Annotated in this window: 105 protein-coding genes and 1 other annotated feature (2 of these 106 only partly in view); of the genes, 11 read left to right on the forward strand and 94 right to left on the reverse strand. The window is 38.8% G+C overall.

Features of this window, described 5'->3' with window-relative positions; all coding sequences use genetic code 11:
• The 28 genes from CTY48_RS11665 to CTY48_RS11790 form a co-directional block, all read right to left on the reverse strand.
• A protein-coding gene (locus CTY48_RS11665; protein ID WP_099468658.1) for a TIGR00266 family protein crosses the window boundary here: on the reverse strand, window positions 1–453 show its 5' portion. Its footprint begins 225 nt before the window's first position; the window shows 453 of its 678 coding nt (coding positions 1–453); its start codon is at window positions 451–453; its stop codon lies beyond the left edge, outside the window.
• Between the two features lie 39 nt (window positions 454–492).
• Window positions 493–1,221: an Ig-like domain-containing protein gene (locus CTY48_RS11670; RefSeq protein WP_236354902.1), complete on the reverse strand. Its 729-nt coding sequence runs from the start codon at window positions 1,219–1,221 to the stop codon at window positions 493–495.
• A 13-nt stretch (window positions 1,222–1,234) separates the two neighbouring features.
• On the reverse strand, window positions 1,235–2,617 hold the full coding sequence (locus CTY48_RS11675; RefSeq protein WP_099468660.1) for an ABC transporter permease: 1,383 nt from the start codon (window positions 2,615–2,617) through the stop codon (window positions 1,235–1,237).
• Window positions 2,604–4,151: a COG1361 S-layer family protein gene (locus CTY48_RS11680; protein WP_099468661.1), complete on the reverse strand. Its 1,548-nt coding sequence runs from the start codon at window positions 4,149–4,151 to the stop codon at window positions 2,604–2,606. The genes CTY48_RS11675 and CTY48_RS11680 overlap by 14 nt, the downstream gene beginning before the upstream one ends.
• Window positions 4,135–4,893, reverse strand: a complete 759-nt coding sequence (locus tag CTY48_RS11685; protein WP_099468662.1) for an ABC transporter ATP-binding protein — start codon at window positions 4,891–4,893, stop codon at window positions 4,135–4,137. Before CTY48_RS11685 ends, CTY48_RS11680 begins: the two co-directional genes overlap by 17 nt.
• A gap of 23 nt (window positions 4,894–4,916) precedes the next feature.
• Window positions 4,917–5,963, reverse strand: a complete 1,047-nt coding sequence (locus CTY48_RS11690; protein ID WP_099470144.1) for a glycosyltransferase family 2 protein — start codon at window positions 5,961–5,963, stop codon at window positions 4,917–4,919.
• A gap of 87 nt (window positions 5,964–6,050) precedes the next feature.
• Window positions 6,051–7,289 carry a serine hydroxymethyltransferase gene (gene glyA, locus CTY48_RS11695; RefSeq protein ID WP_099468663.1) on the reverse strand — a complete coding sequence of 413 codons (1,239 nt, stop codon included), beginning with the start codon at window positions 7,287–7,289 and terminating at the stop codon, window positions 6,051–6,053.
• A gap of 86 nt (window positions 7,290–7,375) precedes the next feature.
• On the reverse strand, window positions 7,376–8,389 hold the full coding sequence (gene spoVAD, locus CTY48_RS11700) for a stage V sporulation protein AD (RefSeq protein WP_099468664.1): 1,014 nt from the start codon (window positions 8,387–8,389) through the stop codon (window positions 7,376–7,378).
• Window positions 8,390–8,399: 10 nt separating this feature from the next.
• Window positions 8,400–8,855 (reverse strand): SpoVA/SpoVAEb family sporulation membrane protein, encoded by a 456-nt coding sequence (locus CTY48_RS11705; RefSeq protein WP_099468665.1) that lies wholly within the window; start codon window positions 8,853–8,855, stop codon window positions 8,400–8,402.
• Between the two features lie 47 nt (window positions 8,856–8,902).
• Entirely contained in the window at window positions 8,903–9,316 is a 414-nt protein-coding gene (locus tag CTY48_RS11710; RefSeq protein ID WP_099468666.1) for a stage V sporulation protein AB, read from the reverse strand.
• Entirely contained in the window at window positions 9,306–9,929 is a 624-nt protein-coding gene (locus CTY48_RS11715; protein WP_099468667.1) for a stage V sporulation protein AA, read from the reverse strand. Before CTY48_RS11715 ends, CTY48_RS11710 begins: the two co-directional genes overlap by 11 nt.
• The gene (locus CTY48_RS19710; RefSeq protein WP_180272715.1) at window positions 9,922–10,083 is read right to left on the reverse strand and encodes a hypothetical protein; all 162 of its coding nucleotides are present in this window, start codon (window positions 10,081–10,083) and stop codon (window positions 9,922–9,924) included. Before CTY48_RS19710 ends, CTY48_RS11715 begins: the two co-directional genes overlap by 8 nt.
• Window positions 10,084–10,168: 85 nt before the next feature.
• A complete protein-coding gene (gene sigF / locus CTY48_RS11720; protein WP_099468668.1) occupies window positions 10,169–10,888 on the reverse strand; it encodes an RNA polymerase sporulation sigma factor SigF in 720 nt (239 codons plus the stop codon).
• Complete coding sequence (gene spoIIAB / locus CTY48_RS11725) at window positions 10,889–11,323, reverse strand: anti-sigma F factor (RefSeq protein WP_099468669.1); 435 nt, start codon at window positions 11,321–11,323, stop codon at window positions 10,889–10,891.
• 12 nt (window positions 11,324–11,335) lie between these two features.
• Window positions 11,336–11,671 (reverse strand): STAS domain-containing protein, encoded by a 336-nt coding sequence (locus CTY48_RS11730; RefSeq protein WP_099468670.1) that lies wholly within the window; start codon window positions 11,669–11,671, stop codon window positions 11,336–11,338.
• Window positions 11,672–11,908: 237 nt separating this feature from the next.
• Window positions 11,909–13,282, reverse strand: a complete 1,374-nt coding sequence (locus tag CTY48_RS11735; RefSeq protein WP_099468671.1) for a tetratricopeptide repeat protein — start codon at window positions 13,280–13,282, stop codon at window positions 11,909–11,911.
• Window positions 13,283–13,317: 35 nt separating this feature from the next.
• A complete protein-coding gene (locus CTY48_RS19715) occupies window positions 13,318–13,464 on the reverse strand; it encodes a hypothetical protein (RefSeq protein ID WP_180272716.1) in 147 nt (48 codons plus the stop codon).
• Complete coding sequence (locus CTY48_RS11740) at window positions 13,457–14,791, reverse strand: bifunctional folylpolyglutamate synthase/dihydrofolate synthase (RefSeq protein WP_099468672.1); 1,335 nt, start codon at window positions 14,789–14,791, stop codon at window positions 13,457–13,459. The genes CTY48_RS19715 and CTY48_RS11740 overlap by 8 nt, the downstream gene beginning before the upstream one ends.
• A 145-nt stretch (window positions 14,792–14,936) precedes the next feature.
• Window positions 14,937–16,331, reverse strand: a complete 1,395-nt coding sequence (locus tag CTY48_RS11745) for a DUF342 domain-containing protein (RefSeq protein ID WP_099468673.1) — start codon at window positions 16,329–16,331, stop codon at window positions 14,937–14,939.
• 248 nt (window positions 16,332–16,579) lie between these two features.
• Window positions 16,580–18,472 carry an ABC transporter ATP-binding protein gene (locus tag CTY48_RS11750; protein WP_099468674.1) on the reverse strand — a complete coding sequence of 631 codons (1,893 nt, stop codon included), beginning with the start codon at window positions 18,470–18,472 and terminating at the stop codon, window positions 16,580–16,582.
• Window positions 18,462–20,213, reverse strand: a complete 1,752-nt coding sequence (locus CTY48_RS11755) for an ABC transporter ATP-binding protein (protein ID WP_099468675.1) — start codon at window positions 20,211–20,213, stop codon at window positions 18,462–18,464. The genes CTY48_RS11750 and CTY48_RS11755 overlap by 11 nt, the downstream gene beginning before the upstream one ends.
• Window positions 20,214–20,226: 13 nt before the next feature.
• Window positions 20,227–22,239 (reverse strand): LTA synthase family protein, encoded by a 2,013-nt coding sequence (locus CTY48_RS11760; RefSeq protein WP_099468676.1) that lies wholly within the window; start codon window positions 22,237–22,239, stop codon window positions 20,227–20,229.
• A gap of 94 nt (window positions 22,240–22,333) precedes the next feature.
• Entirely contained in the window at window positions 22,334–24,976 is a 2,643-nt protein-coding gene (locus CTY48_RS11765; RefSeq protein ID WP_099468677.1) for a valine--tRNA ligase, read from the reverse strand.
• 359 nt (window positions 24,977–25,335) lie between these two features.
• Window positions 25,336–25,556 (reverse strand) — a binding site (T-box leader).
• 53 nt (window positions 25,557–25,609) lie between these two features.
• A complete protein-coding gene (locus CTY48_RS11770) occupies window positions 25,610–26,767 on the reverse strand; it encodes an ABC transporter permease (protein WP_099468678.1) in 1,158 nt (385 codons plus the stop codon).
• Window positions 26,754–27,890 carry an ABC transporter permease gene (locus CTY48_RS11775; RefSeq protein ID WP_099468679.1) on the reverse strand — a complete coding sequence of 379 codons (1,137 nt, stop codon included), beginning with the start codon at window positions 27,888–27,890 and terminating at the stop codon, window positions 26,754–26,756. Before CTY48_RS11775 ends, CTY48_RS11770 begins: the two co-directional genes overlap by 14 nt.
• Window positions 27,891–27,920: 30 nt before the next feature.
• Window positions 27,921–28,862, reverse strand: a complete 942-nt coding sequence (locus tag CTY48_RS11780; protein WP_099468680.1) for an ABC transporter ATP-binding protein — start codon at window positions 28,860–28,862, stop codon at window positions 27,921–27,923.
• Window positions 28,863–29,180: 318 nt separating this feature from the next.
• The gene (locus CTY48_RS11785) at window positions 29,181–29,810 is read right to left on the reverse strand and encodes a response regulator transcription factor (protein ID WP_099468681.1); all 630 of its coding nucleotides are present in this window, start codon (window positions 29,808–29,810) and stop codon (window positions 29,181–29,183) included.
• Window positions 29,811–29,814: 4 nt separating this feature from the next.
• A complete protein-coding gene (locus CTY48_RS11790) occupies window positions 29,815–30,897 on the reverse strand; it encodes a sensor histidine kinase (RefSeq protein ID WP_099468682.1) in 1,083 nt (360 codons plus the stop codon).
• Window positions 30,898–31,043: 146 nt separating this feature from the next.
• Here CTY48_RS11790 and CTY48_RS11795 point away from each other — a divergent pair, with 146 nt between their 5' ends.
• Window positions 31,044–31,376 carry a hypothetical protein gene (locus tag CTY48_RS11795; RefSeq protein WP_099468683.1) on the forward strand — a complete coding sequence of 111 codons (333 nt, stop codon included), beginning with the start codon at window positions 31,044–31,046 and terminating at the stop codon, window positions 31,374–31,376.
• 56 nt (window positions 31,377–31,432) lie between these two features.
• Here the strand turns inward: CTY48_RS11795 and pdxR are convergent, their stop codons facing one another.
• From pdxR to CTY48_RS11820, 5 genes are all read right to left on the reverse strand, one after another.
• Entirely contained in the window at window positions 31,433–32,851 is a 1,419-nt protein-coding gene (gene pdxR, locus CTY48_RS11800; protein ID WP_099468684.1) for a MocR-like pyridoxine biosynthesis transcription factor PdxR, read from the reverse strand.
• Between the two features lie 236 nt (window positions 32,852–33,087).
• Entirely contained in the window at window positions 33,088–33,930 is an 843-nt protein-coding gene (locus tag CTY48_RS11805) for a DUF2225 domain-containing protein (RefSeq protein WP_099468685.1), read from the reverse strand.
• A gap of 15 nt (window positions 33,931–33,945) precedes the next feature.
• The gene (locus tag CTY48_RS11810) at window positions 33,946–35,607 is read right to left on the reverse strand and encodes a glutamine--tRNA ligase/YqeY domain fusion protein (RefSeq protein WP_099468686.1); all 1,662 of its coding nucleotides are present in this window, start codon (window positions 35,605–35,607) and stop codon (window positions 33,946–33,948) included.
• Between the two features lie 141 nt (window positions 35,608–35,748).
• On the reverse strand, window positions 35,749–37,227 hold the full coding sequence (locus CTY48_RS11815; protein ID WP_099468687.1) for a methyltransferase: 1,479 nt from the start codon (window positions 37,225–37,227) through the stop codon (window positions 35,749–35,751).
• Window positions 37,228–37,545: 318 nt separating this feature from the next.
• A complete protein-coding gene (locus CTY48_RS11820) occupies window positions 37,546–38,997 on the reverse strand; it encodes a methyl-accepting chemotaxis protein (protein ID WP_099468688.1) in 1,452 nt (483 codons plus the stop codon).
• A gap of 177 nt (window positions 38,998–39,174) precedes the next feature.
• Between CTY48_RS11820 and CTY48_RS19720 the strand changes: the two genes are divergently transcribed.
• Window positions 39,175–39,351, forward strand: coding sequence for a DUF6774 domain-containing protein (locus tag CTY48_RS19720; protein ID WP_180272717.1), 177 nt, complete (start codon window positions 39,175–39,177; stop codon window positions 39,349–39,351).
• Between the two features lie 164 nt (window positions 39,352–39,515).
• On the opposite strand, the gene CTY48_RS11825 is transcribed toward CTY48_RS19720, so the two are convergent.
• The 11 genes from CTY48_RS11825 to proB form a co-directional block, all read right to left on the reverse strand.
• Window positions 39,516–40,382 carry a YitT family protein gene (locus CTY48_RS11825; protein WP_099468689.1) on the reverse strand — a complete coding sequence of 289 codons (867 nt, stop codon included), beginning with the start codon at window positions 40,380–40,382 and terminating at the stop codon, window positions 39,516–39,518.
• 183 nt (window positions 40,383–40,565) lie between these two features.
• The gene (locus CTY48_RS11830; protein ID WP_099468690.1) at window positions 40,566–41,657 is read right to left on the reverse strand and encodes a dienelactone hydrolase family protein; all 1,092 of its coding nucleotides are present in this window, start codon (window positions 41,655–41,657) and stop codon (window positions 40,566–40,568) included.
• A 171-nt stretch (window positions 41,658–41,828) separates the two neighbouring features.
• Complete coding sequence (locus CTY48_RS11835) at window positions 41,829–43,436, reverse strand: extracellular solute-binding protein (protein WP_099468691.1); 1,608 nt, start codon at window positions 43,434–43,436, stop codon at window positions 41,829–41,831.
• An 83-nt stretch (window positions 43,437–43,519) separates the two neighbouring features.
• Window positions 43,520–44,452, reverse strand: coding sequence for a carbohydrate ABC transporter permease (locus CTY48_RS11840; RefSeq protein WP_236354906.1), 933 nt, complete (start codon window positions 44,450–44,452; stop codon window positions 43,520–43,522).
• Window positions 44,453–44,464: 12 nt separating this feature from the next.
• Entirely contained in the window at window positions 44,465–45,424 is a 960-nt protein-coding gene (locus CTY48_RS11845; protein ID WP_099468692.1) for an ABC transporter permease, read from the reverse strand.
• 264 nt (window positions 45,425–45,688) lie between these two features.
• Complete coding sequence (locus tag CTY48_RS11850; protein WP_099468693.1) at window positions 45,689–47,077, reverse strand: helix-turn-helix domain-containing protein; 1,389 nt, start codon at window positions 47,075–47,077, stop codon at window positions 45,689–45,691.
• A gap of 117 nt (window positions 47,078–47,194) precedes the next feature.
• On the reverse strand, window positions 47,195–47,872 hold the full coding sequence (locus CTY48_RS11855; RefSeq protein WP_099468694.1) for a hypothetical protein: 678 nt from the start codon (window positions 47,870–47,872) through the stop codon (window positions 47,195–47,197).
• A gap of 14 nt (window positions 47,873–47,886) precedes the next feature.
• Window positions 47,887–48,864 carry a pectinesterase family protein gene (locus CTY48_RS11860; protein ID WP_099468695.1) on the reverse strand — a complete coding sequence of 326 codons (978 nt, stop codon included), beginning with the start codon at window positions 48,862–48,864 and terminating at the stop codon, window positions 47,887–47,889.
• Window positions 48,865–48,867: 3 nt separating this feature from the next.
• A complete protein-coding gene (locus CTY48_RS11865) occupies window positions 48,868–50,421 on the reverse strand; it encodes a glycoside hydrolase family 28 protein (RefSeq protein WP_099468696.1) in 1,554 nt (517 codons plus the stop codon).
• A 5-nt stretch (window positions 50,422–50,426) separates the two neighbouring features.
• Complete coding sequence (locus CTY48_RS11870; RefSeq protein WP_099468697.1) at window positions 50,427–51,530, reverse strand: glycoside hydrolase family 88/105 protein; 1,104 nt, start codon at window positions 51,528–51,530, stop codon at window positions 50,427–50,429.
• Between the two features lie 204 nt (window positions 51,531–51,734).
• Complete coding sequence (proB, locus tag CTY48_RS11875; RefSeq protein ID WP_099468698.1) at window positions 51,735–52,535, reverse strand: glutamate 5-kinase; 801 nt, start codon at window positions 52,533–52,535, stop codon at window positions 51,735–51,737.
• A 120-nt stretch (window positions 52,536–52,655) separates the two neighbouring features.
• Between proB and CTY48_RS11880 the strand changes: the two genes are divergently transcribed.
• Window positions 52,656–53,531: a LysR family transcriptional regulator gene (locus CTY48_RS11880; RefSeq protein ID WP_099468699.1), complete on the forward strand. Its 876-nt coding sequence runs from the start codon at window positions 52,656–52,658 to the stop codon at window positions 53,529–53,531.
• A 13-nt stretch (window positions 53,532–53,544) separates the two neighbouring features.
• A complete protein-coding gene (locus tag CTY48_RS11885; RefSeq protein ID WP_099468700.1) occupies window positions 53,545–54,135 on the forward strand; it encodes a helix-turn-helix domain-containing protein in 591 nt (196 codons plus the stop codon).
• Window positions 54,136–54,169: 34 nt separating this feature from the next.
• On the opposite strand, the gene CTY48_RS11890 is transcribed toward CTY48_RS11885, so the two are convergent.
• From CTY48_RS11890 to CTY48_RS11975, 18 genes are all read right to left on the reverse strand, one after another.
• Window positions 54,170–54,514, reverse strand: coding sequence for a GIY-YIG nuclease family protein (locus CTY48_RS11890; protein ID WP_099468701.1), 345 nt, complete (start codon window positions 54,512–54,514; stop codon window positions 54,170–54,172).
• A gap of 107 nt (window positions 54,515–54,621) precedes the next feature.
• On the reverse strand, window positions 54,622–55,266 hold the full coding sequence (locus CTY48_RS11895; protein ID WP_099468702.1) for an endonuclease III domain-containing protein: 645 nt from the start codon (window positions 55,264–55,266) through the stop codon (window positions 54,622–54,624).
• A 31-nt stretch (window positions 55,267–55,297) separates the two neighbouring features.
• Window positions 55,298–55,720, reverse strand: coding sequence for a cupin domain-containing protein (locus CTY48_RS11900; RefSeq protein WP_099468703.1), 423 nt, complete (start codon window positions 55,718–55,720; stop codon window positions 55,298–55,300).
• Window positions 55,721–55,795: 75 nt separating this feature from the next.
• The gene (locus tag CTY48_RS11905; protein WP_099468704.1) at window positions 55,796–56,485 is read right to left on the reverse strand and encodes a hydrolase; all 690 of its coding nucleotides are present in this window, start codon (window positions 56,483–56,485) and stop codon (window positions 55,796–55,798) included.
• A 115-nt stretch (window positions 56,486–56,600) separates the two neighbouring features.
• Window positions 56,601–56,969, reverse strand: a complete 369-nt coding sequence (locus tag CTY48_RS11910; protein WP_099468705.1) for a hypothetical protein — start codon at window positions 56,967–56,969, stop codon at window positions 56,601–56,603.
• Between the two features lies 1 nt (window position 56,970).
• Complete coding sequence (locus tag CTY48_RS11915) at window positions 56,971–57,174, reverse strand: hypothetical protein (RefSeq protein WP_099468706.1); 204 nt, start codon at window positions 57,172–57,174, stop codon at window positions 56,971–56,973.
• 116 nt (window positions 57,175–57,290) lie between these two features.
• Window positions 57,291–58,217, reverse strand: a complete 927-nt coding sequence (locus CTY48_RS11920; RefSeq protein WP_099468707.1) for a cation transporter — start codon at window positions 58,215–58,217, stop codon at window positions 57,291–57,293.
• A 32-nt stretch (window positions 58,218–58,249) separates the two neighbouring features.
• Entirely contained in the window at window positions 58,250–58,786 is a 537-nt protein-coding gene (locus tag CTY48_RS11925; protein ID WP_099470146.1) for a hypothetical protein, read from the reverse strand.
• Window positions 58,787–58,791: 5 nt separating this feature from the next.
• Window positions 58,792–59,880 carry a HAMP domain-containing sensor histidine kinase gene (locus CTY48_RS11930; protein ID WP_099468708.1) on the reverse strand — a complete coding sequence of 363 codons (1,089 nt, stop codon included), beginning with the start codon at window positions 59,878–59,880 and terminating at the stop codon, window positions 58,792–58,794.
• Between the two features lie 12 nt (window positions 59,881–59,892).
• Window positions 59,893–60,567 carry a response regulator transcription factor gene (locus CTY48_RS11935; RefSeq protein WP_099468709.1) on the reverse strand — a complete coding sequence of 225 codons (675 nt, stop codon included), beginning with the start codon at window positions 60,565–60,567 and terminating at the stop codon, window positions 59,893–59,895.
• A gap of 159 nt (window positions 60,568–60,726) precedes the next feature.
• Window positions 60,727–61,338 (reverse strand): hypothetical protein, encoded by a 612-nt coding sequence (locus CTY48_RS11940; RefSeq protein ID WP_099468710.1) that lies wholly within the window; start codon window positions 61,336–61,338, stop codon window positions 60,727–60,729.
• Between the two features lie 8 nt (window positions 61,339–61,346).
• Window positions 61,347–62,192, reverse strand: a complete 846-nt coding sequence (locus tag CTY48_RS11945; RefSeq protein ID WP_180272718.1) for a metal ABC transporter permease — start codon at window positions 62,190–62,192, stop codon at window positions 61,347–61,349.
• A complete protein-coding gene (locus CTY48_RS11950) occupies window positions 62,189–62,902 on the reverse strand; it encodes a metal ABC transporter ATP-binding protein (protein WP_099468711.1) in 714 nt (237 codons plus the stop codon). The genes CTY48_RS11945 and CTY48_RS11950 overlap by 4 nt, the downstream gene beginning before the upstream one ends.
• Before the next feature lie 11 nt (window positions 62,903–62,913).
• Window positions 62,914–63,936: a metal ABC transporter substrate-binding protein gene (locus tag CTY48_RS11955; RefSeq protein ID WP_099468712.1), complete on the reverse strand. Its 1,023-nt coding sequence runs from the start codon at window positions 63,934–63,936 to the stop codon at window positions 62,914–62,916.
• A 119-nt stretch (window positions 63,937–64,055) separates the two neighbouring features.
• Window positions 64,056–64,355: a hypothetical protein gene (locus tag CTY48_RS11960; protein ID WP_099468713.1), complete on the reverse strand. Its 300-nt coding sequence runs from the start codon at window positions 64,353–64,355 to the stop codon at window positions 64,056–64,058.
• Between the two features lie 35 nt (window positions 64,356–64,390).
• Window positions 64,391–64,816 (reverse strand): Fur family transcriptional regulator, encoded by a 426-nt coding sequence (locus tag CTY48_RS11965; RefSeq protein ID WP_236354908.1) that lies wholly within the window; start codon window positions 64,814–64,816, stop codon window positions 64,391–64,393.
• 143 nt (window positions 64,817–64,959) lie between these two features.
• Complete coding sequence (locus CTY48_RS11970) at window positions 64,960–65,502, reverse strand: CDP-alcohol phosphatidyltransferase family protein (RefSeq protein WP_099468714.1); 543 nt, start codon at window positions 65,500–65,502, stop codon at window positions 64,960–64,962.
• Between the two features lie 78 nt (window positions 65,503–65,580).
• Window positions 65,581–66,468 carry a LysR family transcriptional regulator gene (locus tag CTY48_RS11975; RefSeq protein ID WP_099468715.1) on the reverse strand — a complete coding sequence of 296 codons (888 nt, stop codon included), beginning with the start codon at window positions 66,466–66,468 and terminating at the stop codon, window positions 65,581–65,583.
• Between the two features lie 200 nt (window positions 66,469–66,668).
• Between CTY48_RS11975 and CTY48_RS11980 the strand changes: the two genes are divergently transcribed.
• Window positions 66,669–67,700: a YeiH family protein gene (locus CTY48_RS11980; RefSeq protein ID WP_099468716.1), complete on the forward strand. Its 1,032-nt coding sequence runs from the start codon at window positions 66,669–66,671 to the stop codon at window positions 67,698–67,700.
• Between the two features lie 129 nt (window positions 67,701–67,829).
• Here the strand turns inward: CTY48_RS11980 and CTY48_RS11985 are convergent, their stop codons facing one another.
• From CTY48_RS11985 to CTY48_RS12005, 5 genes are all read right to left on the reverse strand, one after another.
• Window positions 67,830–69,041, reverse strand: a complete 1,212-nt coding sequence (locus CTY48_RS11985; RefSeq protein ID WP_099468717.1) for an MFS transporter — start codon at window positions 69,039–69,041, stop codon at window positions 67,830–67,832.
• A gap of 334 nt (window positions 69,042–69,375) precedes the next feature.
• Complete coding sequence (locus tag CTY48_RS11990; RefSeq protein ID WP_180272719.1) at window positions 69,376–70,683, reverse strand: methyl-accepting chemotaxis protein; 1,308 nt, start codon at window positions 70,681–70,683, stop codon at window positions 69,376–69,378.
• A gap of 119 nt (window positions 70,684–70,802) precedes the next feature.
• On the reverse strand, window positions 70,803–71,330 hold the full coding sequence (locus tag CTY48_RS11995; protein WP_099468719.1) for a hypothetical protein: 528 nt from the start codon (window positions 71,328–71,330) through the stop codon (window positions 70,803–70,805).
• A 286-nt stretch (window positions 71,331–71,616) separates the two neighbouring features.
• Window positions 71,617–73,767: a ferrous iron transport protein B gene (gene feoB / locus CTY48_RS12000; protein WP_099468720.1), complete on the reverse strand. Its 2,151-nt coding sequence runs from the start codon at window positions 73,765–73,767 to the stop codon at window positions 71,617–71,619.
• A gap of 40 nt (window positions 73,768–73,807) precedes the next feature.
• Window positions 73,808–74,047 carry a FeoA family protein gene (locus tag CTY48_RS12005; protein ID WP_099468721.1) on the reverse strand — a complete coding sequence of 80 codons (240 nt, stop codon included), beginning with the start codon at window positions 74,045–74,047 and terminating at the stop codon, window positions 73,808–73,810.
• A gap of 143 nt (window positions 74,048–74,190) precedes the next feature.
• Between CTY48_RS12005 and CTY48_RS12010 the strand changes: the two genes are divergently transcribed.
• On the forward strand, window positions 74,191–74,670 hold the full coding sequence (locus CTY48_RS12010; protein WP_099468722.1) for a metal-dependent transcriptional regulator: 480 nt from the start codon (window positions 74,191–74,193) through the stop codon (window positions 74,668–74,670).
• A 62-nt stretch (window positions 74,671–74,732) separates the two neighbouring features.
• Here CTY48_RS12010 and CTY48_RS12015 read toward each other — a convergent pair whose 3' ends face one another.
• Window positions 74,733–75,305, reverse strand: a complete 573-nt coding sequence (locus tag CTY48_RS12015) for a hypothetical protein (protein WP_099468723.1) — start codon at window positions 75,303–75,305, stop codon at window positions 74,733–74,735.
• Between the two features lie 130 nt (window positions 75,306–75,435).
• Between CTY48_RS12015 and CTY48_RS12020 the strand changes: the two genes are divergently transcribed.
• Entirely contained in the window at window positions 75,436–75,966 is a 531-nt protein-coding gene (locus CTY48_RS12020) for a TetR/AcrR family transcriptional regulator (RefSeq protein WP_099468724.1), read from the forward strand.
• 129 nt (window positions 75,967–76,095) lie between these two features.
• Here CTY48_RS12020 and CTY48_RS12025 read toward each other — a convergent pair whose 3' ends face one another.
• The 4 genes from CTY48_RS12025 to CTY48_RS12040 all read right to left on the reverse strand — a co-directional run bounded on the left by CTY48_RS12025 (window position 76,096) and on the right by CTY48_RS12040 (window position 81,846).
• A complete protein-coding gene (locus tag CTY48_RS12025) occupies window positions 76,096–77,028 on the reverse strand; it encodes an alpha/beta hydrolase (RefSeq protein ID WP_099468725.1) in 933 nt (310 codons plus the stop codon).
• Window positions 77,029–77,042: 14 nt separating this feature from the next.
• The gene (gene dhaK / locus CTY48_RS12030; protein WP_099468726.1) at window positions 77,043–78,806 is read right to left on the reverse strand and encodes a dihydroxyacetone kinase subunit DhaK; all 1,764 of its coding nucleotides are present in this window, start codon (window positions 78,804–78,806) and stop codon (window positions 77,043–77,045) included.
• A 19-nt stretch (window positions 78,807–78,825) separates the two neighbouring features.
• On the reverse strand, window positions 78,826–79,953 hold the full coding sequence (locus CTY48_RS12035; RefSeq protein ID WP_099468727.1) for a glycerol dehydrogenase: 1,128 nt from the start codon (window positions 79,951–79,953) through the stop codon (window positions 78,826–78,828).
• 396 nt (window positions 79,954–80,349) lie between these two features.
• Window positions 80,350–81,846 carry a methyl-accepting chemotaxis protein gene (locus CTY48_RS12040; RefSeq protein ID WP_099468728.1) on the reverse strand — a complete coding sequence of 499 codons (1,497 nt, stop codon included), beginning with the start codon at window positions 81,844–81,846 and terminating at the stop codon, window positions 80,350–80,352.
• A gap of 421 nt (window positions 81,847–82,267) precedes the next feature.
• Between CTY48_RS12040 and CTY48_RS12045 the strand changes: the two genes are divergently transcribed.
• Window positions 82,268–83,251 (forward strand): PocR ligand-binding domain-containing protein, encoded by a 984-nt coding sequence (locus CTY48_RS12045; RefSeq protein ID WP_099468729.1) that lies wholly within the window; start codon window positions 82,268–82,270, stop codon window positions 83,249–83,251.
• A 106-nt stretch (window positions 83,252–83,357) separates the two neighbouring features.
• Here CTY48_RS12045 and CTY48_RS12050 read toward each other — a convergent pair whose 3' ends face one another.
• Genes CTY48_RS12050 through CTY48_RS12060 form a run of 3 tightly spaced genes read right to left on the reverse strand, consistent with a single transcriptional unit; the run spans window position 83,358 to window position 88,230 of the window.
• The gene (locus tag CTY48_RS12050; RefSeq protein WP_099468730.1) at window positions 83,358–87,197 is read right to left on the reverse strand and encodes an FtsX-like permease family protein; all 3,840 of its coding nucleotides are present in this window, start codon (window positions 87,195–87,197) and stop codon (window positions 83,358–83,360) included.
• Between the two features lie 9 nt (window positions 87,198–87,206).
• Window positions 87,207–87,908 carry an ABC transporter ATP-binding protein gene (locus CTY48_RS12055; RefSeq protein WP_099468731.1) on the reverse strand — a complete coding sequence of 234 codons (702 nt, stop codon included), beginning with the start codon at window positions 87,906–87,908 and terminating at the stop codon, window positions 87,207–87,209.
• Entirely contained in the window at window positions 87,895–88,230 is a 336-nt protein-coding gene (locus tag CTY48_RS12060) for a hypothetical protein (RefSeq protein ID WP_099468732.1), read from the reverse strand. The genes CTY48_RS12055 and CTY48_RS12060 overlap by 14 nt, the downstream gene beginning before the upstream one ends.
• A gap of 213 nt (window positions 88,231–88,443) precedes the next feature.
• Here CTY48_RS12060 and CTY48_RS12065 point away from each other — a divergent pair, with 213 nt between their 5' ends.
• From CTY48_RS12065 to CTY48_RS12075, 3 genes are all read left to right on the forward strand, one after another.
• Window positions 88,444–89,028, forward strand: a complete 585-nt coding sequence (locus CTY48_RS12065; RefSeq protein WP_099470149.1) for a TetR/AcrR family transcriptional regulator C-terminal domain-containing protein — start codon at window positions 88,444–88,446, stop codon at window positions 89,026–89,028.
• Between the two features lie 212 nt (window positions 89,029–89,240).
• Window positions 89,241–90,212, forward strand: coding sequence for an arsenic resistance protein (locus CTY48_RS12070; RefSeq protein ID WP_099468733.1), 972 nt, complete (start codon window positions 89,241–89,243; stop codon window positions 90,210–90,212).
• Between the two features lie 22 nt (window positions 90,213–90,234).
• Entirely contained in the window at window positions 90,235–90,600 is a 366-nt protein-coding gene (locus CTY48_RS12075) for an ACT domain-containing protein (RefSeq protein ID WP_099468734.1), read from the forward strand.
• A 148-nt stretch (window positions 90,601–90,748) separates the two neighbouring features.
• On the opposite strand, the gene CTY48_RS12080 is transcribed toward CTY48_RS12075, so the two are convergent.
• The 19 genes from CTY48_RS12080 to rlmD form a co-directional block, all read right to left on the reverse strand.
• Window positions 90,749–92,530, reverse strand: a complete 1,782-nt coding sequence (locus CTY48_RS12080; RefSeq protein WP_099468735.1) for an ABC transporter ATP-binding protein — start codon at window positions 92,528–92,530, stop codon at window positions 90,749–90,751.
• Window positions 92,530–93,141, reverse strand: a complete 612-nt coding sequence (locus CTY48_RS12085) for a MarR family winged helix-turn-helix transcriptional regulator (protein ID WP_099468736.1) — start codon at window positions 93,139–93,141, stop codon at window positions 92,530–92,532. Before CTY48_RS12085 ends, CTY48_RS12080 begins: the two co-directional genes overlap by 1 nt.
• A 256-nt stretch (window positions 93,142–93,397) precedes the next feature.
• Window positions 93,398–94,006 (reverse strand): histidine phosphatase family protein, encoded by a 609-nt coding sequence (locus tag CTY48_RS12090; protein WP_099468737.1) that lies wholly within the window; start codon window positions 94,004–94,006, stop codon window positions 93,398–93,400.
• A 162-nt stretch (window positions 94,007–94,168) separates the two neighbouring features.
• Complete coding sequence (locus CTY48_RS12095; protein WP_099468738.1) at window positions 94,169–95,569, reverse strand: MerR family transcriptional regulator; 1,401 nt, start codon at window positions 95,567–95,569, stop codon at window positions 94,169–94,171.
• A gap of 94 nt (window positions 95,570–95,663) precedes the next feature.
• Entirely contained in the window at window positions 95,664–96,353 is a 690-nt protein-coding gene (locus CTY48_RS12100; RefSeq protein ID WP_099468739.1) for an aspartate/glutamate racemase family protein, read from the reverse strand.
• Between the two features lie 59 nt (window positions 96,354–96,412).
• Window positions 96,413–96,859 carry an HIT family protein gene (locus CTY48_RS12105; RefSeq protein ID WP_099468740.1) on the reverse strand — a complete coding sequence of 149 codons (447 nt, stop codon included), beginning with the start codon at window positions 96,857–96,859 and terminating at the stop codon, window positions 96,413–96,415.
• A gap of 232 nt (window positions 96,860–97,091) precedes the next feature.
• Window positions 97,092–98,282 carry a Wadjet anti-phage system protein JetD domain-containing protein gene (locus tag CTY48_RS12110; protein WP_180272720.1) on the reverse strand — a complete coding sequence of 397 codons (1,191 nt, stop codon included), beginning with the start codon at window positions 98,280–98,282 and terminating at the stop codon, window positions 97,092–97,094.
• A complete protein-coding gene (locus CTY48_RS12115; RefSeq protein WP_099468742.1) occupies window positions 98,266–101,664 on the reverse strand; it encodes an ATP-binding protein in 3,399 nt (1,132 codons plus the stop codon). The genes CTY48_RS12110 and CTY48_RS12115 overlap by 17 nt, the downstream gene beginning before the upstream one ends.
• Complete coding sequence (locus CTY48_RS12120; RefSeq protein ID WP_180272721.1) at window positions 101,651–102,262, reverse strand: DUF4194 domain-containing protein; 612 nt, start codon at window positions 102,260–102,262, stop codon at window positions 101,651–101,653. Before CTY48_RS12120 ends, CTY48_RS12115 begins: the two co-directional genes overlap by 14 nt.
• 2 nt (window positions 102,263–102,264) lie before the next feature.
• A complete protein-coding gene (locus CTY48_RS12125; protein WP_180272722.1) occupies window positions 102,265–103,731 on the reverse strand; it encodes a DUF3375 domain-containing protein in 1,467 nt (488 codons plus the stop codon).
• Window positions 103,732–104,530: 799 nt separating this feature from the next.
• A complete protein-coding gene (locus CTY48_RS12130) occupies window positions 104,531–106,153 on the reverse strand; it encodes a DUF2326 domain-containing protein (protein WP_099468745.1) in 1,623 nt (540 codons plus the stop codon).
• The gene (locus CTY48_RS12135) at window positions 106,131–106,370 is read right to left on the reverse strand and encodes an ABC-three component system middle component 7 (protein WP_099468746.1); all 240 of its coding nucleotides are present in this window, start codon (window positions 106,368–106,370) and stop codon (window positions 106,131–106,133) included. The genes CTY48_RS12130 and CTY48_RS12135 overlap by 23 nt, the downstream gene beginning before the upstream one ends.
• A complete protein-coding gene (locus CTY48_RS12140) occupies window positions 106,367–107,128 on the reverse strand; it encodes an ABC-three component system protein (protein ID WP_099468747.1) in 762 nt (253 codons plus the stop codon). The genes CTY48_RS12135 and CTY48_RS12140 overlap by 4 nt, the downstream gene beginning before the upstream one ends.
• Window positions 107,129–107,660: 532 nt before the next feature.
• Entirely contained in the window at window positions 107,661–108,017 is a 357-nt protein-coding gene (locus tag CTY48_RS12145; protein ID WP_099468748.1) for a type II toxin-antitoxin system RnlB family antitoxin, read from the reverse strand.
• A gap of 21 nt (window positions 108,018–108,038) precedes the next feature.
• Entirely contained in the window at window positions 108,039–109,724 is a 1,686-nt protein-coding gene (locus CTY48_RS20005; RefSeq protein ID WP_099468749.1) for a ribonuclease H1 domain-containing protein, read from the reverse strand.
• Window positions 109,725–109,874: 150 nt separating this feature from the next.
• Window positions 109,875–111,419, reverse strand: coding sequence for an ATP-dependent DNA helicase (locus CTY48_RS12155; protein WP_328587823.1), 1,545 nt, complete (start codon window positions 111,417–111,419; stop codon window positions 109,875–109,877).
• Between the two features lie 3 nt (window positions 111,420–111,422).
• Window positions 111,423–111,938: a DEAD/DEAH box helicase gene (locus CTY48_RS19905; RefSeq protein ID WP_236354912.1), complete on the reverse strand. Its 516-nt coding sequence runs from the start codon at window positions 111,936–111,938 to the stop codon at window positions 111,423–111,425.
• A gap of 275 nt (window positions 111,939–112,213) precedes the next feature.
• On the reverse strand, window positions 112,214–113,770 hold the full coding sequence (locus CTY48_RS12160) for a recombinase family protein (RefSeq protein WP_099468750.1): 1,557 nt from the start codon (window positions 113,768–113,770) through the stop codon (window positions 112,214–112,216).
• A 291-nt stretch (window positions 113,771–114,061) separates the two neighbouring features.
• Window positions 114,062–115,343 carry the 3' portion of a 23S rRNA (uracil(1939)-C(5))-methyltransferase RlmD gene (rlmD, locus tag CTY48_RS12165; RefSeq protein ID WP_099468751.1) on the reverse strand. It continues 95 nt past the right edge of the window, so 1,282 of the gene's 1,377 nt are visible here — the last part of the coding sequence; the start codon falls outside the window, past its right edge; the stop codon is at window positions 114,062–114,064.

Here is a 115,343-nt window from a genome sequence, read left to right on the forward strand (position 1 = left end):
TTTTTCAATCAGGTTTCCGTCAATTTCCAAAAATACAATTCCGTCTCCTGACATCTCCTGCAAAATAAATCCTTCCCCCCCAAACAAGCCTGCTGACAGCTTCTTTGTGAATGTAACTGCTACATTGACACTTGGCTCTGCACACAGGAAAGCTCCCTTTTGACATATAATTCCGGCTTTTTGACGCAAATCAATCGGTACAATCTCTCCTGGCACTGTCGAAGCAAATGCAACGGTTACACCGGAACGTTCTGCTACATAAGTTGCCATAAAAAGGGATTCTCCGGCAAACATTCTGCCAATTCCCTTCATGAGTCCCCCCTTCAGATTTGTATCCATTGTGATTCCCTCTGTCATCCAAGCCATACCACCTGACTGGGTAAACATCGCTTCCCCGGCATCCATTGTCACTTCCACTGCCGGCATAGTGGTTCCTAAAATCTCATATCTCATACTCTTCCTCCATTCATAATTCATCTATTTTAATTATTGCTAATTAAAATCATATTGTGCCACATAATAAATCTTCTTGATTGATGTCAAGTCGTAGTTTTTCACCAATACGTTACTTCCTGAAAATACGAAATCATAAGTCACATATTTTCCCGGATTTATCATAACAGTTGCTCCCGTCGAATCCTGAGTCAGTGCTGATAAATCGGTAAAGGTCTTTTCTGCAATGATAAGTCCTTCATCAGAACCATCCGGCACCGTCACCGCAAGCTTGACATTTGAAATGCTGCTGATTCGAAACGGCTTTCTGTTGTAAACACGGGCTGTATAGTGCAGCTGTCCATTTTTATAATATACCTTCATCGGATAAAAATGAATGTAGCCGCTTTCCAAACTTTTAAGCGACGGAGCGCTTTGCTTGAATTGGTTTGTTTTCACCTTCACCGTACACTTGTATGTCTTGCCGCTTACCTTGGCACTGATTTTTACGGTACCGCTTTTTATTCCGGTTACAACTCCGGTCGAGGACACGGTTGCCACCTTTGTATTGGAAGATTTCCAAGTCACCTTTTTCTTGGCAGAACTTCCTTTTACCTTCAATTTTACAGTCTTTCCCGTTAAAATAGTCGCACTTGTTTTATTTAATTTTACAGCCGCTTCCACGGTTGTGACAGATGTCACTGCCGGCAGTGCAGAAGGCACTGCAAGAGCCATTGCCAAACTCAAGGATAATGCCAGCATAAACCGTTTTAAACTCAATCTTTTCATCCGTATCACTCTCCTATTCATTTCTGATTGCTGCCAAAGGACTTAATCTCATCGCACGAAGTGCCGGGAAAAAGCCTGCCACCATACCAACCAAAACCGCAAAAGCCAATGCTACAAACGGCAGCCATAACGGAATATAGGAAAGAGTTCCTCCGTCTCCGCCAAAGCCCATAAAACCGGATTGTATCTGGTTAACCAAAAACGATATAAAATAGCTGAGGATTATTCCAAAAAAACCGCCGATAAAGCCAATGAAGCCTGCTTCCACTAAAAACATGGTTCTGATATTTCCAAGTCCGCAGCCCAATACCTTGATAATTCCGATTTCTTTTGTACGCTCATAAATTGACATCATCATCGTATTTGCAATTCCGATTGCCGCAACAAAAAGAGAAACTGCTCCAATCCCCCCTAGTATTGCCTGAACGGACTGGTATTGCTTTTGCATTGTTTCCAGATATTCCGCATTGCTTGTTGCCTCATATCCCATAGCGATAATTTCTTTTTGCACCGCCGTCACATTATTCATATCATCCACCTGAACATAGGCTTGAGAATATTCAAATGTGCTGTAAGACTTTCCGCTCTTTGTACTTGGCTGACCGGGTATCGCTTTTCCGCGAAATGCTTTCTGTAACTGAAGCTTTAACGCCTCAATGTCCACATAAGTACTCCACGAATAATCACCATATTCTTCCAAATCCCCTGCCATTGTCGCATTATTGGAAACGATATATTTTTTTGGTGAAGCTCCCTCGCCATTTTGTGCATCATAATATGCATCTACATCAAAAATTACAAACAGAGGCTCATTGACAAGATCTATATCCGGAAGCTCACCTGTATCCCAATAGCTTTCTTCTGTTTTTCGGTTATAAAAATCGCTGATTACCTGATTTCCAAAAACGAATTTCAGGTCCTCTCCCTCTTCGGGAAGTGTTCCCTCTTCCAATGAAATTTTCAGAGTCTTTAACGCCTCCGCAGACATTCCTGTAATATTTAAGTAGCCCTCATAGATGCCTTGCCGTGCAATTGCCGTAGCGTTTAAAATAGGGGAAGCAACCACAACATGCTCTATTTTCCCAATATCCGCAACTGCTTCATCATCCAGTTTCAGGGTATCTGTCACTGCCGTATCTTCTCCCTCCACACTGCTTGCCTTTAATGCAGCACTGCTCATAGTCTGACTGTCTCCGCTGTAATATACGTTGATGGTAGTAAGACCCCCGGATTCTTGTATCTGCTCCATCGTTGATTTATTCAAGCCAAATCCCAGTGACAGCATTACCACAATGGAAGCCGTTCCGATTATTACACCCAGCACGGTAAGTACCGTTCTAAGCTTTCTCCTCCATAAATTAGAAGCGCTCATTTGAATCAAATCAAGAAATTTCATCGTCATCATCCTCAATGTCATCTAGCAGTTCATTTTCCAGCACGTCTTTTTTCTTCTTTTTTCTTATGTAAAAGAAGGTACCTGCACCTGCGCCTGCTGCCACAATTACAATCACTGCAATAATCCATACCGGAAAGGAGCTTTCCTCTTCATAATCCTCGCCCTCAAAATCCATATCCATATCATCTATTATCTCGGTTTCTGCCGATACCATCAGGTCCAGGCTGCGTTCAACCGTCGTAGCATTTCCTGCTTCATCCTCATAGGTGATAAGGATTTTTACTGCACCCTCATCCTCCGTTGCCGCCGCACCTGTCAACATAGCGTCTACATTGCCTGTCTCACCTATATTGATCTTTCCTACAAAGGTATCTCCGCCTGTTACGGAATCAGCCTCAAATTTAACTGAGACATTATACATCGTTGTCTTACCGGTGTTATAAATGCTAAACATAACATTGCTCTCCGAACCAACCTCTATGCTTGCAGGCATAATCTCCGGATCACTCATTTCAAATTTTGCTTCCTGAATTACAGGAATAGAAACATTGGCATCTGACGTGTACTGGTTGTAGGATTCGTCTTCATAATCCATCTTAACACTCAATACATATGGCTTCTGCGTTAAACTTGCCTTTGCATTCATTTCTATCGAGATATCCTTTGTTTCCCCTTTACCGATGCTGTCAATAAAAATGGTGCTGGAGCCTGCTTTCGGAAGAAAAGCTTCCGTCACTGCATTTTCATCTGTTCCGTCCGTTGCTGCCTCCAAATCACATTTTATATTTGATATTGCTGTATTTTGAGAGGTATTCTGAATATGCAATGTCAATGTAAAATCCTCTCCGGCACGCACATCCTCCGGTGAAGTGGAAAAACCTGTCACGATGACTCTCGGCACAGAAACCGCATCCGAATTGCCTGCTGCTCCTTTTTTACCGATTGCCTTCACATAAGTTGTTATCGTAGCCGTTTCCTCTGTTCCGTTGGCATTTTTAAAAATGGCTTCAAAATTAATTGCATAATATCCGGTACTGATATCATCTCTTGCCGTGAACGTGTAGGTTACCTCCTGACGTCTCTCCAACGGGTCACTATTATAGCTTGAACCTAAAAGCTCTGTCAGTTCCACTGCATAACCGGTCTTTTCAATCTCAAACGGAAACGATGCTGTATCCGTCGCGATAACAGGACTGATGATAACATCCGTTATTGTGTATTTGTCCATATTTACCAACGGAAGCACAATGTTTACCTTCTGTCCGTAGGTAACGGTTGGAATCTTCCAGTTATCCGCAAGCATAATTTTGGAATTTACGCTTGCCGTATCTGAATCTGAATCCGTGTCATCTGTGTCCGTATCTGCATCCGCATCGCTGTCTGTATCCTCGCTATCGCTTGACGTAGCAGAACTACTGCTCGTGTCTTGGTCAATGGAACTTGAATCATTAATTTCCGTCGCATGTACAGGTATCGGATAAAGCATAACAACACAACACATAAATAATAGCAATAATTTACTTAACTTCTTCATCAATTTGTTCCTCCAAATTTTGAGCTGTTTCCTCTATTTTAACTATTTTTCCGTCACGGATATGAAAAATCCGGTCAGCAAACCCCGCTAAATGATTGTCGTGAGTAACCATAACCAACGTCTTATTTTGCTCTTTGACAATTTTCTTCATCAACTCCATTACCTCTGCCGAGGTATTGGAATCTAAGTTTCCTGTCGGCTCATCCGCAAAAATAATATCCGGTTCAACCACAAGCGCTCTTGCTACACCAACTCTTTGCTGCTGGCCGCCTGACATTTGCATCGGCTTATGCTTCTTGTGTTCAGATAACCCCACCAAATCAAGCATTTCCTCCGCCTTTTTGAGCCTCGCCTTTCTGTCTGTTCCCCGAAAGGTAAGAGGGAGGGCAACGTTTTCCTCAGCATTCATAGTCGGAAGCAGATTAAAGGACTGAAAAATAAATCCTACCCTCTCCCGACGAAATTTTACCAGTTGGTTTTCATTCAGCTTTTCGATATGTCTGCCTGCAATGACAATCTTTCCCTTTGTCGGCTTCTCCAAGCCTGCAAGCATATTTAAAAGAGTGGACTTACCGGAACCTGAGGTTCCTACAATAGAGCAAAACTCACCTCGATAAATATTTAAATCAACTCCGTTTAATGCAAACACCTTATTTTGACCGATGGAATATACTTTATATAAATTCCGTACTTGAATAACCGGCTTTTTTTTCTTCTCTTCCAATACTCCTCCTCCTTTCATCCGCCTGACTTTCTGCTTCTTTTCTATCTCAATTCACCATGCTCCAAACTTTTTGGAAGCTCCCACTCCGAAAACAGTCTCTCATACTCCACCTGCTGTTCCGGGTTCTGCAGAATTTCATAAATCTCTGCCAGACGCTTCAGCGGATAATCTCCCGCATAATGAATGTTTAATTCGCATTCGGTTTCAAAGGCGGCATTGTAAAACCAGATTGCTGCCTCATTATAATCCTTTTCTTTAAAAAAATACTCGCCAAGCTCATAACACACCTCGGCACTTGCACCGTCTCCGGCAAAATTTTTCAGACTGCTTTTTAAAAGCAAATTGTGATTTCTCGTCAGTCTGGCACATTTAGTCAGCACACACTGTGCCGCCTTTAGTTCCTCCGCACTTCTTATTTCATTTTCCGCAGCGCACACAAAATAGCTCTCTGCCTCCAAAAAGTCCTTATCCTGACCTGCAATAAACAGCTCCTTCGCATACATAATAAAAAGCTTCTTTGAGAGTCTGTGTCCATCCTTAATCACTTTCAAAATATGGCTAAAATCACGTTCTGCATGGGATTTTAGCGGCATGTGGATAATCTCAATCTCACTGTCATAAATAACAGGTTCTAAGTTGACCGTTTCATGAATCGGATTAATCCATGCAAATTCCCTAAGCCGCTTAAACAGCTTAGGACGATATTCCGTTTCAAAATTATATGTAGTACCATACTGAAGCTGATTCGTATATTTCATCTGAACAATCTCAACCTCAAAAAGCATCGCTCTTTTTAATTGAAAAAACCGTTCTATGTTTACCCCATCAATCACCTCATCGGCGTCGGCTGTATAAATATAATCCATCGAAGCCTTGGAAAAGGAGAAATTTCTTGCATGCGCAAAATCGTTCTGCCATTCATAATCAAAAATTTTGTCCGTATAATACGAAGCAATTTCTTTTGTCCTATCTGTCGAGCCGGTGTCTATAATAATAATCTCATCGGCAATCGGCTTTAACGATTCCAAGCACCTTGCCAGTACTTCTTCCTCATTTTTTACGATCATACATACGCTTATTGTTATCATCCTTATCCCCTTTTGGTACATTCATAATACTCCTACAAAGCAAGCAAAGAGTCTGACTCGTCAGACTCTCGCACCCAAATGTTTCTATTATTCCAACGGATATTTAGCCGTTAAACCTTGGATTAATTCCTTTGCCTCTGCTGCCTTTTCTTCTTTTCCGTTAATCATCAACGCGATTGCTTCTGCAACGACATCCATATCCTCTGCGTTTAAGCCTCTGGAGGTAACCGCAGGTGTTCCTAGCCTGATACCGCTTGTCACAAATGGTGACTGAGGATCGTTTGGAATTGTATTCTTATTACATGTAATATTTGCCAAATCAAGGAGCTTTTCTGCTTCTTTTCCGGTCAAGCCTGTGCTTGTCAAATCTACAAGCATCAAATGGTTGTCCGTTCCGCCTGAAACAATTTTAATGCCTCTGCTTATCAACCCTTTTGACAGTGCCTGTGCATTGTCGATAATGCCCTGCTGATATACCTTGAAGCTGTCATCAAGCGCTTCTTTAAAGCAAACTGCCTTTGCTGCAATCACATGCATAAGCGGACCACCCTGAATTCCCGGGAAAATAGCCTTGTTAAAGTTAAACTGCTTTGCTGCCTCTTCATTTGCAAGAATCAAACCGCCTCTTGGTCCTCTTAAGGTCTTATGTGTTGTGGTTGTTACAACATGCGCATATGGAATTGGGCTTGGATGGAGACCTGCTGCTACCAGTCCGGCAATGTGTGCCATATCCACCATGAGGTAAGCTCCCACTTCATCTGCAACCTCTCTGAATTTCTTGAAATCTATCGTGCGGGCATAAGCACTTGCTCCCGCAACAATAAGCTTTGGCTTTGCTTCAAGAGCAATCTCTCTCAATTTATCATAATCGATAAAACCATCATCATTCACTCCATAAGGAACAATCTTAAAATAGCTTCCTGACATATTAACCGGGCTTCCGTGGGTTAAATGTCCGCCATGATCTAAGTTCATTCCCATCACCGTATCACCCGGCTTTAACATAGCGAAGAATACTGCCATATTTGCCTGTGCACCGGAATGAGGCTGTACATTGGCATAGTCACATCCAAATAGCTCCTTGGCTCTCTCAATTGCAAGATTTTCAACTACGTCCACACATTCGCAGCCGCCGTAATATCTCTTGCCCGGATAGCCTTCTGCATATTTATTAGTCAATGGGCTTCCCATTGTCGCCATAACTGCCTTGCTTACCCAGTTTTCTGAAGCAATCAGCTCAATATGGCTGTTTTGTCTCTCCATCTCGGAACTAATCGCATCAGCCACTGCCACATCAGCTTTTTTGATTTCATCGAAAGAATACATTTACTTACCTCCTAATATTTCACTTTATGAATTATTATACTCTATAACTTTGTTCTTGACAACGATAAAGTTATAGGTACTTTGCCTCACTCACTCCTTTCAATCACAACTCCGTGCGCAATCCCCGGCACACTCTGCCCCTCGTTATAGCTTACTGTAGAGAGCAAAGCTCCTGTTGGGACAAACAATATTTTATTCATTCTTGCTTCCTCTAGCTCCTTTAGCAGATAGGCACTCAATGTGGTGGCGGAACAGCCACAGCCGCTTCCCCCTGCATGAGTATCCTGGGCATCCTGATCAAAAATTTCTTTGCCGCAGTCCATGTGCTGCTTCGTGATATCAAATCCCTTCTCTTTTAATAAGTCAATCAAAATATCGCTTCCGATATACCCCAAATCTCCTGTTACAATCTTATCGTACTCCTCCGGCTGAATATTAAAATCCATAAAATTCTGATAGATTGTATCACATGCCGCCGGAGCCATCGCCGCTCCCATATTCATCGAATCCTTGATGCCAAAGTCGATAATTTTTCCGGTTGTGATGCCGCTTATTTTAACATTGCTTTTCTGCGTTCCGACTACAAAGGCGGCACTTCCCGTCACTGTCCAGCTTGCAGCAAGCGGACGCTGATTTCCGTATTCAAGCGGATAGCGAAACTCCTTTTCTGCACTGGCAAAATGGCTGGAGGTCACAGCTAACACATAATCTGCATAGCCTGCCGCCACCGTCATTGCGGCAAGGGAAAGTGATTCTCCTGCCGTGGAACAAGCTCCGTACAGTCCAAAGAGCGGAACGTTTAAATCCATAAGTCCGAAGGAGGTGGCGATTGCCTGTCCCAGCAAATCACCTGCAAAAATATATCTGATTTGCTCCTTCGTCAGCTTTGCACTGTTGATTGCCCATAGTGCCGAATTTTTCTGCATGGTGCTTTCCGCCGCTTCCCATGTTTCCTCACCAAATAAGTCATCATCTCCCACCACGTCAAACAGCTTGCCAAGAGGACCTTCTCCCTCTTTTTTACCGACAATATTTCCGGTTGACATAATGTAGGGAGGTGTTTCAAACTGAATACTTTGCATTCCGATTAGTTCTGTCATACCCTTCCTCCTATATAATTCCTATCTTCAAAATAACATAATAGATAAAGCCCAAAAGTGCCGATGTGCAAATTCCGTACAGGATAACCGGCCCTGCAATTGTAAAAATTTTGCAGCCGATTCCAAATACCTGTCCCTCCTTCTTAAATTCAATTGCAGGTGCCGCAACAGAATTGGCAAAGCCCGTAATCGGAACCAGAGCGCCCGCTCCTCCGAACTTGGCTATCTTCGGAAAGATATTAAATCCCGTGAGCACCACGCTCAGCAAAATCAAAATCAAGGTGCACCAAGACCCCGCTGCTTTTTCATCCATGCCGCCCGCCATACAAAAATTAATAATCGCCTGCCCGATGACGCATATAATTCCTCCGGTGATAAATGCTTTCAGCATATTGAGAGGGAGATTATGTGTCGGTGTCACCTGCTTCACATATTCGTTATACTCTTTCTTCTTTTTTTCGTCCATCGCTGTCTCCTTTATTATTTTCTTTGTGCAAGTATGCAGTCATTTTTCTATGAGATAATAAACTGTAATGCCGCCCCCAATATTTTACCCATGGCGATGAAAAGTATAATAAGGCTTAAACCCCATTTCATCTTTACCCGCCTTGTAAAAATCGGTATGACATTCAATATCTCCGCCAATGCCATAACCATACAGCCGACAAAAATCCCGGAAAATCCCCCATATAGCACCAAGGTGACGACATTTCCGGGAAGGCTGATATGGTAGAGATAAATCACATTCCCGATTATACCTCCAAGTATCGCACTGTTTTCATACCATAAAATTCTTTTCGCCGTATGTGTTCTATCGGCGAACCGCGGTATCACTCCGATTCCTGCTATCGCGGCAAACGTTCCTGCTGATACCGCAATTCCGCTTCCCAGACCGACCAAAATCAAAATACATTGTTTAATCCACATCAATCCGCTTATCCTCTCTCGTATAATTCTTGACTAACGCAGTATTGACATCCTCCTCATAGATACGCATCTCAACCTGTATCGGTGTAGGGTCTGTCGTCAGCCGTTTTCCGCCGAAATGGTTGTAGAATACTAGTATCCCAGCTCCCAAGCCGATTGAATAGCTTAGCTCCAACAAGGTAAAGCCGGAGGCTTCCTTCTTCATAACAAGATAGTAAAACTGATCAAACAGTTCATCGATAGAGACATCATTATTAAAGGTCATAATCGTGAACGCCGCCCCAATAAATACAATGCAGCATACAAAAACAACCTTTAAATATTCAAAAAGCAGATTCTGCTTCTCGGATACATATTCCATGATAAAATCATATTCCCCAATGTTGTCAATCTCAAGCTCCGGAAATTCCTTATGAATCACCTCAATTACCTTCAAGATGGAAACCACATATTTGTACTCCTTCTTTGCATCAAGCCGGGCAACAACCATCTCCTTTACCTTACTTGCAATGACCTCATTCGTACATTCAAGCTTTGCGATATCCTTGATACGCACTTCACTTGTGCTCACCTGGACGCAGCGCTCTGCCTTTAAATACAAAATATCACTCATAGATTATTCCAGCTTCCCACATCTGATTTTTCACTAACGTTCCGTCGGTTATCGTCGTCTCGTTATTTACAAAATACACGTAGTAAACTGAAATTGCTATCAGTGATATTATTAATGTATAAATCAACCATTTTCTGAATTTTTCTCTTTCCATGAAATCACTTCCCTTACTATGTTTACCATTAGTATTTCTTGGCATCCATAAAATATACATAGTTTCAAAGTGAATTTTCGTTCCTCTAATTTATCAGCCGCTCTCTCATGCGAAGCAGTATCTTTTTTTCCATCCTGCTCACCTGAACCTGACTGATACCAAGTACTTTAGCAACTTCCATCTGTGTCTTATCCCCATAGTAGCGCAGTGTAATTAATTTTTTCTCTTTTTCGTCCAATATCTCAAGCAGTTGCTCTAACAACATGCGGTCCAGCAGCTTCTCCTGCTCATTACTCTTCTCCTCGAGCTTGTCCTCCAATGTAATCTGATTGCCTTCTCCCTGATAAACCGTCTTGTGAATGGACTCCACTTCAATATTTGCATCCATTGCCATCACAATATCTTCAGCCGACAGCTCCGTCGCCGCTACCAATTCCTCAATCGTCGCTTCTCGCCCCATTTCATGGGCAATGAGCTGTGTTGCCTGTCTGATTTTATAGCCGTTTTCCTTCAAGGAGCGGGATACTTTGACCATTCCGTCATCCCTTAAAAACCGCTTTATCTCTCCGCTGATCATCGGAACGGCATAGGTGGAAAATTTCACCTCATAAGAAATATCAAATTTATCAATTGCCTTAATCAGGCCTATGCTTCCAATCTGGAACAGATCCTCCTGCTCATAGCCTCTTCCTGCAAAACGCCTTACAATGCTCCAAACCAGACCCATGTTTTCTTCTACCAGCATATCTCTCGCTTCTTTATCCCCTTGGTGTGACCTTATAATCAGTGCGATTGTATGCTCCATTTATATCTGCTCACATCCTATCCTCTTCTTCATGGTTACCGTAGTTCCCTCTCCCACATTTGACTCTACCTTTACCTCGTCCATAAACGCCTGCATAAACATAAAGCCCATTCCGGAATGCTCATTTTCCGATTTTGTGGTAAAAAGCGGCTCCATCGCCTGCTCAATATTCTCAATTCCCATTCCTTTATCCGAAACCGATATGGTTATAACATGATCCTCCAATATGGCTTTCAGCTCCACTTGGCCCTCTCCCCGTTCATAACCATGCAAAATCGCATTTGTAACTGCCTCCGAAACCGCCGTCTTCACATCTGAAACCTCCTCCAAGGTAGGATTTAGCTGCGTCAGAAAAGCCGCAACGGAAACTCTCACAAAGCCGATATTTTCCGTATTGCTATCGAATTCAATTTTTATTTTATTTGTACTGTTCATCCTGTTATCCCCCTATTTAACCGGCATTTTCAAGCCGGATACTTCATTGATGCGAATTAATTTATGAATTCCTGAAAGCGTCAGTATTTTTTCCACCGCAGCATTCACATTGATTGCTAAAACACTCCCTCCTATCAGCTTTACATTTTTATATCTCCCCATAATCACCCCTATTCCTGTGCTATCCATAAAATTAGTTTTCTCAAAATCAAAAATAATTGTTCTGATATTCTCCCTCTCCATAATTTTATCCGCTTCGCTTCGAATCAGCGCAGCATTATTACAATCCAAATCCTGTGGAAGCTTTACATACATACAGGTTCCCTTTACAATAAAGTTTTCATCCATTTCTTTTTCCCCCTTATTTTTTATAAAGTGTAAGTTTTACTTACACTTTGCGCCGAATACAGTCACGTTGTGACACCTTCCATTTGCATTCCTGCGCATCAATAGTTTTTTATATCCCTGAAAATTGCAAAACAATTTCCTATGATATGAAAAAAAGATATTCTCACACTATGTTAAGAATATCTTTTTTCATTGCCACTGCAATGTTAAAATATTTCATTTATCTTCCGTAATTATTTAATGTCTGTTTGCCTGTGCATTAGACGCCATCTCGGTATTTGGGAACTTCTCAATTACCATGTCAAAATATTGATTCGCAGACTCTTGATCTCCGTTTTTCTGATAAGATCTTCCCAAAATATAAATAGCATTTCCGTTTGTCTCATCCAACTCTACCACAACCAATAGGTTATTAATCGCTTTCTCATAGTCATTTGCCTTATAAGCCGCATACCCTACATTGTACAGATTCTGTACAGCTTCCGGTGAGGAAATATTTGTATTCAACGCCTCATATGCACTCTTGGCGCCTTCCTGAAGTTCGGACGAATTGACCTCTTTCAGCGTGTTGTATGCCGCCAATACCTCACCGCCGTTATACTCGTTTACTGCCGTCAACAGCTTTTCATAGCTTTCGATTACACCAGTGTCGCCCTCGTATTCTGCAAGCTGGGTTGTTTTTTCCTCTAATTCCTTATTTGCAGCATCAAGTTGAGCCTCTAAATCCGTTATCGCTGCCGTTTTTGCCGATACCTGATTGCTATATTCCACAACGGTCTGCTGTGCTTCCTTCTTAACTGCCTGAATTCTTGCCGGCATAATCAAAAAACCGGTCAGTGCTGCTCCGACAGCAAGTCCCACAAGCACATTAATCACCATCGAAACGCCTGTCGTTTCCTTGAATACAGTCGGCTGTATAATCGTCTCATTGCCACTGTTGTAAGTGATTCTGTCTTCTCTTGGTCTTTGCTTCTGAGGGCTGCCTGATGCCGTCTTCTCGACAACCGAATCAAGCTCCAGCAAATAGCGCAATGTAGTCGTATTTGTTGTATCGATTTTCAGCGCCTTTCTCAGCGCCTTTCCCGCCTTATCATAATCTCCCTCTTTCATATATAAAAGAGCAATCAACTGATGTCCTGATATAAGATTCGGGTTCAGGGAAAGTACTTTTTTCAACTGTATAATTGCCAAATCCTCGCTTGACTGTTTACAATAAGTCAATGCCTGATTATATTTTTTAATCGTCTGGTTAATCGTTTCCAAACGGTTCGGATTCGACTGTATTGCCTTGATGTAATCGCCTGCAATGTTCTTGCTCGTAGACAGGTTCTTGCTGATAACCCACTCACTCAGTGCCTTCACTACCTCGCCCATCTCATAGTACACCAAACCGAGCAGGTTTCTTGCTTGGACATTGTTTTTATTTAATCGCAGACTTTGGTGCAGACTGACAATAGCGCCTGATAAATCACGCACCTGTGCCTTTGCCAATCCGTCATTATACTGCATATTTGACATTTTAATAATTTTCTTATATACTCTCACATCTTCGCCGCAGCTTGTACAAAAATCTTTCTCTGAAAGCTCGCAGCCACATTTAAAACATTTCATCGTTTCGCCACCTAACCTTGCCCTTCATTGTTTTCCTATCTGCTGCCGTCTTTCATTTCCTCTAACATGATTTTCAGTATATCTGTCATGTCGGTTAAGTCGTGGTTATATATGGCTTCTTCTGCGTCTTCCACCTCTAAGCTCGGGTAAAATTTCTTCAATTCTTCTTCAAAGTTAATCATGCTTTATTCTCCTTATTATTCCGATAATTTCTCCCACCAGATAAAGTGAGCCTGCACAAAAAGCAACCCCATCTTCCCCCTTCAATTGAAGTGTCTGGTTGAAGGCCTCTCTCACATCTTCTATCGCATATATGTTACAGCCTGTACTTTTTTCAAACTCTTCCCGCAATATTTCCAAAGGGATTGCCCTATTACTTGGAAGCCGGGTTACTACAATAGCATCAAATTGCAGCTTCTCACATATCTCTTTAATCATTTGTCTGTAATCTTTTTCTATTACAGCCGAAAATAGCAATACCTTCCTGCTGTCCTTAAAGTGCTTCACTGTCTTGATGAATTCTGCTATACCGTTTGCATTGTGTGCTCCGTCCAAGTATACCTTGGGCATAACCATATCCATTCTGCCCTGCCATTTCGTCAGCCTGACACCCTCCACAATTGCACGTTCCCTTATCCCTTCATCAAGGACCTGAATCGCCCTGATTGCAAGGGAGGCATTTTTAATCTGGTATGTTCCTATCGTCGTCAGCGAAACCCTAACATAACCATAATACCCATATTTAAATAAAAAATCAATATTTTTATATCCAAATTCTATTATTTCATGATAAAACTCCTCTTCCTTGCTCAAATCCGAGGTGCTTTTTTCTATATATTTATAAAATCTGCAATGATTTTTCTCTGCTGTTTCCTCTATCACTCTCGCAGCCGTCTCATCTGTACCGTCAAAAATAACAGGCACTCCGGGCTTTATAATGCCTGCCTTCTCAAAGGCAATCTTTTCAATTGTATCGCCAAGCACCTCCGTATGGTCCAGTCCAATCGTCGTTATAATGGTCAAAACAGGACTTTCAACTGCATTGGTTGCATCTGTTCTGCCGCCTATTCCGGTTTCTATAATAGCATATTCTACTTTTTCCTCTTCAAATATAACCATCGCCATCGTAAACAACAGCTCAAAAAAAGTTGGATGCTGATACCCCTTGTCCACAATGCCTTCCACCGCTTCCATCACTCTGTTAAAGGCAGCCGTAAACTTCTCATTGCTGACCATACTGCCGCTAATCCGAAATCTTTCATTGATTTCCACCAGATGCGGGGAGGTAAACATTCCGTACGTTCTTCCTGCTTCCTTAAAAATACTGCCAAGGAAGGCACAGACAGAACCCTTGCCATTCGTTCCTGCAATATGTATGACTTTCGTCTTTTCTTGCGGATTACCTAATTCCGCTAAAAGTGCTTTGCTGTTTTTTACCGGATTTTTCTTTGTAAATTTGGGTGTACTTAATATATATTCAACTGCCTGTTCATAGCTTAATTTCTTCACTTGGTATTTCCTTCTTTAACTATAATGCTTCATGACACATTTACTATTATAATATAATACCAATAATATGCAAGAAATTTGTGTCGCATTTATTAGCAAATTTCGATTTTCAAAAAAGTGTGAGCAAAGCTCACACTTTCTTGTACTAACCGTAATTATGAATATCATACATTGCAACCTCACCGCCTTCATAGCGGTACTCCATCGCATATTGTTTTTCCTTTACAAAAAGAACAGCGGAATTCGCCTGGATTGTCACACCGGGATGAACCACCTTGCTGACTGCAATACAAGCCTTTTTCGCCTTGATCGTTCTCTCCTCCAATTCCTCTAATTCATTTTTGAATTCTGCTTTATCCGAGATATATTTTATCTTGGTTCGAAGCAGCTCCTTCGCCCTCTCGTTTTCCCTATCCTTGGCAAATTGCGGAGTTTCTCCTTTTTTCTTCTGCAATTGCATCTTGCCCAGTTCTTTATTTACTTCCTCTAAACGTTGGTCAATCACGTGGAATGCCTGTCTTATTTTAGATATTCTTTGCCTTGTCTCCTCGTCAATTCCCACAGAAAGTCTCGTCGGAGCCTCCGCTTCATTTCCTACTACCACCGCTTCAATACGACTTGCCGCCTTCACGACTCCGCCAAGAATTGTCGCCTTTTTTCCGGAAATATAAATGCTCTCACCCGCGCTCACCGTACAATTCATCAAAACATCTGCCTGAATATCTTTTTTTGCCTCTACCTGACAGCCCTCAATAAACTTTGCAAATATACTGCCGCCCGATTTTAATGCCGAACGACCTGCGCCCTGCATTCCTTTTCGCAGGATAATATCCTTGCCGGCAAGTATCGTTGTATCCTCCACGCTTCCATCGATGGTCACACTTCCTCCCGCCTTAATATATACTGCGCTCTCCACATTTCCATGAATAATAATGTCCCCGCGGAAATCAATTCTTCCGTTATTGTAATCCAAATCTTCCTTTATTTCGAGCAGATTTGATATCACAATTCTGTCATTTTGGAAATCTATTTTGCCGCTCGTTGTCGCAATATAGGTTCGCTTATCCTCACTGCACACAAATCCTTTGCCCTTTAACGGCATAAGCTCTTTTCCCTTTTTCGGCTGCAGCGCCTTCCCTGTTACGGTCTTTCCTTCTGTTCCCATGGTGGCTGGCTGATATACTGCTATCACATCCCCCTCCGATATGGTCTGTACTGCAAATACCGTACCGTAATCCACCGTGCCGTCTGAACGGATTTCTGGTTTTCCGACAAAATCCTTGCTCACTTCAAAAGAGTATCTTCCTTCATCTCCGTCTACAGGCTTATCCCCCTGTGCAATTAAAACCTCTCTATGATAAATGCCAAGTCTTATAATCTCCTCAAGCTGTTCTTCCATTATGCCGTATATTACCTTGTTTGCATTCAGTAATTCAAGAAGGTCTTCTTTTGTATAATCACTTTCATTGCCAGGAACTGCTAAATACAAATACGCTTCCATGCTATCACCACTAACCCTAACGTATGTCTTATCTGCCATACTCTCTCCCCCCTCCTTGGAATAATGAATGTATCCGCGTTGTGTTTCTGTTATTACAAAAGATTACCATTTACTGACATTATACCATTTTACGACATTTTTTCAATAAAATATCGCAAAATTTATAAGAAAGTATGAGATATACATTTTGGAGCTAAATGCCCTTTTATAAACTAGGAAATTCCTCCTAGTTTATAAAAATGCACGGAAACAATAAAGAACATCATTTCCGTGCAAGACATATTTTCTTATTCTAATTCAAAAGCTCCCGTATATAACTGGTAGTACTTTCCTCTCTGGGCAATCAGCTGCTCATGGTTACCGCGCTCCACAATTCTGCCCTGCTCAAGCACCATAATGACATCTGAATTTTTTACAGTGGAAAGCCGATGGGCTATCACAAATACGGTACGGCCTTTCATCAGTGCATCCATACCACGCTGCACAATTGCTTCCGTACGGGTATCGATGGATGAGGTTGCCTCATCTAAAATCATCGCCGGAGGGTCAGCCACCGCTGCTCTTGCAATGGCAAGAAGCTGTCTTTGTCCCTGTGACAAATTTGCGCCGTTACCGGAAAGAGGAGTATCATATCCCTGCGGCAGACGCGTGATAAAGTCGTGCGCCCCGGCAAGCTTTGCTGCCTCCTTACATTCCTCGTCAGTTGCGTCTAACTTACCATAGCGGATATTTTCCATAACCGTTCCCGTAAAAAGATTGGTATCCTGCAATACAATACCCAGGGATTGGCGAAGATCTGCTTTCTTTATCCTATTGATATTAATGCCGTCATAATGAATTTTTCCGTCTGCTATATCATAAAAACGATTAATCAAATTCGTGATTGTCGTTTTACCGGCACCTGTCGCACCTACAAATGCAATTTTTTGTCCCGGCTCTGCATACAGTGTAATATCGTGCAGAATTGTTTTCTCAGGCGTATAGCCAAAGTCCACGTTCTCCATTCTCACGGCCCCGACAAGCTTTGTATAGGAGACTGTACCATCGTTGTGAGGGTGCTTCCACGCCCATATATTCGTGCGCTCCTTGCACTCCACGATTTGCCCTTCTACCTCCTTTGCATTTACCAAGGTTACATAGCCCTCATCCGTCTCCGGCTGCTCATCAATCAGCTCAAAAATTCTGGAAGCTCCGGCAAGTCCCATGACAACCGCATTAATCTGCTGGGATACCTGATTGATATTACCCGCAAACTGCTTTGTCATATTCAAAAACGGAACAACAATACTAATGCTGAATGCAAGCCCGGAAAAACTTAAATTCGGCACCCTTGTCAGAAGGAAAAATCCTCCCGTCAATGCCACCACAACATAGAGGACATTTCCGATGTTATTTAAAATCGGTCCCAATGTGTTCGCATATTTATTTGCTCTCTCGGCATCGGCAAACAGAGTGTCATTGATACGGTCAAAGTCCTCCTTGCTCTCTTCCTCATGGCAGAATACCTTGATTACCTTCTGTCCGGTCATCATCTCTTCCACAAAGCCTTCTACCTTACCAAGAGACATTTGCTGACGTATAAAATATTTGGCAGAGCCGCCTCCTATTCTTTTCGTCACCTCATACATAATAAATACACCGAGCAATACCACAATCGTCATCCAAATGCTGTAATACATCATAATACCAAACAAGGTTGTCACTACAATGGCTGCCATCATAAGCTGCGGCACACTTTGGGATATCATCTGGCGGAGCGTGTCGATATCGTTTGTGTAATAACTCATAATATCTCCGTGATTGTTTGTATCAAAATATCGTACCGGAAGGTTCTGCATTCCGCGAAACATCTTTACACGAAGCTTTTTCAAAGAGCCCTGTGTGATAACTGCCATCATGCGGTTATAAGCAAACGATGCCGCCAAGGAAAGCACGTAGCATACTGTCAGCAAGAGCACAATTTTTGTAATTTCTCCTGCCACGGACTGCCAGTCACCGCTCTGCCATGAGCTTTCGACCAAGGATATTATTTTCTGCATGAAAATAGACGGTATGGAGGAAATCACCGCATTAAAAATAATACAAATCACTACAACTGGCATCATAATCGGATAAAATTCAAATAACACTTTTGTGAGACGCTTTAACACGCCTTTTTTTACAATTCTCTTACTCTTCATCTTCTGCACCTGCCTTATTCTGGGATACATAAACATCCTGATAGACTTCGTTGCTTGCAAGGAGCTCCTGATGTGTACCAACGGCAAGAATCGTGCCGCCCTCCATCACGATAATACGGTCTGCATCTTCCACGGACGCTGTTCTCTGTGCAATGATAATTTTGGTCGTCTCGGGTATAAATTCTCTCAGAGATTTTCGGATCAGTGCATCGGTCTTTGTATCAACTGCACTTGTAGAATCATCTAAGATAAGTATCTTCGGCTTCTTCAAAAGCGCTCTTGCAATACACAGACGCTGCTTCTGACCGCCTGATACGTTCGTTCCTCCCTGCTCAATATAGGTATCATATTTTTCAGGAAAATGGGTTATAAATTCATCTGCCGCCGCCAGCTTACACACTTCAATCAATTCTTCATCTGTGGCATCTTTATTCCCCCAACGGAGATTTTCTTTTATCGTGCCGGAAAACAGTACATTTTTTTGCAGTACAACGGCAACCTGATTGCGCAGTGCCTCCAAATCATAATCTCTTACATCGACACCGCCTACCTTAACAGAACCTTCCGTCGCATCATAGAGACGAGATATCAGCTGTATGAGGGAGGATTTGGACGAGCCGGTTCCTCCTATGATTCCTATCGTTTCACCTGATTTTATATGAAGATTAATGTCTTCCAAGGACATTCTCTCTGCATCCTTGGAATATTTAAAACTTACCTGCTCAAAATCAATCGAGCCGTCCTTCACCTTCGTAAGTCCGCCCTCAGCGCTTAGCATCGTGCTTTCTTCCTGCAATACCGCAACGATACGGCTGGTCGATTCACCGGCAATCGTAATCATAACAAATACCATGGACAGCATCATCAAGCTGCTCAAAATCTGAAAACTATAAGTAAGAAGCGCAGAAAACTGTCCTACATCCAAATCAAGTCCTCTTGATGTGATAATCGTATAGGAGCCAAAATACAGCACAAATATCATAACCGCATAGAGGCAGAACTGCATCATCGGGTTGTTGAATGCCAGAATTTTTTCAGCTCTCGTAAAATCGGCACACACATCCTCTGCTGCCTTCTCAAACTTTTCCTTTTCATAGTCCTCTCTTACATAAGACTTCACAACGCGTATTCCCGCCACATTTTCCTGAATGGAATTGTTTAAGGCATCATATTTGCGGAATACCTTTCGAAACAGAGGCATAACGCTTTTGATAACAAGAAACAGCCCCACCCCGAGAATCGGCGTTACAAGCAAGAAAATAATTGCCATTTTTCCGCCCATGACAAATGCCATGATAAACGAAAAAACAATCATCAAAGGTCCTCGTATCCCTGCACGTATTATCATCATAAAGGCATTTTGCACATTTGATACGTCTGTTGTCATTCTCGTAACCAATGAGGAGGTAGAAAATTTATCAATGTTCTCAAAAGAATAGGTCTGTATCCTATAAAACAAATCCTTTCTCAGATTACGGGCAAAGCCGCTGGACGCGGTAGCGCATTCGAGTCCTGCTATTGTTCCGAAAGCCAGAGACAGCGCTGCCATCGCTACCAAAATCACGCCATATCTGACAATCACAGAAAAATCGCTTCCCGCCTTAATTTCATTTACAAGTATCGCGATAAGAAACGGTATGATACATTCCATGATTACCTCAAAGGTCACAAACACGGGCGCCATAATAGAGGGCTTCTTGAATTCGCGAATACTTTTCATAAGTACTTTATATGTTGACATTCTTTTGTTCTCCTTATTTTTCTGATATATAAATATTGGATGTGCTGAGTCTTCCGTAGCTACTGTTCATCTGGCACACCTTCAAAATATCTCCCTGCTTCAGGGCAAAATTACTCACTTTCAAGGTGGTACTGTCGACAAATGCAGTCTCCTGCTCCTCATCGTTTATATAGACCTTGCTTGCCTTCGTAAAATTTTGACCTGCCAAATATATGTTATCCTCGCTCCTTGTCACTTTTGTGATAAGAATCTGCTTTACACCCATTTTTAAATTTGTCGGTTCAAACGTAAGCTCCTGATTATAGACATACTTCTCTCCATAAAGCATATCATATTGAAGAGCATCCAAATCCGCGAGATAGTTTATACTTTTCGCACGTTTCTGATGAAACTGTATAAGCGTTCCCGCATGGATATTGACGCGGTCCAGTACCATTGCAGATAGCTGGTAAGCAGTCACACTCTTGGAAACTGCCTCCAGTCCCATATTATCCCACATCACATACTCTGTCTGAAACAGTGAGTGGTTGACAAGCTGGGATGCTTCCAGTCCAAGCGTTGGAAGATGGTCCCCGTACATAACCAAAACTGTCGGCTCGTCTCTCCTTGACAGCTCATCAATCAAACTCTGGACAAATTCATCCATCTCATGTATCTGATTAACATAGTAGGTAAAGGAATTTTTCTCTTCCTCACTTCTGCCGCCAAACACCTCGATTTCAGGATTATCAAGCACCGGTTCTTCCGGATATCCCCCATGTCCCTGCACGGATATCGTATAGATATAATCCTTCACCTCCGTAGAATCCAGGGCATCGGTAATCTCCTCGACAAGCCCTGCGTCCTTCGCCCATCCTATCGGTGTATATTCCTTAATGTTCATATACTCCTCCGATGTAAAGGTATCATAGCCGAGGTTTGAGAAAACGGTCTTTCTATCATAAAAACTGGCTACGTTGTTGTGAATTGCATGGGTAGAATAGCCGAGATTTTTTAAGACACGTGCCGTGCTTTCGCATGGGTTTGTCTTTAAAACTGTCTTGTACGGGTACTCGCCCGGTCCAAAATAGCGCAGACTCATTCCCGTCATAATTTCAAACTCCGTATTTGCCGTTCCTGCTCCGACAGAAGGAACCGTCAAAAAGCCAGAGGAATATTCATCCGACAATCTTCTGAAATTCGGAATCGGATCCTCTGAAAACTTCAAATATTTAATTAATTCAGGGTCGCAAAAAGATTCAAGCTGCAAAAAGATAATGTTCGGCATCTCCTCAGACTCCGTTGTTTCAGCCTCCTCTTCGCTGCTCTCAAAGGTTCTCTGAATTTTTTTCATAAAAGCTTCCGAATAATCATTTGGGCTGTCAATTCCCGTTGCAAACACACTCATGGAAAAACAATACGGAAAGCCATAGTCCTCGTAAGCAAAGGCGATATTTCCAAAATAGGTAGCCAATATTCTGTTTGAAATATTAAATTTTGTAAAAGCGGCAAAAAGTAAAACTGTCACCACGATAATTCCGACACTTTTTCTATAATCAATCTTTGCCTTATGCTTTGGCAGCTTAAACCAGCCGTAGACAAGAAGCACGATAACCACCGCTGCACCCGCCACAATCAAAACAAGCTGCTCAATAGAAAGATAAGCGTCAATCAAAGAAAGGGCATTCGCAACAAGGGTCAAATCTGTACCGGTAAACGGTGTTACGCGCATTGCCAAAATAACTCCATTTGTAATACCCATTGTAAGCCATATCGTTCCAATTATCGTTGTTGCAAAAAGCCTTCTCTTAAAAAGATAGACGATCATAAAGGTCGTAAATATCATAGACGCATTATAGAGGAATATCACCGGACTTTTTGTCATATAAGCAAATGCTTCTAAAATGGAATGTCTGGAAAATACCTCAATCAAAAAATAAATTCCGAGAGACAGCAAGGCAAATGCAACTAATGAAAACTTTCTCAGCGTATTCAAAACTTTCATAATATAGATATTTTTCTTAATCAATGCTTTTAATCTGTTCATCTTTTTACCTCAATTCACACTTACCCCTCTTAAAAAGAGGCACAAAACAGATTGTATCTGTCTTATGCCACCTTTTGATTCACAAGCTAAACGCTTATTTTGCAAGCTGCTCTAAACGCAGCTTAACCTGCTCCATCATCTGGGTATATTTTATCAGTTTTTCTTTTTCTTCATTAATTTTTTCTTCCGGTGCCTTGCTCACAAAACGCTCGTTGCTAAGCATACCGTTTACTCTTGCAAGCTCTTTTCCAAGACGCTCTTCTTCCTTTTTCAGACGCTCCACTTCTTTTTCAATGTCTACCAGCTCTGCAAACGGCATATAAATCACCGCCTCCGGAATCACAGTAGATACCGCATCTTCGCTGATGCCTGTTTTATCGCTCTGAACAACTACCTCACTGGCATAGCCGAGGAATGCAAAGAATACCTTGCCTTTCTCAAAAACCGCTTTCAGTTCCTCGTTTTCAGAAACCACATAAACCTTTGCCTTCTTGCTCGGTGCAACATTCATCTCCGCACGGATATTTCGGATACCTCTTACGGCTGTCTTTATAATTTCAACCTCATTTTCCTCCGTCTCAAAGTTCCATTCCTCTTTGTATTCCGGCCAGGAAGAAATCATGATAGATTCTTCTTCGTCCTGAATGGTAACAAAGATTTCCTCCGTGATAAACGGCATATATGGGTGCAGAAGCTTTAAGGACTGAATGAGAACCGTACGAAGGGTCCAAAGTGCCGCCTTATTTGTCTCATCTTCTTCATTATATAACCTTGGCTTCACCATTTCAATATACCAATCACAAAATTCTTCCCAAATAAAATCATACAGCTTTTGTACCGCGATACCAAGCTCAAAGCGTTCCATGTTGGCAGTTACATCAAGTGCCAGCTTATTTGCCTTTGATAGAATCCACTTATCGGCACCGGTTAAAGTCGATAAATCAACGTCCTCCATCTTCGTGCTGTCCATATTCATCATGATAAAGCGGGACGCATTCCAAACCTTGTTGGCAAAGTTACGGCTCGACTCCACTCTCTCCCAGTAAAAACGCATATCGTTTCCAGGTGCATTTCCTGTCACGAGTGTAAATCGAAGTGCATCTGCACCATATTTGTCAATTACCTCCAGCGGATCAATTCCGTTTCCGAGAGATTTACTCATCTTACGCCCCTGTGAGTCTCTGATTAATCCGTGAATCAATACGGTATCAAATGGAGATTTTCCTGTGTGGGCATAGCCTGAAAATACCATTCGAATAACCCAGAAGAAAATGATATCATATCCGGTAACAAGTACGCTCGTCGGATAAAAATAGTCAAGCTCCTCTGTGTTTTCCGGCCAGCCAAGTGTTGAGAACGGCCATAATGCGGAACTAAACCATGTATCCAGTGTATCCTCATCCTGTGAAAAATGTGTGGCGCCGCATTTTGGACAGATATCCGGCATCTCTCTTGACACAATCACCTCGTGGCAGCTGTCGCAGTAGTAAGCCGGGATTCTATGTCCCCACCAAATCTGTCTGGAAATACACCAGTCTCTTATGTTTTCGAGCCAGTTTAAGTAAGTCTTGTCAAAACGCTCCGGTACAAACTCCAAATCTCCGGTCTTTAATGCTTCAATTGCAGGCTTTGCAAGATCTTCCATTTTCACAAACCATTGCTGCTTAATTAACGGCTCTACGGTCGTCTTACATCTGTCATGTGTTCCAACATTATGAGAATGATCCTCAATTTTTTCAAGCAAGCCCTGTTCCTTTAATTCGCTTACCATGAGCTTTCTCGCCTCATAACGGTCCATTCCTGCATATTTGCCGCCATTTTCGTTGATGGTAGCGTCATCATTTAAAATATTAATCTGAGGAAGATCGTGTCTTTTTCCTACTTCAAAGTCATTTGGGTCGTGTGCCGGTGTAATCTTTACAACACCTGTACCAAACTCCATATCTACATATTCATCTGCTATGACTGGAATTTCTTTATTTAATAACGGAAGAATTACCTTCTTTCCGATGATATTCTGATATCTTTTATCCTTTGGATTTACAGCTAAAGCGGTATCACCAAGCATCGTTTCCGGCCTCGTTGTCGCCACAATTACAAACTCGTCGCTTCCTGCAACCGGATATTTGATGTGCCAGAAATGTCCTGCCTGCTCCTCATGCTCTACCTCTGCATCGGAAATCGTCGTCTTACATACCGGACACCAGTTAATAATTCTTGCACCCTGATAAATATAGCCTTCCTCATACAGCTTTATAAATACCTCTTCCACTGCCTTTGAACAGCCCTCGTCCATTGTAAAACGCTCTCTGTCCCAATCGCAGGAGGAACCGATTTTCTTGAGCTGGGAGGTAATCGTTCCGCCGTACTCTTCCTTCCATTCCCATGTTCTCTTTAAAAAGCCTTCTCTTCCAAGCTCTTTCTTGTCAATGCCCTCTTCCTTGAGCTGGTTTGTCACCTTTACCTCTGTGGAAATCGCCGCATGATCCGTTCCCGGAATCCAAAGCGCATTGTATCCCTGCATTCTCTTGTAACGAATTAAAATATCCTGCATGGCATTGTCCAAGGCATGCCCCATATGAAGCTTACCTGTGATATTCGGAGGCGGCATCACAATCGTAAACGGCTTCTTGCTCCTGTCTACCTCTGCGTGAAAATATTTCTTATCCATCCAGTTCTTATATAACTTGCTCTCAATCCCCTGTGGGTCGTATGTCTTTTCGATATTTCTCTCCATAATTATTTCCTTTCCTGTGTAAGTTATTGGTGTGTATCAAGGTGTTTCTGTATTTTTCGCCGGATACCTACGGATTGTTACGCACTTCGTGCTCCCACAATCCTAAAAACGTGTGAGCTTGCTCACACGTTGCGCCCGAGCGGGTTGCAAAGCAACCACTTCCACTCCGCGAGGTGCGGATACCTACGGATTGTTACGCACTTCGTGCTCTCACAATCCTAAAAACATTCGAAATCCGCCCTGTTCGGGCTACTTTCTCATGTTTTGCGGGTCCCAACATCATGTGTTTTCATGCAAGCATGAAACACATGACCTTTTGACCCTGGTATCCAGTCATATAAAAAACGCCCTTTGCATTCGCAAAGGACGTAATAACCGTGGTACCACCTTAATTCATATACTTTTCTTCGTATATCTCTCTTATCCTGTAACGCAGATAACGCGTGACTGCTTACTACAATGTTCAGCCGCCCGGTTCAAAAGCTACCTTCGGAAAACTTCTCTTAAAACAACCTTCCAGCCGATGGGTCATTCTCTCTTGTAAGTCCGTCAACCTACTCCTCTTTCTCAAAACCTTTTCTTATATAGCTTCTATCATAGTTTAGAGTTTTCCTTTTGTCAAGATTTTTATTCTTATTTTTTACCCTCCGCCTTCAATTTAGTTCCCGCTAACGCAATGGCGAATATCGCCACGGCAAAAAGTAACTGTATGCCAATGCTCTTTTGAATTTCATTCATCACGGACGGATTGTTAATCCCATCTTGTATTTTCTCTATTGCGTTGATATACCAATATGTCGGCAGGAACCTTGAAAAGCTTACTATCGTATCTCCCAGAAGTTCTCTTGATACAAAAATTCCTCCAAGAAAGCTCATACCAAGCCCTAAAACATTGGTTACCATATTCAGTACATTCTGGTTAGAGGTAAAAATACTGACCATATAGCCTAAGCCTGTTGCAATAAGAAGAAAAACAATACAATTTTCGATATATACCAGCGCCTTGCCAAAATCTATATACTTTCCATACAAGGTAAATGCCATAATCATAAACAGTAGGAAGATAAGAAATACTACCATAAAACTTCCCAATATTATCTGCGCATTTCTTTTCCTAAGAGGCAGGGCAGAGCATAAATTTCTGTCATCAATTTCTTTTGTGTGAAAGACCATAAAAATAGGTCCAAGCCCCATAATAACAACACAAATAAAAATATATGCCAAATATCGGAAATAGAAATATTCCGGCGTTTTTTCCACACTGGTCCCTTCATTTAGGAAATTAATTTTACTTTCATAAGACAAATCATCTTGGGTAAGCATAGCTGCTTCCTTCTCATCTATCCCTGCCCCAGCATAGGCTGCAAGAGTATTGATATACTGCTCTACCTGAAGATCAATATACATACCGCTATAGGAGGCAGGCAGCTTTACCGTTTCACATAATTCCTTGATTTCCCCTGCTGCGATTTTACTTGTAAAATCCTTCGGGATAAATAAAATATATTTCACATTTCGATAGTACAGGGCATCCTGCAAAACCTCTTCATCATTTCCAAGGTCCTTTACATTGTGTATCGTGCCAAGATAAGTTTTCAGCTCGCCGCCGAGTCTGCCTGTATCTTCATTTATAACGGCAATACTCTCCTTGCTTTTTGAAAATTCACTAACCTCTGTTTTACTTCCGGCGCTTGACAGGAAAAAGGAAAGTGCAAGAAATATAATAACATACATTGACAGCCCCGGTAATGTCTGTCTAAATATTTTCATAAATGCTTTAAATACTTGCATAACGTTCCCTCCTAATTGCCAAAAAGCTTCCAACACACAAAATTGCTGCTATGACAAGCATGCTGATAATATTTTGTCGATAACGGTCATAGGTGTTGTAAATGTCCAGACTGTAAAGAGCATCCACAATAAGTGCCGCAGGATTGATACGATTTATGATAGGAGCATTCTGCTCTACAATATCCTTCATATTTCCCATCATAAGTCCGCTCAAAAAACATTCCGTCATGGTTACGCTCAGCATGACAGCCATTTTCCCTCCCATCGAGCCTTTTCCTACACTTCCGATAAATGTTCCGGTTGCAATACCGATAATTCCCCCTACAAGAACCGTTAGGATTAAATAAGGCATATTGTATCCGATGTCAACTTTCAGCACATAGATCAAATAAAAAACAGTCACCAGCGTGCATAAAAACTGTCCGATAATAAGAGCCGTAAAGTCTCCTAAAATCATTTTCATCTTATTTTCCGGAGAAGAAATCCTCCTTGCGCCAAGTGCAGATAAATTTGCTTTCAAATCAATCGCAGTGCTCATTCCTGAAAAACAGCCATATAGACAGCTCATAGCAATCAATGCATAAAAGTATGACATCATTGGGTCACTTACATGGTCTGTGAAGCTTGTTTCCTTTACTACACTAACATCCGCAGTCACAAGCTCTATTGCTCTCTCCAGCTTATCCGGTGAAGTCATTGCAATGTTTGTAATTGTCTCTTTTGTCTGTCCATACTTATTTAAAAAGCTGCTTAGTATGCTTTCATTTAGCCCCTCTCCATTTACCGTCAGAGTAATTTCCTTTCCATTGTAGATGATGCCCGCTATTTCCTTTTGGAAAAGCAGCTCCTTGGCTTCCTCTTCCTCCTCCGTCATAATATGAATAAGCGGTGTGTCACCTTCTTTTTCAAGTTCGTTTATAATCTTACCAAACTCTTCGTCTGCCCCCTCCGCCGTAATATACGCGATATCAATGGTTTGAAACGCCTCATCCTTCTGCGTAATATTCCCAAAACTGATATAAAACAGCGTTCCGAGAATAAGGGGAAATGCCAGACACCAAAATAATTCATCTTTTGTGCGAAATAATTTTAATAATCTATATTTTACTAATTGAATAAACATAATATCCTCCTCTTTCTATTTATACGCCGCCTAGTCCCTCAACTCTTTTCCGGTAATTTCTAAAAATACGTCGTTTAACGTAGGAAGCTCTGCGTAAACCCTTCCGAACGGAATTTGATTTTCCTGCATATAATCCAGAATGCGGATTAAATTATGTTTTCCTCTGCTGCATTTGATATGCAGCTTGTTTTCCACATAATCAACCTGATACACATGGTTAATCTGCCTGATTTCCTCCAGGTGCTTTTCCTCCAGTGAAAGTACTTCTATATTGATGGTCTCACCTGTCTTAATCATCAATTTCAGTTCTTCCTTTGTCCCGATTGCCAAATTTTTTCCCTTATCCATAATTGCAATTCTGCTGCAAATCTGCTCTACCTCATCCATATAGTGAGAGGTATAAATAATTGTGGCTCCCTGCCGATTCAGCTCCATGATACCCTCCAATATTTTATTTCGACTCTGGGGATCAACGGCAACCGTCGGTTCGTCCAGAATAATCAGCTTGGGCTTATGGGCAATTCCGCAGGCGATATTGAGCCTTCGAAGCAATCCTCCCGAGAGCTTTTTCGGATAAAATTTGCGAAAGTCTGCAAGCCCTACAAATTCAATTGCCTCCTCCACATATTCTCTTCTTTTCTTTTTATCACTGACGTACAGTCCGCAGAAATAGTCAATGTTCTCATATACGGTTAATTCATTAAAAACAGCTACATTCTGAAACACAATTCCGATATCACGCTTTAAATTATATTTATTCGGCTCCATTTTTTCGCCAAACACCTCAATGCTTCCCTTATCAAAGCTCAGCAATGCCAAAATGCAGTTGATTGCCGTAGTTTTTCCTGAGCCGTTTGGCCCAAGAAGTCCAAATATTTCGCCCTCCTCAATCTCCAGACTGAAATGGTCGAGTGCTACAAGTTCACTGTATCGTTTTACCAAATTTTCTATTTTTATTACCGGTGCTGCCATTGAAATCCTCCTCATCTTAAATCCCTTTTGGTTTCTTGTATCTCTATCATAATACGTTTGCGCTTGCAGGGTAAGTGAACGCAATCACTGATTTATGTGACAAATGTAATAAATTGTTCCCTCCTATATTCATATACTGAATGCATATAACCATTTTCAGGGAGTGTCGCACTGTCATGTTAGTGCGACACTCCCTGAAATCTTACTGCAAAATTTAATTCTGATAATATAAACTATCGGAAGAAAACCAAGCACGAGCGAAGCGAGTATTTGGTTTTACCCTATAGTTTAGCGACAAAACGAAGTTTTGGAGCATTATCAGAAGTGTTTTTGATTCTGATAATAAAACACTGCAAGCTGTGTCCGGTCTCTTAAATTAAGTTTATCCAATATATTGCTTAGATAGTTTCGAACCGTTCCCTCGCTTAAGAAGAGTTCCTCGGCTATCTCCTTATTGCTCAGCCCTCTCGCAACTGCCTGAATGATTTCATATTCCTTGTCGGATATGCCAAAAACAGAATAGTCTTTTTTGGGGGAACTGTTTAATAAATTCGGAATTTTTAATACAATTTCATTTCCAAATACACTTTGCCCGCTGAAAACTGCCTTGACCGCCGGGAGTATACTCTCAAAATCCTGTTTTAATATGTAGCCCTTTGCGCCGATATGCAATGCCTGAATAATATATTCGTCGTCCAAAAAGGTAGTCAAAAACAAAATCTTCGCTTCTCTATGCTTTTTAATGATTTCTTTCGCCGCCTCAATTCCCGTCATAGTGTCCATGCGGATATCCATCAAAAGTACATCCGGCTTATGCTTTTCAAACAGCTCAATTGCTTCGGCACCGTTTTTTCCCATCTCCAGCACTTCCACTTCGCCGCCTGACTCCAATATAGTTTTTAGTGACAGCGTCACAAGCTTATCATCATCTACAATTACAACCTTCACCCTTTTACCCCTCCTGTTTTTCTTTCGTTTTCGGTATTGAGACAAATATTTTAAAACCTTTAGCGTCCTCTTCCATTGAGATATTTCCGTTCAGGCTCATCACTCTTGCGTTCATATTTTCCAATCCCATTCCGCCCTCTTTTTTCTTTGTCTTGCCGCTTCCGTTATCCTTGATAAGCAACTGATAAAAAACCGGATGCTCCCTCACCCCGATATCAATCCTGTCCGCATCGCTATGCTTGGCGGTGTTGGTCAATGCTTCCTTTATAATCATGATAAAGCAATATTTTATCTCCTTTGGTACAAAGCCTGACATATCGTAGTCAAACTTTATTTTATAATCAGGAAACTCCTCCGTCAGACTCTTTATACTCGCCTGCAAATCAATGGAGTCCTCATGCAAACCATGGACGCTTTCCCTGATGCTGTTCATCGCCATATTAAGTGTATCCTTTAGAGACAATAAGCTCTCGGACAGCATCTCATCCTTGCAGACTGCCAGCAGGGCGCCTACCTGCAAAAGAGATCTTGAAAGCATATGTCCCACATTATCATGAATTTCCCTCGCAATGCGGTTTCGCTCTTTCAGCATAGCCAGATGAATCTCATAATCCTGGTTTTCAATCAGCATTTTATTTTTATTGCTCAGGTACAAATTTAATTCCTGACTGGTATCCCGAAGCCGTTTATACTCCTCTTGAAGCTTTGTATGCCGCTTTGTCCGATACTGCATAATGACGGCAAGCACAATACCCAGTACATTAATTCCGATATGAAAAACGTCATTGCCAGACCAGTAGGGAATCAATATAAAAAATGCCGCTGCCGCCAGATATTTTAACTGAAAAAAGGTAACATCATAAAGAAGCAGCGGAAGAAAAATGCAAAAAAGTGGATTAGCGATACAAAAGGTACCATATAAAATAAATAAGAAAGAGGTCACCTTAGATGATTTAAAATAGTAGCACAGGGCGCTGATAGAAATTGCAATCAATATGCTGATTACAGTATCAGTATTAACAGGTATAAAAGCCAAGGAAAAGCAGCATATTAAAAACAAAATTATTTTATCCGCGATGACAGCCATTTTCGCCTCCTAGATACGCACGTACGACATGTTATGAAGCAATTATATTACAAGTGAATTATATTTACAAGAAAGGAAAAATAGCTTTCTTTTTTCAAAAAAATGGATTACAATAGAAAGTAGCACTTATGAAAGGAGATATAACCATGGCAAACAAAAAAATAGGTAAATTATTAGCTTTCACAGCTATTGCAGGTGCCGCTATTGCTGCTGGAATCGCTTACTTCAAACATAAAAGTAATTCTGAGTTCTATGATGATGATTTCGATGACTTAGATGACGACTTTGACGATGATGAGGATTTTGACTTCCCGCTTCCTGCAGAAAACGAAGAAAAAACTATAAAAAGGGAGTATGTATCTCTTAATTTAGACAAAGAAGCTGAAAGCCCATCAGAAAACGCTGCGGCAGAAAACGTACAAGAAGAAGCTTCCCCAGCAAATGAAGAAGAGACTGTGAAGGCAGCAGGCGCTGAATAAAAGGCTCTTTAAACATATGTATAAATTCCTATGATAATAAAAAGTGTGAGCTTTGCTCACACTTCTTTCCATGCCTCTTTTACACGTCTTACCGCTTCCTCTATCTCTTCTTCCGTTATACTGGCATAGCCTAATATAATGGTTGTGACGTCCTCAAACAGAGCAGTATTTCCAATTTTGCCGTCTGAAATATAATAGTCAGACAAGCCATATACCTTCACGCCCTGCGCTTTCGCTTTTTCTATGAGCGTTTCTTCTTTTATCTTCTTCGGGAAATGAACCAAAATATGAACACCTGCATTTTCTCCCGAGATACCCACAATATTTTTCATAGTTTTCAATTCATTCAGCAAAATATCATGCTTTACCTTGTATATTGCACGCATTTTATTTAAATGGCGCTCATAATAGCCCTCATTGATAAAATGGTCAACTATTGTTTGGTCAATTCGCGATACAGTGGAGGCATAAAAACCTTTTTCATAATAACTCTGCATCAATGCCTTGGGAAGCACCATGTAGCTTACACGGATGGCAGGTGCTATCGATTTGGAAAAGGTTCCAATATAAATCACCTTGTCATTCGGATCATAGCCTTGCAGGCACGGAATCGGTTTTCCTTTGTAGCGGAATTCACTGTCGTAGTCGTCCTCAATAATATAGCGCTTCTCTTCCTTGAGTGCCCAGTTTAAAAGCTCCATTCTGCGCTTAATCGGCATGACAATTCCAAGCGGAAACTGGTGCGAGGGCATTACATAGGCAATATTGGAATCCGACTGTTCCAGTTCTTTCACGCTCATCCCGTCCTTATCCACCGCAATGCTGTTGACTTTGTAATTTAGATTTAAAAAAGTCTTATACGCCTGCTTATAGGTGGGATTTTCCATCGCAATTACATGATTCTTACCAAGTATCTGGCTTAAAATCATAAGCAAATAGTCATTTCCGGCTCCCAGAATAACCTGACTCGCCAGACAGTTCACCCCGCGCGCCTGATGAAGATAGGTGCTTATCGTTTCTCTTAAATTTGGCTCACCAAGCGGAAAACCTAGCTGAAACAGTTCTCTGTTGTCCTCCAGCAATGCATTTTTCGTAATTTTTCTCCATGTATTATAAGGAAAATTCTCCAAATCAATTCCGTTCGGAGAAAAATCAAACTCTGACGCAGACTTTTCCGGCATCGCATAATCGTCTGTATCCTTCTTGTTGCTTATTTGATACAGACCTTCTATTTGACATACAAAATAACCCTTGCACGGTACAGACTGAATATATCCTTCCGAGACAAGCTGCTCATATGCCAAATCCACAGTGCTCCTGCTTATTTGAAGATTTTTTGCCAACAGTCTTGTGGAGGGCAGCTTGGCATTAAAGGGCAAAGCTCCTGTCTGGATCTCCGTCTTGATGTAATCATATATCTGTTCATACAAGGGCTTTTGTCCCTTTCCGTTTAATTCAATCATCAATTCGTACATGGCTTCCTCCTCGCATACATCAAAGCATCTCCTTATTATCGTTCAGAGCCACATCTCGAAAACACTACGTGTTTTCGAGATGTGACGTATCCGCCAAATAAATTTGATAAAGAGTATGCTTAGGAATGCGAGCATTCTACACATACTCTTTATCAAATTTACTTGGCTCTGAACAGTTACAAATAAGGAAAGCAAAATAATCTTGCTTTCCTTACATAGAACACTGCTCGTGACAGTTATTCTGCCTTTTTCTTTAAAATCATATCCTTCAAATCACGCGCCTTATCCTTTAGGTTGTTCTTTGCAATTCTGGACGTGATAACGTTGGATACCATTCTGGATGCCATATCATACTGCTTGCTCTCATATGCCAGTGCGGCTAATAAGTAATCCATGGTAGACTCATCCATACCGCACATCGGGAATTCTTCCTTGGCTACAGCTCCCATAAAGCCTTCATAAGCATTCTTGATGAATTCATCTTCCTCTGCCAATAACTGCTCTGAAAGTTCCTTGTAGTTTGGAAGCGTTTCATCCAACTCTTCTCTCTGAGCACGTAACAACCAGCTTATTTTCAAACAGATATATGCCTTTTCACTTGCTCTGCATTTTTTTACAATGGCATTTACAAGTGCAAGCTTGTGCATTTCAATTGCTTCCTCATAATTGATAACGCCCTCTTCCTCACCTGTTGACTTAAAGTTTCTACTGATTTTTTCTCTGATTAGAGCTGACTGTGCTCCTGTGATTGCATTAAAATATCTTGTCACAGCCGTATATCCGCAGTGTGAGCAGGATACGATATCATATTTCAACGGGTCAATTCCCTGATATCTCGCTCTTAAATCAAAGTCGGTTCCCACGAGTCTTGCCTTACCGGTACGAACAGTCTTGGATTTAAAATCCTTATCACAAACAGGGCAATGATGAGTCTTATCAAAAAGCAAATCCTCTTCGGTTACCTCTTTTGCTGCTGTACGTTGTTTACCTGCCTCCGGCTTTTTTTCTTCTTCAAAAAGCTTCTCGTCCTCTAAATCCCCTAAACCAAACTTAGCCAAACCTGACAATAAATTTGCCATTCTTTTGTCCTCCTCTTAATTAATTTTGAATGAACTCTTCAAAGACACAATTCTATTAAACACTAAATTTTCCGGAGTCGAATCTTTTGCATCGATACAGAAAAAACCATTTCTTACAAATTGGTAGCTGTCATAAGCCTTTGCACCTTCAAAACTTGGTTCTACATAACAATTTTTTAATATAGTAAGCGAATTCGGATTTACGTTAATACTTCCGTCTTCGTTGTAAACTCCTGCTTCCTCATCTACGATATTCTCATATAAGCGCACTTCACAGTTTACTGCCTGAGTCGCTGATACCCAGTGAATGGTTCCCTTTACCTTTCTGCCTTCAAAGCCGGAACCGCTTCTCGTCTCAGGGTCATACGTGCAATGTACCTCTGTGATATTGCCCTCGCTATCCTTGACAAAGCTTTCACATTTGACAAAATATGCATTCATCAAACGCACTTCATTTCCTGGGAACAGTCTGAAATATTTCTTCGGAGGTTCCTCCATGAAATCTTCTCTCTCGATATACAGCTCTCTTCCAAACGGAACTTTTCTTGTTCCGAGTGCCTCATTTTCCATGTTGTTAGCAACATCAAAATATTCAATCTGATCTTCCGGATAATTATCAATAATAAGCTTAATCGGGTCTAAAACTGCCATCATTCTAGGCTTTTTCAGCTTCAAATCCTCTCTCACGCAATACTCTAACATTGCATAGTCCACAGAGCTGTTTGCCTTGGAAATGCCGCATAAATCTACAAACATTTTGATTGATTCCGGTGTGAAACCTCTTCTTCTAAGTGCCGCAATCGAAACAAGGCGCGGGTCATCCCAGCCATCCACAATTCCATCCTCAACAAGCTTTTTAATGTATCTTTTGCCTGTCACAACATTGGTCAGGTAGAGCTTCGCAAACTCAATCTGTTTTGGCGGATTCTTGTATTCTAATTCTCTGACAACCCAGTCATATAAAGGTCTGTGATCTTCAAATTCCAGTGTACAGATAGAATGGGTAATTCCCTCGATGGCATCCTCAATCGGATGTGCAAAATCATACATCGGATAAATGCACCATTTATCTCCTGTATTGTGATGTGACATATGGGCAACGCGGTAAAGAATCGGATCACGCATGTTGATGTTCGGAGAAGCCATATCGATTTTGGCCCTCAATACCCTTTCTCCATCGGCATACTTATCATTCTTCATCCCCTCAAACAGCTCTAGGTTCTCTTCCACTGAACGATTTCTGTATGGGCTGTCCTTTCCCGGTGCGGTAAGTGTTCCTCTATATTCTCTGATTTCCTCCGGTGTCAAATCGCAGACATAGGCTTTTCCCTTTTTAATCAGCTTGACAGCCGCTTCATACATCTGGTCAAAATAGTTGGACGCAAAAAACAGCCTGTCCTCCCAGTCTGCCCCAAGCCACATGATATCCGCCTTGATTGACTCCACAAACTCCGTCTTTTCCTTGGTCGGATTGGTATCATCAAATCTCATATTAAACTGTCCGTTGTACTTTTGTGCCAATCCATAGTTCAATAAAATAGACTTTGCATGTCCTATATGAAGATATCCATTCGGCTCCGGCGGAAAACGTGTCCGAACCGTATCGTAATATCCTTCTTCTAAATCTTTCTCAATTATCTGTTCAATAAAATTTTTGGAAACTACCGCTTCTTCCATTTTTGCTCCTCCTAGTGCATGCCTGCTGCCAGTTTATATCGGAATAAATGGCAGACAAAAAGGCTTATATTATTAATCATATCATATATTTTTGGAATATTAAAGCATTTCATACCTAAATGCGACTTATTTCCCACGTGGCTAAATTTTCAATACAATCACATAGGTTCCTTCTTTTTGGGATATCTCAAACGACTGCTCCAACCGGAAACCGTTTTGCTTTGCTTCCACAATGACAGTATCCTTGTCGTGGGAATATAGGATGATGACACCGTCCTCCTTCAAGTGCTCCTTCACCTTGACAAAGAACCTCTGATAGAGTGCTTCCACATCCTCCTGTGTCGTCCTTCCTATCTGGAACGGCATATTCGTGATGACTTCATCAAACAGGTACTCATGTTTAAATTCAAAGAAATCCCTGTTGATATAATGGGCAATCTGGTATGCCTCCTTCGTATTGTCTCTCGCCCCGAGTATGGCTTCCTCCAAAATGTCCAAACCGTACATCGTATTCGCCTTCACCCTCTTATGACGCTCAATGAGCATCGTTCCCACACCGCAAAACGGGTCTAACACAGAGGCATCCGGCTTCAAATAATCCTTTGCAAGCTCCGCTGTCAACGCAGCATTGACCGGCTTTATACTTGTTGCAATCACATTTTTCCGGTAAATGAAACGCTCATCCGGTACCGTAAATAGCTTAACCAAAAGATTGAAATTGCCTTCTTTATTCTGTATCGCCCTTATCTCAAACTCATATTGGGAAGTGTTGTTTCGCAGCTTTCGCTCAGTCAAAAGCTCAAGCTCCTGCGAAAGTTTTTTTGCAAACTCACTCTTTTTGTCAAGCTCCTGTTTGCTTTTTACCTCCACTCTGAAATAAAAAGGTGCCTCTCCCTTGTGCCTTTTTGTAAGAAATTCCAGCAAGCTCGAATTTGCAATAAGTTTTGCTGCTGCCGCCGCATCCGCCTTGCAAGACTTCATGTCGGGAAGCATAAACAAAAGCTCCTGATAAGTCCTGATTTCCAGAATTCGCTTTAATTCTCTTGTCTGAAGTATAACTCCCGCATTAAATTCCTTTGCCTTTATTCCTTCCAGTTGATTCAAGGTGGCTTCCACGTAATTACGGTTTGTCAACAAAACAAGCTGTGATTCCTCCTCATAGCCTGTAAATGTGTGATGCTTTATCTCCTCAAATTGGGACAATATTTTCGATAATTCCCTTAGTTCCTCTAATATGTGTTTTTTATTCTCTTTAGACATTTCTTCCTTTAAAAGAACGTCCTGTCTCTCCTTTAACTCCTTTACATAGCTGCTACAATCCAGCTTTCCAATCGCATTCAAATAAGAGCTTTTAATGAATAATTTATCCTCTGCGATATAGCTCTCATAAAGAGGCTTTAGCGCCTGCTCAATCTCGAGGTCGCCAAGAAGAAGGGCTGCATTTTTTCTGGTCTTTGCATCCTCGTGCTTTAACAGCTCAGTGAGAAGCTCATACTGATTCCCAAGCTTATATTGAAGGGAGCGCTTCTTCATCTTATCCTTTATCTCTTTTCTAAGTTCACTCAAGCTATTTCTTATATCGGTCTGACTTTTTATTTTTTCCAATAATTCGTCTATCATATTCTCTCCATTGTTTTTTATACACGCCTCGCGGAGTGGAAGCAGTTGCTGCGCAACCCGCCCGAGCGCGGAGAATGCCCTTTACACATTCTTCTGTTCTTTGTGCCACTTTGTATAAATAGGGTTGCCGTAAAACAAAGCCATGTTGGCTTTTCTTACGACAACCCTTATGATACCACAAATACTAAGTTCGTGAAATACCTCACTAAGAATTTGGGTATATGTCTTGCTAGGCTCGAAAACACCTCGCCAAGCGCGAGCAATAATACCACAAATACTAAGCTTGTAAAATACCTCACTAAGAATTTGGGTATATACTTAATTTGCGTATTTTTTCAGGTCTTCTGCCAATAGGTAGATAGCATCCAGTACCTTTGTTACCTGTTTCATCTCTTCCACTGCGTCCTGTGATGTTTTAACACCTTCTGTTGAGGATGCCGCAACCTCCTCACTTGTTGAGGATAGCTGTGTGATATTGTCTGCGATAACGCCTGTGGATGTCAAAATCTTTTTAATAATCGTCTCCGTATTGTGAATGGTTGCTGTCAGCTCATTTACTTCCTGATCAATCAATTCAAATTTGCTCTTCGTAATGTCAATCATTTCATTCTGCTTGCCAACTGATGACGCGGAATGCTCAATGCTGTCCGTTGCCTTCTTCGCATCCTCAATCAATTGCTCAATAATACGTGTAATCTGATTGGATGCCTCTTTGGTCTGCTCGGAAAGCTGTCTTATCTCATCCGCTACCACCGCGAAGCCTTTTCCTGCCTCTCCGGCTCTTGCCGCCTCAATAGAAGCATTCAGTGCAAGAAGATTTGTCTGGCTGGAAATATTTAAAATAGCTCCGATGATATTTTTAACCTCATCCACTTTAAGGGTCAGCTGTTTGGTTGCTTCCACGGTCACCTTACTTGCCTCTTCCACGTTAGTTGCCTGTTCCTTTAAGCCTCTGACAAGCTTGGCACCTTCTGATACATTTTCCTTGGTAAGGTTAGATGCTTCTATCATCTTCCGTGTTTCTTTCTCTGCCGTATCCGTGTTGTCTCTGATTTCAGAACACATAACAGCCTGTCTCTGTATCGCATCTGCCGTGCTCTCTGTACTCTCTGCAATATTGTCCATTGCAAAATGATTGCTGTCAATACCGTTTCTCAGTGTTTCCAGCATTCCCTTCGCCTTCTCAAAATGTTCGCTGATATTGTCTGCTACAATACACATGCTGTCTGCAATCTTTTTCTGTTCCTTTGCCGCTTCGCCGAGACTTTCCATATTTTCTTCGTTGAACTTCTGAAGCAGGTTGGCAATCGCATAAGAACAGTATGCGATAATAATAAGTATAACCAAAATAATCGCATAATCTATATAATCTTCGCCCATCACAAGACTTCGGATTACTCTTACCAAATTTGCAAGAAGGATTACTGAATTTCCTCCGATCACATATCGTTTATTCAAGTACACCATGGATGCAAATAAAAACGGATATCCGTAAATATACTGCATTTTATCAACTCCGACAACCATGGTTACAAAATAAGCAGCTGCTACGCTTACCATCATAACGGTCGCGCAATTTTTTGTATCCTTTTTCAATATAAAGAATATAATATTAATTATCAATGCCAGAAAAATCGCCGCACTCTGAATGATTAATTTGATGCCTCCGTCCTGTGCAACCATTGCCACATAACTGAACATCATTAAAAGTGCAATTACAATTACTGGAAATACGGCTTTATTCGCCCTTTCATATTGTTGTTTTGTCATAATATTCCCTTCCTATCTCCCTTATTCTCTACTTTTTATTTGTTCTAACAAATATTCTTATATAATACCATATTTCAACATTTTTTAAAATATTTATATTTGATAAATTTTATTCTTTTTTCCTGCAAACGGTAAAGCCACAGGGCAATCAGAATATATTATAGAGAGGTGAGTATAGTGGATGAATGCGAGTTCGTTACATTTATTAGCTTAATAGCCTGCAGTATGGCTAAATGCTATACAGAAGAGGAAATAGGGCTGTTTGCCGCGGCTTTTAACCAGCTTGGAGATACTCTGGAGACATTACTGGCTAAGCGGGAATTGTGCAGCAGCAAGAAGGCAGACATTACTTAAAAAAGTGTGAGCAAAGCTCACACTTCGCGCCCGAGCGGGTTGCGCAGCAACAACTTCTACTCCGCGAGGTGCGCATAAATAGTTTTTTATACCATAGGAAGTTCGGAGAACTTTCCTATGGTATAAAAAAGTGTGGGCTCTGCCCACACTTTGTGCTTTTCTTTTTAATGTATTGCTCGCTTTCTCTCCGTTCCGCCCATTACATCAGACACATCATTGATTGTGACAAATGCGTTTCTATCCTTGTCATCAATGATTGAGCGAATCTTGGATATTTCCAGTCGTGTTACCACAGAATAGAGAATGGTCTTCTTTTCCTTGGAGTAACCGCCCTGCCCTTCCAAGAATGTAACACTTCTTCCCAAGCGGTCTCGAATGGCATCTGCCACTTCATCGCCCCTATCTGTCACAATCATAACTGCTTTTGCCTCATCGAAGCCGTCGATGATAACATCCATCGCCTTATGTGCTACAAAATATGTAAGCATGGAGTAAAGTGCTCTATCCCAGCCAAGTACAAGTGCCGCACCGGAAAAGATAAATATATTGAAAAACATAACAACCTGACCAATTGAAAGAGATGCACCCTTGCATATGATAATTGCTACGATTTCCGTTCCGTCTAAGGAACCTCCGTAGCGAAGAATTAAGCCGATTCCGGCACCAAGTATAATTCCTCCGAATATAGTAGCTAACAATGTGTCGCTTGTGAAACCCGGTATAGGGTGGAAAATCAACGTAAAGATTGAAAATACAGCATTTGAATATAAAGAGGTTATCACAAATGTCTTTCCGATTTGTTTATAACCAAGAGCCAAAAAAGGAAGGTTCAATATAAATGTAAAAACACCAAGAGGAATACCTGTAAGATAATGGGCTATAATCGAGATACCGACGACTCCGCCGTCAATAATATTATTCGGTATCAAAAACAGCTCAAGCCCTACAGCCGCAATCAGACACCCGACAAGAATTAGGACATATTTTTTGACAGTTCTAAATGTAATCTTATTCTGTTTGTTTTCTTTCATCAAATCTCTCCAGACTTTGTTTCATTGCCGCTTCCGCAGCAATCTTCCATAACATAAATACCTCCGACTTATCTTATTCTATCAAATTCTTAGTATGTATGCATAACAGCAGTTTCATATCTATTATTATAAAACAAGAAAAAGAATCAATCAATAATTGTCAATTAATTAATTTTAAAAATTTTATGTCCTGCTGCTATCCAATTTTGTAAATCCCTCCAAAACTGCATGATGAAAGGAATGTCCGCCTTCTCTCACATCGTGTATCATCTGTCCCTCTTTGTTCAATACACAGTACGCTTGCTTCATAATCTCAAGTTGTTCCCTGACATTTTCCAAGCCTCTTTTACCGTTTAAATGATCTTCCTTGCAAGACTGAATGATAACAGGCCGCGGGGCAAGCATTGCTGCAATATCCCCCATATCCACATATTCCCAAAGATGAGGCACATAGTTACAGCTGCAATTTCCGTTTAATTCTAAAAGTGAATCCTTATAACCATACAGATAACCGCTGATTAAAGACTTTCCAATTCTGTCATCCAAGGCAGAAAGCCACAGTGTCAATAAGCCGCCTCCCGAAAAACCTACACAGCCGACCTTATCACTTTTCCATTCTCCGCGCGTTTCAATATAGTTTAGCAGGCACATCATATCCCACACATTCATGCCGATGACAGTCTGCCCCAGCGGCTCCGCCATATGTGCAAGATGAAAACAGCTTCCGCTCACAAATGACATATCATCATCCGATTGCAGCGCTTCCTCTCTCCTCTCGCCAAAGCCCCTGATGTCAGGGCAGAGCGTTACATAGCCAAGTCTCGCAAGCCTTAATCCGTAATCGTAGTCAAACTGCTCAATCCTCTCTGCCACAGCCGGAATCTCTGCACAGCCCGCAATTGAGTATTTGCCGGCTCCCGTATGTCCCGGCAGGGCAAGGCAGTAGGAAATCTGATCCTCATTTTTCTCGTCCGGTATCAGAATGAAAATAGGCATATAAACCCCCGGCTCTACCTGTATGATTACTTTCTCGCGCGTGATACCCTCTTCCGGTTGAATGATTTCTACGGTTCTTGCTTCCAAGTCACAGCTTTCCATTTTATCCAAGCCAATCAGTTTTTTTAAAAGTTCTCGTGTATTTGCCTTCCAGCTTTCGAATTCTTCCTGTGTTTTACCCGTAAATTTACTTTTTCTTCCCTCGTCAAACTTCTTTTTTAAATGTTCTATGCTTGTGTAATATTGTTCTATTTTTATCGTATTTCCTGTCCCTTCCATCCCTGCGCTCCTTTTCGTCTGATGACTACCGACTGTAACACTCCCATTTCTTAAGTGAGGAGGATAACTTCCATCTGAATTAAATTTTATTTTATAACAACAAGTTGGAACCGCCATTTGGCAGCTCCAACTTTTCTATTTGTCATGTTTGTATGTGATATTTGTTGCTTTTTATTTCAGCGCATCCTGATATCTGTCATACTGCTCTTGCTTAATTTTAATGATATCATCTACATGCATGGTTGTAAGAGTGGATAAGTAGCTGTCAAAATCATCTAAGCTTGTATTGCCTGAGATAAATGCTACCGCCATCTGATCTACATAGGTCTGAATATCAACCAAGTACTGAGAAAGTACGATTGACTCCTCCTGAGTTGCATATATCTGCGGCCAAGGTGATTTTGTCATCGTAGCAAGCTCTGTATCAATGTCTACATGCCACTGAGGAAGTAATACATTGGTTGCTTCAATGCTGTTGTGGTATGGCATTGGAGGTGGGTTGATACCTAACTGCTGTAACCATAAGTTATCGTCTAATGCTTTTTCTGTGAAGGCTTTTGTTCCGTCATCTGCAACCGTATAGCTCTCGCCTTCAATTCCCCATGAATATAATTCCTGGCATTCCTCGCTCATTGCAAAGTCTAAGAATTTTAATGCAAGGCTCTGATTTTTACTGTCTGTTGTTACACCAAAAATACCTTTTACTGCATTCAGTCCGATGTATGCTCCTTCATAGTCTCCTGAAAGCGGAGCGCCACCAACTACGATACCGGTCTCGCCGTCATAGTCTGGGAATTGTGCACTGTATAACTGGGACATCTGCCAGCTGTAATCAAACGTAACACCTGTTGTGTTCTGCGCAAATCTCTCTGTAATCTGGTCACGAGTCAAGGAAGTATATTCCATTTCCAATAAACCTTCTTCATACAAATCATGTAAGAAGCTTAAATATGCTTTGTAGTTCTCACTCTCTGCATAAGAATAATGTACAACACCCTGCTCGTCTTCATAGAAGCCATCCTGTAAATTAAGACCAAAAGCAGGTCCAAGCATATAAGGAAGGTTCGCAGCGGTAACACTCATCGGAATTTCATCTGTGGTGTCTCCGTTGTCGTTCATATCGTTGTCACGGAATGCTTTCAGCATTGTAACAAACTCATCTAAAGTTTTCGGCTGCTCCATGTTTAATTTATCCAGCCATTTCTGGTTAAACATAATAACCGGCAAATAGTTGTCTGTAAGACCTACAATCGGTACATAGTAGATATGTCCGTCTGTTGCGGTAAGGGAGGCCTTAATTTCCGGATTTGCATCCAAAAATGCTTTGTAGTTTGGCATCAGATCAAAGTGCTCATCAAGCGGCTCAAATAAAGCGGATTTGATATAAGCGGAGTTTGGATCTAAGTCCGGCAAATATACGATATCCTGTAAATCAGTACCGGAAGCCAGCATAGGGCTTACTGCATCTAAGTAGGTCGTTGGATCAATCATTGTCCAGTCCACATCAACGCCGGCTCTTTTTTCTACCTCTTTGATGATAAGAGCGTCATCACTTGTCAGGTCTACCGTAGAATACCATGAGTTTGTTGCCAAGATGCTGAGCGTTGCATCCTCTTTGTCCGTAATCGGACCTGTACCTGTGTAATTGTAGCTATCTGCTGTTTCCGTTGCTTCCCCGCCGTTACTGCTGCTTTCCTTGCTGCTTCCACATCCGATTAAAGCGGTTGCGGTCAAAGAAAGTGTAAGTGCTAAAGCGGTTAATTGTTTTACCTTCTTCATAAATAAATCCTCCTAGATTTTTTTATTTTATTAAAATCATCGGACATTTGCCCTTAGATTATAATACACATAATAGTTCTTGGCTACTCTTTTACCGCCCCAAGCATCGTGCCCTTTACCAAATATTTTTGTAGGAACGGGCAAATTGCAAGAATTGGCAGTGTCGCGATTACGATACAGACATATCTGATTTTCAGGGTTGACTGCGCTGCTGCGGCTGCCCCGGTTGCTCCGGCGGACTGTAATATTTCCGTGGAAGCAAGTATCAGTGTTTTTCTCAAATACATCTGAAGCGGCTGTAATTCTGTTTTTCCAAGATAAAGCATTGCATTGAAGAAATCGTTGTATCTTGCCACCGCATAGTATAAAGTAAGAACGGCTAAAGTCGGTTTTATAAGCGGGATTGCAATTCTCCATAATATCTGGAAATCATTAGCTCCCTCCAAGGACGCATTTTCAAATAAATCCTCCGGAATTGCCTCCATAGCCGAACGGCAAATCATAACATTGTAGGTGCTCAGCAGAAACGGAATAATCATAGCAAGTCTGCTGTTGTACAGGCCCAGTCCTGTTACTACCATGTAACCCGGTATCAAACCGCCGCTGAAATACATGGTAAATGCAATAAAAAAGTTCAGCTTCCTTCTCATAAAAAACTGTCTTCTTGACAGCGGATATGCTGCAAGGCAGGTAAAAGCGATGTTGCAAAAGGTTCCGACTATTGTATAGAAAAACGTGTTGCCGTAGGAAACCCAGAGTTGCTTGTTCTGCATGACAATGCCATAGGTTGATAAATCAAAGCCTACCGGCCACAGCATAACCTCGCCCTTTGACACTGCTGTTCCGGAGCTGATGGAAATACTGATTACATAGAGGAACGGGTATAAAGTGATGCATACCGCCAGTATGACAAGTATCCATACAATAACGTCAAATACTTTATCTCCAAATCCTTCATTTCGAAATTCACTCATGAATTTCTTTTTCTTTACTGTTTGTATTGTTTGACTTTTCATGAATACTCCTTTTTACCAAATTGATGTTTCATTGAATTTACGGCTGAATGAATTTGATATACTTACAATCGTAAATCCGACTAAAGAGTTGAACAAACCAACGGCTGTCGCGTAGCTGAAGTTTTTATTTTCAATACCCTGTCTGTATACATAGGTTGAAATAACGTCTGCCGTATCATAAACGGAAGGATTATACATCAGGTATACTTTTTCAAAGCCAACACTCAATAAGCTTCCCAAGGACATGATAAGCAGCAGAATAATCGTAGGCTTAATCATCGGCAGTACGAGATGCCATATCTGCTCTCTCTTGTTTGCACCGTCAACTCTCATCGCCTCGTAAAGATCAGGAGAAATTCCCATAATCGCTGCCACGAATATAATAGAGTTAAAACCGAAGGTCTGCCATGAACCGGAAGCTACATACAAGGTTCTGAACCAGCTTGGTGTATTCATAAAATTAATCTGCTCACCGCCCAGCTTTACAATAATCTGGTTGATAATACCGGTGGAGGGTGATAAGAAGTTTGTCAGCATACCTACTACTACTACGGTTGAAATAAAATATGGAAGGTAGGTAATAAGCTGGGCGCTTCTTTGTACGTGTTTATTCTTAATTTGTGTAATACAGATGGCAAATATAATCGGTATCGGGAATCCAAATATTAGAGAATAAAAGGACAGTAAAAAAGTATTCCGTATCAGCTGCCATGCAAATGCCGAGGTAAAGAACTGATAAAACCATTTCAGCCCCACCCAGTCTCCTGTATAAATTCCAAGCAAGCCCTGCCCCGGTTTAAAATCCTGAAAGGACATTACAAGACCTGTCATTGGTAAGTAGCAAAATAATAAGTAATAAATTGCTACCGGAAGAAACATAAGAAGCAGATACTTATCTCTCTTTACATTCTTTTTTAATAACTGTCGTTTTTCTGCTTTTGACAGTTTTACAACATTGCTTTTTTTTAACATTCTTTTCTTATCACTCCTTGTCATATTTCAGGACTATCAAAATGCTGTTTCGTTTTCGTCTTGTGCACTTTGTCCTAATCCTTCCCAAATCCGTGACTTTATTGTACTACTTGCACATTTATTAAAAAAGGTTCACTTTTTTCTATGGTTCATTTCGGGAAACAGCACTATTACTGGGCTTTTAACGCAAAAAAAGACTGAAAAGAATGCTTCATTTTTTACCAAGCTAATTCTTTCAGTCTTTCTTGAACTCTTTATGATTTACTATTTACGATAGTCACTCGGGTTCATTCCCATTATGGATTTGAAGTTTCTTCGGAAGGTCAGCATGTTACTGTAGCCACTCATTCCTGCTATCTGCTCCAACGAGAAATCGGTTGTCTGAAGCAGATGACTTGCATATTCAATTCTTTTGTCCTGAATATATTGCAAGTAGGTTGAACCTAAATAATTCTTGCACATCAATGAAATATATTTGTTGCTCACACCAAATAATTCGCCAATATGCGCAAGAGAGATATCTGCATTTTTGAAATTTTGGTTGATATAGTCAATGATGTCTTGGTTCAATTTCTCTATATCCTGATTCGGTGTCACCAAATCTTCAAGCTGATTGCAGATCGTCTCGTAAATTACATAATAATAGCGGAAAATTTCTTCCAACGTCACATTGCTTTCCATCTTGTCAATCTGAATCTGCGTTGTGCTAAGGGATGTATTTGTCTTTAAGGCATTTAACGTGACAATATGAAGTTCATCCACCAAAAGCCTGATGGTTCTTGGCGAGGAGTCATATTTGTCCATATTGTTTTTGTATATTTCATCCAGAAAATCCCGTAAATCTGCAAGATTTCTGTCCTTTAATGCCTTTGCAACACGCCTTGTTGCCTCCTTCGGAAAATAGTATTCCTTTTTGTCCTGAGTATAAGAATTTTCATAAAAATAAATGGCATTTCTGCCGCCTGTCAGCATATTATCCAAGGCATCCATCGCCTCCTGACAAGCTGCTTTCAGCGCATTCATATTGTCCTGAATTTTGCTGACACCAAACGTAATCATAAAACTCTCATCATCAATTTCTTTTAAAATTGCGTTGTGAAGCAGGAATATTTTGTTTTCCAATTCCTCCTCTTCTTCACTGTTTATAATGAGGAACAAATTCTTGCTGTCCTTAATATAGCAAAGTATTTGCGTTTCCTCTGTTGATAGATTTGCGCAAACATTTTGAATAATATCAACAATATCCACATAATGGATATCTCTGATCTGGTTTTCTCCCTGATAATCAATATTTGCAAGTATTAGCTCAAAATACGGTTTCTTCAAGTCAATAAAGTTATTGTCACTTAAAATCTCGAGCCGCTCCTGCTCCATATTGCCGTTTAGGATACCATGAAGCATTCCCTGCCTTGCATAAGGAGAAATGGTGACCATCTTCTCACGATAACCGTTTCTCTCACCGATTAAATTTTGAATCTCATCAATAATCTGGTCAAACTCATCGCCTTCTGTTCTGGAAGGCGGCATGATACTTACGATATTGTTAATCGGGGAATAGTACCGTTTTGACATCGTATAAGCAGAGAAAATAAATATCATACTGGTGATAATGATAAAGCCTATTCCGATATAGACGGAAGGCTCAATTCCCATTTTAAATTCATCCTTGCTGATATAAATATTATAAACCAGATTTCTGTCTACATCGGAATTGCTGGAAAATAAAACCCCTCCCTCGTCACCTGACCGGATGATATCATTTCCCCCATACTAGATAGACATCCCCATCCGCTCGCTTACAATGTCCTCAAGCTTTACATCCAAGCTCTTTTTATTGAACATAACAAGGATTGTTCCGTTGACAACTCCGCTGCTGGACGAATAGTGATAATCATCGCCATAGATAATGCTTTCCTTGTTGAATAGGATATCCGAAATTTCTTTCATCTTCAAAAGCTCGCCTACCGTCGTGATGCCGTTGTAAGGCTCTGCATAGCCCGAAATCATATAATTTTCCTTCAGCGGAACAACTAAGCCGCCTGCATACGCCTTGTTATAGCCGTTAAACAAAACAATCACATTGATAATATCCAGATTATTGCCAAGCTTCTTCATCTTCGTAAGCTCTCCGAGGCTTTTGTAAAGCAAATAGGAGTCAATGCTTTTTCCTTCCACGACTCCATTTAAGTACATCTGTCTTATCGTCTCCGAACCGTTCACACTTGCCATGATATTGTTTGCACTTAGTACCTGCAAATCCATTGATTTTGCCAGTGCCTCTGCCTTTAGGTTGTATTCTTGATTTTTCTTACTGCGAAATTCCGTAACTGCATTATAAATAATAAAACCTGAGAATGCCACGAAAAATAAGCTGATAATAATCAGATACGACATAAATAATTTCACAAACAATTTACTCTTGAAATGATTTAGGTTCTTTTTTTTCACAATAAACTCCTAACTTAATTGGGCAGCACCCAGCCTCCCAAAATATTTTCAATTTTATATTTTTCTGCTTCGCTCTTTGTTAATTTTTTCACCCACTCCGGTCTGTGCTTCATATCAGCGCCTGCCCCTGTGTTGTTATACTCCGCAAACTCAGCAGTCTCTCTCGCATGTGTTTTATCCCAGTCATGCCAGCCCTCATCCTTGATATGGGCTCCTATCTCGCTGTTCATGATTGTAACCTTGGCATAGTCTCTCCAAGGTCTTCCAAGATAAACCGTTTTCGGCTCACAATCGCTTGTAAATTTGCAGTTGTCAAACACATAGCCCGGTACTTCCGGCAAGGTAGAAGGTGCAGTGACATAGCCGTTTATCTCTTGTCCTAAATTGTTTGAGAAAATCTCACAGCCCTCAAAATACGCCGTGGCACCTCCAAAAATAAAATCAACATCACCGCAGATAAAGCAGTTTTTGTAATAATGTCTGCCGTGCTTTCTCGGCTCAAATTCTTTCGGTCCTCTAAAACCGTTCTTCTCAAACGGTGTAATCGGAAGCGGGGCCGTAAACAGCGTATCCTGTCCGCCTAAGAACCGGCAGTCCTCAAACATCATTCTGTCCCCATCCACATAGAGCGCCAACGCCTGTCCTACCTGCACACCCGGACCTGAACTGTTCTCAAAGGTAATGTTTCTTGCCGTGAAATCGTCTCCATCTATAAATAAGGTCGGGGTACGAAATGTTCCTCTTTTTTCCCCATCCTCCAATATCTGTTTTGCGTAATCGTCAAAGGTGAGAATCGTCTCAGACGCTCCCTCTCCCTCCAAGGTCACAAAGTCCTGCTTGATAATGCATTTTTCCTTGTAAATCCCCTTGTCAAGGCGGATTGTAACAGGCTTTCCCCTGTAGCTTTTTGCCGCACAAATCGCTTCTTCCAATGTCTGATAGCTGTTTTCTTTTACTTTCGATACTTGCAAAATAATCTGATTTTCACTCATCTCTTACTCCTTTTTATATCTGTCTACATGTTCTACCTGAAACGGCTCACCATCACAGCCTTCTATGATAACATTTTTCACCTCAAGCTGCTCTATGTTATTGGCATACAAACCAAGTCTTGAAACAGGCTCTAACTCTTCCATCATCGCCGGATATCCCGCCTGCGCATTTTTCGCATAGGTAACCTCAATATTTTCAAGACTTACCTGCCTTATTTTTTGCTCCGGCAATCCATATAAGAAAAATGCGGCAAAATGGCAGTTGTACGCCTTGATATTTTTAAAGATGAGGGAGCGTATTTCGGGTGTCCGCTCATCAATGGGCTGTTTTTCCTTTGTCCTGACATACCACGTACGTCCATCTGGGTCGCAGAAATAAAAGTTATTGATAACAAACGGAGTTTTCACCTCGTCCATCTCAATGTCTTCAAATACAATGTTATCCAGAATGGCATCTTTTCCCCTGCCTCTTCTCGTCTTAATGCGAAGTCCTCTGTCTGTATCAAAGAACACACAATCCTTCACGAGCAAATTTTTGACGCCGCCAGCCATCTCGCTGCCGATTGTCACCGCACCATGCCCTCTCTCCATAAAACAGTTTTGTATGAGCATGTTTTCACAAGGTGTTTTAAACTTGGCACCCATATATATTTTTCCTGATTTGATGGCAATGCAGTCATCTCCCACTGTAAAATGTACGCCAATGATATCCACATTTTTGCAGGATTCCGGGTCCATACCGTCTGTATTCGGTGAATTAGCAGGGTTTTGTATTTTTAAGTCAATAAATTTGAGGTTATCTGAAAAATATGGGTGAAGCGTCCATGAAGGACTGTTTTTTATCGTAATGCCCTGTACCACCACATTTTCACAGTGGTTTAAAAACAACATTTTCGGACGAAACGGCATTCCCTTTTCTCGTTTGTAGCTCCACCAGTTGTCAACGCTGCCGTTCCCGTCCAGGGTTCCTTCTCCGGTAATTGTTACATTCTTTACATAAATACCGTTTAAGATACTTGCATAGGTAGGAAGCGGATTTCCCTCCCAGCTTCCCAGATTGTAATCCTCAGTCTCATCATAACTTTCAATGGTTCCCGGAATAATTGAAAATTTCTCTTTTTCGGTAAATGCGGACAAAACAGCATCTTTACCAAGCTCTATGTTCAAATCGTCCTTTAAAAAGAGGGAAGTTATCTTGTAGATTCCTTTTCCGATATATACTCTTCCGCCTTTTGGACAGCAGTTGATTGCCGTCTGGATAAAACTGGTGTCATCCTGAATTCCGTCACCTTTTGCCCCGAATTTTTCAACCTCTAATGTAACATATTCTTTCTGTGTATGGAAGCTAATTTTCTCAATTTCTCCGCCTGATTTTATCTCAAACAGATATTTTGTATCTGGCTTTAAGTCTGAAACCGACTGAACCGCCTTGCTGCTTTCTATGTAAAACTCGCCGTTTATAAACAGCTCATATGGCTGCTTCGTTTTAAATCTGCCTGCACCTGTCAGTTCAAAAACCGCGGTTCTGGCATTAAAAAAGATTAATTCAGCATTCATATTCTCTACCTGTCTCCTTTCAAATATTCGCTGTACAAAAGCATAAGCGCACCTGCCGCCTTGTGATCGTCATCGACAATCGGCTCAGATAGGTAATATGCAATGCTTCCGTCTCGTTCTTCGTTTGGCCCAAGTCCTGCTACTGAGCAGACCCCCGTTAAGTGAAGCTCGCCGTCTCGCTCCTCCAGCCTGTTTTCAATCAGGGAAGCTAAAATTTCCTCTGCCCTGTACTTATATTTTTCCGACAACAATGCCCCTAATCGACAGCCCTTTAATACCGCATAGGCGATCATGATACTGCCGGAGGTTTCCAGATAATTTCCCTCTTGATTTGGCAGGTCAATCAACTGGTAAAAGAGCTTTGTTTCTTCATCCTGATATGGCAGAATACCTTTTACCGCTTCTTTTAAGAGGTCTTGTAACATTCTGTAATGCTCGTAAATTTGGTCGGAAGCACTGTCGTAGGTATCAACCAGTGCCATGAGGTACCAGCCCATCGAACGCAGCCAGAAATTCGGGGAACAGCCTGTCTCCTTATCTGCCCAGATTCTTGTTCTTGTTTCATCGTAGCCATGATAATAGAGCTTTTTTTCTTCCTGAAACAGGTGTTTTCTTACATTTTTAAACTGCCCTGTGATATCAGCATAATGCTCCTGCTTGTTGTAGCGTGTCTCATATTCCATATAAAACGGCTGTGCCATAAATAAGCCATCCAGCCATACCTGATTCGGATAGATGTTTTTATGCCAGAAGTTTCCTTCCTTTGTTCTCGGCTGCACTCTTACCTGTTTTTCCATAATGGTCTCAATTGCACGTCTGTATTTCTCCTCACCGGTCTCATCATATAAAAAGAACAGTATTTTTCCCGAGTTGATATTGTCCAGATTGAATGCCTCAAACCGATAACCCAAAATCTCACCCTCCTCCGTGATAAAAGGGGCAACATTCCTTGTCACAAAATCCAAATAAAATTTATCCTTCGTCGCTTCATACAATGCTTTTGCACCTAGTAACACACAGCCGTCCTCGTAGCATAATTCATTTTCACGATACCGTTTATGATGCGATAAATAATCTCTGATATAGCAATCTAACTTTTCCGTATTCATATGTATTTTTTCCTCCGTCGTTGTTGTACCACCATTATACATTTTGTCAACAAAAAGGAAAGGTTCATTTTTTTCTTAGTTCATTTTATCCAAAACAGAGGGTGATTTATTAGGTTTTAAGCGTCAAAAAGTCGAACCTGTGAAAAGTTCGACTTTCTAATTATAACGTTTGATGAAGCATCTTGACTCTGTGACTGCGCAACACTAGTTTCCCCCTCCGACAAACAGCGTCCCAACGCTGCCTCCCCTTATCACCTCATACAAAGCAGCAGGGTTTTTACCGTTTGCAATAATTGTGTCAATTCCTTGAAGGTTTGCAAGCTTTGCCGCTTTCAGCTTTGTTTTCATGCCACCTGTTCCTCGCCTTGAACCTACGCCTCCTGCCAAAGACTCTACCTCTTCATCTATCTTGGTGACACGCTCTATCCGCTTTGCATTTGGATAGAGGCGGGGATCATGGTCGTAAAAACCGTCGATATCGGATAATATTACCAGCCTTCTTGCCCTGCACAGTACGGCAACCACGGCAGACAGCATATCGTTGTCGCCAAATAGCCTGTCCTCTGACTCAATTTCTGTGTAACTGACCGAATCATTTTCATTGACGACTGGGATAATTCCCATCTCAAGCAAGGCATCAAAGGTGTTGATGAGGTTTTCTTTCTTTTCCTCAATTTCCATATCCTCGGCGTTTAACAGGATTTGTGCCGTTATTTTATCGTAATCACTAAAAAATTTATTATACAAATGCATAATCCTGCATTGTCCTACTGCCGCGGCAGCCTGCTTTAGGCGCATACCCGAAGGACGCGTTTTCATTTTTAGCTTGTTCGTGCCCACTGCAATTGCACCAGAGGATACTAATATTATTTCATACCCCATATTTTGAATATCCGCCAGTACGCAGGCGATTTGGTCAAAAGCCCGCAGATTATTTTGTCCCGTTTCATTTGTCAGCGTGGACGTTCCCACCTTGACAACCATTCTGTTTTGAATTAACTGCATATTTTTCAGCCCTTTCCTTGAAAATTCTACGGGCATAGTGTATCATAATTTTATCGATTATAAAAACAAATGTTTATCATGAATAACATGACAAAACCGAATGAAACAGGTGAACCTACTATGGATACGAATATTCAAAAATATATGGCATTTGTCAAAACCGTTGAATATGGAAGTTTTACTAAAGCTGCTGAAATATTGAACTACTCTCAGTCGGGCATCAGCCGTATGATTAACGATTTAGAAAAGGAATGGGGCATTTCCCTTTTGGAACGTGGACGCTCCGGTGTCCGTCTGACTTCCGATGGCTTAACGCTACTCCCCTATGCCAAAAGCATGTGCAGCGAATATCAAAAGCTTCAGACACAAGTTGACGAGCTGAACGGCTTACAGTCAGGGCTTATCCGCATCGGAACCTTTTCAAGCGTGGCAACCCATTGGCTGCCAAATATCATCAGAGAATTCCAAAAGGACTATCCTAATATTGACTATGAGCTGCTGCTCGGTGATTACGCTGAAATAGAAAGCTGGATTTTGGAGGGGCGGGTTGACTGCGGTTTTACTCGCCTCCCTACCCTTCCGGAATTTGAAACTATTTTTCTGCATCAGGACAGGCTTCTTGTAATTTTACCGGAAAACCATCCGCTTACATCCTACGAAAAAATTCCGGTTATGGCTCTTTGCAACTATCCTTTTATGTTGCTGAAAAAAGGATCAAAGGCTGATATTACAGAAGTTTTTGAACAATGGAATATTTCTCTCCAAATTCATTTTACAACTGTAGACGACTATGCCATTATGTCAATGGTGGAAAGCGGTCTTGGCATCAGTGTTTTACCTGAGCTTATTCTACAGCGTATTCCTTACCGGATTGTGACAAAGGAATTGGAAATACCAGCTTATCGAAAAATTGGCCTCGCACTGCGAGACAAAAAGAGTACCTCTCTCGCTGTTAAAAAATTTCTAGATTATTTGAACTATCGTTATGTGTTATGAAAGGAGCTTTCTTATGGATTGTGTAAAGATTGGTAATTTGATTACAGAATTGAGAAAAGAAAAGAATTTGACACAGAAAAACATTGCCGATTTTCTCGGTATTTCCAATAAAACGGTTTCAAAATGGGAATGTGGTTTGGGCTGCCCCGATTTATCCTTCTGGGCACCGCTTTCTGCAATTCTCGGCGCAGATATGGCGCAGATGATGGAAGGTGAAATTATTCCAAACAAGCCCGACAATGGAAACATCGCCAGAGTCCGCTTTTATGTCTGCCCTACCTGCCACAATATACTGTTTGGCACAGGTGGCGCCTCTATTTTCTGCTGCGGACGAAAACTGGAAGCCTTGGTACCACAGACATCAGAAGAACATCTGGATATTCGTGCGGAGGAAATGGATACTGATTACTATATTTCCTTTGACCATCCAATGGAAAAGGAACATTATATTTCCTTAGCCGCCTATGTGAAAAGTGATACCGTGCTATTAATCCGTCTGTATCCAGAGCAAAGCCCCGCCTTTCGCATTCCGATAAATGCGGGCGGGAAGCTGTATCTTTATTGTGTGGAGCATGGTTTGACCGTGTATTCTAAATTATTTTAGTTTTAAGGCAGAAGGCTCTGCGATATAGCGGAGCCTACCTCCACATTTTCGTTGCATGGGAATCAGCCTCCAGACATTGTCCGCGCAGTTTCTCCAGCTCTGCTGTGTAATCATCCGCAGGATTTTCATATTTTAACGTCCTTATGACGGACAGTTCAAAGCCCTCCTGCCCATACTTGTTCCAAAGCTCCTGAAGCCGCTTATTCGGATGATAGTTCATCCCGAGTTTTGTATTTGCGCTGTTAAAATCAGCTCTTGTATCCTTTGAAATTCCAAGAAAGGATTCCCCCGTCGCTTTGCAGCGGTAAGATATAATTCCCATTTCCGGGTGCCTGTTTTTATACTCCTCAAGGAGCTGTTTTCTTCTATTTGTTTCCATGTTGCCTCTTATCCTTTCCTTTGATTTTTTATCTTCTGTCTCAGTATAAGAAAAAGCAGCATAAAAAACAATCCACGCTCCGTAGACTATAGGAAGCGCAGATTTATCTATTTCTCATTTACTCCGATTTTTTTACACAAATCCTGCAGGCAGCACTTTTCACAGTATGGCTTCGTCCTTGCTGTACAGACATCCCTGCCATGAAAAACAAGACGATGGCAGAAATCACTGCCCTCCTCTGGCGGTATAATCTTCCACAGTGCCATTTCAACCTTTTTCGGCTCTTTGATGTCGTCCACCAGCCCCATACGGTTGACCAGACGGATACAATGAGTATCTGTCACAATCGCCGGTTTTCCAAACACATCACCCATAATCAGATTTGCGCTCTTTCTTCCTACACCCGGAAGCTTTAGCAACGCATCAAAGTCATCCGGTACCTTTCCGCTGTATTCATCACGCAGTATTTTCATACAGGCACTGATATCCTTCGCCTTGCTTTTTCCAAGCCCGCAAGGTCTCACAATCTCCTCAATCTTATCTACCTCCGCTTCCGCCAAGGCATTTAGGTCAGGATATTGTTTATACAGCTCCTCCACCACAATATTTACCCGCGCATCTGTGCACTGTGCCGCCAAACGTACACCTACCAGCAGTTTCCATGCCTGATCATAATCCAAGGTGCAGCCCGCGTCGGGATATTCTTTTTTCAGTCGCTCTATAATTTCCAAGGCTCGTTGTTTCTTCGTCATCTTATCCTCCGTTTTACATTCGGTATAACATTTATTCTTCCTTTTCCGCCTCATCCTTTGTGCGATGTATCGTTCCCCATGGATGATTTGGCGGTGAGTATGTAGAGGATACTTTTAGAGGGCCTCTTCCGGCATTTATCACATTATGCCAGGTTCCCGCCGGCACAAAAACAACATCTCCTCTGCCTATACACTGGCAAAAGCCCTGCTGCCTGCAATCACCTATTTTAACTATCGCTCTTCCCTGCTCTATTCTGATAAATTGGTCCACATCATCATGCATTTCCAATCCAATTTCTCCGCAAGGCGGAATACACATCAGCGTCATCTGCATGTAAGTTCCTGTCCAAATGGCGGTACGAAAATTTGTGTTCTGCATTGCCATTTGCCCGACATTCGCTATATACGGTTTAGGTCCATTGTCCATTCTGCTTATACAACGGTCATAATTCATAGGAAGCTCCGTTTTACTTTTTTATTATGATATGTTTTGATTGCAATTTGGTGCAAAACTATCGCATCTATACACTCAATCTTGTTCGGACTTCTTACAACGGTTACGATACTCATCCATAATATCTCTGAATATCTCGCCATTCGTCGGCGGCGTATATGTTACAGCATTTGCTCCCGCTTCAATAACTGCCTCAATTGTCTCTCTGCTTGGTCCTCCGGTCGCAATGATTGGAAATGTTTCATCAATCCGGCGCAGTGCCTTGATAATCTCGACGGTATTCTTTCCACCGGATACATTAATAATCTTAGCTCCCGAATTCAGCATTCTCTCCTCTAGGTTCTCATCAATCGAAATAATGGATAATACAATCGGAATATCAATATATTCTGCCAGCTCTTTTACAAATTCTGTTTTGGTCGGGGCATTTAGCACTACAGCCGTCGCTCCATGCAACTCGGCATCTAAGGCAATATCACGAACCCTGGCTCCCGCCGTCGTGCCTCCACCGACACCTGCAAAAACCGGCTTCTGCGATACATCAATAATTGCATTTGTAATCTGCATGGTAGGGGTAAACGGATATACGGCAATCACGGCATCCGCATTACAATTTGCGATGACGGCAACATCTGTGGAAAATAGAACTGATTTAATCCGCTTTCCATTGATAATAATTCCTGTTGCCCGGTTAATAATATCAGGTACAATTACTGTATGACCGCGTAATTGCGTGTTAATTCTTGGCACAATTCTATCTTTCATATGTACAGCCCCTTTACTTTTATAGCAATCACTGTATCTATTATATCATAAATCCTTAGCTCGTAAAATACCTCGCTAAGGATTTGGACATATCATGCCGAAGATTATTTTATCTCTATTTTAAGCCCTTACAAATCGGTATCAGGCATATGAGCAAAAGAATACCGATTAATCCTACCACAATACCTACCACAAGCTTTCCCCATACCATTGCAAAGCACATACCGATTCCAAGTGCCAATGCACCAACAATTCCAAGAAAAACCGTGGCAATGGATTTTGAATTAATTTTGATTGGTTCCTTATGTTCCATCCTTCTCCAAACAAAAACAGTAATCAATGCAAACACCAGTCCCACACAGCCTACGGCAACTCCGGGCCGGAATGCCTGCCATTCTGGCAGCATCGTCATACACATTCCCAGTGCAAAAAAAATACAGCTTATCGTCCCCAAAATCATTGCGACAAAATTACTTTTTTTCATATTATTTATCCTCCTTCTCCTCTATGTTTTCCTCATCAACCTTTTCTAAAAACCTGTCTACAAACTTTTGCTCTACTTTCTTATAACTGCCTACGACAGTGTCTTCAATCTTTTGATAGCCACCTACCACGGTATCCTCTATCCTTTGATAAACCTCCTTTACCTTTTCCTCTGTTTTTCCTGTTTTCAACTTATATTCGCTCATTTTTACAGCCTCCTTTTCTTTGATGATATAAAAATAACACTTCTATGTTTCTGCTCTATTTCTGTTTTGTTTGAAAAATATTAATATCAAAAAGAGCCTTGAGATACTCAAGGCTCCTAAAAATTTTCTTCCGGCAAAAACATTCGTTTTTGCTTTTTCGAATTATATATCATATATATCCCAATAACTAATATTATCACGCATATTATCGCACCCGTAGTTCCATTCATCATCTGTTGGTTCAGTCCATTTTCTTCTCCAAAGGAAACGAACATCGCGGTTTGCAGAGAAAGAAGGGATACCAGAGCATCGGCATATCCAATATTTCGGATCGTCGACAGAAGCGGTGACTTTAGTTTTTTTGTCTTAATCATATTAATAACAGAAAGAATAACCTTGTAGAACGTGTATGCAGCCACCGCAAAAATCAAAGTTCCCGGATAACTGCTCCCTCCTTCCTTGTGTAGCAGTAAGAGAACTGCACCTCCTAATGCAATGGTTATCAAAGCCAATAAAATTCCACATTTGCGATACACCATTAGTTCCTTCATTCTTCTGTTTGTATTTACATCTTGCCTTGCTATGTTTCTTTCCTGCCAAACAGCAATAAATCGCATAAAACTCAGAACAATATAATATGCCGCAAGGGAACCAAACCACTCAGAACGATACACAATTCCAAATATTCCATTTCCGACAGCATACAATAAATTAATAAAGAAGGAGAACGAGGTAGAAAAAATTGTACGGTAACGATAATCCATATATAATCTGTTTGTAAAACGATTACCTTCAATCCAAGATCTGATTCTCGCTCTGACACCATGGGTAAAATCATAAATTAAATAGTAACACGATAAAATCATTCCACCAGCCGCAATTATATAAATCATGATATCTGCGGCATAAGGCAAATATTTGTAAACAGTTTCCGCAATTGACAAAACTCCCAAAAGCAAGGATGCAAGATATAGAAGCAGACGAAACTGCACTTTTATATTCGGTAGTTTTACCTTTTTTATTTTCATCTTAGGTATATTCATAAATCACCTTTTGACAGAGCAGATATTCTCCTCTATTCATTTCCCAACAGTCGATTTCCTTTTTCACAAATCTCGTAAATTTCATCGTACTTATCTTCCACCAGAGGCGTCACAACTTCTTCTCTCTTTCTTAGCATTGATACGAAACAAAAATATGGCAATATCCAGCCTGCAAAACCAGGAATTGCAAGCAAAACACAAAGCCAGATGATTGGCGGCGTTGCCGTTACTGCGAAAACAGCTCCTGTCATAAACATCGTTCCTGCTACCCCTATGGAAATTGCGGCAGCGGTTGCCTTTGATGTTTTTGAATTCTCCAGTTTATCAATCTGCTTCACGCAGTCCTCAAAGTTCCTCTGTAATCTGGTAAGCTCTGCCCTATTCATGATTCTTCGGTCTCGTTTCAGCCGGATAATAGTCTTTCCCACTTCCTTTGGTGGACTCTGATTAGAATCCGGCTCCCAGCCAAAGCTTCGATATCCGTCAATATACATAGATACCATGCTGCTGTCCGTCAGTAATTCTTTATATTCATATCCGATATATGACCGTTTATTTTTTCCTTCCATATCCACTATTTATCATTTCCTCCTTTCGTATTTACAGGCAACGTCACAGTAAATGTGCTTCCTTTTTCCGGCTCACTTTCTACTGTAATCGTTCCACCCATTATTTGTACAATACGAAAAGCCAACGCAAGCCCCAATCCATTTCCTTCCACCGATCGGGAAGTATCCCCCTGGTAAAATTTATCAAAAATATGTCTTATCGTTTCCTTTGACATTCCACAGCCTGTATCACTGACAGAGACAATAATCTCATGCTCTGTCGATGTCTGCTTCAAACTAATTTTGCCGCCGGGTGATGTAAACTTAATTGCATTAGACAAAAGATTTGTCCATACCAGCTCCAAAAGACTTGCGTCTGCCTCAATGCTCACCCTGTCTTCCATATCTACCTCAAACTCCAACTGCTTTTCTTCCCATACCGCCTCATATTGCAACGCACTTTGGCACAGCTGTTCACATAAATCATATTCTTCCATAATCGGCTGTATATTTTGTTTTTCCAGCTTGTTGATTTTTAGTATATTCGTTATAAGTGCCGATAATTTCCTGCCTGACCAAATCATTGTCATCACATTTTCTTTTTGCTTCTCATCCAGTTCTGAGTTTTGGAGCAGCTCTGCTGTGTTCAGCATAACCGCAAGCGGAGTCTTAATTTCATGTGACACACTAGAAAAAAAGTCTGTTTTCAATGTTTCGATACTTCCTAACTCCTCCACCATTTTATTAAAGTCCATTATCAATACATCCAGATAATCCATATTTTCCTTGGTGTGTATGGGAGAAAGATATACCGAAAAATCTCCGTTCGCAACCTGATTTGCCGCCTGCGCTATCTCCTTCATCGGTTTTTCATAGGTATTGCGAATCTGCCGCCTTGTATAAAGTGTATATCCGACTGATACTGCCACCCAATATAATATTATGATAAACACGGCAAGATAACCATTCAAATGATGAGCATTTATTTGAACCACTAATCCCGCATGGGCAGCCCCCACTAGCAGCAGCATTATCAAGGTAACAAAGAAAAGGGAAATCGGAAAATGTGTGTCTCTGACCTTATATTTTTGTTCCGGCATTCTATCCTCGTTCATTCCACACCTCCATCATTTCTTTAATACTGCTTTATATCCCAATCCCCTGATTGTCTTAATCTCAAAATCACTGCAATCAGAAAATTTGTCCCGCAGCTTCGTTATATATACATCGACTGCCCGCAGGCTGGTTTCACTGTCTATTCCCCAGAATTCGTCCATAAGCTGTGCTCTGGAGAATGTTTTATTTGGATAGGAAAGCAGTTTATAGATAATATTAAATTCCCTTGTAGTGGTAGGAAGCTCCTCTCCTTCCACTGTCGCTGACATGGCATCTGCATCCAGTATCAGACTGCCAATCTCAATTTTGCGTTCCATTTCGATATTAGCCCGTCGAAGCAACGCCCTGACACGAAGCAAAAGCTCGTCCAGTTCAATCGGCTTTACCATGTAATCATCAATACCAAGCTTAAATCCCCTCTGTTTTGATGACAAATCATCCTTTGCTGACATAAATAAAATAGGGATTGACCGGTTTACACGTCGTACCATCTCAGCGAATTCAAATCCATCTGCTCCCGGCATCATAATATCAGAAATAATCATCTCATATATATTCTGATACAGTTCATCATAAGCGTCCTCTACATTCAAACAGCCTTTTGCCACAAACCCGCTGTTATTCAAGTAGGAACAAACGATTTTATTTAAGTTTGCGTCGTCCTCAACCACCAAAATGTGAATCATATTCTATCTCCCTTTTTATTTTATTTTTTGAATTGTACCATAAATACTAAGCTCGTGAAATACCTCGCCAAGCGCGATTATTATACCATAGAATTGTTTGAGAATTGTTAAAATATAAAATCCCTTGCAACTTTTTTGCAAAGGATTTTACACCACCTATTATTCATTTACCACTTCCATCGTTGCATCTTTTAGCTGACAGTATAAAATACTGTCCCCGTCTTCTCTATAAGTTTCAAAGGTTCCTTGTATCACAATCGGCGTATTTTCTTCCGGATACTCATCTGGGTAAACATGACTGCCATCATCCCACACAAATTCGATTCCTTGCGCACAACAAGCTGCCGCATCCGCTATCATGCAGTAATGATAATATTTTTCCATTTTCTCATAATAAGATGAGGAATAAGTACCGTCCATGCGAAAGGTCTTCCCAACATAAACATCCGGTTCTACCATCATCTGATATATCGTGGCATACACCATATCGCTTCCCATAACCGTAAGGTCATAGTCAACACCATCACTGTTTTCTGTATTCGTTTCCTGAGGTAGTTCCGTGAATGCATCTGTCACGACATCTGTTTTTGTATCTGCATTTTCAGGCTCCGCATTATTGTTTTTTGTTTCGGCATTATCTATCTGCTCATTGATTACCGCGTCTACCGCATTGCCGCTATTGACACGGTTGTAGCTGCTTTCATTCTTACTACAGCCACTCACGAATAAAACCACTAAAAATAGGATTATTATTTTTTCCATATATTTCATATATAATATCACCTCCCGGATATTTTTCCAATTGTGTATGCTATAAAAAAAGCTACTATATCAACCGCTACAATCGTAGAACCTACCGGTGTTCCGGCAAGAATGGATATGATAATTCCCACAAAAGCACAGAACACAGACAGCACCGCCGAACAAATGGTGACAGAAAAAAAACTCTTAAATATTCTCATGGCTGACAGTGCCGGAAAAATCACCAGGGCAGAAATCAGCAGAGAGCCTACCAAGTTCATAGCCAGCACGATGATTACAGCGATGATAACGGCAATCAGCAGATTATACCTTTCCGCTTTCGTTCCCGTCGCCTTTGCAAAATTCTCATCAAAGGTAACTGCGAAAATCTTGTTGTAGAACAAGATAAAAATGATTACTACAAGCACGGATAAAACCGCGCATATCCATACCTCACCTTTTGTCAATGTCAGAATGGAGGTCGAGCCAAACAAAGTACTGCATACATCCCCTGACAGATTGGGACCGGTAGAAAAAATATTCATAAGTAAGTAGCCGATTGCCAAGGCACCGACAGAAATCATGGCAATTGCGGCATCCCCTTTTATTTTGGTATTTTGCCCCGTGCGAAGCAATAGAATTGCGCAAATAATGGTAGCCGGCAAAACAAACAGCATATCATTACTAAAGTTCATGATTGCCGCTATCGCCATCGCACCGAAAGCTACATGGGAAAGCCCATCTCCAATAAAGGAAAACCGTTTTAGTACCAGTGTAACGCCAAGCAGGGAGGAACACAGCGCAATTAAAACGCCGACAATCAATGCATACCGCACAAATGGGTATTGAAAATATAGTTCTAGTTTTTCAAAAATTCCGTTCATTTTGTATCACCTCCTGACAGCGCTCCAAAGCCTTTCCCAATCTCACTTTGCAGATATTCCTGTTTTGTTCCGCAGAAAATATTTTGTCCGATGTGCAGGATATGGCTGGCATAATGAACAGCCGCCGCAATGTCATGAGAAATCATAATAATGGTGATACCGTCTTTTTTATTTAACTCTTCTATCAAATGGTACATTTCCGCTGTTACTTTTGGATCAAGACCGGACACCGGCTCATCCAGAAGAAGCACCTTACGGGTAGCGCAAAGTGCGCGAGCCAAAAGAACACGTTGCTGCTGTCCGCCGGATAACTCCCTATAGCAACGATCTGCCAATTGCTCAATCATCATTTTCTGCATCGCTTCCTCTGCGAGAACCTTTTCCTCTCTCTTGTAAAAGGGGCGAAAGCCGCAGCGACTCTGACATCCGGAGAGAACAATCTCTCTCACGGATGCCGGGAAATCCCGCTGAACAAGCGTCTGTTGCGGAAGATAACCAATCTCGTTAGGTTTTAGACCGTCTCCCATCGAAATACTGCCGCTGATTGGTGGCTGCAAGTGGAGCAGGGTTTTCATTAAAGTAGACTTGCCGGAGCCATTTTCACCCACAATACAGAAATAATCCCCTGCATGTATGGAAAAATTCAGATTGTGCAGAACAGCTCTGCCATCATATCCCAGCGTCAGATTTTGACAGGTGATTTGAGTCATAATATCCCTCCTCACCTTAATACTTCTTTCAGAACACCGAGATTGCTTTCCATAACAGAAAGATAGGTTGCTCCGCCAGAAACATCTTCAGAAGTCGTGGATTGCATCGAATCCAATGTCAAAATCTGCTGGTTCTTGTTTTGTGTATTCTCGGTGATGGTCTTTGCAATTTTCTGATCCGATTTTTCAATTGTCAGAACGCTATTTAACCCAAGTTCATCCACCTTACCTGCAAGAAATGTAATCGTTTCAAAGCTCGCCTCTGTTTCCGCAGAGCAGCCAACAAAAGCGGCATAGTAGGAAAGATCATAATCATCTGCAAGATAGCGGAATGGAAAACGATCACCAAAGAGCAGCGTTTTTTGTGCTGTCGCATTTATGGCAGACTGATACTCCGTATCGAGAGCAGACAGCTTTTCGTTATACGCCGCAACATTTGCCTGATAGCGTTCTGCATTGTCCGGGTCAATTTCTGCCAAAGTATCCGCAATCACACTGCAAAGAACTTTTGCATTTCTCAGAGAAAGCCAAACATGCTCATCATACTCCGGTCCTTCTTCCTCACCGCTTTCTTCCTCTTCTTCTGCTTCCATGCCTTCAATCACTTCTTCTTCCTTGACGGTATCGCCCAATACTTCCAGTAGATTGATGACCTTCATGTCTTTGTTGGTTGCTTCTTTCAGGGCATCTTCTACCCATTCATCCGATTCACCACCGACATAGATAAACAGATCACAGGTAGAAATCTTCAAAATATCCTCAGCCGTAGGTTGGTAGCTATGCAAATCAACACCATTGTCAAGAAGCATGGTAATTTCCGCCTGGTCGGCATTATCACCCAGAATTTCTTTCACCCAGTCATACTCCGGGAAAATTGTGGTTACGATTTGAAGCTGTTTCACCTGCGCAGTATCGGTATCCGTTTGCGTATCTGAAGAAGATTCTAAAGAATTGTTAGTGGCTTTGCTGCCGCAAGCAGACAGGCTAAAAATAGCAATGACTGCAATTAAAATAATAGAAATATATTTTTTCATAGAATAAAAACCTCCATAATTTGCTTGTTTTTCTAAAAATGGGTGCAAAAATACAAGGATGTGGCGAAACCCATTCTTTAAAAATGGGTATCACACGCCCTTGCTATAAGAGTTTTTATTCAATCGTCCAATCTTACTTTTTGACTTACAAGAGATGTGCAAGGTATAAACAGGAACATGCAAAAAAGAACCGGTATAAAAGATAGGATACCGGGAATTAAGGCTGCCGTTTCAATCGTGCCGGTGCCAAGCTGCTTTAGTGTTTGCTCCGTTTGGTGGACACAAGCACAAATCGGACAGTCTTCGCCCGAACAATTATGGTTTGCCTCTTTGACAATAAAGAAGGTAGAAAAAAGGGTAACGATAATAAACGCTGCACATATTAAAAATGCAAGTGAACTTTGTTTCTTCGTATGCACACCTTTTCCCCCTTTCTCAATCTTCTTTCAATCTGTTAATCGTTACTTTTCCTGCATTCATCGCAAATCCCATAAAATACCGTCCGCAGAGAATCCATCTCAAAGCCATGATGCTCTAACATATGCTGTCCGAGGTTCATCACCTCGTCACACTGCAAATGAATCAGCTTGCCGCATTTTTCGCATTTACAATGGAAGCAGGCAGGTTTATGACAATGTTCCTGCCCGTCGATATACTCAAAGCAAGCGCTGCTTGTTCCCTCAACAATATATTTTGCAACCATGCCCTGTGCAACCATGCGTTCCAAATGACGGTATATGGTTGTTGTGCCAACGGTTATCCCCTTACTTTTGAAATAACCGCAAATATCATTCACGGTAACATGACTGCCTTGAACGGATTTTAGATAGGAAAGTAACTCTGCCATTTGTTTTGTCTTATATTGTGCTTTTTGAGTCAACTCAATCTCCCCCTGCCCAATTTGAAAATCATTTTCATTTTACTTCTCTGCTTGGTCCTTGTCAAGGGAAACTGCATTAAGAATCTAATTTCCTAATCTCGTTCACCATAGGGCAAGTGACTGCAAGCTGAGTTATATGTACTTTACTTGGTGGAATCATATTGAAATATGCCCTTAATATTTCTCTCGAGGCTTTTTGATTTTATTACGATTAATAATTCTTCTAAAGCAGCCAATGTTGCAGCCACAAGTAAAAATACCATTATCATACCGCTATTCGTTATGGTGTAAATCGGTAATATAATAAATAACAATAAACCAACCGCTTTATTCGCATAAGTATGCAATGCGGTAAATGCTTGAAATTTAAGGTAACCAATCAAAATCGAAAGTAGTTTTATCACAACAATTGCCCCAACCCATATAAAGCCCCATGCAGGAACCGGAATATGCCATAACACAAGAATTGTTATAATAACAGCAAAGACCAAATCTCCCAAACTGTCTAAGATTGCCCCTATTTTGCTGACCGCTTTCAGCTTTCTTGCCAAATAGCCATCTGCCATATCACTTAACCCACAGATTATATAGATGCACCAAAACTGAGTTTTAAAGGGTTCTGATAGTAGCAGACAGATTGACAGTATGATTCGAATGACTGATATTACATTAGGAAGATTATTCATTTTCTATACACTCCTTGTTTTAAACCAACTAGTCCATTATTTATAATTTTAACTACAGGGATTGTTATCGGGGACGTATTATAATGATTCACCCTTTAATAAATTACATATTTCACGATAATTATCGGAGAAAACACTGCCTTTATTCCAGATAAATTTAAAATCGTGTATCATATGAAAATCCTTCAATTTTATCTCTTTAATTATTCCGTTTTCTAATTCTTTTCTAACTGCTGCTTCATATAAGAAAGTAATTCCGCATCCGGATTCTACTAATAATTTTATAGCATTCATACCACCAATTTCAACTACATGTCTAAAATCTTCAACACACAGATTTCTCGCTTGAAGATTTTTTTCAAGTATTTCTCTGGTCCCGGACCCTTTTTCTCGAATCATAATCCGTTCTGACAGCAAATCCATTAATTGCTCCGGTTCTCTCTTAAAAAAATAATCTTTACCGCACACCGGGATATAACGTTCCTGCGAATACACCATACAATCATACTCTTTATTTGTAAAATTTCCTTCCACTAATGCAAAATCAATTTCACCTAAGCAGAGTTTATCTAACAGCTCACTTGTATTACCTACCGTCATTTTTATCTCCATATCCGGATACACATCTAAATATGTTTTTAAATGCTCTGCTATAACAAATTCACCTATTGTTAAGGTTGCACCAAAGAGCAGTCTTTTTTCCCTTTTATTTAAATCTCGAATGCTCTCTTTTAAATAGATTTCATCATGTTTCATCGTAACCGTTGCTTGATATAAAACATCTCCGGCTTTTGTTAAATACATCCGCTTCCCCTCATAGGCAAATAGCTTTGCACCATAGAACGCCTCCAGATAATGTATGTGCTGCGTTACCGCAGGCTGTGTGATATTCAACTGTTCTGCAGCTTTCGTAAAATTCATGCATCTGCAAACCGTTATAAAAGTATTCATTCTAAAATCCATCATAGATAACATTAATCCCCTTTACAGAAAAATATTCCATTTATTTCATAGTCATACACCAACTATAACATAATTTTATCATTTGATAAATATTCATAATTTTATTTTATGATTATTTCATGATATTCTTATCCCATCAAGAAATGCTTTGTATTAAATTCTACTATATCAAAGTCATGATACAAAAGCAAAAGGAGAAGAACATGAATACTATTAAAAAGAATGGACCGGGTTTTGCACTATGTACCATCCTTGCTATTCCATCCTGGCTACTCGGAAAAGCTTATCCAATCATCGGAGGACCAATTATAGCAATATTAATCGGAATGATAATTACGTTATTGATTAAAGATAAAAGCAGATATGAAGCCGGTATCAAATTTATTTCTAAAACACTTCTAGAATGTGCCGTAATCTTATTAGGTTTTGGTTTAAATCTTTCTGTGATACTTGAGACCGGCAAGCAATCCTTGCCAATTATTATAAGCACGATTACAACTTCCCTTGTGATTGCATATGTACTTCATAGAACAATGAATATTCCGGCAAATATCTCCACCTTAATAGGCGTAGGCTCTTCTATCTGCGGCGGCTCTGCAATCGCTGCCACTGCCCCGGTTATCCATGCAGATGAGGAAGAGATTGCCCAGGCTATCTCTGTTATTTTCTTTTTTAATCTCATTGCTGCTATTTTATTTCCGGCCTTAGGGACCTGGTTAGGGTTTTCCCATACTTCGGGTGATACCTTTGGCATTTTTTCCGGAACTGCTATAAATGATACTTCCTCAGTGACTGCTGCTTCTTCCACCTGGGACAGCATGTACCAGTTAGGCTCAGCTACACTTGATAAGGCTGTTACGGTTAAACTAACAAGAACTTTAGCCATCATTCCTATTACCGTAGCTCTTGCATTGATTCGTTCTAAGAAAGAAAAAAATACTGACGGGAAAAAAATAAATTTCAGCAAAATTTTTCCTATCTTTATCATATATTTTATATTGGCATCTGTAATTACCACCATAGCTACAAATGCGGGTGTACCCTCTTTTGCCTTTACTCCTTTTAAAGAATTGAGCAAATTTTTTATTATTCTGGCAATGGCGGCAATCGGTCTAAATACAGATATTATCAAATTAATAAGAAACGGTGGAAAACCGATTGTTATGGGATTTTGCTGCTGGATAGGAATTACACTGGTCAGCCTTTTTCTGCAGCGGCTTCTTGGTATTTGGTGATACTCCTTCATTTTTGCCCCCATATCCAGAAGCACATCCTTTCTCAAAATTGCTCTGTAAAACTAAAAAGAGACCGCTCATTCTCAATTAGCTTGAAAATGAACGGTCTCACAATTTGAAATATTTATACTACGATTCACCTATCTCAATCAGCGAACGCGACCGGAGAAGCACAAGACCGCTGACAAATATCGCTATGCCGGATGCAATCAACAGCCACTCAATTCGAATTATATCGCCCAATGGTCCGAACACTGCCATTCCAAGCGGCATTGCCAATCCACCGAACATCATCATCACACTGAATACGCGCCCCATTTTGTCCGGCTCAATTTTGCTCTGGAGCAGCGTCATACTCGGCGTGTTGAACAACGGCATTGTGACGCCGCAGAGAAGCATTACACCTAAATATATCCAAAAATCCGGCACTACACCGAGCAGAAAACCTGTCACCCCGAATAGAGTACAAGCCATAACAATCGTGTGCGCCTTATTTTTGAAACCTCCCCATACTGAAATCAATATGCCGCCCAGAACAGCACCGATTGAAAATACAATTTCAATCGCAGTCAGACGCCAAACATCATCGCCGAATGTGCGGGCTGTCTGAAGTGGAGTAAGCAAAGCCGCAGGAGATGCGAAAAAGCTGAAGAATGCGCTGTAAATAATAATAAGTTTCAGCCATACCTTGGAGTTGATATACCGCAGCCCCTCGCGCAGTTCGTGAAAGTATGCCTTTACACCAGGCTTTACTTCCTCTGCGTGCGAAATGCCGGACACCTTGACAAATATCAATACTATGCCAATGCCTATCACTGCGGTCACCACATCAATGAAAAAAATGCGCTCAATCGGCAGGAAGGACAGTAATGCACCCGCCGCCATCGGTGCGACAAACATATTCAGTGACTGGATTGAGCTTTGTATGCCGTTGAATCGCTGCAAACTCTCTATCGGCACGATTTGCGGTATCATTGCAGATACTGCGGGCTGCTGTACCCCTTGTCCAAACGATCGAGCAACTACAACTATGAACATAAACCAGATATTTTTATAGCCGCAAATATACGCGATTGCCAAGCCGAGCGTTATCAGCGCGATACACGCATCGGATATTATAATAAGGTATTTGCGATTGTACCTATCTGCCCATACGCCTGCAAACGGCGAAATCAGCGTCATCGGCAAAAGTGCAGCGCAGGTGAACAGTGTCATAATAACACCCGATTTGGTTTCGAGTGTGATTTGCCATGTTATGGCATGTTGTACAAGCATCGAGCCAAACATTGACACAAACTGCCCAATGATATATAACGTTGCATTGCGTTTCCAATTAGTCATTTCAGTACCTCTCGCTAAATAATCATTATTTTCCCCATATCATCATTGATTTGATGCGTTTGACACCCTAATCTTAAATGTAATAAACAGCATTTCCAATCTACGGGAATGCTGTTAAAGCAAGATATATTATAACAAATAATAGGTTGGGAAACAAGATTTTTTGCTTATTAGCACATGGAAGCTTTCGAGTCATACCATAACGCGGATTAATTCGAACCGCTCCAATACGAAAACCGTGAATCAAATTAAGATAACCTATTTTTAGGGTGTATTGTTTTAAATAAGCACCACACTAAAAAAATCCACAGATTAACTGTGGATTCTATTTAAACTAGCACACTTCCTCTTTTATTGAAAAATACCGCACATGATTATCGAGCAGTTTTGCAAAATCTTTTAACTCTATACTCATTGTTTCTATTTCATTAATACTTTGATTCAATTCGTTTACTGACTTTTGTGTGCTTTTTGTTGAGTAAACGCTTTCTTCCGAGATATATCTCAATGCTTCTATGTGTGTTGTTATCTCAACTTTTTCATCATTGCAAATTTGAGCCAGTTTACCCACTTCTAATATTTCATGTAATGAATCATCAATACCAGTATTAACTTTCTCAAAATGATTTTGTGTTTCAATTAGTTTTTCTTTCTGCGTTTCGACATCTGCAAGAACTTCATTCATAATTTCCAACATCTTTCCTGACTCAGCAGATAAATTTCCAATAATCTCATCAATTTCTTTTGCTGATTCACTCGACTGGTTTGCAAGCTTACTGATTTCTTCAGCAACAACTGAAAATCCCTTGCCATGTTCACCGGCTCTTGCTGCTTCTATACTAGCATTTAAAGCAAGTAAAACTGTCTGTTTTGCTATAGATGTAATCATTTGAATTACAGTATTAATTTGTAGCGATGCATCATATGTAAGATGCACTTGCTTATTTATACGTTCAATAGCAAGATTCGTATGAACATTAGTCTCATCAAGATTACTCATTATTTCCAGTGAACGTTTACTATCTTCCCTCATTTTACCTGATGTTTCTTCTAAATGCTGTACACTGCCTGCAATGTTACTAATCAAGCTGCTTATTTCATTAATATGTATGGATGCTTCATTCATATCCTCATTTTGTTTTTTTGCATCATCTGAAATTTTTCGTATTTCTGTGTTTATTTGTTCCGTAACAAGATTTGCCTCCTCTACAGTCTTATTTAGTATTTCTTCAGAATTAATGAGTTTTTGTGAAACACTTTGTATATCAGATATAGAATACTTTAATTTATCCCTTAAAATAATTAATGCCTCAGACATAGAACCGATTTCATCATCCCTCTTTCTTAACTTTTCATCAATCGTAATATCTAGCATTCCCTCTGAAAGTTGTATCAAATATGTTTCAGCTTTTCGAATAGGTTTAACTATACTATGTGCAACATATAGTAACTGAGCTGTTCCAAGAAGTAAAATTACGGTTATTATATTGGCTATCAAAATAGAACTGTAACCTCCTAAAGATAATATAGATATTGCAGTAGACATAATGATAAGGGGGCATAAGCCAGTTGCAATAATCTTATTTCTAATACTTTGCTTTATTTTTTTAAGTTTTCTACTGCTAAAATTTTGTTTTTTCATTAGATTAATTCCTTTCATTAGTGAGATTTATTCTATCTTGCCCTTTCTAATAAAGTTTAATTGCTTGTATTAATTCAAATTTAATTTCTGCTTTTAAATAACTCTATGCTAATTCCCTCCTAATCCAATAACGGACTCGCTTTTTCACAAACTGCATAAAGCTCGTCATATTTCTGGTCAATCAATGGATTTATTACTTCCGTCTTCTTATTGTTAATGGTCCTAAATATTGGATAGGATACGATCCACCCAATAAAACCGGGTATTGCAAGTATCACACATAATGGTATATTTCCACCTGTTACAGCAAATACTGATCCTGCCACAAATACCGTTCCAATTACACCTACCACATATGCAACTGTTGCTGCCTTTATTATCTTTGCCTTTTCCAGTGAAACAATTTCTGAAACACAGGCTTCAAACTGCTTTTGCAATCTTGTAAGCTCCGCCTTATTTCTGATTTTTCTGTCACGTTTGAACTTCATAATGACAGAATCTACTTTTCCTATTGCATCATCGACCCCTTCTGCACTCCAACCAAAACTCGAAAAACTATCCTCGTAAACGGACTGCATCGTTTTTTTGACCAGAATATCCTTATACTCAAATCCTACAAAATCATTTTTCTTTATTTCTTCATTCATAATAAATACTCCTTTTTTATTGGTGTTTTGTCTTCATATATGCATTATATAGCGCATTTACTGCCATGATACTCTCTGGCTTAAATGCATTTCATTCTGAAAACAAACCGCTGCACATACCCAATGCAATTTTGTTGTTTTCGATAAAGATAGATTAACGTCTTTTTATTGATGTAATATTTAACTTTTGTTTGGGAATTGTTAATTCCATTAAAAATGCTATCCAGCCTTGTCTGTGGATAGCATTTTGAGTTTTTTCTAACACTCTTAATTCTGGTTCTTTAGCTTAAATCAAACTAATCAGTCTAACTGTATTTGCAAAAATAAAACATATAGTCATACCGGTTATTGTCGGAACAAGAAATGAAACTACAGTCCATTTCCAGCTTCCCGCTTCCTTTTTGATTGTCAGGCATGTGGTTCCGCATGGCCAATGCATCAAGGAAAAAAGCATTGTACAAACAGCGGTAACCCAAGTCCAGCCATGTGATACAAGTAATTCTCTCAGCTGATCCAGACTATCCATCTCCAATAAGTTACCGGTTGCCATATAACTCATAATTATAATAGGTACAACGATTTCATTCGCCGGAAACCCTAATATAAATGCCATTAAAATATAGCCGTCTAAACCCAGCAATTTTGCAAAAGGATCTAAAAATCCTGCACAATGTGATAGGACACTTAAATCACCAACATAAATATTAGCTAAAAGCCATATGATTAATCCGGCAGGAACGGCTACCACTATGGCGCGGCCAAGAACAAATAATGTTCTGTCAAAAATTGACCTTACAATTACCCTTCCTATCTGCGGTTTTCGATATGGCGGAAGCTCCAATGTAAACGAGGATGGCAGACCTTTTAAAATTGTTTTGGATAATATTTTTGAAATGAACAATGTCATACATACACCCAAAACTATCACTCCGGTTAGCAACAATGTGGATATAATCGATTGAAAAGGACCTGCCACCGCTCCCGCAAAAAACATCGTGATAATTGCAATCAGAGTGGGAAATCGACCATTACAGGGAACAAAATTATTCGTGATAATTGCGATAAGTCTTTCCCTTGGTGAATCAATAATTCTACAGCCTATGACGCCTGCCGCATTGCAGCCAAATCCCATACACATGGTCAACGCCTGTTTTCCGCTTGCACATGCTTTTTTAAAGAAATTGTCGAGATTGAATGCAACCCTTGGTAAATATCCCAAATCCTCCAAGAGTGTAAACAGCGGAAAGAAAATAGCCATAGGAGGCAGCATAACCGAAATAACCCAAGCCAAAGTACGATAAATTCCCAAGACCAAAACACCATGCACCCAGGAGGGCGTTCCAGCCCAAGTAAAAAACTCAGTTAGACCATCTTGCACTCTAAACAAAAAGTCAGCCAACATCTTAGACGGAACATTCGCTCCACTCATAGTAATCCAGAATATTACGCCCAAAAGTCCAATCATAATCGGAATACCAAAAACTCTAGAAGTCAGGATACGGTCAATTTTACGGTCAGTATGATTATACTTTTCATTCTCATAAGAGATTACCTTATTACCTATCTCTTCTGCTACTCCGACAATATGGGATACGGTTCTGTCTCTTAGCATATTATGATCAATACCATCCATCCCCAGTTTCTCACGTGCTTCGTTTATCTTCTGTTGAATCTTATTATCTAAGATGATATTATAATCCAGATGCTTTTGAAGAGATTTTATGAATGCTTCATCTCCTTCAATCAGCTTAAGTGCAACCCATCGACTGTTTAATTTATTTTTTACCAGTTCCTTTATGTCAGGTTCCAGTACATCAACCGCTTCTTCCATGATATCATCATATGTAATCTGCAGCGGTGTATGGACCCCTTTCTTATTTGTATTCTCATAAACGGCATCCATCAAAGCCTTTAGACCTTTGCCGCTTCTTGCGCTGGTGCCGATAGCCGGAACACCTAACTGCTCGGAAAGTTCTTTCAGATCAATATTTATTTTTTTCCGTTTAGCCTCATCCATAAGATTCACGCAAACTACAACATCGGATGTTATCTCCAGTGTTTGAAGGACAAGATTTAAATTTCTTTCCAGACAGGTTGCATCCGTAACAATAATCGTTGCATCTGCATTTCCAAAGCAAATGTAATCGCGGGCAATTTCTTCTTCAACGGAATTCGACATAAGTGAATAGGTACCCGGTAAATCTACTAAAATAAAATTTTTATCCTTATGCTTATATTTACCTTGCGCATTTGTAACTGTTTTACCGGGCCAGTTACCTGTATGTTGATTTAAACCTGTCAGTCCATTGAATACCGTACTTTTTCCGACATTCGGATTTCCGGCTAATGCAATCACTATATCATTTTCGCTCAAGCATTCCATCTTAAGTTCACCATTCAGCACTCCTGCTCCTGTTGACCGGCTTGTTAAGCCCATATTTTACCTTCTCCTTTTTTCTTTGTATTAGGCTTCATGTTTATATTACTTCAACCAAGATTTTTGAAGTTTCTTCGGAACGTAATGCAATGACTGCCCCTCTAATATCGTAAGCGACAGGATCTCCCGAAGGGCTTCGCTGTAATGCTTCAATTACAGTATCTGTAATCAAGCCTAAGTCCAACATCCTTCTACGAATGGTCCCCTCTGAAATAAGTTCCTTGACGATTGCCTTTTCTCCAAGCGGCAGGTTATTAAGTGATATCCTTTTTTCCTTCATTGATTTGCCTCCATCATTTCTATCCATTACTGTTTCTAATTTAGCGGTGAGTAACTTTTTTATACTCCTCTAACATATGTAATATAAATTCATATGTTACTGCATATAGTAAAAATAAGTAAATAATTCTGGTAGTGAAAATTTTGGTTAATAATGAATTTCATACAGTACGCGGCTATCAGCTTCTCGAACAGAATAAAAATAAATTAACCTCTGCAATGGAAGACTATCTGGAGATGATTTACCGTAACAGCTTAAAGGATGGTTATATCCGCATTCATTTACTCGCTGAACTGCTTCATGTTAAAGCTGCATCTGCTTCTAGAATGGTACAAAAGCTTGGAGAGATGGGATTACTGCATTATAAAAAATATGGAATCATCGTATTAAGTGAAAGTGGTAAGAATTTAGGTGAATACCTTTTAGAACGCCATAATATAATTGAAAACTTTCTTAAAATAATAAACTGTGAGAATGATTTATTACAGCAGACAGAGTTAATGGAGCATAGCGTTAATCCGAAAACAGTAGATAGTATTAATATCTTAAATCATTTTTTTCATATGAATAAAAATATTTCGGATAGTTTTAACGAATATCAGAAAAATTTTCATGGGGAATAATGAGTGGTGCTTAAATGGACTCCAATTATAGTCCCAACACGATTCATGCTAATTTTTCCTTCTCAAAATATTATATTTAAAAAAACGATAACTACAATCGGAATAAAACTACCTCCAAATAACTGCCCAGCAGTATGCCGGCCTAATTTTAGACTGGAAAGAAATACACCAACGATTAATACAAAACCCGGAATAATTGCTTTATATACTCCAAAATTCAACAGAAGAACTATAGGTCCCAATACTCCGCATGCATGCCCACTTGCCTTAACATGGATTATTTTGTTTATTAGAAAAATTAAGAGACCTGATAACAAATATTCCAGATAAATAAACCACATTTCTATTGTGGAATGAAAAAACAAATTCACAATACATCCTAAAACATATCCCGCAACAGCAAATATTATAGCCAGATTTCTTTGTCCCTCTCTACCACAATTCCGGAAACCCGGTATATACTTTTGCAAGGGATATGCCATAGATGGGAGTATTACTAAAAAAACTATGCTACTGTACAAAAAATATTGATTTTGAAAGATAACTGACTTACAAAACCATAACGTAATTAACATAATAACTGCCATTACAGGGGCAATTGTAAATTTTCTGATTAACTGATATGTTTTTTCCATATTTCTCTCCTTCTACTTGCTTTTTTTTCTTAAATCCTTTACAATATGAAGCTGTTACAAATTGTAACACTCAACTCTGAAAGATTCAATACAAGGCCACTTAACTGTTACAAATCAGGGAGAATTGTTTATGAAAAAAAGCAATCAAGCTAATCTTTTAGCTAGAGAATGTATTGTTACCGCATTAATGCATCTGGCAGACCAGAAACCCTTATCCACCATTTCAATATCAGAATTAGCCAAACGAGCAGGGGTTTCACGAATGACATATTATAGGAATTATTCATCCAAAGAAGAAGTTTTTCAGGACTATATGGATGAAATCATAGAGTCCTATAAAAATGAAATTCGGAAGCTAGAGCCGCAAGAAACATATGGAGATTACGTTCGAATCCTTCATTCGTTCAAATATTTTGAGAAATACAAAGATTTTATACGCTGCATTCTAAAAATAGAAATGGGGTATTTGCTATTAGATGCACTAAGCTCCTATATGATTGAGACTTATTATAAAGAGATAGAATCTTATGAGTTATACTATATCCTTCAAGCGTATGCCGGCTCTCTGTTTAATACCTATATTGCCTGGTTAAAAAATGATTCCAGCGTTTCAGCTGAAGATATGACTATGATTATTTATAAGCTTTATCATAAAATTTAAACATTATTATTGGTTTATATTTTAGACTCAATTCCTCCTACTTTGTAATGTTCATTTTGCTTTCTCCACAAAAAATATAAGGGATGCTCATGTATTTGATAAAATGAGCATCCCAAAAATGTCAAAAGATTATTGCAGATTTTTATCAAGCCATTTAACCACATCCGCCATAACTTCTTCTCTATTTATTTCGTTAAGTGATTCATGCCTTCCATCAGAATACAGCTTCATCGTGATATCTTTTATGCCATGCTTCCTATATGCATTGAAAAGTTTTATCACTCCTTTTCCATAATTACCAACAGGGTCTTTATCTCCTGCAAATAGATAGATTGGTAGATTATTTGGTACTAGTTCCATATTTTTTTCTTTGTCAATGATTTTAAACAACTTCATAAAGTCATAAAAAAATCCTGCTGTAAATACACTTCCACAATATGGATCAGTGATATATTTATCTACTTCATCGTTATCTCTGCTTAACCAATCAAATTCTGTTCTGTTTGGATTGAAATGTTTATTGTAGCTGCCAAAAGAAAGCTGGTTCATTTTATCGCTTTTAGCCTTTCTGCCGTACTTTTTCACTTCACGCTTTGATACGAAAAATCCAATTTTATGCAACAACGCCTGGCTTCCATTGGAACCGGATAAAATTACACCTTTTAACTCATCACCGTAGAGCATAATATATCTTTGTGATGCAAAGGAGCCCATACTATGTCCAAATAAGAATATAGGCAACGTTGGGTGATCATTAAGAATAATTGTGCTTAATTGATGCATATCTTTCACAAGATACTCTAATCCATCCTTCTCAGCTAAATAACCTAAATTTTCCAGATTACCTGCCGTTTTTCCATGTCCACGATGGTCATTTGCGTAAACAACATATCCATTTCCGGTAAGTATTTCTGCAAATCTCTCATATCTTGCAGCCGTCTCTGCCATACCGTGCGCTATCTGCACTACTCCCTTCACTTTAACTCCATTATCCGGATTCCAGTTATAAACAAATACATCAATTCCATCTTCAGCTTTAAAACTAAAACTATTGAATAACATATTCGCTCCTTTCATTAATAATCGATTTTAATGCTCTGTGAAATCTCGGTAAATATAACACCTAATCCATATGCTCCTGCATCAGGATAACCTAGGCTTCTCTCTCCGACCGTGCCTGCACGTCCCATTCTTGCCACAATTTTTTCAGTTGCTTTAGCTCCTTCAACAGCCGCAAATGCACCCATTTCAAATGCACTCTTCATATCAGTGGACGTTTTGGCACATTCTGTCCATGAATTGGCGCAGGGTACCAATGCATCAATCAATGTCTTGTCTCCTACAACAGCTCCCCTACCAAAAGAACGTTCTCCGGTTTTTTGAATTCCATTCACTGCCGCTTGCAGCATATCTGCAAAATCAGCCTGGTTTAGTGAGAGTTTATTACTGGTACTCTTTCCGGCGGCTCTAAATGCTGAACCCCAGATAGGACCTGACGCCCCACCACAATACTCCATAATAACCAAAGAACAATCCTCTAAGAAAGATCCGATGGAGTGTTCTTTCTTAAGAATATCTTTCCATTCTTCTTTTAGCTGCTTAAATCCTTTTGCAACACTCATACCAAAATCACCGTCCCCTGCATGTGAGTCAAGATCACAGAACGGAACTTCATTTCTAATAATACATTCACTCATCTTATCAATGATATAAATCATATTATTCAGTGTTATCTGATCGTTATGAATCACCGAATAAACCTCATTTGTCTCCACCTGGTAGGAGACATTCTTTATCTCTTTTCTTGATGCTGCCAGATCAATATATTGTACCTTATCCACCGGTCCATCCACCTTAAATGCCGGTGCATCAGACTGAAAAGAAAGAAGTTCTGATAATTCATCATCCAGCCTCATAATGGATACCGATGCACCTAACATATCGATACTGGTCATAAAATTACCGACAAAGGTTCTATTAATAACAATATTCTTATGAGTTAGTTCCCTGGTAACTGCATGATTAAGAACGTATAATTCCTGTAAAGGAGTCCCGCCAAATCCGTTGATCAGCAAGGCAATTTCATCCGAGGATTCCTTTATCTTTAAATCCTCTAAAAGTGCTTCAACCATTCTTTGCGCCAGCTCGTCTGCGGAAATAATCTTTTCTCTTTTTATCCCCGGCTCACCATGAATACCTACACCATATTCCATCTCTCCTTCTCCAATATCAAAGGTTGGTGTTCCTTTTGCAGGAACTGTACAGGAACTGAAGGCAAAACCAATACTTCTAACATTATCTGCCGCTTTCTGTGCCGCCTCTTTAACCTCCTGTAAGCTTTTACCCTGTTCAGCACTGGCTCCTGCAATCTTGTGTACAAGCACTGTCCCGGCAACACCACGGCGGCCTACGGTATATAGGCTGTCTTGCACCGCAATATCATCGTCAACTTTGATATAGTCAACCTGGATTCCATCTTCACCTGCCAGATATGCTGCATTTTTAAAATTCATAATATCGCCGCTATAATTTTTTATGATAAGCAAAGTTCCTTTATCACTCGCTGTTTCTTTAATTGCCTGATACACCTGTATTTGAGAAGGGGAAGCAAATACATCCCCGCATACTGCTGCATCCAGCATCCCTTTCCCAACAAATCCGGCATGAGCAGGCTCATGCCCGCTGCCGCCGCCACTAATAAGGCTAACTTTATTCTTATTTATTTCTTTCTTTGTAATAATTTTATATTTTTCTACAAAATTAAGTTCAGGATGCGCAGATACAATACCATTGCATAATTCATATACAAACGTTTCCGGTTTATTAATAATCTTCTTCATATAATACCTCCCTATCTTTTTATCTGTTTTTATAAGCTTTACCAATAGCATCTGCTGTAATAATCGCTGCTGCTACCGCCTCAATAGTAATCGGGAATGGCATTGAGTGGATGGATTCCTCCGGAATACATGCTTTTTTAGCTACCTGCATTACCTCTTCCTTCGTAATCGTATCTACACCAATATCCGATAAGCATACAGGCAAACCTATACTAACGCAGAAATCCAATACTTCATTCACTTCCTCTGTAGGGGCATTTTCTAATATAAGTTGAGCAATGGTACCAAATGCAACTTTTTCACCATGGAAATATTTATGTGTACCCTCCAGCATCGTTAAACCGTTATGAATTGCATGTGCTGCTGAAAGTCCACCACTTTCAAATCCCAGGCCCGATAACAGGATGTTAGTTTCAATGATATTTTCCAGTGCTGCTGTTACCACATTGCTATTACTGGAAATCTTTGCTTTTAAACCATCCTTTATTAAGGTCTGGTAACATAAGGTCGCAAGTGCCATAGCTGTATTTGTTCCTTTTGCTTCACCGCATACCTTCTCGCGATAACCGCACGGCAAACCAGCATTTACATTGGAATAAGATCTTGAGGTTGCTCTGGCTTCAAAATATGTAGAAAGCGCATCACCCATACCTGATACCAAAAAACGGGTTGGTGCATTTGAAATTACGGTGGTATCAATTAACACTACGCTGGGATTTTGTCTAAAATATGCATAGTCTTCAAAAGCACCTTCCGGTGTATAAAGAACAGCAGAATGGCTTGTTGGTGCATCAGTTGACGCAATTGTCGGGCATATAATCAAATTATCTCCCATCGCTACGCATTTTGCAGTATCAATTGCTTTGCCGCCTCCCAGACCAATCGTGCAGGCACATCCTTTCTCTTTCGCCAGCTTTTGTAAACGTTCTACTTCCTGTCTTGAACACTCACCACAAAATCCACTTTCAACAAAGGTGATTTGGAATTTTTCCACTGTAGAATCTAATTTTGATTTTACTCGGGCTACATCGTCCGGATGAGCAATCAATAATGCTGACTTTCCAAACTCCTTAACAAAGTAGCCAAGATTGAGTAACTCATCTTCTCCCTGTACATATTTTGACGGACAAATAAATGCTTTTCTCATAAAAATCTCCTTTCAATTTTCAAGACTCTTTTTTTGTGAATTATTACTTATAATTCAGTTGTTTTCGTGTTGTTTTTCATGATTAATTATAAAAAAATTGATTTGAAATAACATCAAATTATGTAATACACTTATATAAATAACCAGTAGTAAATTCTTATTTTTTCTATTTATTTAGCTACATTTTTCAATATATTTATTTCGTAAAAATGGCTATTGCACAAATAGTATTATATAAACTTTTACTATCCTTTACACAATACTTAGCCTCAACAATCATGGTAATATTTAGCTTTTTATATAATATTTTCCCATTTTCAATTATTTTTTAGTACCTTTTTTCTGATGGAATATACCTGAAGCAGCAAGTCCAGATATTCTGCTTGTCCTGATTCATTATACTTCCGAAAACTTATTCCAAATAAAAAGCAACTCTTTTGCTATCTTCTCAATATCATTAATACCTTCATTAAAATGTTCTACTGATTCTACATTTTGACTGCTTACCGTCATTGCTTTCTCCGTACTCGTGGTTACTTCTTGACTTGTCGTTGATAATGTCATATTACTGTTCACAATCCGATTATTTGATTTCTGAACATGCTTCATCATACTGTTGAGTGATTCTATTGCTTCATACAACTGCTTCATTTTTGTTTGAATGTATAAAAACTTTTCATTCGTTTCCTCTATCATCTTCTGTTGATTTTTACTACCTTCTACATTATTTTTCACCTTATCGGAAACTACTTGTGCATCCTGTGCTAATGCATCCAGAATAGTAGCAATGTTTACTGTTTCCACTCTTGTCTGATCTGCTAAATTACGAATTTCATCAGATACCACGGAAAAGCCTCTTCCAGCTTCGCCTGCCCTAGCTGCCTCGATGGATGCATTCAATGCAAGAAGATTGGTCTGACTAGAAATATTGAGTATTATCTCTGTGATTTTTCTGACATCTATTGATTTTTGCTGTAGATGCTCTGTTGCCTTTTTTGTTTCTTCATTTGATAATTTCACTACAATAGCTTTTTGATTTAATTCTTCTACTATCTCAACTCCATTCCGAATAACTCCATTCGTTTCTTTGGTAATCTCCACAATATGATTTGTTTCTTGATAAGCCTTTTCTACTATCATTTTAATCTCTTCTGTTACTTCGACCTGATTTTCCACTGCACTTAACGTAGCATGGGTACTTTGCGAAATGGTATTCAACGATGCACTTACGATTTGCGTCGTATCATAGATTCGATGTATAGAAGGTTTTGCACCTTTTATACTTTCGATGACATCTTTTGCCAAACCAGCTACTTCCTCTGACATCTTTCTGTTTTTTTCTGAAACAGCCATGATTTTTTGCTGCTGTTCCTGTTCATGCTTTCTTGACAAATAATCTGTTGTAATTGCACATATACACCCCAAAATAGATGTAACCATCTGCATTTGAACAGTTTCTAAAATCTCATACCCTGTTCCTTTCTTTACCAGCAACATAATTGCAACCACTATATTAATAAGGAGCTGATAGATCGATACGCCTATCACTACTTTACGATTTTTAAATAATATATATACAATTAGTAATGGAAACACATAAATATATGCATTGTTAGAGCATAAGCCTATCATAGACGCCGTATACAATATCATATAAGATACGGCGGATACATTCAGCAGCAGTACGGTATCCTTCCTCGTAATCCAAATTACAACATATACAATCTCTGCTACAACATGCATAACAATCAATTCTATAACCACTCTATTCGAAACATTCATATACCCCTTTGCCATTAATATGGTAACCAAGCCAAAAATATTGCATGCCATAATTACAGATAATGCAAGCATTAACACCTTATTTGAGTTTTTAAATTGAGATTTTGTCATTTAAAATACCTCCTTCTCTAAGTTTTACTGTTATTACAACAGATTAATTTGTATCCTTATTTAGCCAGCGTACAATATCGGCTATTCATTCATCTTTGTGTGTAACTAAAGCGCATAGTTATTGGATTAAATCACTGACTTCTGGAATTAATTATATATAATTCAAAAAAAATAACATTGTATTATGCAATACATTCATCCAAATAAGCGGTTGTAAATTTAAATAATTTTAATTAAATTTTAATAAAATTCATTTTTATTTATATCAATATATTTATTGTGCAATTGCACTATATTTAACTTATTTACCATTCTTGACTTATTACTTTTACACATATATAATGGTTATATGTAGCAATATCATGCAATATTTTCCCATCAATTGTTATTCTTTATTTTTGTCAACATTAGGAGGATTATTATGAGAGCAACCTTCACTGATATAACTCAAATCGTGAACCCTAGAAAATTTCAAACAATTCAAGATGATATTGCATTAGCTACCGATCTGGCAATCATCACTGTAGATTATATGGGAAAGCCACTTACCAAGCATAGTAATTGCAGTGAATTCTGCAAGAATGTTAGATCCTCCAAATATGGAAGTTACTGTGAAAAATGTAATTCTCATGGTGGTCTTGAAGCGGCTAGAAATCGTAAACCTTTTATTTATATTTGTCATGCAGGTATTGTTGATTTTGCCATCCCGATTATTGTTAATGATTTATATTTGGGTGCATTTATGGCGGGTCAGGTGATCTTATCTCAACTTGATTCTCTATACGCTCCGGAACGTATTCTACATAATGTTAATCTAACTTTTGATCCGATGAAGGATGTAAGTTTTAGGGAAAGCTATAATAAACTGCCGATTATGCGTTTAGATAAAATCATGGCTCTGGCTAACATGCTTTTACATATCGGTAACTATTGTGTTAATGAAGCAGGGTATAAGGCTCTGATTACATCGACCCCCAAGAGCCAAGAAGCCAATCAATTTGATAAAACTAAATACTTAAATGATGATGATCAAAATATGATATATCCCCTTCACAAGCATATAAAAAACGAAACTTATTTGATTATACAGCCTGCTCTAACCTATATTAAAAAACATCCAAAGGAGAAAATAACTCTCGAGAGGATGGCCGCATTATGTAATATTTCTCCCAGTTATTTCAGCAAATTATTTGCGAAAGAGAATTTAGGTTGTCTATCTGATTATGTAAATCAGGTCAAAATCGAACGCGCAAAAGAGCATTTAATTGAAACAAACTGGCCTATCCGTACTGTTGCAGAAAATGTAGGTTTTGAGGATTGTGGTTACTTTATCAAAGTTTTTAAGCGCAATACAAATAAAACTCCCTTAGAGTACCGCAACGATTATGCAGAGCTTTCTAAATAAGTATTTATTTCGTATTCTCTTTGACATAATATAAAACCTCCAAACTGTTGTAATTACATTTACATCAGTTTGGAGGTTTACGCAGTCTTTGGGACACTCCAGTATGTTATTCTACCGACTTAAGCGCTTCTAACATGTTGACATTCTTGAGCCTGTGATTGATTATTGCACCGAGCACCACGGTAATCATACATACTACCAGCACAGGAATTAGAAATGCCTTTACTCCCAGTGCCGGATTAAACATCACTTCATCAGGCGGTACAACGGAAATTATGTAAAGATAAAGAGCATCTCCAAGTCCGAAGCCCGCTAAAACTCCAAGTAGGGTTAGAAGAATTGTTTCTCGGTAGATATACAAGGTCACTTCTTTGTTGTAAAAACCCAGAACCTTAATCGTAGATAATTCTCGAATTCGTTCTGAGACATTGATGTTCGTCAAGTTATAGAGAATTACCACAGCTAGTAATACCGCCACAATAATTAGTACCTGCATAATCATTTTTAGAGATTGGACGATGGTATTGATTTGATTCTTCATCGTAGTATTCTGAACCACACCTTTTACACCGTCCAGGTTCACAAATTCACTTGCCTGTTCATTTGCGTTTTCTATGGAGCGGTCATCTAAAGTTACCATATTGGCATTGGAAGAATAGGTTGTTGCAAAAACAGTCTGATAGTAGTCCATATCCATAAAAATGAAGTGTCCTGTATACATTTCTGTAATATTAGAAATCATCATTTTCCGCTCGTAATTTTCTGAATCTGTTACAGTTATCGTATCTCCGATTTTCACATCCAACAGTTTTGCCAGCCGCTCTGAAATGACAGCACCATCCTTCGACAGTTCTAGTTCTTCTCCTGTAGAACGGTTCACCAGACTGATATAGTCTTTAAATGCCTCCGCATCCTCGGGAACGATTAGTTTAATTTCCTGCTTATCCTGATTATCTCCTGCAATTTTTGTCATCTCATCATAAAGAATAGGTAATTGCTGATTGACTTCATTAGAAGCCAAAAGCTGATCAATCTCATTTGTCTTCTCTTCATTCAAGTTATCATTTTTAGCCACAATCAGATCATACTGTATGATTTTGCCAAACTGCCTATCATTTATGCCGGAAATAGAATGTTGTACGCTGAAGCCTGCAAATATAAGTGTTACCGAACCACACACACCGAAGATAGTCATGAGCATTCGCTTTTTATAACGGAAGATATTTCGTGCGGTTACCTTGTGTGTAAAACTCATCCGATTCCATATCTGGCTGATCCGTTCTAAAAAAATTTTTGATCCTGCTTCCGGAGGCTTTGGTTGCAAAAGTGCCGAAGGTTTTTCTTTCAATTCCCTTGCAGCGACAATATATGCTGGAACAACCGCACTCACAAATGCCAGCAATATAGCTATAACCGTAATTCCAGGATAAAAATACAATTCAATTTGTGGAATGCTAAAACTATGCCCATAGGCGTTATATACAATCATAGGAAGCACGGTATGCCCAGCTACAATACCTATGGCCGCCCCTATAGAACTTGCGCAAAAACCATAAACAATGAATTTCTTAATTATGTCCTTATTGCTATACCCCAATGCTTTCAATGTCCCGGAATTTATCCGTTCTTCATCTACAAAGCGAGTCATTGTAGTCAGTGTCACCAATGCAGCAACAAAATATAAAAAGATAGGGAATATATCTGCAAGCGCATCAATGATCGTCGAAACACTGTTGTAAATTCGGTATCCCTCTGAACCCGGAACTTCCCTCCGAGTATCCAATGTGTATATTGGCAGTTTCAATGTTTTCAGCGTTTCCCGAGCACCCGCCAGCTTGGCTTCGGCATCTTCGATCTCCTGTTCAGCATCTGGCTTTTTCTCGTCATATTCCTGACGTCCGTCGACCAGCTCTCTTTCACCCTCCGCAATTTCTGCTGCGCCTTCGGCTAACTCTGCTTCTGCATCAGTCAGCTTTGTATCAGCCTCCTCTTTTTTATCGTAGTATTCCTGCCATCCGTCAGCGAGTTTCTTTTCGCCATCAGCAATTTTTATAGCAGCTTCATCTAGCTGTGCGTTTGCAGCAGCGAGTTTTGTTTCTGCTTCTGATTTCTTTGAATTATATTCTGCAAGCCCTTCCTGATAAGATTGCTTCCCTGAAGCCAGTTTTTTTTCTGCTTTTGTAATTTGTTTTCTGGCAGTCTCAAGCTCTGCACTTTTTGCAGTATATTTCTCTTCACCACTTTCAAGTGTTTGCTTGGCAACGGCAAGCTGTTCTTCGCCTCCCGCTGCTTGCTCTGCCGCAGCGTTATACTCCGCCCATTTTTGCAAAAGAGTATTTTGGGTTTCTACAAGTCCCGCAAGCTGATTGTACTGTGTTTGCGCTGTTACAATTTGAGCCTGCATATTGTCAAGCTGCGCAAGCAATGTGTCTGCCGCTTGTTCTGATAGGTTGGCGGCTTGCAATGCCGCTTGATATTGTTGATTGAGCACATCATATTCTGGCGTTCCCACCGCAGCATCTCTTGACACCTTTAGCGCTGCAAGTTGAGAAAGCATTTCATATTGCGCACTCAAATTGTCAAGTTGAGCCTTCATACTTGGGAGTGCGTTTTCTATTTGTGCCATTGTCATTCCCGTAGCCGCTTCGGCAGCGGCAATGCCTGCTTCAAATTGCATTTGCGCGGCGTCAAGTTGTGCCTTCGCTTCTTTCAGTTCTTCTAACTTTCCGGATTTCTCGTTATATTCGTTCCACCCTTTATTAAGCTCTGCACGGGCTTCCTGTAAATCGGACTCTGCTTTTGCAAATTCCTGTTGCTTCGCAGTCAACTCACTTTCACCATCCGCAATCTGTTTTGCTGCGTCGTCAAGCTTTGCTTTGGCATCCGATAATTGCTGTTCGGCATTTCTCTTCTGCTTATTATATTCAGCCACACCGTCTGTATATTTTTGTTTCGCATCAGTCAGTTCGTTTTCACCATTTTCGAGTTCTTCTCTGGCATCATCCAACTGCTGATTGGCATCTGCTTTCTGTTTGTTATATTCATCCAAACCATCCGCATATTTCTGTTTCGCATCAGCCAGTTCGATTTCGCCATCTTCAAGTTCCTGCTCTGCATCAGCCAGCTCTTTCTTGGCATTATCTACCTCGCTCTGCCCCTCATCAATCTTATCTTGATATTCCTCTTTGATAGAAGATAAACGTAGGGTTGGTTGATTAACCAGCAGTTCATTTAGCTCATTTTTGTGATTTTGAATCAGCTCTGTATACTCATTTGAATAGGGGTCTACACCTTTTGTATCCTCAAATGAAATCCGGGCAATCATATAAACCTCATAGTCAAAGGCGGAAGAATCCACCACAGCGTACCCCTGCAGTTCACCGGTTCCGGCTGTTGACTGCCCCATGTTGATTATGGAAAGCATTTCTCCAGAGTTCACAAAACCTACAATCTGAAATTCATGGGTTTTAAGGGCTGTCTCACCGGAAACATCCTCTTTTTCCGTAAAAGCTACCGTATCACCGATTTGGTAATCTGCATTATATATATCAGCAATTGCAATTTCCGTCGCCGTCTCCGGAAGCCTTCCTTCCACAACATCATAGACAGATAAATCCTCCGTGTCGGAAAAGATGCGAATACTAGTAATCGTATCTTGGATTACTACATCTTTTAAATAGCCATATTCAATCTTGTCTGCTCCTGATACCTTGTTAATGGCTTTTTGGTTTTCTTTATCAATTCCGTAGTCACCGATGATACAAATATCCGCCAGATTCAGCTTCTCAAAATAGTGTTCTCCCGTCTTACGCATATTAGAGCCGGTTACTTGGAGTCCCACAAGAGCAAAGGAGCCTAATGCAATTAAGCAAACAATCGAAATAAATCGGCCCTTTGATTTTAAGAAGCATTTTTTAATGTCTTTCCATAGCGTTTTACTTTTCAAAATACTCACCTACCATTCAATATCTGCAATTTTCTGGGGATTTGGATTTATTTCTATCTTCTTTACGCCTGCATCATGCATATAGATCACACGGTCTGCGATAGGGGCGATCGCGGCATTATGGGTGACGATTATTACCGTAGCGCCTTTTTTTCGACTCATATCCTGTAAAATTTGAAGTACCTGCTTGCCCGTATTATAATCCAATGCCCCTGTCGGTTCATCACACAGCAAAATCTTTGGGTTTTTAGCAATTGCACGGGCAATTGCCACACGCTGTTGCTCGCCGCCAGATAACTGGGCCGGAAAATTATCAATTCGATTTTCGAGTCCCACATCCTTTAATACCTGTACAGGGTCAAGTGCATCCTTTACAATCTCAGATGCCAGTTCTACATTTTCTTTTGATGTTAGGTTTTGCACCAAATTATAAAATTGAAAAACGAACCCTACATCGTTTCTTCGATAAGTAATCAGTTCATTCTGTGTATAGCCAGCAATATCGTTTCCATCAATTACTACTTTACCTTCGTCATTCGTGTCCATTCCTCCTAGTATATTCAATACTGTAGATTTTCCGGCTCCAGAAGACCCTAAAATAATTGCAAGCTCACCCTTTTCAATAGAAAAGCTTACATCTCGGTTGGCTATAATTTCGTTACCTCCTATTTTGTATCGCTTATAGCTATGGGCCATTTCAATGTAACTCATGTTCTTCCTCCTTATGCTGTTCGGCTTGAGTGGAGGCAATTCCCTTCATTTGAAAGACGCTGCTTCGTCCATGAAGTATCAAATCAACATAGTCGCAATCTATGCGCCCAGTTGCCTCATAATAAAATTCGCTCATCAGTGTAACGAATTTTCCCCTCAATCGGCATGAACCATCACTACTTAATTCTCCAGTGACAGGCTCCCTGTTTTTAAAAATATACAGGTAGCCGTCAATTTTTGTTTTGGAAATATTAAGCTCTAATATACCGTTTCTATTGCCCAATGGGGTTTCTAGAATAACCTTATAATTTTGTTGGTTCATTATCATTTACTCCTTTCTGATGGTTTCTGAATGCATTATAAAAAATTCGTCAGTTATATACCACGGTCAAATCACAGTGAAATGGTGAAAATTCGGACAAATTAGGGATAGTTGATGGTCAAATATGTTTTTTTAATGTACCGGACAAATGTCCTGTATTACCCGTTGAATAAGGTACTTAAAGCATATATAATAAAAAATAGAGGTGATAAGATGAAACATGAAGTAACAAGCCTGAATACAAAAAAGACTCTTGCGGCATCATTAAAAAAACAGGTAAGTAAAAAACCATTTTCAAAAGTAACAGTAAGTGAAATTATAAATGATTGCGGCGTAAACCGAAAAACTTTTTACTATCATTTTACGGATATTTATGCTCTGCTCAAATGGACATTAGAACTGGAGGCTATTGAGGTAGTAAAACAATTTGATTTGATAGCAGAGTATGAAGAAGCGGTGTTGTTTGTTATGGACTATGTAGAAGAAAATACGGAATTTCTGCAAAATATTTATTATTCCGTTGGGCGAGATGAATTAAAACGATTCTTTTGTGCTGATTTCATTGACATTGTACGCTCCTTTATCGAGCAATCTGAAAAAACACAAAAATTATTAATACCTGATGATTTCAAGATATTTCTCAGCCAATTCTATACGGAGGCTATTGCTGGTATGTTGGTTGAGTGGATTGTGGATCGTTCTGTTCGTAACCGTGAAAAGACAGTACAGTACATTTCTGTCATCATCCGCTCTGCTATTCCAAATGCCTTGCATTCGGTAACAGAACTGTCAGATTAAAAGGATTACATAGAATATTTATGTCTGTTGTAAAAATTTCTATTTTCCAAGTAAGTATTGTATCTCTCCGCCTGCAAAAGCCGTTTTCAAATGCGGCAATTTTTATCTCTGAGATTTTACCATATAAATCAACATCTATGCCTCCAGACTTAATATAGTGTATAATGGCATAGAAAGAAATTAATCTATTCTGACATCAGGAGAAAAATACAGTGAATATATTAGAAAAATTTCAGACACCGATTTTGTTTATCGCAATCGTAACAGGATTGCTGCTGGGAAATATCGCATTCGTAGAACGGTATGCCGAAAACTTTGTGATGCCGTTTCTCTTTGTTATGTTATTTGGAGTGTTCTTAAATACTCCGGTACGAGATTTTAGAAGAGCGTTTCGAAATATAAAGTTCTCTGTTACTACCGTATTGATTAATTTTGTATGGACACCTTTATTAATATTTTTGCTTGGCAAAATATTTCTTGCAAACTCGTTTGCAATGCAACTTGGGCTTGTCATGTTGATGGTAACGCCTTGCACAGACTGGTACCTTGTCTTTACAGGCACAGCGAAAGGAAATGTACCTCTTTCAGCGTCTGTATTACCCGTTAATCTTATTTTACAAATCGTATTACTTCCAGTTTATCTATATATCATGGGAAGCGTGTCCGGAACTGTAAATATACAGGCCATTTTATCCAGCATATTATTTATGTTGATTATTCCGTTTGGTCTTGCTCAAGCATTAAAAGTACTTTTGAGAAAATTCAAGGATGAAGAAAGAAAAGAAAAAATACTTAGTATTTTCACTCCGCTCCAAACAATTTTACTGGCACTTGCCATAGCCGCAATGTTCGCTTCTAAAGGAAACATTCTTTTAGCAAACCTCAATATAATCGCCAAGTTGCTGATCCCAATTATATTATTTTATATCATCAATTTTATTTTGGCTCAAATAATTGGTAAAGTCTTTCAATATAGCTATGAGAATACCGCAAGTCTAACCCTTACAACTATTGCGAAAAATTCTCCGATGACACTCGGAATTGCACTGATGGCATTTCCCAATGAGCCGGTTATACATTTGATTATGCTGATAGAACCACTGATTGAGCTGCCTTGTATGCTGCTCATTACAAGAATTTTATTGATTCTTAGAACGAAAAATATTGAAGTTTCAGAAGAATAAGTGTAAGAAGGAGGATGATTGAATGGAGTTAAAAATAATAAATCAAGAATTTTCAATATGCAAAGTAAAAGATTTATCACAAATAGATTATTCAGATAAATTTTGCTTTATTAGTAAGACAGATGAAGAATTATCATTAGTGTGCAGTACAAACTTAGTACCTAAAAATGTAATTGAATGTGATAATGGCTGGAAGGCTTTTAGAATACAAGGAGTATTAGATTTTTCTCTTATCGGTATTTTGTCAAAAATCTCTACGTTATTGGCAGAGGACAGTATCGGAATATTTGCAGTGTCAACATACAATACAGATTATATTTTAACTAAGGAGGAAAACTTTGATAAGTCTATAAAAATCCTTGAAAATAATGGATATGTGATAAAGTGATTTCAATTTGTCATTTTCTATCAAAGAACACTTTTCAACCTTGTTTTGATGGCTATTAGTAAAATTGAAGCGTATAATTTTTAAGGGTAACCCCATCTTTTTAGATGGAGTTACTCTTTTATGAAACAGTAAATAATCTTTACTCTCCCTAGACCGACAATAACGGAGTCTCAACTCTAAATTGTTCACTCACATATTTCGCATAAGTTTCGTGACTTTCAACAAGTTCACCATGTGTCCCACTTCCGGTAATCTTGCCTTTTTCAAGGAAATAAATCTTGTCACTGTCGACAATCGTAGCAAGCCTATGGGCAATCACTAAGGTGGTGCGTCCCTTCATCAAATTAACTAACGCACTTTGTACCATCATCTCCGATTCACTGTCAAGACTGGCGGTTGCTTCATCCAGCATCAGAATTTTGGGATTACGTAAGAATGCGCGGGCAATGGCAATTCGCTGCCGCTGGCCTCCTGAAATCTTAACCCCACGTTCACCCACTTCAGTCAATAACCCATCGGGCATTTCTTCGACAAATTGACGGGCATAAGCAAGTTCCAGAACTTCCCATAATTCATCATCACTAAATTCTTTCTGCAATCCATAGGTTAGATTATCCCTGATCGTCCCTGCCATAATCGCGCTATCCTGCGAAACAAAACCTATTTGACTTCGATAATCCGTTAAATTAATATCTTGAATATCGGTATCGCCAAATTGAATGACTCCGCGGCTGGGGTCATAAAATCTTTCAAGCAAACTAAATATTGTAGACTTTCCTCCGCCTGACGGCCCTGCGAAAGCAATGATCTGATTTGGATTTGCCTCAAAAGACACTCCTGTTAAAATTGGCTCATCGTTTTCATAAGCAAAATCAATATTAGTAACTTTAAGCTTCTTACCAGTCAGATCGATAAGCTGTCCTCCTTGCAAATCTTCAGGTTCTTCATCCAGTAATTCTTGAACCCGTTTCGTAGAACCAGCTGCTTTGGCCATCTCGGTAAATAGGGTTGCAACACTCGGCATTGCTCCAATCAGATTAAACAGATACATGAGGAAGCTCATCAGTGTGCCAATCGCCATTGCTCCAATGGCAATTCGATGCATCCCATAAGCCAATAATCCAAAAATCATACTCATCATCGCCATCATCATAATCGGCTGCATAGTCGCATCAAAGACAGCCTCTTTTTTGCCGACCTTGAATAGCTTATCCACCTCGCGTTCAGCCCGCATTTGAGCTTGTTTTTCCGCGTTGGATGTCTTTACCAGACGGATTTCGCTTAGTGTTTCGCTGGCAATTCCGTTAAATTCTGCAAGAGCATCCTGTCTCATATGTCCTACTTTTGTTCCAAATCCGAAAATAGGCAACATAATAATCATCACAATCGGAACTACTATCAGCATTGCCAAACACATGCGCCAATCCATTCTGATCATCATATAGACAGAGCCTAACACCAAAATAATACTGGATATGGTTTGCGGAAAAGTAGTGGCAAGCAGCTGTTTTACTTGTGATGTATCATTGACTAAACGGCTTGAAATCTCACCGGACTTAATGGTATCAAAATATTTTACCTTTAACGTTGTCAATTTAAACCAGAGATTTTTTCTTAAGTTTTGGATGACATTTTCTCCGAAAATACCAAGGACCGTTCCTCCTATTGCTGAAATAATCGCAGAGCCCACAAATAGCAAGACTACCTTTAACAGTAATTGATAGTCGATTCCTTTTGAAAAGTTATTGACTAATGATGATGCTAATTGGGGTACATAAATTTGTACGCTCGAGGATGCAATCAACAGCAGTATACCTATTATCAAAAGATGATATTTGGGTTTCGTTGTGGTAATCAGCTTAAAAAATTGTCTAAATGAAAATTTTGTGCCATCTTTTCTGACTGCTTCATCCGGTCTTCCTCCTTCCATTATCTGCGCCCCCTTCCAAAGAATCTTCCGTCTCCGCCAAATCCGCCGCGGAAATCTTCTCCGAAACCACCGAATCCATCGAACCCGCTGCGCTCTAACATTTGTTCACGCGCACGTCCCAAATGAGCTGACATCTGACTAAAATGCTGCCATCTCCTATCATCGCTAAAAATTTCATTCAATTTTGATTGAAATTCATGACTCGAAATATTATCCGCAATACGCGTTAAATACTCCTCCAACTTTTCCAGTTCTTCTTCCGTAAACCCTTTGAATAACTCATCTCTAAGGCTTGAAGCAATCGTGCCTCGGTCTTTGATACTTTCCCAGCCTTTCTCTGTCAGTTTGACGTATGTAACTCTGGCGTCTTCCTCCGATTTTACACGTTCAACTGTTCCTGCTGCTTCAAGCTTTTTTATAATTTGCGTAACACTCGATGGTTTGATATCCAAGAATTCAGAAATACGACCTGCCGTTACATCCTTTTCTTTTGATAATAGCAGCAATGCTTCAAAAGCATTATCCGTCTTTTGCTCCACTTGATTTGCAAAAATCAAAAAGGGCTGATGCGTTATTTCCATTAACTTATTCATTATATTATTTTTATTCATTTTTTTACCTCCGCTATAATTTATTTAGTTTCATTGCCAACTAACAAAATATAATATAATCCTTTTTATTTTGTTTGTCAATACAAAAACTAAATAAATTAAATATTTATTTCTCCGATTTATAGAATTCTATCATCTTTCTTCCTGTACAAAAAACAAGGATGGCAAGTATCATCTCACCGTCCCCTAATAGAGTGTTCATGTTCTGTTCTTCAAAAAATGTCTAAATAGAATGTATTCTCTAACCTATTATAGCCTATGATTTATCAGCCCGCATTTTTCCCTTAAATTCTTTTTCAATATGGATATGCTCCTCTTTCCCAACAAGTGTTTCTCCTTCAAAATCAAGTTCAATAATGTAAGGCATCCAGTCTATTATTCTTAGAAACGAATCACAGCCATAGCTTGAATCATAAAAATTTAAGATTGTACTTAAGGCTGTTCCATGCGTACCTATTACAACGGATGTATCCTCATTTTTCTTTTCATTTTTTCTCAGTATCTCCATCAAAGCAGCAATATTTCTTTTCTGAACCATTGCAATGGATTCACCACCATTTTCATGGTATTGATGATTTTCCCACCGCTTCTGAAACATTCCGTGATTATTTCCATCTGCTCCCTTTTCTCTTTCCCTTAAACGTTCATCGGTATGTATTTCCTTTTTTAAATATGCAGCACTTTCCCCTATTGTATCAATACTACGTTTATACGGACTACTATAAAAATAGTCAATTTTTTTATCCATCAAAAAATTCTTCACTGACAACGCATCGATTTTTCCTTCTTTCGTTAACGGTCTTGTTCTATCATCTTCCCAATCGTATTCCGGCTGAGCATGACGGACAAAAAATACTTTTATCATAGACTTTTCCTCACCTTCTACATTTCCTCCCTTGGTAACACCACTCCGGACCTCTTATCGCGTGTCCCTTTCTACTTTGGGAAATAGGTGCCAATGAACATGAATATACCCGTCTCGCAATTCGTAATTAATCTTTTCAGCTTGTACACATTATATACTACCTCATTCCGCGATTGCTCGTATCTCATCTACATATTCATCCCAATAATCATAACTTAATTTCTTATGGAGCTTTTCCCAGCTATTTACTTTTATAAGAATACCCTGCTTCGCAAATTGCTCTGTCAACTGTAGAATAAAATCATCTTCGCCTTCCGGATATTCTTTCTTATCCAGATTTGAAGAACTGATGCCTCCCATTAATGAAATAGGCGTTCCATCTTTCATTATAATTGTATATTGCAGAGTCCCATCAAAATTCGCCGATAACATATAATAGCCGACATCCTCCCACGAATAACTTTTTGTCCAAAAGAAATGTCTTTTTGTAATTCCTTCTTCTGTTATACAATCATACCATGTACCATAAACAATTACGGTTATTATAAAAATAGCGACTGAAACTGCCATAACTTTCTTTTTTACACGTTCTGGAAGATGTGGCTGAAACCCTTTTTCCTTTGTAACAGCATTTCCAAACAGACCATGACTGGAATATAACCAAATGGTCAGGCAAAACAAATATAAAGCTACAATGATGTACAAAATGAAAGGGGAACCTGTAATAATATAATTTGTTTCTGCTCCCATTACATTGTTATAAATAATCTTTTCCCAAAATATCGGAATACCGATTAACAACAGAATAAAGTACATAATTAATCCCAGTAATTTCCACAATCCAGATAGCGGTATCTTTCTCTTTTTAACTTTTGGTGGCTCCTCGATTAATTCTTTTTCATTATATATGTAATTAAGAATATACATAGGTGAAGTAATACTGCTAATCACTAGAAACAGGACAAATGGGTATGCAAATCCATACCAAAAACTTCCCCACTTCCAGACAAATTGATAAGCAAGTCCACGAATCACACAAATCCCCAAAATAATCAAAAGTGCAATTAGCCATCCACGTTTTTTTACACTTCCATCCAAATCATAGAAAAAAACGCTGCTCCAAATGCTCTTAAATGTATTGCCCTCAAACTCAATGTAATCTTTCAGATTGTCATAAAAATCTCTTCCGGCAAGTTCCTCTTGTTCTACTATATTCCAGTACTTTTCAAAATCAAAGGACGAATTGCTATCTGCATCCTTTTCAATTCGCTTACAGACATCGATTGCTCCTTTTATTTCGCTCAACTGATGATTTAATGTAAGAATATTTTGGCTAATTACTGCTGAGATTGTTTCTTCCTCATCAAATATTTTCTTGATATCCGGAATAGAAATACCCAGCTTACGAAATAATATAATCTTCTTTAACTGCTCGACATCCTCTTTACTATAAGAACGATATCCATTTTCACTCCGTTCAGGTCTTAACAACCCCTCCGTCTCATAAAAACGAATATTAGCTCTCGTAATCTGAAGAAGCTCCTCCACTTCCTTTACTTTCATATCACGTTCTCCTTGCTTGCTGTAAATTTAATTTATGTTAGTTGTACATTAATGTATAAAGTCACTTTACAGTCAAGCGGTATTTATAACTATTTTAATAAATTGCATATTCCGCCGCTGCAGTAGCATGTAGCAGTGCTGTATCATATACTTGCAAAATACTATCTTTCTGCCTGATTAGCAATCCAATCTCGGTGCATCCTAGTATAACACCCTCGGCACCATTTTGTTTAAGGGAAACAATAATATTACAAAAGCATTCTCGGGATGTTTCATTGATATCACCCAAAATCAGCTCTGTGTTGATAATATTATGTATTTTATCAATCTGGTTTTCATCAGGTATTAAAACCTTAATTCCACGGTCAGTTAATATTTTTTTGTAAAAATCCTTTTCCATTGTAAAACGTGTACCAAGCAACCCTACTGTCTTAATATTATCCTCAAGAAGTCTGTCCGCCATAACTTCTGCAATATGTAAAAAAGGTATTGTAATGGCTTCTCTAATTCTTGCCTCAACAATATGCATTGTATTGGTCGCCAAAATTATGAAATCAGCACCTGCTCTTTGGAGTGTTAATGCCGCTTCGGCAAGAATGTCATCTGCACGGTCCCAATCATTATTCTTATGAATATCTTTTATATCTTGATATTGAATATTGTACAAAATGCACTTTGCGCTATAATAGCTGCCAAGTGTTCTATTTATATATCTGTTCAATTCAAGATAATATGTTGCTGTTGATTCCCAACTCATTCCACCGATGATACCTATCGTTTTCATTAGTGCCCTCCCCTTTTCTTGGCTAATCTCACATTCTACATAATCTCAACAATACGCTATTATTTTAAAATTCTTTCTATTTCTTTCTTAAGCTCTCTCGTTTTTTCCTCTAACTCTACCACAGACGGCTTAAATTGATCACTACACATTTCCTCCCTTGGTAGCAACCACACTGGACCTCTTATAGGTGTGTCTCCTTCTACCCTGGGAAATAGATGCCAATGAACATGTGTATCTCCATTACCTAACAATTCATAATTCATCTTTTCCGGCTTGTACACATTATATACCGCCTCTGCAACTAATGACATTTCTTCTAAATATTTCATTTTAAAATCATATGGAAAGTCATGCAATTCAGCCACATGCTTTTTGCACAAAAACAATGTATATCCCTTAAATCTTTGATAGTCACCCAAAACTACAAACCCTGTCTCTAGTTCACAGACAAAATATGGATTTTCACCTTCATTAATCATTTTAATTCTATCACAAATCAAACACATTAGTTTCCCTCCATTTTTTCACTTCTTTTAGAAATCTTTCTGCCAAGTATTTTTTCTTTCCCTAACAGCTTCCTTTATTATGCATATTTATGGTATAAAAGCGCCACCGTCTCACAATGCCTTGAGTGGGTCATCTAGATGCACACCTCAATCAGAATTCAAAAATAATGCAAACTATCATCTCTAAGTGCAATTTGCAGAAATGTACATTACTGTCACAAAAAATAAAATTCTAATTAAATTTTATCAAATTCTCTATAAATTTCTCCACAAATCCAAAGGCTACTCGTTCTTGTTCTAATCGAATCCCTTTTCCAAAATAATCATTTTGCAGCTTAGATACTAAGATGCTCTCTTCATAAGTCAAATTTTCAATTTCTGATAAATGTTGTTTCTCTTCGTTAACCCACATTTCTCTATGTTCTAACAGGATTTCCTCAGTCATTAAAAATGATTTTAAATTTGGTAGGAATCCTCTAGCAATACTTAAAATATTAAATCCGTGAGTATCTATATCACCCCAATAATATATCTTTTTATCAGCTATCCATTTAGCCATTTTGAAAATTTCCACCCCATAACCCTTCCCAAATATAATACAAGAATTTTCGACCTTTGGAAAACTTAAAAAGTTAATCTCATTTTCAGTAAAAAATATCTTTTCAAAACCTGGCCTCCACTGAGAGAATTCTTCAATAGGTACCGTGAGATCACTAATCCCTTGCCAAGTATACCTGCTATCAAGGATTCTAAATCGTATCATCTTAGGCTTTTGTCTGAGATAGAATTTCTCTTCAAAGTTTTTAGCAGACATATTCACTTGCTCCGTAGGCAATAGTATCTCAAGTAATTCGCCTATAACCGTTTTATTATTTTCAATAAACTTCGTATCAATACTTGGTATATCAAGCTGTCGTAAATATAAATAATGATTTGGGTGTGTCTCAAACCATTCCAGTACAGTTATAAACTTATCACAATCATTCCCTATACTTTTGATTAATTTAAACGGATATCGTAATATCCATTCTTGTAGACCTTTCCACCTTTGAAGTAAATTATGGGTATTTGAAATAAACAATTCAACTTCTCTCTGTTTATGCAAAATCTTAATTGCATCTTCCAACGAAGAGATTTGCGCATGGGTAGGTATTGAGTTTTTTCCAATAGTCCGATAATTTATTTCTTTTTCTATTAACTCATAACCATATCCTCTCTTTAATTTTTCTTTTTCTTTTAGTTGCGTTATCCAGATAATAACATTAGAAAAATATAAACTTAGCTCCTTATATGAAGGTGCATCTAATTTTATTACAAGTGGAAATAAATCATCCTTAAGCAAGCAATGCCTTAAAATATCTCCTTTTTTCCATCTATAATCAATTTTTCTCTTAATATCATCTGGTTTACTCCATGTTGACAAGCTCATTCCCCTCCCATTCCTTACGTTTTTGTCTGTAGACCTCCATTGTAATATTCTTAAGTGTAGACCTATGAGTGATATCAGAATATGTAACAAATCCCACATGGGAGATAAAAGGCTCTATCGTGGATATTTTAAGTAAAGGAGTCACAACTAGTAGCTGAAACTTCATCTGCTCAAATAGTTTTAAACCAAATTTTGCAGAATCATCAGAACTTTTCAAAAACGCTTCATCAATTACAACTAATCTAAATGATGAACCATCATTTTCAGCTCTATTAAGTCGATAGTTATATGCAAGACTGGCCGCAAGTATTGTATATGCAAGTTTTTCTTTTTGTCCGCCTGATTTACCATCTGAATCAGAGTAATGCTCATATTCCTCATCACTATCACGCCAACGTTCTGATGCTGAAAATACAAACCAATTGCGAACATCTGTCACCTTATTGGTCCATCGCCTATCTATGTCGCTAAATTGTGGTCTTCCCTTGAAACGTTCAATAACTTCTTTTATCTGAGTAAATTTGATTTCAGCAAGATCATTATCTTCAATACCTGCTGCCATCCCCTCCGTACAAGCCTTTAGCTGATTACGAAAATATTTGATATCTGTCTCCGGAGTCTCCTCACAAACAATTGTAATATATCTACCTAGATTGTAATCTATAGAGTGTAGAGATTCATTTATTTCCTTTATTCTATTGCGAATATTTGTTCTGTAACTAGATAAAACTCCATTAAACATAGATATATGCTGAATAATTTTACCTTGTAATTCCTGTTTAAAGTCTTCTTGATATTTCGGCAAATTATGATATTGTAAACGGTTTAGCAAATCATCATACTCTTGTATAGATTGGACATTTTCAGACATTTCAAAACTTTCTTCCGGATACTTATTGCGAAACCTTGCCATTGCCTTTTCTATTTCAGATTTAAGTGAAGATAATTCATTTTGCAGGCTATCACATTGAGAGGTAAGTTCCCTACCGTATTTCTTCTCTAAGGTTTCTGCATTATCAAGTGTCAGATGAACATTACCAAGAAAGCCCGTAAAATTTTGAGCAAGAAAATTATACGTCGACCTATCCGCTTCTGTCTCCAATCGTAATTTCTCCTGATTTTCTTGTTCTATCTTTCTATATCGTACTAGCTCATCCTTTAAAACACCTTGTTTCTCCCGAAGTTTATTCTCTTTGTCTTTCGTATTCCTTTCTTTTTCTTCAAGGGTTTCTAAGTGTTTTCTGAGTGTTTCTAAAATACTATTACTGTTTTCTAGTTCTAATATTCTCCTTTCATACTCATTTATCATTTTTCTTGTCGTATATACATCTAACTTCTTATAATCATCACACTGCCTGATATGCTCTAACGTAGATATGAGTAAATCTACTCTATCTTGCTCTTTTCTTATCTCGCCGTTAAGAGATTGCAGCTCTTTTAATTTCTTTTCAAGATTATTTGATATCCCTCTTAGCACTTCAATCTTTTTCTTGTTTGAAAAACCAAGTACATATCTAGCTCTATCGTCAAGCCTACTTCTATCATCCTTTTCATGACGAATATTAGATTTTATTTGCCCTTTTATTGTAATTGCCTTACTTTCTCTTTTAAACTCCAACATCGTTTCACAACAAATATGGGGAAAACGAACCTCTACTTCATTAGTAATCCAATCTGTAAATAGAGTGCCTGTCTTAATATCTAGTTTACTGGCAACAGTATTCTCATTTTTTTGTGCAAAGGCACTTAACAAAGACTTTTTCCCTGTTCTATAGTAAACAAGCTTTACTCCAAGGGGCTGTTTATCTACCCATAACGCCACATCATCATAATACTGTTCAGGTACTAATAGTGATAAGGCAAATCCATGTACCAATCGCTCTATTGCGCCCTCCCATTTTATATCCTTTTCTTTTACCTCTAGAAGTTCTCCCGCAAAAGGAAGGAGTTCTTTATTTACATTTATTGTATGACAAAGTTTTTCTCTAATATCAATTAAATTACTTTGTATATTTGAGCTACGTAAACGAAGTGATCCTATCTCTTTTCCAATATTCTCCTTCTCCCCTTTATATTTTTCTATTTCCATCTCTGATTTTGTCAATTTAGACTGTATACCACTTTTTTGCTCCTGAAATTTTTCTGATAATGTAGGAATTTTATTTACATTATCATTATAGATTTCAATAGATGTTGCAGAATTTAAATTTAAGTTCTTTGCCCACCCATTATATTTTAAAAGCTCATTTTCTCTACTAATAAGTTCTTCTTTCTTATGCTCTATTTCTCTTGATAATCGTTCAATTTCAGCTCCCCCATTTTGTGCAATTGAACTTTTAGTTTCTAAAATCTCTTTCCTGATTTGTATATGTCGCTGCTCTTCAGCAGATATATTATTTTTTACTTCATTAAGTTCTGCTTCTGTAATTTCTATTTTCTTTAAAATCATACTTGTTTTTCTTGAAGCAAACCATATGTCTACACACGCTCTCGCTCTATCTAATTCAAATTGCTTACTTTTTTTCGAGAAATGCTCTAACCCTTGGATATTAATTGGTTGCAGCACTTCTATTTGTTCTCTAGCTTTTACTACTGCTTCATATGAGCTATTTAGGTTATGATAGTGTTTTAATAACTTATCAATTTGCTCTTCCGTATTTTCTTTTTCCAACATACTATCACGAACAAAATCATTAAGTGCCTCGACCTTTTTCATAGAAATTGTTTGCTGAAACAGTTCTATAGCCTGTTCCGTTATATTTCCCATTAATCTTCTATAACACTCTGCATAAGACTTGTAATTATCAAAGAGCATTGCTCCGCTTTTTTTCAGATTCTCTTTAAGAGTCTTTACACTAGAATTAAATCTTGTAAAATCCTTGGTAACAAACAACTCTTTCTTAGAAACAACATACATTTTTGATGGAATACTTTCATTGTCCTTAAACCAAAAAAATATGGCAATCGTTATGGTCTCTTCTTGTATCATATCTTTGAATGTGGCAAGTATCGTAGAATAATTATTACTTTCTCTCAATGCTTCTGGTTTGCCCTTACCTTCAAAAGCATACTTTCTTCCATAATAGCCAAGTACATAGGATTTCGTATTACGCTCCTTGGCCGAAGCATCTGCTGCTTTATTATAGGCAATCTTTTGAGGAGGTACAAGCAAAGTTGTAAGGGCATCCACTATAGTAGACTTGCCTGCTCCCGAATCTCCTGTCAGCAAGGAAGTATTCCCATTAAGAGTAAAGTTCCAAACATCTTTATCAAAAGTTCCCCAATTATAAACCTCTAGATTATGCAAACGAATTCCTGAAACAACATCTGTGTCAATTGTTGGATTTATCCCGTTTATGAAATCAAACAAGTTCATTTTCTTCTTCTCCCTGCTGTGTATTTATAGAATAATAGTCCATATATTCCTGTAGCTTGTGGTCAAAATCCTCAAGCCATTGTGCATCAACAAATCCACGAACTATTGGTAGTATTTCATACTGTGAACCAGAGTCTTTGAGACAACGCATAAAACCCATTTCCACTATTCTTCTAATATTAAACTCAACCTCTCTTTTCAACTTTATCTCATCCGTTGAATCTTTTAGATAAGGGCGAACCTTTTCTTCAATTTCTTGCCTTGAAATGATAAATCTTTCATCACTGCTATTTCTATTAATCTCTATAAGCTCTTTGCGCAAAAGAACTAACATAAGACTTATTCCAAAACTCAATTGACGTCTAGAGATAAGGCGAGGTATTTCCTGTTCCTCATTATCATATTTACGTTGCATTAAGTAAGCATATCCATCCTGACTTTGAATAATTAGTGTTAATCCTATTTTTGATACATAATCTTCTATCTGCATTTGATTCTCCACGATATCATTCCAAAGCTTTTGTTGAGTCGTTTCGTTTACAGAACCTTTAAGTAAAGCTACTAACGAAACCGAAATTGATAAATTGTTTTTATCCACTACTATTCTCCCTCATTTCTATAATAGACTATCCTTGGTAAATCAACCTTCACTATTTCATTCTCTTCATTAATCCAGGCAATAGAATCCACAACATTCTTATTCTCTGCATAAACTCTCTTGTTATATTCAAGCATAAGATATGTCAGTAATTCAGTTAAACCATATTTTAGTGGATATTTTTCTATTACCCTTGCAAGTGTTACCTGCTTTTCATTTTGTATTAGTATATCAATACGTGAAATCAATTCTTCTTTATTCACTGATATATGTGTATATAATGCTTCATCCGATTCCATATGCTCGCCATAAGCAATTTCCTCATCAATAAGATTAATCTTTTTAGATGGTGTAAATAACACTCTATCAAAAGGTAAACTTATAGTTGGAGCAATATTATCCATAGTCATAAAATTCCCTTTAGGAATATTCCCCGCCAAAGAAATCGCCTTTATTTCTATCTCTTTTATAATCCTATTAATGTTACGTTCTTCCTCAATAAAATTCTCGTCTATATATCTTCTAAGCTGTTCGGACATAGCTTCTATAGTATTCCAAACATAGCTACTGCCTTTAAGCCAATCATCAGACATTCTATCAAGCCCACTACGTTTTATTGTCTCTTTGATTGGTTCTAAGGTTTGTAGATAATCTATAGTATTCTCTAAATCTTCTTGTGCTGTTCTAGACATAAGAAATTCAAAAAAAGCTTGAAAACTTTGCCCTTGTTCCGACTTATAAATAATGCTTTGGTCAGAAAAATAACTGCCAATCAACTCACCTTTCCCCTTGTCCCACTTAGCAATTTTTTCTCTCATACTTCGATTTAGATCGCGGAGATTCTGTTCAACCGCTCGAAAATCTGCCAATATTTCACGTGACATTGACATTGCCTGCATAAATCTTTCTTTTATTTGTGTAGAATCAAGGACTCTGATTTCACCTAACTTTGCACGATCAATTTCCTTCTCTAGCTCCGCTTTTTGACGTTCAAGTTCTTGTATTCTGATTTCTGGATCTGTCTGAGACTGTTCAGTAATTTGATGTAATAATTCAAATACAAGTATTAGACGTGATTCTGTACCAATGAAATTATTTTGTTTAAGATCCATAATCCATTCAATTGCTTTTTGAGCTGTAGACGTTAAATCATAATGGATTTCATCGCTATTAATCGGATAAAATCTTCTTAACCAACTATAACTATCATCTGCCCATTCAACTAAATATTCATGTGCAGTTTTATTATTCTCTCGTATATTTGGAATCATTTCCATATAAATTTCAAGATGATTTATAAGTACATTTTCAGGAATCTCTCTTTTATTCTCTGATACAAATTCCCTATACAAAAATGATACTACAAAAGGAGCGTTGCGAGCAGCCATAAGACGCCACGCTGGGTGATAACTCCTTAGATGAATTAGTGAGTCATATGCCATGTGTTCAAATAAATCAGGTCTATCCATAGCTCCCCTCCATACACTAAAATTATACATTTAATTGAAAATTTAGTTTTCTATTTAAATTTAACTATACCAGTTTCTCACAGGTTCCACAAGAAAAGCTTCCGAGAATTTTATAGGATAATATTTATATAATAACTATTTTTAGCATATTCTCTCAAACAATAAATAGTTCCAAATACCAGTTTCCTAGGCAAAACAGCCTTGGTCTTCACCTAGTATCTGACCCCCCTCTATTTATCAAAGCCTCAACCACACCCTATTTCTTCCCTTGACATCAACACCACGCACTCAGCGGTCCGCTGTTTCCAATCATCCTTCGCCTTCGGCTCGGCTTCTTGGACAGCTATCGCATGAGTCATTTGTAATCTGCTCTCGGCGTCCCTTCGGTCCTAGACAGCAGAACAACTGACTCAACATTCCACGAGCGTGCTAATTGGATACACACTCCCGACAACACGTCATAAATCGGGATTAAAAAATTGATGCAAACTGCCCTAACGTGCAGCTTATAGAATGGCATATTGCTGCTATAGAAAAATAAGATTTGTTTAAAAATAGAACTTAGAATGTTCCTGTTGATTTATGCTCTGCTCACTTTTCTATGGTAACTTTTCTCTCATCGACTATTTTACCACAGATTCTTAAATTATAATATGAATATTTGTCATCCAAATGAGCAGAATAATGCCCCCAATCATTTTGACTTGGAGGCATTATTCTAACCATTTACTCTTTTTGCTTCATACTATTTCATCTTATATATCAAAGCCCTTTCCTAATTTCCTTTTTATAATCTGGTTTATATTACCTCAGTCTTTTTCCAGTTCTTAATAAATAAAACTTTTTCTTTTGACAGCTGCAATACTTTATTCTTTTCAATTAAATTAGCTGCTTTTTCATTGTATGAATTAAGTTTGTCTATTGCAATGAATATTTGCTTTTCACTTTTACTATATAAATGAATTATATTTTCTAAAGCAAGATTTTCAATATTTTTCAATAATGGAAGATCATGTATAATTGCTGGTAAGCATGTCAATTCAAGCAATGCCAAGTCAAACGTAATAAGATTAGCAAACGCTGTGCCAGTACCAGTATCTCCATAAGTATTAAATGTATACTTATTTCCATGTATATTTAATGTTGGCGCTCTACGACCATCTGAATAAATTTCCTTATTTAGTTCATACATCTTAACATTAATTTGATTACATATCTCATCTAAAACTTGTTCTTTTAGGATATCTAGATTTTTAATTGCAGTCGTTATATTTTCTTCAATACTATTTTTCTTAGTATAATACCCATTTTCATCGTTTAATTGCTTGATTTCTGCAACCAATTCCACAATTTTATCTATTGCAAATTTAGGAGCATTTTTAACAGAAAGCTTTTCTTCAATTTCGTTATCAATCAAATGAATTTGCTTTTCTATTTCATTCATCTGAGCTTTTAAATCTTTTTCAGCTTCTTGTAGCTCAATTTTTAATATTTCCGTTATTGTCTTATGAAACCCATCAATTGCTTGAACACGTTCAATATTAAAATCAGGAAAATAATGTACAAATTGATTTAATTCTGTTTGAATATTTATATTCTTATTTTTAAGATTGGTTTGTGTCCGAATCAATCTACTTTCTAAACCATTCTTTTTAGCAATAAGTGCACTCTTCTCACGTTTAAGTTTCAAAATTTCCTTTGTTACAAGAGCCTCAATGTCTGTAGAAGCAGTCACAATATCTTTCTTTAACATTTCCAATTGTTCTGTGAGTTCAATAATCTTTTTTTCATTTTTTCCAAACAATGCTTTTGTAACTACATGTGGTATTAAATTCTTTTTTGCGGCATCTACCAAAGTTACTTTTTCACTTTTTAATGTTTCTATTTGTTCTTCAAATGCTTTTAAAACTTTATATTTATCAAACTGCTTCAATAATGCTGCTATAGACATAGCTGCTGTTTCTTTTTCAAAATATTGTATAGGCTTTCTTTCATTAAGATTCTCTTTGCCATAAATTCTAAAATATCTTCCAACAATACTTCTAAAGGATAAGTCAGCTAATTGGCATGAATATTGTTCTTGTAACCAAACTGTAAAGTTTTCAACTTTATCTGTGCTAATAATTTCAAATTTTTCATTACACTTTGATAAAAATTTATATTCACTAGTACTTCTAATAAAAAAATACCTCTTTTCATTAAACTCAAAAATGAATTTAAATTCATGATGACCCAATTGATCCACTGTATCATGATTTTTCTTTATATAATCTTCTCCTCCAAAAACAAAGTCGATAATCATTAACATAGTTGATTTACCGATAGAATTTGATGCTATATTATCTCCAACCACTGCATTTAACCCACTATTAAATATCACTTCTTTTTGTAGAAATTTTTCACAGTATATCTGTTTCAACATATTCTATCACCTGCACTTCCTCATTATAGTTTATTTTTTCAAGCGTAAAAAGCACATCTAATGTTAATATAAATTGATTTATGTCTTCAAAATGCTCTTTAATTTTGCAATAGAGTTCGCTAATACTTATGCTATTTTTACTAACCTCATCTAGAACATACACTGTTTTTGCAAGAATACTATCTTGAAATTTAATCAGCTTATTTGGAAGTATCATGAAAACACCTCACAATCCTGGATAAAATATGCTATTACTATTTCACAAGCCCGCTTAGAATAATCGCTGGTTTTTTCATTTAACCAATCAACTAAGGTTGCATAAACATTTTCTTGGCTCGGATTAATCTGCATACATTTATAGTAAAAACCTTTAATTTGAGATGCCAGGGTATCAAACTTATACGGTGTAATCTGATCCATCTCTATAAATAGTCGGTGAATATAATCAAAATAATCAACAACATCTCTTTTTATTGACCTTTTAATTACATAGGGTAATGTATCATTAGATTTTTGATCTATTTTTAGAGATTCATAGCTTAATGGAACAAGTTCCTCATCTATATCAACACCATTTAAACTTTCTAAAACTTTTGCAATCTCTGCCTCAACATGAAACATAGCATAGGTATCTTTTAATTCAGCATCTTGAATTAACTTTCTTTTTAAACGTACCCATGTGCGATATTCATCCACCGTCCTTGGCGTGTCAAATTTTTTATGACAAACTCGACATACGGCAATAACGTTTTTTAAATCGTTAACGTCCTCGCTCAATCTTTCCACATCTTTTAACAGTTCTTTTTCTTCTGACCTCGGATTCGCTGGATATATATGTGCAACTTCAAAAGATTTATTTATTTTTCCGTTTTTTCTGTAAACTAACACTCCACCACAAATTGGACATCTGCCATTAACTTCATTATAGAGTAACATTTTTTCGTTATCAGAAAACTCTCTACGATTATCTTCCACAATCATCCCCCTCTCTAAGTTTTTCTATATTTTACCACATAAATATACTTTTGTCGTCAGAAAATACAAGAATGTAACCTTATATTTATTAGGAATAAACTCATATCATCTTGAAAATGTTATTTAGGGAAGGATTATTCTTGTCACTTTGTCGTATAGAAAATTCACATGAATTTACTCGGAAAACATCCTCTTTTTTCTGCAACTCTGGCTCTTTTATTGATTCTATATTCTCTACAAAGGATTATCATTCTTTTATTTTGTTCCACAATATTCAGTAGATTTTCATTCTACTGAGTACTATGGCTATGCATTTAATACAGCTCTTGAAACCCACTTGTTTTATCTGCCACATTTACAATAAAATAATAAGTGTTTCTTTATAAATGAGCAGAATAAAGCCTCCAAATTTTCGACTTGGAGGCTTTGTTATTCTTATTTTATTTTCTATCTATCAATCTAAACATTAATTTTCCAATAATGAAAGCCCCTAAATCATCTATCCAATTTATGGGCCTCAGGCTATAACAATCTACACCATTCCTGCCTTTAATAAGTATTTAAGCGAATTTGGCAGTATACTTTTTTGAACTATATCTTCATTTTCCTTAAAATATTCATAACTGAGTTTCCTTATCGCTTCATCAATACTGTCGACTAATGAGCAGGACTGTAACTGGTTTCTCCCTGCTTCAAACTCACACCTAATATATCTGTTTTTCTTCACGCCATTAATAAGGGTTAAGTCAAAAAGCAAATTAGCTTTTTCAATCTTAATTTCTTCTTCTATTTCCTTAATAGAACTTAATGGATTTTCATAAGATGTCGCAATAATAAGGAAATCGTATGGTTCATTATTCAGTTTCAAAATTTCAAAGTTATTCTTCATAACGAACCTCCTTTCTCATCATCACTTATTTATATTCGTATATGAATTTTCAATCAAATTGAGTACAGTATTTATTATCTCATCCGCTTCATGTTTGTCTTCCAAAATTGTTGTTCCAATTAATATTTGGTCTGTGTGAAAAATAACATGTCTATTTCCCTTAAAATATACATATAACCTTTCCAATTCCGTCTGATAATCATTATCAGCAATTTGTATCGCTACATCAGGGCACAGAGTATCTTCATTATATATCTTATAGAAAGTATTCCCAATCGTAACATTCTTTAAACCAAACAAATATTTAATATAACCTTCCAACGCTCTTAAGGCTGGAAATGCATAGCAAGAATAATCTTCCAAATCTATATTAACCTTTCGCAAAGATATTGACGGAGAAAGTAATTTCAAAATCATCTCATCAACATTTCCATATGCCCTCGGAAGCAGTGTTTCCATTTCGTTCCTAACCTCACTGGTCTTAACATTTACATTATGGAAACTATTAATGCTATCTACTATATCATCTACTGATATATCATTACAATAGGAAAGAAAAGAAATTGCTTCGCTATATAAATATGCCGGCTTACCTTGTAATGTCACTGTACCCGTTTTATAAATATTGACCGTTAATCTATCGCCTATTTTGCTTGTAAAAACATATGTACTATGTAATGGTATATTTTCCACATCATGATGCTCAACTGTAACTCCATCTAACGAAGTAAGATATGCAACAATTTTTTCTGACCATTCTTTTGGTAATTTTTTAATTGAATATGTTTTTCCTTGAGTTTCACTTGAAAATGAACATTCTGACTCAATCAAAGTCTTTATGGTACTAGATATCTCTACATTATTTCCTGTAGGAGTAATAGTAGTTGTTCTATCATTATTAAAGTAAATATTTAACATTGCAGTCTTTCCTTCTGCTGTCATTACGCATCTGAATGCGTTACCTACCTGAGTTAATTCACTAGCAGTAAAGTTACTCCATTGTCTAGTTCCAGCAGCAATAATCATATCTACAATTTTTTCTCTGTCAATATAAATGCCCTTCTTCTTAGCCACCTGTTTTTCCTCCACAAGTATACTATCTATACTTTTTATTCCTAATGCATTCTTCGCCAATTGATCTGCAATTTCATTATATTTATCTCCAGAATGTGCCTTGACTTTCATAAATAAAATTTTAATCTTTTGACTAACTTCTTTATAATAATTAGCGTATGCAATAGTTCCAGCCTTTTTTGCCTTCCATTCACCATTGCACCATTTGGCTATTCCTTCATAATCATGATATATTGTAACACTATCTATATTATTTTCCAAACAATATTGCATGGCAGCTTCTGCACCTTTTATTTCACCTGCCACATTATTCATCTCTGCCAAATCGGAATCGTCATATCTATTTGATAAATGCAATTCCTTTCCTTCATATATAAAAACCATTCCATATGAAAAGGAATTTGAAGATGAATCATAGCTTCCATCTACATATGCAATAGCCTCAGATTTCTGCTGTTCAATTAGTTTTTTTTCTAGTACTTCACCTTTTAGAAATGCCTCTGCTTCTTCTTTCATAGCAAATCCTTTATATACAGCACCCGAATATCCATTTATTTGATTTTGGCATTCTGTCCAAGATGCATAGATTCCAGGAGTTTTTCCTACTTTAACTGCATAAAACTTCTTAGCCATTATTATCTCCTCAATTAGAATTTGACATTTTATCACACCTCATTGCATTAGTCAACACTTTTCCAATTTTATTATACCATATGATTTTCGAAAAAGATATAAATAAATTATACTTGCCTCTAATTCTTTGTTCAGATGCAATTATTCACCTTATGATACTATATTATCATAAAAATGCTTTAAAACCTCTATTTTATTAGATCTATTTTTTATCGGAAGTGAATTCCATATAATTTCTTTATACCTCGAACTAGAACTTTCTCCTACTCTTGAATCAATAATTGAGACTATTCCTTTATCAGTTTCACTTCGAATCAATCTTCCAATTCCCTGTTTTAATTTAATAACCATTTCAGGCACTAAGACTTCCATTAACCCATCATCGCAAATAGAACATTCATAATCTACTATAGGCTCTCTTACCGGAAAAGGTAATTTAAATATAATAACATGTGAAAGTGATACTCCTTCAATATTAATCCCTTCCCAAAAACTACCCGTTCCAAACAATACCGAATTTATATTTGTCCTAAACTTATTAAGTATTTCCGCCTGCTTTGAATTGCCCTTTGATATCATTAATTCAAACGATAAATCTTCCTTTGAAAGTCTATCAAACACTTCCTTCATATCTGTTTTGGCTGTAAATAGAATAAGTGCCTTTCCATTACTTATTTGCAGTAACTTAATTATTTCTTTTACACCTTCTTCAATAAACGCTTCCCTCTCCTTCGACGGATGTGGCAAATGTTCTGTATAATAGATCATAGCATGTTCATCATAATTAAATGGTGATTCTTTGGGTTCACAAATTTTTCCTGCTTCTGCTGAAAAACCAGTATTCTTAATAAAATATTTATAATTTTCTTTATAATCACTATTTTTCCCACTTGTAATCGTTGCGGAGGTTAGTATTGTTGTAATTTCTTGATCATGAAACAAGATTCTCTTAGTAATCTTATCGACTTCTTTTGGACACTTATAAAGTTTAATCCCTTTAACTTCCTTTTTTACTCTTTCGATCCAGAAAATATCCTCACTTTCGCTCCTATTTAACGATTTTAAAAATTCAACATCATCTTCCAATGCTTCTATTTCAGCGTCAAAATTTCTTCTGTTTCTATCTCCAACAAAATCTCCAAATGCCATTGATGCTTTGAATTGAATATCTGCAAGTAATCTTTCAAGTTTTCTGAAATTAGAGTCTATTTTTTTAACATAATACCTATCAATCTCCTGTCCTCTACATTTGGCTACTTTATCTTGTTCATTCATTTGATGTTGTAGAGATAAAAAAACAGCATCAATCAATCTATCGGCATTTTTAATTTCATTTAAAAAATTTCTATCTGCCAAACTAACAGCTTTACTTGCTCCATATAAAGATTGTTTTAGTCCATGCAGTGATATGGATTCTGTAACCGAAGATCTTACTCTGCTCTCTAAATTATGTACTTCATCTATAACTATTAGACTTAAATTTTCATTCATAAGCTGTGTTCTATAGTCAGATCTTTTCTTCATATTGATAGCTAATAAATCTTGATTACAAACAATAATACCATTTGTAAATGTCATTTTTCGTCTTAAATTATAATAATGACACACATCATGATAGCTGCATTTATCACGACAAATATTTGGGTTATAATCTTTGACATTAATTTTTCCCCATATACTATCCGGTATCCGAATACTCTAGTCTGCCCTTTCATAGCCAAATTTTAAAACCGTATCATATATGCCCTGCTGCTCAATATTTTCAGCTAAATACTTTATAGTAAAAAAATCGTCAAAACGCTTTTTACAAAGAAAATGTGTTTGACCTTTAGCAATTATAACTTCAAGATCATAATTAAGCATTTCCATAATCGTTTCAATATCCCCCAAAAACTGTTCCTGTAATGCTATTGTAGATGTTGCAATTGCAATCGGCTTTCGGTATTTTTGGTGATGGTAGAGTATCGGTACAATATATGCAAAGGACTTTCCTATTCCAACCCCAGCTTCAACCAATACATGTTTTTTCTCTTTTACCCCATCCACTATTTCACATGCCATATCCCACTGCCCATCTCTTTCCTCAAACCCCGCTGCGGTAGCTTTGTCTTGAAAAAAAGAAAAGACTTTCTCACCAATTTCTTTATATTTACTTTTTCTCTCTTCATGTGTTTCATCTGTCCACCCATCATAATATTTCTTGAAGATATCCATTCATTTACCCCGTATTTTTATTATAAGCTAAATAAGCTGACCCAACAGCCAACATCCTATAACTCGCCTTCATTATTTACTTTTATCTTATCTTTTATTATACCAGAACCTACGTTCTGTGTAAATACAATTTCTAACTTCAGATGACCTAACGAAGTTACCTCTGTTCCGCCTCTTACGCCAACAATAAAACGCCCAGTCTATCCCAGGCATTTTATTCTTACCATAAATTGGCGGGAACAACTTTTATCTATATTTATTACCATTCCTGCCTTTTAATCGTATCTGATAATCTGCTCCATACAGATTCCCGATTTAAACTGTATTTGTAACTTATCTGCAGAGACTACCTTGATATTACTGATTAATCTCCTCACAAGGTCATTATCAAACTCCGGTATATTGCAGGTATTGTTTTGTATGAAATTATCCATATCCTTGATCCGCTGCTCATAGCTCTCTTCCAATCTTTTTTTTCGTTTTGTCTCCATTTGCTCATCTTTTAAAACCTTGATTTCTTCCGCTATTTTCTGATACCGTTTGTCAAACTCATCACTGTAAGAACCTTTCATAGCATTCTCTGCAATTAGTGCTGTCATCTCGTCCTGCTTTTCCTTGATTTTAGCATCGTATTCATCTGGTTCTTTGCTTTGTCCATAACTTCCTAGCACCCTTATGACATTCTGCCGAAAAGCTCCTACAAAGTCTCCGTCATTGCTTGCTATCTTATGTATCGCTTCCATAACAGCTCTGTTTAATGCCCCCTCTTCCAGCGTCTCAGAATTCCCGCAACTCTTGACACCATTTTCCAATCGGTTAGTGCATCTCCATACAACCTTCTTTTTCCCATTTCTTGCCCAGGTTACCCTCCGGTATTCATGACCGCATTTTCCGCAGATTAAGATGGCAGTCAGTGCATAGGTTGACGAATATTTACTTTTTTTATTTTTCCTTCTTGTCTCTGCTGATTTGCACATGGACGCTCTGCGCATAATTTCTTCCTGCACCCGGTAAAAAAGTTCCTTTGGTATAATGGGTTCATGGTTATCTTCGACATAGTATTGCGGTACGATTCCTTTATTGATAACCTTGCGTTTCGTCATAAAATCCACTGTATATGTTTTCTGCAGTAAGGCATCTCCCATGTATTTTTCATTTCGAATCATTTTTTCAATTACCGTAGTCTGCCAATTATCCCTTCCGGTAACCGTCTTAATTCCTTTTTCCTCTAAATGCCTGGCTATTTTTCGGCAGCTGCTTCCCTCCAGATAAAGACGAAATATCAGTTTTACAATCTCTGCTTCTTCTGGTACGATGACCAGTTCTCCCTCTGCGTTTTTCGTATATCCCATAAATTTTTTATGGTTGACAATTAGTTTTCCGTTCTCAAACTTTCTTACGACACCCCATCTTGTATTTTCACTGATGTTCCGGCTTTCCTCCTGGGCTAAACTGCTTAAGATGGTAATCAGTATTTCTCCTGTTCCGTCTAAGGTGTTGATCCCTTCCTTTTCAAATACCACCGCAACATTCTTTTCCTTCAGTTTTCGTATCGTAATCAAGGAATCCACGGTATTTCTTGCAAACCTGCTGTTTAGAAAAATCAGTTCTTTTTCTGTTACAGAAAAGATTTCTTCTAATCGCCTTTTCAGATACTCCATCTGCATCCTGCTGATGACGATATCTACAATCTCACTATAGCTTCCTCTGCTTCTCCACTCCTGTTCACTTATAATCTGAACTCCATGACCTCTTGGTCTGTAGTTGGGTGGCTGCTGCATCTGTCTCTCCCAAAATTCAGATGGTGTATTGTTACAGAAAAATTTTCCCATGCTTTGCTCCTTCCAATAAAAAAAGCAGAACCTACTTTTTTATAAAATAAGTTCTGCTTTACATTTTCATCTGCATTCCGTCAGATTGATTTTTGATTGTTTTTGGTAATCAGAGTTCTACTCTTTTCCTCTTCCCTCCTCTTGCTAAAAATTAAAACCTGGCCATAAATTCCGTTTTTTTGCCCTGTGCATCTATGAAAACGGCAAAAAAATAGGGCCAAAAACCGCTCAAAAACCAGCCATTTTTAGCCCAAATTTCACTCTCAAACCACAACATCTTGTGGTCAAACCTTAATTTTTCTTCTTTTCACCACAATACTGCATCAGAATCACCGACTCAACATTCGCCGTACCAGCAAACATATCTACAGCCACAGCCTTCTCCACCTGATACCCTCTCTCCAACAACACCTCCAAGTCCCTCACAAGACTGGTTGGCTTACAAGAGATGTAGACTAATCGATCCACACCATACGCAATAATCTTATCCAGCGCCTTCGGATGTATTCCATCTCTCGGAGGATCCAATACAATCAGGTCGGGTTTATCCTCAATCGAATCGATAACTTTTAAAACATCCCCCGCAATAAACTCGCAGTTATCCAGCTCATTCAGTTTCGCATTCACTCTTGCCGCTTCTACCGCTTCCTCCACGATTTCCACACCTACTACCTTTTTGGCAACCGGGGCAAGCATCTGGGCAATCGTTCCGGTTCCGCTGTATAGGTCAAATATCGTCTTGTCCTGCGTCGTTCCCACATATTCTCTCGCTGTGTCGTAAAGCACCTCCGCACCAAGGGAATTTGTCTGGAAAAAGGAAAACGGTGATATCTTAAATTTCAATCCCAATAGCTTCTCATAAAAATAATCTTGTCCATATAAAATGAACGTCTCATCACTTTTTACCACATCCGCAAGACTGTCATTCACCGTGTGGAGAATTCCTACAATGTTTCCGTCCAGCTCAAGCCTTAAAAGCGCCTCTGCAAATTCCTTTAAATCATACTCTTCCTGAGAGCTTGTCACCAAATTAATCAAAAGCTCTGATGTCTGTTCGCCTCGTCTAACCAGAAGGTGACGCAAATATCCCTTATGACTCATCTTATGATAAAAGTCAATGCCTTTCTCCTTAAAATAATTTAATGAACAGGCTAATATCCGATTGTAATCTTTATCCACAATCTGGCAGTCCGATACGGTCACAATATCGTGAAAGCTTCCTCTTTTGTGCATTCCGAGCATCAATGGTCCATCCTTAACCTCGTCACCAAAAGAATATTCCATCTTATTTCGGTAGCCGAACTGCTTCGGGCTTCTCTTAATCCCCTCAAATACATACTCATCCTTGATAACAGAATCAAGTAGCTCCTTTACCTGACGCTCCTTCAGCTTAAGCTGCTCCTCATAGGAAATATTCTGGTAAGTACAACCGCCGCAGCTTCCAAAGTGAATACAGGTCGGTGAATCCAGCTCAAGCGGGGACTTTTCAAGAACCTCAAGAACTCTACCCTCGCCGCGTCCCTTTCTGATTTTATTTATAGAAAATCGAAGTTTCTGGCCTTCGACTGCATTT

Source organism: Konateibacter massiliensis (assembly GCF_900184995.1).
In the GTDB taxonomy this organism is placed as follows: Bacteria; Bacillota; Clostridia; order Lachnospirales; family Lachnospiraceae; genus Lachnotalea; species Lachnotalea massiliensis.

Bases quoted from the DNA above. Each gene is read 5' to 3' on its own strand.
- CTY48_RS11670 (WP_236354902.1), bottom strand. From the start codon at position 1,221: ATGAAAAGATTGAGTTTAAAACGGTTTATGCTGGCATTATCCTTGAGT.
- CTY48_RS11675 (WP_099468660.1), bottom strand. From the start codon at position 2,617: ATGAAATTTCTTGATTTGATTCAAATGAGCGCTTCTAATTTATGGAGG.
- CTY48_RS11680 (WP_099468661.1), bottom strand. From the start codon at position 4,151: ATGAAGAAGTTAAGTAAATTATTGCTATTATTTATGTGTTGTGTTGTT.
- CTY48_RS11685 (WP_099468662.1), bottom strand. From the start codon at position 4,893: ATGAAAGGAGGAGGAGTATTGGAAGAGAAGAAAAAAAAGCCGGTTATT.
- CTY48_RS11690 (WP_099470144.1), bottom strand. From the start codon at position 5,963: ATGATAACAATAAGCGTATGTATGATCGTAAAAAATGAGGAAGAAGTA.
- glyA (WP_099468663.1), bottom strand. From the start codon at position 7,289: ATGTATTCTTTCGATGAAATCAAAAAAGCTGATGTGGCAGTGGCTGAT.
- spoVAD (WP_099468664.1), bottom strand. From the start codon at position 8,389: ATGACAGAACTAATCGGAATGCAAAGTATTCAGTTTGAAACACCTCCC.
- CTY48_RS11705 (WP_099468665.1), bottom strand. From the start codon at position 8,855: ATGGACGAAAAAAAGAAGAAAGAGTATAACGAATATGTGAAGCAGGTG.
- CTY48_RS11710 (WP_099468666.1), bottom strand. From the start codon at position 9,316: ATGTGGATTAAACAATGTATTTTGATTTTGGTCGGTCTGGGAAGCGGA.
- CTY48_RS11715 (WP_099468667.1), bottom strand. From the start codon at position 9,929: ATGAGTGATATTTTGTATTTAAAGGCAGAGCGCTGCGTCCAGGTGAGC.
- CTY48_RS19710 (WP_180272715.1), bottom strand. From the start codon at position 10,083: ATGGAAAGAGAAAAATTCAGAAAATGGTTGATTTATACATTAATAATA.
- sigF (WP_099468668.1), bottom strand. From the start codon at position 10,888: ATGGAGCATACAATCGCACTGATTATAAGGTCACACCAAGGGGATAAA.
- spoIIAB (WP_099468669.1), bottom strand. From the start codon at position 11,323: ATGAACAGTACAAATAAAATAAAAATTGAATTCGATAGCAATACGGAA.
- CTY48_RS11730 (WP_099468670.1), bottom strand. From the start codon at position 11,671: ATGGATGAAAACTTTATTGTAAAGGGAACCTGTATGTATGTAAAGCTT.
- CTY48_RS11735 (WP_099468671.1), bottom strand. From the start codon at position 13,282: ATGAAATGTTTTAAATGTGGCTGCGAGCTTTCAGAGAAAGATTTTTGT.
- CTY48_RS19715 (WP_180272716.1), bottom strand. From the start codon at position 13,464: ATGATTAACTTTGAAGAAGAATTGAAGAAATTTTACCCGAGCTTAGAG.
- CTY48_RS11745 (WP_099468673.1), bottom strand. From the start codon at position 16,331: ATGGCAGATAAGACATACGTTAGGGTTAGTGGTGATAGCATGGAAGCG.
- CTY48_RS11750 (WP_099468674.1), bottom strand. From the start codon at position 18,472: ATGAAGAGTAAGAGAATTGTAAAAAAAGGCGTGTTAAAGCGTCTCACA.
- CTY48_RS11755 (WP_099468675.1), bottom strand. From the start codon at position 20,213: ATGTCAACATATAAAGTACTTATGAAAAGTATTCGCGAATTCAAGAAG.
- CTY48_RS11760 (WP_099468676.1), bottom strand. From the start codon at position 22,239: ATGAACAGATTAAAAGCATTGATTAAGAAAAATATCTATATTATGAAA.
- CTY48_RS11765 (WP_099468677.1), bottom strand. From the start codon at position 24,976: ATGGAGAGAAATATCGAAAAGACATACGACCCACAGGGGATTGAGAGC.
- CTY48_RS11770 (WP_099468678.1), bottom strand. From the start codon at position 26,767: ATGCAAGTATTTAAAGCATTTATGAAAATATTTAGACAGACATTACCG.
- CTY48_RS11775 (WP_099468679.1), bottom strand. From the start codon at position 27,890: ATGTTTATTCAATTAGTAAAATATAGATTATTAAAATTATTTCGCACA.
- CTY48_RS11780 (WP_099468680.1), bottom strand. From the start codon at position 28,862: ATGGCAGCACCGGTAATAAAAATAGAAAATTTGGTAAAACGATACAGT.
- CTY48_RS11790 (WP_099468682.1), bottom strand. From the start codon at position 30,897: ATGGCTGTCATCGCGGATAAAATAATTTTGTTTTTAATATGCTGCTTT.
- CTY48_RS11795 (WP_099468683.1), top strand. From the start codon at position 31,044: ATGGCAAACAAAAAAATAGGTAAATTATTAGCTTTCACAGCTATTGCA.
- pdxR (WP_099468684.1), bottom strand. From the start codon at position 32,851: ATGTACGAATTGATGATTGAATTAAACGGAAAGGGACAAAAGCCCTTG.
- CTY48_RS11805 (WP_099468685.1), bottom strand. From the start codon at position 33,930: ATGGCAAATTTATTGTCAGGTTTGGCTAAGTTTGGTTTAGGGGATTTA.
- CTY48_RS11810 (WP_099468686.1), bottom strand. From the start codon at position 35,607: ATGGAAGAAGCGGTAGTTTCCAAAAATTTTATTGAACAGATAATTGAG.
- CTY48_RS11815 (WP_099468687.1), bottom strand. From the start codon at position 37,227: ATGATAGACGAATTATTGGAAAAAATAAAAAGTCAGACCGATATAAGA.
- CTY48_RS11820 (WP_099468688.1), bottom strand. From the start codon at position 38,997: ATGACAAAACAACAATATGAAAGGGCGAATAAAGCCGTATTTCCAGTA.
- CTY48_RS11825 (WP_099468689.1), bottom strand. From the start codon at position 40,382: ATGAAAGAAAACAAACAGAATAAGATTACATTTAGAACTGTCAAAAAA.
- CTY48_RS11830 (WP_099468690.1), bottom strand. From the start codon at position 41,657: ATGGAAGGGACAGGAAATACGATAAAAATAGAACAATATTACACAAGC.
- CTY48_RS11835 (WP_099468691.1), bottom strand. From the start codon at position 43,436: ATGAAGAAGGTAAAACAATTAACCGCTTTAGCACTTACACTTTCTTTG.
- CTY48_RS11840 (WP_236354906.1), bottom strand. From the start codon at position 44,452: ATGAAAAGTCAAACAATACAAACAGTAAAGAAAAAGAAATTCATGAGT.
- CTY48_RS11845 (WP_099468692.1), bottom strand. From the start codon at position 45,424: ATGTTAAAAAAAAGCAATGTTGTAAAACTGTCAAAAGCAGAAAAACGA.
- CTY48_RS11850 (WP_099468693.1), bottom strand. From the start codon at position 47,077: ATGGGAATTGAGCCTTCCGTCTATATCGGAATAGGCTTTATCATTATC.
- CTY48_RS11860 (WP_099468695.1), bottom strand. From the start codon at position 48,864: ATGAGTGAAAATCAGATTATTTTGCAAGTATCGAAAGTAAAAGAAAAC.
- CTY48_RS11865 (WP_099468696.1), bottom strand. From the start codon at position 50,421: ATGAATGCTGAATTAATCTTTTTTAATGCCAGAACCGCGGTTTTTGAA.
- CTY48_RS11870 (WP_099468697.1), bottom strand. From the start codon at position 51,530: ATGAATACGGAAAAGTTAGATTGCTATATCAGAGATTATTTATCGCAT.
- proB (WP_099468698.1), bottom strand. From the start codon at position 52,535: ATGCAGTTAATTCAAAACAGAATGGTTGTCAAGGTGGGAACGTCCACG.
- CTY48_RS11880 (WP_099468699.1), top strand. From the start codon at position 52,656: ATGGATACGAATATTCAAAAATATATGGCATTTGTCAAAACCGTTGAA.
- CTY48_RS11885 (WP_099468700.1), top strand. From the start codon at position 53,545: ATGGATTGTGTAAAGATTGGTAATTTGATTACAGAATTGAGAAAAGAA.
- CTY48_RS11890 (WP_099468701.1), bottom strand. From the start codon at position 54,514: ATGGAAACAAATAGAAGAAAACAGCTCCTTGAGGAGTATAAAAACAGG.
- CTY48_RS11895 (WP_099468702.1), bottom strand. From the start codon at position 55,266: ATGACGAAGAAACAACGAGCCTTGGAAATTATAGAGCGACTGAAAAAA.
- CTY48_RS11900 (WP_099468703.1), bottom strand. From the start codon at position 55,720: ATGAATTATGACCGTTGTATAAGCAGAATGGACAATGGACCTAAACCG.
- CTY48_RS11905 (WP_099468704.1), bottom strand. From the start codon at position 56,485: ATGAAAGATAGAATTGTGCCAAGAATTAACACGCAATTACGCGGTCAT.
- CTY48_RS11910 (WP_099468705.1), bottom strand. From the start codon at position 56,969: ATGAAAAAAAGTAATTTTGTCGCAATGATTTTGGGGACGATAAGCTGT.
- CTY48_RS11915 (WP_099468706.1), bottom strand. From the start codon at position 57,174: ATGAGCGAATATAAGTTGAAAACAGGAAAAACAGAGGAAAAGGTAAAG.
- CTY48_RS11920 (WP_099468707.1), bottom strand. From the start codon at position 58,217: ATGAATATACCTAAGATGAAAATAAAAAAGGTAAAACTACCGAATATA.
- CTY48_RS11925 (WP_099470146.1), bottom strand. From the start codon at position 58,786: ATGGAAGGAAAAAATAAACGGTCATATATCGGATATGAATATAAAGAA.
- CTY48_RS11930 (WP_099468708.1), bottom strand. From the start codon at position 59,880: ATGAACGAGGATAGAATGCCGGAACAAAAATATAAGGTCAGAGACACA.
- CTY48_RS11935 (WP_099468709.1), bottom strand. From the start codon at position 60,567: ATGATTCACATTTTGGTGGTTGAGGACGACGCAAACTTAAATAAAATC.
- CTY48_RS11940 (WP_099468710.1), bottom strand. From the start codon at position 61,338: ATGAAATATATGGAAAAAATAATAATCCTATTTTTAGTGGTTTTATTC.
- CTY48_RS11945 (WP_180272718.1), bottom strand. From the start codon at position 62,192: ATGAACGGAATTTTTGAAAAACTAGAACTATATTTTCAATACCCATTT.
- CTY48_RS11950 (WP_099468711.1), bottom strand. From the start codon at position 62,902: ATGACTCAAATCACCTGTCAAAATCTGACGCTGGGATATGATGGCAGA.
- CTY48_RS11955 (WP_099468712.1), bottom strand. From the start codon at position 63,936: ATGAAAAAATATATTTCTATTATTTTAATTGCAGTCATTGCTATTTTT.
- CTY48_RS11970 (WP_099468714.1), bottom strand. From the start codon at position 65,502: ATGAATAATCTTCCTAATGTAATATCAGTCATTCGAATCATACTGTCA.
- CTY48_RS11975 (WP_099468715.1), bottom strand. From the start codon at position 66,468: ATGATGGATTTTAGAATGAATACTTTTATAACGGTTTGCAGATGCATG.
- CTY48_RS11980 (WP_099468716.1), top strand. From the start codon at position 66,669: ATGAATACTATTAAAAAGAATGGACCGGGTTTTGCACTATGTACCATC.
- CTY48_RS11985 (WP_099468717.1), bottom strand. From the start codon at position 69,041: ATGACTAATTGGAAACGCAATGCAACGTTATATATCATTGGGCAGTTT.
- CTY48_RS11990 (WP_180272719.1), bottom strand. From the start codon at position 70,683: ATGAAAAAACAAAATTTTAGCAGTAGAAAACTTAAAAAAATAAAGCAA.
- CTY48_RS11995 (WP_099468719.1), bottom strand. From the start codon at position 71,330: ATGAATGAAGAAATAAAGAAAAATGATTTTGTAGGATTTGAGTATAAG.
- feoB (WP_099468720.1), bottom strand. From the start codon at position 73,767: ATGGGCTTAACAAGCCGGTCAACAGGAGCAGGAGTGCTGAATGGTGAA.
- CTY48_RS12005 (WP_099468721.1), bottom strand. From the start codon at position 74,047: ATGAAGGAAAAAAGGATATCACTTAATAACCTGCCGCTTGGAGAAAAG.
- CTY48_RS12015 (WP_099468723.1), bottom strand. From the start codon at position 75,305: ATGGAAAAAACATATCAGTTAATCAGAAAATTTACAATTGCCCCTGTA.
- CTY48_RS12020 (WP_099468724.1), top strand. From the start codon at position 75,436: ATGAAAAAAAGCAATCAAGCTAATCTTTTAGCTAGAGAATGTATTGTT.
- CTY48_RS12025 (WP_099468725.1), bottom strand. From the start codon at position 77,028: ATGTTATTCAATAGTTTTAGTTTTAAAGCTGAAGATGGAATTGATGTA.
- dhaK (WP_099468726.1), bottom strand. From the start codon at position 78,806: ATGAAGAAGATTATTAATAAACCGGAAACGTTTGTATATGAATTATGC.
- CTY48_RS12035 (WP_099468727.1), bottom strand. From the start codon at position 79,953: ATGAGAAAAGCATTTATTTGTCCGTCAAAATATGTACAGGGAGAAGAT.
- CTY48_RS12040 (WP_099468728.1), bottom strand. From the start codon at position 81,846: ATGACAAAATCTCAATTTAAAAACTCAAATAAGGTGTTAATGCTTGCA.
- CTY48_RS12045 (WP_099468729.1), top strand. From the start codon at position 82,268: ATGAGAGCAACCTTCACTGATATAACTCAAATCGTGAACCCTAGAAAA.
- CTY48_RS12055 (WP_099468731.1), bottom strand. From the start codon at position 87,908: ATGAGTTACATTGAAATGGCCCATAGCTATAAGCGATACAAAATAGGA.
- CTY48_RS12060 (WP_099468732.1), bottom strand. From the start codon at position 88,230: ATGAACCAACAAAATTATAAGGTTATTCTAGAAACCCCATTGGGCAAT.
- CTY48_RS12065 (WP_099470149.1), top strand. From the start codon at position 88,444: ATGAAACATGAAGTAACAAGCCTGAATACAAAAAAGACTCTTGCGGCA.
- CTY48_RS12075 (WP_099468734.1), top strand. From the start codon at position 90,235: ATGGAGTTAAAAATAATAAATCAAGAATTTTCAATATGCAAAGTAAAA.
- CTY48_RS12080 (WP_099468735.1), bottom strand. From the start codon at position 92,530: ATGGAAGGAGGAAGACCGGATGAAGCAGTCAGAAAAGATGGCACAAAA.
- CTY48_RS12085 (WP_099468736.1), bottom strand. From the start codon at position 93,141: ATGAATAAAAATAATATAATGAATAAGTTAATGGAAATAACGCATCAG.
- CTY48_RS12090 (WP_099468737.1), bottom strand. From the start codon at position 94,006: ATGATAAAAGTATTTTTTGTCCGTCATGCTCAGCCGGAATACGATTGG.
- CTY48_RS12095 (WP_099468738.1), bottom strand. From the start codon at position 95,569: ATGAAAGTAAAGGAAGTGGAGGAGCTTCTTCAGATTACGAGAGCTAAT.
- CTY48_RS12100 (WP_099468739.1), bottom strand. From the start codon at position 96,353: ATGAAAACGATAGGTATCATCGGTGGAATGAGTTGGGAATCAACAGCA.
- CTY48_RS12105 (WP_099468740.1), bottom strand. From the start codon at position 96,859: ATGTGTTTGATTTGTGATAGAATTAAAATGATTAATGAAGGTGAAAAT.
- CTY48_RS12115 (WP_099468742.1), bottom strand. From the start codon at position 101,664: ATGAACTTGTTTGATTTCATAAACGGGATAAATCCAACAATTGACACA.
- CTY48_RS12125 (WP_180272722.1), bottom strand. From the start codon at position 103,731: ATGGATAGACCTGATTTATTTGAACACATGGCATATGACTCACTAATT.
- CTY48_RS12130 (WP_099468745.1), bottom strand. From the start codon at position 106,153: ATGTTGAAACAGATATACTGTGAAAAATTTCTACAAAAAGAAGTGATA.
- CTY48_RS12135 (WP_099468746.1), bottom strand. From the start codon at position 106,370: ATGATACTTCCAAATAAGCTGATTAAATTTCAAGATAGTATTCTTGCA.
- CTY48_RS12145 (WP_099468748.1), bottom strand. From the start codon at position 108,017: ATGAAGAATAACTTTGAAATTTTGAAACTGAATAATGAACCATACGAT.
- CTY48_RS20005 (WP_099468749.1), bottom strand. From the start codon at position 109,724: ATGGCTAAGAAGTTTTATGCAGTTAAAGTAGGAAAAACTCCTGGAATC.
- CTY48_RS19905 (WP_236354912.1), bottom strand. From the start codon at position 111,938: ATGGATATCTTCAAGAAATATTATGATGGGTGGACAGATGAAACACAT.
- CTY48_RS12160 (WP_099468750.1), bottom strand. From the start codon at position 113,770: ATGGGAAAATTTTTCTGTAACAATACACCATCTGAATTTTGGGAGAGA.